A 115343-nucleotide genomic window follows, 5' to 3' on the forward strand; every position below is an offset into this window, starting at 1 on the left:
CTGCTGACGCACCTTGGTATCGTAGGCAAAGAGCGGCAGGTCCGCAACAGGAAGAGGACGCCCGCATTCGACATCGCGCTGCAGAGAGCCGCGTGCGAACACGAACCTACGCTCCATGAGCTTCACCGGGTCGAGCAGGCTTCCAAACGGGTCGCGCTCGAGCGCTTCCAGGGAAACGCAGGATTCGACATCAAGCAAACCCGTGCGCGTGCGGCGCAAAAAACCGACGTGCGCGCACGTGCCCATGGAAGAACCCAAGTCGCGCGCGATGGAACGAATATACGTACCAGCGGAAACGCTAGCGCGCACGTGCCACACGGGCACATCCCCGCACAACTCAAAGCCAATGAGCTGCGCGTCGTAGATTTCGATATCACGCGGCTGCAATTCGATGATGTTGCCGCGACGCGCTTCCTCGTAGGCCTTCTTGCCATTCACCTTGATGGCAGAGTACACGGGCGGAAGCTGCTTGTGCTTCCCCACCAGGCCCGCTACGACTTCGCGCGCATGCAACTCGTCGTACGCCTGGCTAGGAACGGCAAGCGTTTTTGTGACCTGGCCTTCCGCATCATCGGTATCGGTTGCCGTACCGAAGACAACCGAGAACTCGTACGTCTTGTCGTGCGCGGTAAGGAAACGATCCAAGCGCGTAGCAGGGCCCACGCAGATGATGAGCGCACCGGTAGCCGCAGGATCGAGCGTGCCAGTATGGCCAATGCGTCGCTCGCCGTAGATGCGGCGACAACGATTTACGACATCGTGAGACGACATGCCTGCGGGCTTGTCGATGCCCACGACAAAGGAATACCCCGTAGAACTACGCTTAGCCATGGCGGGACCTACAGGGCAGCAAGCTCGGCGGCAACCGCTTCGCGCGCCTGCGCAAGCGTGCCATGGAACGTGAAGCCAGCAGCCGCACGATGGCCACCGCCACCAAGACGATTTGCAATGCTGGCAACGTCGGTATCGTCCTTCGCACGCAGGCTACCGCGCACGCAATCTTCCTGCTCGCGCAGGATGCATGCCACGCGAATGCCACGCACGGAACGAAGTACGTTAATAAGGGGTTCGGCATCGGCCTTCACGGCGCCAAGCTCTTGGAAGTCGGCGCGCGTAAGGTAGCTAACAGCCGAAACGCCGTCATCCGAAATGGACATGCGGCTGAGCATGACCTTCTGCAGCTCGAGCGAGGCAAGGCTGCGGTTCTGGAAGACTTCGCGCGCGACCAGATCGGGACGCGCACCTGCTTCCACCATGCTAGCCGCCAGGCGCAGTGCCTGAGCGTTGGTGTTCTGGAAGCTGAAGCCACCCGTATCGGTAACCAAGCCCGTGTAGCAGCACAGGGCCACTTCGGGCGTGCGCGGAGCACCCAGAAGTTCGACCAGCTGCCAGATGATCATAGAGCAGGACGGAGCCTGCGAATCGACGAAATACGCCTGGGAAAGCGGCGTCTTGAAGAGGTGATGGTCGACCGTGACGGTATGGGCGGCACCGGCATGCAGCGCAGCGGCGTCTTCGCCCAACCGGGCGGCGGCGGGCACGTCGACCGTAACGAACGTGTCGAAGCTGCCCTGAAACTGGGATGCGGGAACCAATTCGGAAGCGCCCGGAAGGAAGCGCAGGCCGTAGTCGATGGGCTCGTCGTGGGCCAGCAAGCACGTAACCTGCTTGCCCAGGGAACGCAGTGCATGGGCCAGGCCCAGCTGCGAGCCAATGCAATCGCCATCGGGGCTAATATGACCGCAGATGACGAGGCTCTGCGCTTCGAGCAGCGCAGACGCCACGCCTTCCAGGCTACCGAACTCGCTAGTCAACGCTTCCACCGCTCCTCTTGGCCTCGCGAAGCAGGGCGCTTTCGATGCGCTCGGCCTCGTCGACGCTAGCATCGAGGATGAAGCGCAGCTCGGGCGCAACGCGCCAGGACAGACGCTTCGCCATGAGCGAGCGAATACGGCCCTTGGCGCCCTCGAACGCGGCGGCAACGCTTTCGTATTCCGAAGCGTCGGCCGTGTAGTACACGTTGCACACGCTGCGGTCAAAGCTGACTTCGCAGCCCGTAATGGTGACCAGCGACAAGCGCGGGTCGGAGATGTCGAAGAGCAGCGCGCTGGCGATGACCTCGCGCGCTTGCTCGTTTACCTTGCGAGAAGAACTACCCTGCTTCATTACTCGGTACGCTCCACTTCCACCGTCTTGTAACCTTCGATGGTGTCGCCCACCTTGATGTCCTGGTAGCCGTCGATGCCAATGCCGCATTCGTAGCCCGAACGCACGCTCTTGACGTCGTCCTTGAAGCGACGCAGGCTGGCGATGGTGCCTTCGTAGACAACCGTACCGTCGCGCACGATGCGCACGCGGTCGTCGCGGCTGATCTCGCCTTCCATAACGTAGGCGCCGGCGATGGTGCCCACCTTGGGAACCTTGAACGTCTCGCGGACTTCCACGATGCCCGTGTCCTTTTCCACGATGTCGGGCGAAAGCAGACCAACGCGAGCGGCGTTGATGTCTTCGATGGCCTGGTAGATAACGCGATACAGGCGAATGTCGACCTTTTCCTTTTCCGCCATCTGCTTGCTCTTGCCCATGGGGCGCACGTTGAAGCCGATGATGATGGCGTCGGAGGCGGCAGCCAGCGTGACGTCGGTCTCGGTGATGCCACCAACGGCAGCATGGATGATGTTGATCTTTACTTCCGACTGGTCCATCTTGTCGAAGGCGCCACGCAGGGCCTCGATGGAGCCGTCGACGTCGGCCTTCACAACCAGGTTCAGGTCGGTCGTCTTGCCTTCCTCGATGCGGTTGAACAGGTCGTCCAGCGACATGTGGGAAGCTTCCTGCTGCTTCAGGCGCTTGCGCAGAGCGCGTTCCTCGGCCAGCTTGCGGGCGTCGCGCTCGTCTTCGAACACGCGGAACTCGTCACCTGCAGTGGCAACGCTGTTCAGGCCCAGGATCTCGACCGGGTCGGCGGGATACGCCTCGTCGCGATGCTCGCCACGCGGGTCGATGAGGGCGCGCACGCGGCCATAGCTGGTGCCGGCAACCACGGTGTCGCCGGGATGCAGCGTACCACGGGCAACAAGCACGGTGGCCACGGGACCACGGCCCTTGTCGAGCTTCGACTCGATGACGTAGCCGCTGGCGTCGGCATTCGGGTTGGCCTTCAGTTCCAGAACGTCGGCCTGGAGCAGAATGGTTTCCAGCAGGTCATCGATATGCAGGCGCTTCTTGGCCGACACGTCGACGAACATGTTCTTGCCGCCCCATTCCTCGGGGATGATGCCATATTCGGTGAGCTCCTGACGCACGCGGTCGGGCGTGGCACCGGGCTTGTCGATCTTGTTCACGGCAACCACGATGGGCACGTCGGCAGCCTTGGCGTGGTTGATTGCCTCGACCGTCTGCGGCATGACGCCGTCGTCGGCAGCGACAACCAGAACAACCACGTCGGTGATGCTGGCACCGCGGGCACGCATGGCGGTAAATGCCTCGTGACCAGGGGTGTCGATGAAGGTGACCTGACGGCCGTTGAGGTCGACCACCGAAGCGCCGATGGCCTGCGTGATGCCGCCGGCCTCGCGCTCGGCAACGCCCGTCTCGCGGATGGCGTCGAGCAAGCTCGTCTTGCCGTGGTCGACGTGACCCATGACGGTAACTACCGGCGGACGCGGCTTCAGGTCTTCCTCGCTGTCGTTGTACACGACGGCGTATTCTTCTTCGGGGTTCACGACGCGCACCTTGCGGCCCATGTCGTCGGAAATGAGCTCGATGAGGTCGTCGGACATGCTCTGCGTGAGCGTGAGCACCTGGCCCAGCATGAACAGACGCTTGATGACGTCGTTGGGGGCTACGCCCAGCAGCTCGGCGAACTTCTGAACCGTAGCGCCCTGGGGAATCTCGATGACGGAGTCGTCGAGCACCAGGCTGGGATCGAGGCCCTTCTGAATGGCTTCCATCTCGGCGCGCTCGCGAGCTTCTGCCTGACGCTTTTCCTTGCGCTTGCGGCGACGGCCCTCGCCCTCGTGGCTAGCAGCGGCAACGGCGGCACGCGCTTCGGAAAGCACCTTGTCACGCTGCAGCTTTTCGGCCTTCACGGCCATCTGAGCGTAACGGTCTTCGCCGGATTCAACCTGCTGACCAGCCAATTCGGGTACGTCGGGCTCGAAGGTGTGACCATTGTGGCGACCCTTCTTGCCACGCGCGGGAGCATTGCCGCGAGCAGCCTTGGCGCGGGCGGCAGCTTCCTGCTTGCTCTGCTGGAGACGCTGCTTCTCGCTTTCGATCTGGGAAAGCAGCGAATCGAAGCGGCTGGAGGTGGTGGGAACGGCACGAGTCGGAGCCTTGGGAGCAGCGGCCTGTTCCGTGGACTTGTGGGAAGACTTGCTGCGGGAGGCATGCAGGCGCTGTTCCACGGCCTGCTTCTTCGCAACGTCGCGCTGAACGGCTGCCATACGGGCACGGGCCTTGGCTTCGGCGGCCTCGCGGGCGACGCGCTCCTTTTCGGCGGCAATCTGCTCCGCCAGGTTCGCGTAGGGCGAAGGCGGACGCTTCACGGCCGGAGCCTGGTCGGCCTGGGCCTCTTCGGTATCTTCTTCGGATTCGGCTGCCTGCTGCTGACGCTTGGCGCGCTCGGCTTCGCGCTGTGCGCGTTCCGCTTCCACGGCAGCACGACGCTCGGCCTCTTCCTCGGCCTTCTTGGCTTCGGCTTCGGCCTTTTCCTCGGCAAGCTTGCGAGCTTCCTCGTCGTCGATGATGCCCGCGCGCTCCTTCAGTTCGGGCGCAAGGTTCTTGCGAATCTTGTCGACGTAGGCATCGTTGAGAACGCTCGCGTGGCTCTTGGCCGGAATTTTCATTTCGGCGAGGCGATCGAGCAGTTCCTTACTGGTCATGTTCAGCTCTTTCGCCAGCTCATGTACGCGCATAATTGCCATTCGTTCTCCTTACATTACTTCAGACCGCGAAATCGCGTCGCGCATATCGGCGACAACGCGCGCGAGATCTTGATCGGACACTTTCATCTTCAACGCACGATCTAACCGCTTGGTCTTGCATGCCCGATCAAGACATGCGGCAGAACAGACATAGGCACCGCGGCCGGAAGCGCGCCCCGTTGCGTCGAACGAGACGGCCCCTTCCGGAGAGCGCACGACGCGGTACAGGGAATTCTTTCCCTGCTGCGCACCGCAGGCGATGCAGGTGCGCACGCGCTTTGCGCCAGCCGTTTGCATGTTGCCGTTCTGCCCCATAGGTGCTTCCGCCTACTCTTCCGACTGCGAAGCGTGGATGCCGCAGAAGTGGCTGCCCGGACGGGCATGGTTGCGGCAGCGAACGCCATCGGGGCTTACGTATTCGCACAGACCGTCTTCGTCTTCAACGACATCTTCGTCGATGAGCACGTTGTCGACCGGCGCAGGCGAACCCGCGAAGGAAGCGGACTTGATATCGATGTGCCAACCCGTGAGGCGCGCAGCCAGACGGGCGTTCTGGCCTTCCTTGCCAATGGCCAGGGAAAGCTGGTCATCGGGAACGACCACGGTAGCGTACTGGGTTTCCTCGTCGATTTCCACGTGGGAAACGCGCGCCGGGGAAAGGGCGTTGCGCACGTACACGGCCGGGTCTTCGCTCCACTGGATGACGTCGACGCGCTCGTTGCGCAGCTCTTCGACCACCATGCGCACGCGGCTGCCACGCGGGCCAACGCAAGCGCCTACCGGGTCGAGGTTAGCCTCGCGGCTGTACACGGCCACCTTGGAGCGGGCGCCAGGCTCGCGGGCGATGGACTTGATTTCCACCACGCCGTCGTAGATTTCGGGAACTTCGATCTCGAACAGGCGACGGATGAGGTCGGGATGGGTACGGGACACCACGATGGACGGACGAGCCTGTTCGCCGCGGGCCTTCACATCTTCAGAGTTCGGGTTGCGAACCTCGATGATGAGCGTCTTCAGGCGCTGGTTGTGGCGATAGCGCTCGTTCTTCGGGCGCTCGTTGCGCTCGTTGGGGTAACGCGTCTTGTCGTAGTGCGGCAGTTCTGCTTCCACGCCATCGCGAATCTTGATGATCGTGAAATCGGGCGTGCCCTGCAGCACGGTACCGGTGACCAGGTCGCCTACGCGCTTGCTGAACTCTTCGTAGATGGTCTGACGACCAGCTTCGCGCACGAGCGTGGAGATGACGCTCTTGGCGTTCTGGGCGGCAATGCGGCTTACGTCGTGAGGCGTAACGTCGCGCTCTTCGAACTCGGTGTATTCGCCGGTTTCCTCATCGGGCTCGCCTACGGGCACGAGCTCGTACACGTAGATCTTGCCGGAATTGCGGTCGATGGTGACGCGCGCGTCCCATTCCAGGTCGAGGATATGCTGATAGCTTTTCGCGAGCGAAGCTTCCAGACGCTCGATAAGGTAGAACTCATCGATCTTTCGCTCGTGAGCGAGCATCTGCAACGCTTCAATCAGCTCTGAACTTGCCATAGCCGTTCGTCCTTTCCTCTATGCGTTGAAATCGATTTTGCCCTTTACACGGGCACGTTTGATGTCTTCCAGCGGAATGGAGACGGACTCGCCTTCCGCTTCTACGATAACCGAGCCATCCTGGAAGCCGCGGAGCACGCCCGTCCACTTGGAGCGGCCGGAAACGGGACCGCGGCAAGTGATAAGGACGTCTTCGCCCGCGAACTTGGTGAAATGCTCGGGCGTGCGCAACGGGCGGTCGATGCCCGGGGAGCTTACTTCGAGGGTGTAGGCACCAGGAAACGGATCGATGTCGTCCATGATGGCGCCAATCCACTTCTGGGCAGCCGCCAGCTGGTCGAAACCGACACCGGAAGGCGTATCGATGTACACCTTGATGGTGGGAGCCTTCTTGGCACCCGCCACTTCCACGGTAACGATCTCGATGCCCGCCTGGGTAGCAGCAGGCTCGAGCGCCTCGAGCAGCGTTTCTTCCTTTCGCGTGAGCACGTTCGCACCTCCTGATCGTTTATCGCCCTAGAAAAGAAGAAAGCGGGACGAATCCCACTTTCCAACATTCCGAAAGTATTCCGTATGCGACTTATCGCAAACTCGAATATTTATACCACATTGGAATCAATTTGCCAATGCCATGGAGGTTTCACCACAAATTACCGCGAGGACTAAGCAGGCCGCGCATCCTTCATAGACGACTTGTGGGCGTACATGCTCTCGTCTGCGACGATTTCGGCAACCTCGAACGAACCATGCTCCTTCACGCTGGCCGAACCCACGGCGATGCGCATGGGAAGCGGCGAGCCCTCCCCCGCATTGAACTCGTCGAGGAGCTCGTTGAGACCCACCAAGCACTCGCGAAAATCAGCAGCGGGATCGGACGTGCAGATGACGGCAGTAAATTCATCGCCTCCCTTGCGATAGCACCCGCCGAACTTGCCAAACGTACGGTTGATGCAACCGGCAGCAACGCAAATGTAGCGGTCGCCCGCCTCGTGGCCCAGCGTATCGTTGACGTTCTTCAGGTTATTCACGTCGAGCATGCATACCGCAGCATCTTCCAATAGCCCCGATTCAAACATGTTCTGCAGCTCTTCCTTGGCATTATTCCAAGCGCGTACGTTGCCGACGCCCGTAAGCGCATCGGTAACGGCGAGGTTGCGAATCTCGTCAATCTGGCTGGCGCTTACGGCATCGCTCTTCACGATCTTGCCAATGTTCATGTACACGATAATCAGGGCAATGAGCAGGCCAAGCGACGCAAACATGCCAGGAGTGTAGAACGAAAAGCGCACGTAGACATACGAAATGAGATCGACGATTCCCGTAGCGATGAAAAATATGAGCGCATTGACGACGGAATAATTCCGCACGTAGCTCCCCGATTTCAGCTGAAAGCGAACGGTAGAGCCGATCATGTAGATAGCCAGGCCAGCCTGCAGGAACATGACCACGCGCACGACGCGCATCGTGTAGTGGATGTCGACGATATCGGCAAGGTTGAGGACGAATGCTGCAACGGCCAAAGTCATGGCAACGGCAAACGAAGCCCATACGTAGCGCTTTCCGCGCTTCACCATAAGGGAGTCGGCAAAGGCCACGAGCAAATACGGGGCGAAGATGAGGCTATAGCAATCGATGACGCGCCACAGCTGGATGCTGCCGCCATACAGGTACGGAATGAGCGTATGCATGCCAGACCAAACGCCAACGACGACGCTGAAGAAGCCCAATGACGCCAGGTTATACGTAATGCGGTTGATCTTTCGCAGGTAAAAGTGCACGGCAATGAGGATAGCCCCCAGGAACACCACGCCAAGGCAAATGAGGCCGAGGGGTACGCCACGCAGGAAATGACGATGCACGTAATCGTTCGCCGAGGATATTTCCATGGCCTTGAACTCCGACGAGTTATCGGCGTACATGCCGCTCACGTAGATGTCGACTTCCGCACCAGCATCGGATGACGGCAGGTCGATGAAGTGAAACGCGTACCCGTAGTTATGCCCCACTAACGGGGAACGCTCCGGCTGGAAGCTATAGACCTCTTCCCCGTTCACGTACACGATGAAATTCGTATTGCAGCTGCAGAAGATAAGCTCGGAGCCAGGATCCAGCTCGTACGGAAGCCTGTTATGGAGCATCAAGTTATCGTCGTCGGATAGCTCCGCGTCGCCAAGCATGGAAAGGTCGACGAGATTCCCGCCTTCATCGGTCCAGCCCCGAGCAAAGGAAGTCTGCACCGATTCGACGTCGGCATCGTGAATGTAGTCGCTCGATGCGGCCAACGACAGAACCGTAAGCACGCATATCGCCAAAAACACAACGATGGCCTGGACCCTAATGCGATATGAACGCGTAGTCGCAGTCACATGTACCTTTCCCTGGCAGCCCCCACCTATATCCGTATTGTACCAAGCAAGTCAGCCCGGAGCCGAAGAGCGGTCATTTTACGACGAACGGCGCTACGCGCCCGCATGAAGCCCATCGGAGGTCCCCTCGCATAGCACCACGTCATCCCCCGCCGCATTCAGGCAGAAGTAAGCGGTGCGACGCGGGTCCACCTTATGACCCGCAGGAGCTTCAACTTCCTTGAGATAGTACCTTGCCCCCTGCAGCAAACGCACGTCATCAAAGGTGATGTAACCGCTCGCGTCACTCGTGGCCTCGGCAATGAGCGCGTCGGCCGAGCCATCGGAAGAAGCCATCCACAAGGCGTACGTAGACCCTTCCAGGCCCTCGCCGCCTTCACGCGACACCTTCTGCACGCGCAGACTCATGCCCTCGGTGGTATTACGGAACACGGGGATGCTCACCACGCGGCCGTCGACCGTATACGTTTCCTCGGTCTGGAGCGAATCGTTCGCACCGTCGCCGTCTGAGTCGACCGCGGAAACCACCACGCTGTAGACGATCGTAGTGCCATCGTAGGTTACGCCCGAATCGGAACCGGCTAGCTCCACGATGCTATACGTATGAACGCCCACGTCATCGAGGGTATACTCGATGCCCAGGGAACCCTCCTCGAAGAAGGAAACCAGACCATCGGCATCGTTCGTGGCATCGGCCAGCACGTTGCCGCCCTCATCGAGCAGCTGGAAATGGAACGCACCCGCCTGCAGCGCAAACGAGCCATCAAGTGTCTTGTGCACCTGCGGATACACCTGCGTGGAAGCGGAGCCCTCGGTGTAGCCCATGAGCGAAAGCGACTGGTAGCCCAGGCGTTCGGCGTCGTTGTTGTAGAAGGCAACCGAATCCTCGCTCACCTGGGCACGTTCCGCATCGCCGTCCTGCACGCTCCACGAGGTGGTGACATTCATGGACTCGCTTACCGTAACGTCCACGTAGTAGACGGCGGTATCACACGCAATGTCGCCTGAGCCCTGCGCCTCCTCAATCTTGTAGCGATACGTTCCCGGTTGCTGATAGGAAATCTGCGGGAACGAAACGGTGGCTTTGCCCTGCTCATCGAACGAACCATTTGAAACGGTAATCGTAAAGGCCTGGCCGGCATCGACAACCTCACTCGAAGCGCCATACGACGCGCTTTCGCCCGCACGCTCGGAATAATCGTCGTTCAGCGCGGTAAGGGTGAATTCGAACGTGGGATTCGCAGCGTCGCCGTAGTAATACTTGGCCACGGAAAGCGCGTGCTGCGCCTGGAAATACGAATTCGCAAATACGGGAGCATCGCTCGAGCCATCGTCGTAGGAAACAGAAGCGTGCAGATGCCCCACCCCATCATCGGCCACCGTCACAGTAGCGACATGGGTTTCGGAGGTGTACGTGTAAGCGCCCAGCGTATAGGTGCCATCGCCGTTATCGGTTGCACCCTCGGGAATGACCTCGGCAATGCTATAGGTATACGTGCCCGCCGCGCTATACGAAAGCACGGGGAACGCAACGCTACCATCGGCGGCATTCGAAACGGTCGCCGTGGTGTCAACCGCATTTTCCGAGGTGCCCTGCAGCGTGAATTGGAACTGGCCCGCCTGCAGCGCCGCGCCCGTGAGCTGCTTTTCAGCCGAAATCTGCGCATACGCGTCGCTTGCGCTATACGAGTTCGTAAACGTCGCTGCGTCAGCCGACTCGCCATCGTACGAAACGGTAGCGCTCAAATGGCCCGCCCCGTCATCGACGAGCGTCACGGTAGCAGAATGGACAGACGCATCGTACGCAACTCCATCGAGCACGTAGACACCGCCAATTTCCTCGGCGCCTTCGGGAATAACTTCTGAAATGGCGTACGTATAGGTAGCCGTACGCGTGCCATCTGCGGCGACGGGAGCATCGGCCACGTCATCCATCGTGAACGTAAGCGCATCGAAGGAAGCAATGCCACCCGTGGCGGCGGTGGCAGTTGCCACCTGCTCCTGTCCAGGCGCCGAACCCTGAGGCGAAAGCGTGAAGGCAAAGGCGTCCGATTCCGTCCAAGCACGGCCACTCAGCGTCTTTTCGACCTGGATAGTAACCTGAGCGTCGTCGGTAGCGTAACCATTCCGGAAGAGCGCTTGCTCGCCGCTGCCATACGCAGCGCTCAACGCAAGTGTTCCGTCGCCATTATCGAGTACGGTCACGACCACCTGCTCGACATGAGCATCGTACGTATAGCCATTCAGCACGTACGTGCCATCTTCCTGCAGCGTGGCGCCCTCGGGGACGTTCTCCACGATGGTATAGACATGTTCACCAACGTCAGAAAGCGTATAGGCAAGATCGGCGAAGGCAAAATTGCCGTTCACGTCGTTGGAGACCGTCTGGCTATCGATGCCCTCACCCGAAAGCGTGAACGAGAACTGCCCCGCCTCGATTACGCGACCGGAAAGATCCTTGTGGCCCGTAAGCTGGATAGATCCGCTCGCCTCGTACGCATTTGCAAACGAGGCGCCCACAAAAGCGTTCTGACCGTCATACGTAACACTCAACGTACCGTCGCCATTGTCTTCCACCTGGACCGTTACCGTTTCCACGTGGGTATCGTACGTAACGCCCGCAACCGTTCCAGGAAGCTCGCATATCCGGTACTCATGCGTACCCACGTCGGCAAGCGTATACGTGATGGGCGCAAACGACGCCAGGCCGCTCTCATCGTTGCGAGCCGTTTCCATAACGCCATCACCCGAGAGCTGGAATGCGAATTCGCCCTGCTGGAGCGTACGACCCTGCAACGACTTCGTTGCAAAAAGATTCGCAGAACCAGAAGCTTCATAGCTATTCACGAAGACGCAGCCACTTTCGCCGTCGGAATACGTGGCATCGATGGTGAGCTTGCCAAATCCGTTATCAGATACGGTAACGGTTACCGTATGCACCTGAGCATCGTAGGTAATGCCATTTTGCGTATACGTGCCATCGGCATTGAGCGTAGCGCCCTCGGGGACCACTTCGCTGATCGTGTAAGTGTACTGCTTGCCAACATCGGCAAGACCGTACGAGATGGATCCGAAGTCGATGGCGGCCGAAGAACCGGAATCGGGCGTAATGGTCACGCTCGTCTGGCTGGGCATGGGCGTACCTTCCGCCGCGCTCACCTGGAACGTGAAGCTATCGCCCTGCTGGAAGCTGCGGCCCGTAATCTGCTTTTCCGCAGACAGCTCAAGCGAGCCCGTGGCGTTATACACATTCGTGAACGCCACACCATCGGCATCCGCAAGCACCTGCGTGGCAAGCACACCGGTGCCCGTATCGGTCACGCGCACGGTCACGTCTTCCACATGCGTGTCATACACAATGCCATTCACGTCGGTGCCCAGCTCGGAAACGTGGTAGGTGAAGTCGCGCGACGTTGCGCCCTGCAGGTCGGCCAGATCGTAGGAAAGGGCATCGAACGCAAACGCGCCGTACTGGTCGTTCGAGACCGTCTGGACAACGTTGCCTTCACTATCGGTAAGCTGGAACTGGAACTGCCCCTGGGCGAGGCGCGCATTCTGCAGCACCTTGGTACCCGTAATCTGAGCCTGGCCCGAGGCGTTATAGGTATTCGTGAACACCAGGCGATCGCCATCGCTATACTCCGCCTGCACGGAAAGCGTGCCGTCGCCATTGTCGCTCACTTGCACGGTCACCGTATGCACGTTTGCGTCGTTGGTAACGCCATCCATATCCGCCTGCTCCACGACGGTATACACATACGTATTGCCCGCATCGGCCAACGTGAACGGAATGGCGTCGAACGAGCAGCGCACGAAGCCCGTGCCTGGTTCAGGTGTAACGTTCACGGACGTTTGCGCAGGCAGCGGAGCCTGAACCGAGGCGTCGTTGGCGCATTCGCCCGACACCACGAAGCGGAACGAATCGCTCGCGCTAAACGTACGTCCCTCAATGTTCTTCTCGCACTCGAGTACGAAAGAACCCGATGCGTTGTACGCGTTCGCAAAGGTGGCAGCGGAAGCGCTGGCATCGCCATCGTAGACGGCGCTCGTGGAGAGCGCGCCCGTGCCATCATCGGTAACGGTAACGGAAAGGCGATGCGTGGACGTGTCGTACGTAATGCCATCGAGCGTGGGAGCTTGCACGCTCACGCCTGCGGGCAGATCTTCGGAAAGAGTGTATTCGAAGGTCTTGGTACGCGTACCATCTGCGGAAACCGTCGCATCGGCCATATCGTCGAGCGTGTAGGAAATGCTGCTGAACGCAACGGAGCCAGAAGCGTCGTTCGTACCGGTAGAAACCACATTACCCTGGCTGTCACGCACCGTGAAGGTAAACGCACCACTCTGCAGCGTCATGCCCTCGAGCGTCTTGATTGACTGCGGGGTATACGAGCCCGTGGCAGCATATGTATTCGCAAACAGTGCAGAGCCATGCTCGTACGTGGGCGTAGCCACAAGATGTCCTTCCCCATCGTCGACGACATTCACAGTTACCTGTTCCGAATGACCGTCGTAGGTATAGCGGTCATATGCGTACGTGCCATCACCATTGCTCGTCGCCCCTTCGGGAATGACCTCGCGAATGACGTAGGAATACGTTCCTGCCTGCGTGTACGTGATATCCGAGAAGTTCACCGTGCCATTGGCCGCATTCGACACCGTCTCGATCGCGCCGGACGCGTCGAAAAGCTCGAATTGGAACGCACCTTCGCTCGGCGCAACGCCATTGAGCGTCTTCATGGCCGAAAGGGCAACCGAGCCCGTGGCCTCGTAGGCATTCTGGAACGTCGTGCCGCCGCTATACGAAACGTCGGACACCAGATGGCCCGCACCGTCATCGGTAACGACCACGGTTACATCTACGCTATGCCCATCGTAGACATACGCGCCCTTCTTCCAGAGGTTCTGCCCCTCCACCTGCGTGGACCCTTCGGGAATAACCTCGGTAATCGTATAGGCGTACGTACCCGCTTGCGTATAGGAAACGGCATCGAAGCTCACCGTGCCATCGGCGGCATTCTGCACCGTCTGCAGCGTGTTGCCCGAGGCGTCCTTCAACACGAAACTGAACTGGCCTTCCTGCAGATCGCGGCCGGACAGCTACTTGAGCGCCTGGAACGTGGCGCTACCCGACGCGCTGTAGGCATTCTGGAATGCAGCCGAACCATCGGCGTAGGTAACCTGCGTCGAAAGCGTGCCATCGCCATTGTCGGAGACGGATACCTCCACGCGCTTCGAGGACGTGTCGTACGTATACCCAGCCTGTCCGTCGTTCACCTCGGATACGTAGTATACGAACGTCTTGCCCGCGTCGTCTTGCGTGTAGGCAATGCTATCGAAGGTAACGTTACCCTGGGCGTCATTAGTCTTGGTCTGCAGCACAGCGCCCGATTCGTCGGTAAGCACAAAGCTGAACTGGCCCTCAGCCAAAGAATGGCCGCTTACCGTCTTGGACGCCACAATGGACGCGCTACCGCTGGCCACATACGTATTAGTGAAGTCGAGCGACTGAGCATTCTCGGAAGTGGTTACGGAGAGCGTACCATCCCCGTTGTCGGCCACGTTCACCACCACGGTATAGGCCCGATCGCCGCTCGTAACGCCCGCAGCGTTCACGGAGCGCTCAGTTACGGTATAGACATGTTCGCCCACATCGGAAAGGCCATAGGAAATAGCGGGATAGGAGATCTTGCCCGTCGCGTCGCTATACGCCGTAGCGATGACCTGGCCATTCTCGGAAATATCGAAGGCAAAGGAATCGCCGTCGGCAAGCGCGCGACCCTGCATGGTCTTCGTGCCCGCGAATTGCACCGAGCCGGAAGCACTGTACGTGTTCACGAATTCGACCTGGGAAACCTCCTGGTCGTCGACGTAATACGTGGGCGTCACGGAAAGCGTGCCGTCGCCATTGTCGGCAATGGCAAGCGAAACGGTATGCGTGCGCGCATCATTCGAGACGCCACTCATAGAAGCCGACTCGGTAACAACGTAGGTATAGGTATGGCCCACGTCATCCAAATCGAATTCGATGGCGCCAAACGAGAAGACGGCGCTCGACCCCTCCTGGGGCGCAATGGTAACCGTATTCGTCTCGGGCATAGGCGTGCTGGAAGCATCAGCGCCGGTGGGCTGCAGGGTAAACGTAAGAGCATCAGCCCCGGTAAAGGACGCATTCTGAAGCGTCTTCACTCCCTCGAGCGTAAAGGAGCCCGTGGCAGTATATGCATTGCGGAACACCCAACCATAGATGTCGCACAGATCCTCGTTCGTAACAATGCTCTGGGAAGCGGAATCGTACGACACCTGCACGTACGCCCATTCGGAATGGGCATCGTAGGTCACGCCGTTCAGCACGTAATGTTCGCTATCCACCTGCACGGCCCCGTCGGGAATGACCTCGAACAGCTGGTAGATATAGGCCTTGCCAACATCTTCAAACGTATAGGTATCAATGTCGCTAAACGAAACGACGCCCGATTCGTCGCAGGTTGCCGTACCAAGCGTTTCAATGTAATTCCAATTATCGTCGTACTTCACCACGACGAACTGGAACTCGCCGGGCACGAGCGTACGACCCGAGAGCACCTTGGTAGCGCTCAGCGAAAGCGATGCGCTGCCCGTGTAGGCATTCGAGAAGGTATACGTGGCTTCCCCACCGCTCGTTGCGTACGTAGGCGTGGCAACAAGCTGGCCGCTTCCATCATCGGCAACGGTAACCGTAACCGATTCCTCGTGCGCATCGTAGGATACATTGGCATACGAATACGAGCCATCGGCGTTCTGCGTAGCCCCCGCGGGAATGACCTCGCGAATGACATAGTCGTACGTTCCCTCGGAATCGTACGTGATCGCATCGAAGGAAACGTTGCCGTCCGCGTCGTTGGAAACAGTCTGTAGCACGTTACCGTCGGCATCGACCAGCTGGAACTGGAACTGACCTTCCTGCAGCGTCATGCCGTCAAGCGTCTTCGAAGCGCCCAGAGAAAGCGACGTGCTCGTCGTACCGGTGGTGGAATTGCTGAAGACAATCGAGGAAGCAGAGCCATCGTCGTAGGTAACCGAAGCAGCGAGCTCCTGGGAATAGTTCTGCACCGCGGCGTACACGTTCACCGTCATGGTATGCACGGTGCCGTCGTACAGCACGCCATCATACGAATACGTGCCATCGCCATTGTCGGTGGCGCCGGTGGGAATAACCTCGCGTATGTAATACGTGTAGGTGCCCTTCGTGCGATAGCTAATGTCCTCGAACGAAATGGACCCATCGGCATCGTTCGAAACCGTTTGCAGCACGTTTCCATACGCATCGAGCAGCTGGAACTGGAACTGACCCGCCTGCAGCTGCGCACCACTCAGCGACTTGCTTACCTGAGCTTGCGTGGAAATCTTCTGGTAGTGCTGGTCGACGGACTGCCAAACGTCATGCCATTCGCCCGAGCCGCTCACGACCTCCTTGGCCACAACCCAACCCGCCGACGTGGCATTCACGTTGAACGTGCCATTCGGCACGAGGAACATGCCCGCGACGGAACCGTTCAGGTTAACGGTCGTGGCATTCGGAAGGTTCCACACCAGGTGCTGGGTAATAGGCTCGTCAGCGGCATTCGTATTGTCGCTCCAGTACGTCACGCCATCAATGGTCATGCTGAACTTTTGCAGGTTGACCTCGCCCGACTTCGTGAGGTTAAGCACCACCGTCTGATCGGAATTGCACTTGATGTTGAGAGAGCCACTCTGGTTGGCCAGATAATCGTAGTAAACGCTATCGAGATTCAGGTAGTACGTACCCGACCCGTACGAGGTAACGTCGATTACGTAATTCGTCGTCATATGATCGCGGTCGCTGCCGTCGGTATTGGGCGTAGGCAGCGTGCCCACGATGGAATTCTTGCTGGCGAACTCCGCCGACTTCGCAGCAGCGTCCGAGAGCATCGAATTCACGTACTCGTTCACGTCGGCCAAGGACGTATCGTGGAACGTGACGTTACCATTCGAAAGAATGTATTGGTCGTTTTCGGCGGGCGTGTACACGTCGGCGTCGCGGCCCTTGATCATGAACGTGTTGACGATGGTGCCGTATTCGGCCGTGGGCCACCAACTCGTCTGGCCGTAATACGAATTGGCGAGCGTGCCGATGAACCACGGCTGGCGATCGTCGCCGGACGTAAGGTCGTTGCCCGACTGCTGGTTCTGATACAGCACGTTCACGGCAGCGTTCGTTTCGGATTCGGCCATGCGCCACGTATCAGCCACGATGCCGAAGTAGCGAGCGTTGCCCAGCACGTCCACGTAGGAAAGCTGCTGGCCCACCGCGTTGTACTTCGTTGCCGTGCCGCCCGAGGTAATGGAGATGATGGAATTGCTCGTCGTGCTAAAGGACAAGCTCTCCTCGCCCTCCACGCGTGCGGAATCGGCGGAAACGCCTTCAACGGAAATGTCGGAAGCAGTAATGCCGGTAGCCTCCTGCGTACTCGAGGCACCAGCCATTGCCGCATCCGAAAGCACGAGATGGTTGATTTCGATGCTGCTCGCCGATTCGGACGTGACGCCCAGATCGTCGGACAGCTGTGCCTCCTTGAAGGTGACGCTATAGGAGACGGACCCCGATGCAGGCTCCACCTCCACGTAGGCGTCTTCCGCAGCATTGCCAGATTCGTCGGCTTGGGGAACCATAAAGGCAACGTCGAACAGCAAGGTGTTCTCGCTCGTATACGCATCTTCGTCACCGGAGGAAGATACGGTATCGTTGAGCGCTTCCATATAGGCGCCGTAGTTGTATCCCTGCGTTTCGCTCGTCACGGGCGTAACTACAAGCTGGGCATTATCGGGAACGGCCGTTACATCCTCGAGCGTGGCCGTAACGGTGTAATCATCGCTCGTATACGTGTACACCGACTTCGTGAAGGATTCGGAGGAAGCGGCGTCGGCAACGCTGGAAGACGCGGCGGCATCACTGGAATCTTGCGCCACGGAAACAGCCGCCGAAGAGGCAAGCTGCTCCGCTTCCGCCTTGCTCGTCTGCACGGAAATGGAAAGACCACTCACCACGTTCTTCGCGGCAACGGTATACACGCCATCGGAATCGGGCTGCAGTTCCTGGGTAGCGCCGTTCAAGCTCATGACCACGCTATCAACTTGATAGCCGCCATTCGCCTGGACGGTGAACTCCAAGTCCTTCTTCGCGGGAGCATCAAGCTTCGTACTCGGCGAAGAAACCGTCTGACCAAGGCATTCGATATACGCATCGTTCAAATCGAGGCCCACGCTTACCGTCGAGGAAAGCTGAAGCTCGGGAGAGTCGCCATCGCCATCGGCAAAGCTCACGGGTATCTGCAGCAAAATGAGCGCAAGAGCAAGCATAGCCGCGGCTACGCGACTTGAAATAGACCCCCGTTTGAACAGCGTTTGAATCATCTCCACCTTTCGAAGAACACCTACCCTGCGACGCGCTTGGCACTCACAATGAGCCTATTCGAGCTCGAGCAGGTGCTAAGGGTGACAATCTGATCGTTTCCAGTAACCGTAACGCCGGTGTCGTACACCGAGGAAGCGGCAAGCTGCTGGACATATGCGTCGAACACATCCTTGTCGGTGAAGCCCACCATGTAGGCATCATCGGAAGGATCGACGATCTGCACGGCAAACACCTGGTAGCGGAAGGTACCTTCCGCGGTATACACGGTGAACATGCCGCCAGAGGACTGGTAGAAATCCTGGTCAAGAAAGCTCGAAAGGGTTCCGAACATACTGCCATCGGCCATGTTGTGCGCATAGACGATGGCGTGCAAATCATTGGTGATGGATCCGTTGCGGTAGTCCAGGAACACGGCGCCATCCACGGAAGACGCACCCGTGGCATCGAACGACAAATAGTAATCATTGTCAGATGCCTGCATAACGGGGTAGTTAATGGCGTCGAGCCCATCGACGGTAATCCATGCCACGGCACCAGGGTAATCGGCCGAAAGCGTTCCGAAGTCAATGGAATCAACTTCGGCGGCATACGATTCGCGCAGCTGCTCGTACACGCTGCTCGCCTGGGTATAGCCCATCCACTTCCATGCAAGCCAGGCGCAAGCGGCAAGCACGCACGCGGCTAGCACGATCTGGGCGACCGTGATTCCCCGTCGTATGGATTGCTTTGCCGTCATGCGAATGAGCTTCCTTCCCGTAACCTTCGACCTAGCGCAACTTCGTCTTCTTGACCAAACCAAGCACGATAATGAGCGCTACGCCCACCGCGGCAAGTGCCGCGACGAGGCTCAAGGGCGTCTCATCACCCGTCTTGGGAGCCACGACGAGTGATTGCGACGAGGGGCTACTGCTGCCATCCGCGTCACTGGAGACGGTGACCACCTGCTCGGTGTAACCCGACTTGTCATACACGTTCACCTGGTAGGACTGCACGAGTTCAGCATTGCCGTCGCTGGCACCCGAAACGATTTCGATGCCCTCTTCCTCGGAGGGCTTCACGTAGAAGACCACGTCATCGGCCTTGGAATACCCCTCGGGCGCAGAAATCTCGCGCAGGATGTAACGCACGTTCACGTCGAGCTTCTTGCTTACCTGATAGACGGATGCAGCCGTCGTCCAATCGGCCACGACCTCGCCCGTCTCGGCGTTGATAATGGCCATCTGCGCGCCCACGACCCAGTCGTGCGTGTCGACATCGAGCTTGGCCACCGAAAGATGCGTGGCGTCGTCGGAAACAACCACGGGAGCGTCCACGGTTTCGGCATGAGCAAGGCCAGGAAGCGCACCAAAGCACAGAGCAAGGCACACAGCCGCAATGATAACGCCGATCGCGCGGCGCACGGAAGCATACACAGACATCTGCCACTCCATCCTAAGCCACCTGCCCAGACGTAACGAGCGCGGGAGTTCCGCCATGGGGACCATCGTCGTCATCGTCGTCGCCCTTCTTGCGCGCCCTCATGAGGAACAGCAAGAACGCAATGATGAGGACGAGGCCAACGGCCACGCCTACACCAAAGGGCGCATGCTCGGTAATCGTAGTGAGCGCCTCCGAGAACATGCCGGACGCAAGAGGAGACTCATCCTCTTCAATGCGCTCGGACTCGCTATCATTCCCCTCTTCGTTGGTGATAAGCGAACCAGAGGGGCCCACGATGACGTTGTAGTTGTTCGCGCTGGAAAGCTGGCCACTCTCATCGGCCGAGCCGACGGCGGAGGTCACCGAGGAAGCCGACGCAGATCCACCGGAGCCAGAGCCCGCGTCGTACTGCACGCGCAGACGATTCACGACAGTGCCCGCAGACAGCGCGTCGTTAGCGTTGCGATAGTAGACCGTATACGTCGTCTGCATCGAGAAGAAGTTGTGGCTGATGGGATCTTCCTGCCCGTCGAGGCGAATCCATTCGGAACCGTCCTGCGTGAAGGATGCCTCGGTCGTGATTTCCAAGTTTTCCTCATCGCCTAGACTCGACGTGTATTCCTTGCTGCAAATGACAGAGCCATCGAGCACGTTGACGTAGTTCACCGTAACCTGGTACTCGTTCGGCGTCACATAGCCATCGGGCAGGTAATAGACATCCACAACAGGGTTGCTGCCTGAATCGTAGGTGTACGCGTACTGGGAAACGCTGCCCGCAAGGGCGTACGTCGTACCGTCGCTAGCGGTATAGCTAGAAGGGGGCTCTACCGCTTCCCCACCCTTGTAGGCAGTAGCCGTTTGCTGCCCCAGTACGCGGGCATCATCGCTCGCGCGCTTCGAGGCATCAATGAGATTGAAGGTAACCTGCACGGATCCGGCGTCGGATTCCTGCTGCTGATAGTAGAGGGTGTAGGTGGCTGACCCGGTGGTAACGCCATCCAGCTGCGCATCGAGCATGAGCACATTGTCGGTAAGCTTCGCCGACGTTGCCGTATCGCCACCGGCAAACGCGTACGAAACCGAAGCGTCCTGTACCTGGAGGTACATGACCTGCGGTGCGGTATAGGCATACGAACCCGTGACGGTCACGTAGTCGGACGCCAAGACGGCCTTCGAGCCGGCATCGACCAGATTGATGGTGGCGACGTAGTAGCCGCCCAATAGATCGCCCGCCTCAGCGATCTTGCGACAGGAAATAACGAAGTCATGCTGACCAGGATTGGCAGCGGAAACCGCGCTGCCAAAGAAGATGACACGATAGACCGAGCCGTCGTCGCCCACAACGGCAGAGGGAACGGAGACGGTGCGCGTCTCGCCCGACTGAATGCCCACGATGCTCTGCGTGGCGACCGTCTCGCCCGACTCGGCATCCACATAGCTAATGGAGCCATCTACGGAGCCCTGCACGGAATACGACTCGTATGCGTATTCCAGGGAGCCACTCGACGTGCTCACTTTCACCTGACCAGAAGCGGTACGCGCGAGGCGATAGGAAACGCCATCAACGTACATGCTCTCCTGGGGCGTGAACACGCGCGATTCGGAGCCGGAAAGGGTGCGCAGCGCAATGAGCTGCGGCGTGCCACCATCAAACGTGGCGTACACGGGATAGGTAGTGCCCTCATACAGCAGCTGCGTCTGCTCGCGGTCGGCATAGGCGCGCACCGTATACGAAGACTCGTACGATTCGACATCAAGATCGACGATGCCCGCCTCTTCGCTGGAAACGAGCGTCTGCTTGAGATGACTTACGACGGTCTTGCCATCGCAGACGGCTTCAACGTAGAAAACCTCGCCCGCAGTACCGGAAACGGAAAGAACGGGCACGGAGCCCTGCGTGACATAGGAGTCGGCACCGCTCACGGTAAGGCCATCCTGGGCATACGCCTGCCCAGTCACGAAGACGGAAGCCGCGAACAGCATCGCGAATGCAACCGTTGCAAAAAGCCTTCTAACCAGAGTCATTCAATGCCTTTCCCCTTGCGCGAACGCCGCGCAAACAGTCGTAAGAACGTAAGAAAAGACTTTACACCAGCATGAAGGACCCACAGGGAAAAAATCCCTGTTTGCGCAGATAATGACCCCTTTCAGACCACATAAGTATCACAAGATGCACAAAACTAATAAAACTTGTTCAGTTTGGACAAAGTGGCTAAAATATATCTCATACCCCACACCGCCATTTGGCATTTGTCCAAATCGGCAAACGGAAAGAAGGAGAACGCCCTACATGCCTATCGGAATGACCCTGAACTATCGCCTGCGACTCACCGATTTCGACCGCTTCGGACACCTGCATCCAGCCGCCGTGCTCGACATTCTGCAGGACCTCGCCACCGTGCAGGCGGAAGACATGGGCATTGGCTACAACGCCATGCATGACAAGGGCGTATTCTGGGCAATCGTACGCATGAAGTACGTGGTGCACCAAGAGCCAAAGCATCATTCCGTGGTTTCGGTGCGCACGTGGCCGCACTCCCCCTCGCGCTTCTCGTTTCACCGCGATTGGACCATGCATGACCAAGATGGCAACCTGCTGCTCTCCGCGGCATCGGAATGGGTCGTCATGGACGCGAAGGAGCGTTCGTTCGTTTCGGTAGCCGATATCTACGAGGGATCGAACGATTTCAGCGAAGATCGTGCCATCAAGGGGCGCATCCGAAAGCTGAAGCCCCTCCCCGCCCACGCATCGTGCGCACGCACCATTACGCCGGGACGCACCGACGTCGACGTAAACGCTCATGTGAACAACGCGCGCTACGCCACGTACGCCATCGACGCGCTCGACGAGGCGGCGGGTCGCCCCATCGTGGCCTTCCAGGCAGACTTCCGACACGAGGTTCGCAAGGATGAAACGGTGCGCATATTCACCCATCAAGACGAAACGGGAGCATGCATTGAAGTGCGAAAGGATACCGACGATATTGCCTGCAGCATCAAGGTAGATTATGCATAGTTTACGTTTATACCCTAGTCGTTTCTTTAGTTTTGGTGTAGTTCGAGTTTCCTAGTCATATATAAAGAGTTGAGGAGAATGCAATGGACAGCGTAACGCAACAACCCGAGGGCATAGCCTTCTCTCCCGCCATCCTGCTCAAGCTCTGCACCATCCATGAGCACCGTGGCGCCGAGCAGCTTGCATGCGCGCGCAACCCCGAAGCGCTCGACGCATACCGCGAAGCAACCATGTTCCAAAGCGCCCTTGCCGCCACGCGCATGGAGGGCATGACCATCGGCGACACGCGCCTGCGCTGCCTGGCGCGCGAAGAGGCAGAACCGCAATCCCCCGCCGAGCGATTCGCCATGGGCTACCTCTACGTCTGGGGGCTCATCGAGCAACGCTACGCATCCATCCGCCTTTCCCCCGGCACCATCCAGCAGCTCCATCGCGACATGCTCTGGTACGAGAAGGCGGAAGACGCCGGCGAATGGAAGGACGAAACGGAAACCCCCGCGGCCATCCGCGACCTCTGCCGCGAATACCAAGCGGCGAAGCGCTCGAAGGATGGCATCCCCATGCAGAGCATCTTCGTGTTCTACCGCGCCTTCACAGCCATCGCCCCCTTCGAGCGCTACAACACATCCTGCGCGAACCTGCTGCTTCTGTTGCTCCTCTGCCAGGAAGGCTACACGGTTGGCCTGCACGTCTCGCTCGATGCCGCGCTGGAAGGCAACAAGCGCAAGCTGGGGAATGCCGCAAAGAAGAGCAAGGAGCATGCGGGCGACGAAACGTACGCCGTTCGCATGCTGGAAACGCTTCTGGCATGCTATGAAACGCAGACCGAATACCTGCAGCGCATGGGCCAACGCGTAAGCAACGAAGCGCGCATTCGCGCCTACTTCGACCAAATCGAGGAACCCGTCACCAAGCGCGCCATCATGGACGCGAACCCATCCATGAGCCAGAAGACGGTCGAGCGCATCCTGCAGAAGATGCAAGACGAAGGAGCCATTCGCAAGATTGGCGCAGCCCGCGCCACGCGCTACAAGCGCAGGTAAGCCATTCCCCATCACGCAAAAGGGCGACTGCATTGCAGTCGCCCTTCTTATTGCATGCTATTCGAAATTCCGGGCATTACCAACTTGCGCGGATCATACGTGCTTCGGTAAGCACCGCCGACACAGGGCGATCGAAGCGCTCGCGCGCGATGCTCTCGGATGCCATATGGCTTTCGCGACACAGCCCCAAGGCAAAGCCGGGAAACGTAGACAGGAAGATGTCGTAATACCCACCGCCATAACCCAGGCGATAGCCGCGCGCGTCGAACGCAAGTCCTGGCACGATGCAAAGAGAATCGACCCGGGCAACAGGGTCTACCAGACGCCCAACTACGGGAGCGGGCTCGGGAATGCCATACGAGGAAGGAACAAGGCCTTCGAGCGAATCGATGGCATACCATTCCATGGAACGCGAACCGGGAACGCAACGCGGGAGGGCGACCACCTTACCCAGGGAAAGGGCACGCTCGATAATGACGTGCGTGTCGACTTCGCTGCCAACAGAATAGAAAGAGAAGACCGTGTGAGCACCCATAAATTCGGGCTGCTGGAAAAGCCGCTGCGCAATTTCCGCATCGATGGCAGCTCGGCTGGCGGGATCGAGTGCATCGCGGCGACTGATAAGCGCCTGACGTTGCGCGCGCTTTTCACACGCAACCGATTCGTAGCTTACTTCGGCAATCATGGAAACCAGCTCTCGTCGGGTTTACCTTCCACGGCAACTCTACCTAATGGCAAACCGCTCGCGGATAACGAAAAATCATTGTTACCAAAGCGTAGCTGCCTAATGATAAAATGCCCTTGACCTTACAAAACAAGCACGTAAGAGCAGGCAATTGGCAAAGCACGCTAAACAACCAATCAAGCCAGAAAAGCATACGGGAAAGCGCATTGGCAAGGGCATCGCAATCGCTCTCGCACTGCTCGTAGCCATAGCCGCGGCAGGAAGCGCCATCTACTTCTGGGCCCTCCCCAACGTCGCGCGCATCCAAGCGGCACAGCAGAAATCAAACGACACGCAGGCAACCGAAGCCAGCAGCACCGCAGCCACTTCGAGCGCAAGCGCCTCAAGCAGCACCACCGAAAGCCAGGCGGAAGCCACCACGCCCGCTACCTACCAAGTGGCGGCATACGACGACATTCCCATCTACTGCCCCATCCGCACGGCCGACCTTACCGCCGTCATCTTCCACCAGGCCTCGTATGCCTACGCACTGCAAATGTATACCGAGCTGCCGAAAGCCGACGGCGAAACCGCCTACAACGAGCACTACCTACGCGTGAACCACGCGCAGAATAGCGGCACCTGGGTCGACGCCGACACCGTGCACGCATGGCGCACATCCGCGTCCACCAACATCGACACGTCCATCGACGCGGGCGCACTGGCGGGAACGCCCGTCTACGCCCCCGTTACGGGAACCGTCGTGCTCGTCACGGAATACCAGCTCTTCGAGCAGCTCACCGACATCGAAATCCACATCCAGCCCGAAGGGCATCCCGAACTCGACGTGGTGGTCATCCACACCACCGACCCGCTGGTGAAGGCGGGCGACAAGGTCGTAGCGGGAACCACGCAGATTTCATCGGTGCGCGACATCAGCAGCATCAGCGGAGTCCAGCTCAGCGAATACACGAGCGAAGACGACCCGGGGAATCACGCGCACGTGCAGATCAACGATGCCAATTACGAGGGCTATCGCGAAACGAAGCTACAGGGAGCCATTACCGTGGAATAGGGGCAGTCCCTACGCCAAGCCGCACAAGAGCTCGAAGCTGGACACGGGCATGGGCTTCGCAAAATAGAAGCCCTGGAATATCTTGCACCCCATCTGCTTGAGCATCTCGAATTGCTCGACCGTTTCGACGCCTTCCGTAATGGCGCTGATGTGCAGCTTGCGCGAAAGGTCGATAACCGACTGCAGGATGATACGGGCGCGTTCGTGCTCGGTGGCCTCGCGCAGGAACAGCATGTCGATCTTCAGCACGTCCACGGGAATCTCGCGCAGCATGTTGAGCGACGAATACGCGCTGCCGAAATCGTCCATTTCCACTACGAAGCCCTCGGCCTGCAGCCCCTTGATGTCGACCAGGCGACTCTCGATGTCAGTCATCATGGCCGTTTCCGTGATCTCCAAACGCAGATGCGAAGGGTCGACGCCGTAGCGATTCACCAAGCTCACCAAGCGCTTGCGTACGTCGGTGAACAGGAAGTCCTTCGCCGAAACGTTCACCGAAAGCGTCAGGTCGTCCCTTCCCTGCATCTGCCAGATGCCCAGCATGCGGCAGGCATGTTCCCACATGAGGTCGTCAACCTTCGTAATGAGACCACTGTATTCCAGAATGGGCACGAATTCCGAAGGCGAAAGGAAGCCGCGATCGCGATGATTCCATCGCACGAGCAGCTCGGCACCAAGGATGGCACCCGTTTCGTCTACCTGAGGCTGCAGATACGGCATGATATCGCCGCCATGCAGCGCATCTTCGAGCGAACCGATGATGGAATGCGACCATACGCGCTGCTCGCGCACGCTGTTGTCAAAGATGCGCACGCGGCGATTGGCGTTCGAACCACAGCCGTCGATGGCCATATGCGCGCGATCGATCATAGTTTCGACCGGCAGCGACCTGTCTTCGACAACGTACACGCCAATGTGAACCAAGATGGGATAGTACGTGTTCCTGTCGAGCCTGATAATGTGATTCGTGGAGGCCTCGAGCATATCTCGGTCGAAATCGTCTTCGCGAATAAGGGCGCAAAACTTGTCGGCGCCCACACGGCCATAGACCATGCCGTCGGTCTTGTAGAAACGCAAGGCCGTGGCTATGCGCATAAGGAGCTTATCTCCCCCATGGCGACCATAGACGTCGTTGACCATTTTGAAATCGTGAACGTTCGAAACGAGCAGGCAGTAGCGCTCGCCCGGAGTGGCGTCGAGCAGCTCACGCGCTTTCGCGCAGAACATACGCCTGTTGTACAGCCCCGTAAGCTCGTCGTGCGTGGAACCGTATAGCGCCTCGGCATCCAAACGCTCGAGAAGATGCTTCTTTACCTTTACGCGCGTAGAGGTGACGGAATGAGACACAGAACGGCGAATGCCTGCCGACAAGGAGACACTGCTCAATTTGCTCATGAATCAACTCCGACCAATGGCGTAGGGGGCATTTAGGGTGCATTTGGATGCTGACCATTTGGTGAAATTGAATTTTACTACATATCGGATATGAAATAGCTTAATCGAGGTATTTCTTCTCGAAATCGGGGAACGGCATGGGCCGAGCGAAATAGTACCCCTGGAAAAGCCCGCATCCCATGGCTCGAAGCATGTCGTATTGCTCGGACGTTTCCACGCCCTCGACGATGCTGGGCATACCCAGGCTCTCGGAGAGCGCAATGACGCCTTCCAAAATCTTGCGAGCACGTTCGGGGTCCTTCGCGCGAGAGAGAAACGCCATGTCCACCTTCAGCACGTCGACGGGCATGTCCTTGAGCATGCCCAGCGAGGAATAGCCGCTGCCAAAGTCATCCATCTCCACCACGAAGCCCGCTGCGCGCAGGCGCTCCAAGGCGGCCATGGCGGCAGCGCCCTTCTCCATCACGACCGCCTCGGTGATTTCCAAATGCAGCGCTTGCGGCGCGATGCCATGCTTTTCGACGAGGTCGATGAACGTCTGCGCCACATCGATGAAGAAGAAGTCACGTGGCGAGATGTTCACGGCCACGTACATGTCGATGCCGCGGTTCGCCCAATCGCGCAGGATGCGGCAGGACTCTTCCCAGATGTGCTTATCGAGCTGCACGATCATGCCGTTGCGCTCGAAAATGGGGATAAACCTGTCAGGACGCAGCTCTCCCCACTCCGGATGAATCCACCGAGCAAGCGCTTCGCCGCCTCTCACGACGCCATCTGCATTCACCTGAGGCTGCACGTACGGACGAATCTGATGCTCTCTCATGGCCCGGTCGAACGCGCCAATGACCTTCTTGGACCAGAGCAATTCATCGCGCATGGCATCGTCGTAGATAGCCAGACGCCGTTCGTGCGCATATTCGGAGCCAATGGACTTGGCGGCGCGCATGGCGCGGTCAATCATGATGGGCACGGAAAGCGATCGGTCGGTTACCTCGTACAAGCCCACGTGCACGACCACGGGGAACAGGCGGTCGGCGTTAACGTACGCAACCTGGTCGGGCAAGTCGATAAACATCCGATAGGAAACGCGGTCGCGATCGAAGCACACTGCGAAATGGTCGGAGGCAAGTCGCGCGTACAGCGTTCCCGGGTTGGCTTTCTCGCGCAAGGCGGTGGCAATGCGCACGAGCAGATCGTCGCCCTCCTCCGAGCCGTAGATATCGTTGATGAGGCTGAAGTCTTTGACGTTCGAAACGGCGATGGCGTAATTCACGTTGGGATTCTCGCTGAAAAGGCGTTCCACCGCCTCGCAGAACTTGTGCTTGCGATACAAGCCCGTCAGGCTATCGTGATCGGCGCGGAACTGGGCCTCCTCAGTGGCCTTGCGCTCCTCTATCAGACTCTCCTCGTATTCCGTCTGGTCGTACACGATAAGATACCCACCCACGACCCGCTGCTTCTTGTCGGCGATGACGCTATAGCGCACGCGGAAATACCGTTGAACGCCATTCAGGCTATCGTAGGCTTCGCGCTCGTGCTCAACCACATACGAACTACCCTCACCCAAAAAGCGCGTGAAGAGGGCATTGCCGGAATGCAGGTCATCCGGATCCAAGCCGAACTGCTCGCGTGCCACGTCGTTCACGAACAGGCAATTCGCATCGCCGTCGAACACGGCGATGACCTCGCCGAACTCCGAGACCACACGCGAAAGCAAGCGGTCGATCACGATGAAGGGCTTGTACACGATGGCGAAGAAGAACCCTAGCAGCGCGCAGATGGTGTAGGCAACGAACGAAAAACCAAGCGGCGTGTCGGTGGATAGATAGTAGATGTCGGTGCCAACCGACGCCAACACGGCAATGAGCATGACCACATAGCGCTCGGAGTAGACCGCAGGAACCAAGATGGCCTTGTTAAGCAGCAAAATCACGGCGGCCAAGAACATGAGCAGCGTGATGCATTGATGCACGAGAAGCCACGGCTGGGGAATAAGGATAAACGAGCCCATCCACGGCATAAACGCGGTGGGCTCGAGCTTGAACACGAAGCCCGTGAAAACGTTGGAAAGAATGACCACCGTGTCCACCGTGGCCATTGCCGCAAACAGAAAGGCCCAGATGGTCCCTCGAAATTGACTGGAGCAATACACGGCAATGAAGTTGACCAGTTCCAGGAGCATCCAGTCGGTACCCGCGAAGAACAACAGCGCGCCAAACATCGCCAAAGGTTCGCTCGGCGCCACGACCATGATGACATCGCCCAGAACGGGTAGCAGCACATACCCAAGCAGACGTTCCATGTCGTAGGAAATAGGACGCACGGAACGATGGGCTATACGCGCGCACGCGAATATAGCCGCAATCATTGCGAATGAAATAAGCAAAAACGCTATCATGGCCCCAAACCAGCACTGTTCCGCCCCCAAGCAGAACATAATTGTAACACCCGTGGTAGCATATTTAAATTGTTGCGAAGCAATACACACGATTCGTTTGATATGCGTTTCCCGGGATGCAGCATGAGCCACATTACACGTGACGCGGCGGCAAGAATGTGCAGATTGTGACCACAGAATAATTCGGGGTTGATTTGGCGCGCGGTTACGGCTAATATACTTTTCGCTGCTTGAGCAGCAAACACTTTCGGGTTGTGGCGCAGTTTGGTAGCGCACTTGACTGGGGGTCAAGGGGTCGCAGGTTCAAATCCTGTCAACCCGACCAGCTAAACAAGCGGGTCAGAAGATTTCTTCTGACCCGCTTTTTGCGTCCCTAGCCCACTCTCACGCGCGCGGCAAACACGGCGCTAACGCCCAAAACCCGCCTACGCAGAAAAATGAGCAAATCAAGCCGTCATAATGTAAGAAATGTAACTGTTTACACGCCCGCGAGACCACAAACGCTCGAATGGAAAATCACGACCTGGGATTACGCCGTCCCAGAAGTACGAGATGAACCCGTTTGTCCCACCGAAAAGGCGAAATCACAGAAATCTACGTGTAAACGGTTACATTTTTGCTAAATCGACCTGCGATTTTGCTCATTTCTCATAGGAGCGACCCCAGGTGACGCGGGGACGTACCTTCTGTCACCTCTCCAGGTGACGCGGGGACGGGCGTTCGAGGGTGACAGAGGGTACGTCCCTGTGTCACCTGGAAGATTTCTTCTGACCCGCTTTTTGCTTTCCTCATCCAGCCCCTAAGGCGAAACGCGGGTGACAGAAGGTACGTCCCCATGTCACCCTCAGCGGGACGCTGTCCATGGCGGTTGCGCGCCCTATTCCTTGCGCTGCTTGCGCATGCGGACGAAGGCCACGACGCCAATCGCTGCGGCGCAGATGATTACCATGGCCAGCGGCAGAAAGCCGATGAAGGGATCGCTCGTCTTTGCCATGCTCGATCCGTACGTACTCGATGCGGGATAGTGCGTGCTCGTCGACGTAGACGTGGAGCTCGCAGCCGCCTCCTCCACGGTAAACGACGCCGAAGAGGTGCCATCGTCGAACGCAACGGCAAGTGCATGCGTGCCCGCATCGAGCGTCTCCAGCAAATCCGCGGGCAGAGTAAGCACCACGCTGCCGCTTTCGGCGGTATAGCGGGACGAATCGACCTCTACCCCATCAATCGAGATGCCCGTGAAATGCGAGAACGTAGCAGCGGAGTCGCCCGAGCGCTCCACCGTGAACACGAGCGCTTCGTCACTACCCTTCTGCCAGGTGGCGCCATCGCCGGAAACCATATCGTACGTGGGAGCCACCACCGGAGCGGCAATTTCGAACGTACGCTTCACCGTGCCCGTATAGGCACCCGTACCCGTAATGGTAACCGTGGCAATGCCCGGTTCAACGTTATCCGCATACGTCACCTCGTAGTCAGTGCCCGCGACAAGGCCGGGAATCTCCACCAGGGGCGTTATGGGCGAACCGCTATACGGATAGGACGCATCGAGCGCCGTAACCGCCGAGTCGTAGAACGCAACGTCATACAAGCTCAATGCGGGCTCTGATGAGGACACGTAAGGCATGTTCGCCATGGCAAGGTTGCTAAGCCAAGTGGTCCGATTGCCTCGAATGATGTCGAGGGAATTAACCAGCACGCCCTTCACCTGCGTGGAGCCGGTATCGCCAAACAGATTGCCAATCGACCCGGCCGAGCTGATGACATACTCATGGCCGTCGGCATCGCCCAGGTACATCATCTCGTGACCAGGCATGAACAGCACGGTCCCCAAGGGCATCTGCCGAATGGCCGCCGCCTTGTGAGCATCGTCTAGCCCGGAAAGGTCGTACGAGCGCACCGGCATATTACGCTGCCACGTAGTATTGCGCGCCAGCTCGAGCCCAAAGCACTTGTATACGTCGCGCACATAACCCGAGCAGTCGTTCGCCTCGAGCATGCCTCCCCAGCCATACATCTCACCCAGGGAATTGAAAGCGACGTTGGCAATGTTCTCGCGCGTAAGGGGCAGGTAGCCCTCGCTTACGGGCTCCGATTCGGCAATGAGGCACACTTCCTTCGAATACGTGCCGTCGGACTTGCGTACAGGCAGATAGCAGACGTGATTGTTGTACGCCGAACGCGTGCCCACGAGCACACTCGCATCCTCCCAGTCGATGCGCTCGAGCACCGTGCCCATATACAGCAGCCTATTGGCGGTATTCGACGTAACGTTCGACTGCTCGGTTCGCACCTTGTAGCCAGTAACAACCAGCTCCTGACCCTCCGCAATGTCCCACGCGCTCAGCCACTCGCTCTTGTTGGCGCAAATGGCGACATCGGAAGCGGGAACCCAGCCACCATCCAGGCACGAAGAGCTGCAGTAGTAGAACAAACCATCGGTGGACACGGCGTGCACCACTACGGGCTCGTTTACGCGCAGCGCGCTCAGGTACAGGTTGTCATCATCAGCATCGCCATACGTTTGGAAAAGCGGACGATCGGTGGGATATCCACGAAGCGTGGTGTGAGTGGTCACGACGCCATACGGGCTAGCAATGGCAGGAGCTGCGCCATCGGTAGGATATACGGACATGATGTCATCGACATCGGCCTGGGTAAAGGGAGACCAATCCTCGTTGTACGTCTTGCCGACAAAGTCGTTTTCCAGCTCGCTACGCGCAGCTGCCGCAAGGGCCTGCTGGCGCTCAGCCGTAAGGTACGACGCATCAACAGTCTTCATATCCTGCAGGTGCGTATTGCCGGCCTTCACCGCCGCATCGTTCAACGCGTCGATGGTAGCGCGATCGGCCAAAATATCGGTAGCATCCGTCTGCTTCGCCACCCAATACGCCGCCGTGGACTTTTCCTGCGTGACATCGGGCAAGTAGATCACCGACGTCGACTGCGCCTCGAGCGCATCGCCATCGGCATGCGCATACAGGGCGAAACCGCCCATAGCTAGCAGCGCAGACAGACAAAGCGCAGCCACCACGCGTACGGACATGAAAGACCCGAAAAGCTTCTTTCCCATCGGAACCTCCAAACGGGAAGCGCGCACCGCATACGCACCACCTGCGGCTCGGCTACCCCTAGACCCTTTGACCTAGCAGAATACTACCAGATGGATAACAAAAACGGGAAGGGCGAACCCTTCCCGTTGACCACGCGATATACAGCAGAGGCTACGCGTTCTGCAGAGGCACGCGCTCGTCTTCCACGTTGAAGAGCTCGCGCGTTTCGGGCGCTTCCTCGGCCTGGATGCCGTGACGCTCCACGTACCCCGTCATGATGAGCGAGAGCGCGCCGTCACCCGTGACGTTGCAGGCAGTGCCGAAGCTATCCTGCAACGCGAAGATGGTGAGCACCAACGCGGTACCCGTGGCATCGAAGCCAACGACACCCGTGATGAGGCCCAGGGACGCCATGACGGTGCCCCCCGGCACGCCCGGCGCGCCAATGGCGAAGATGCCGAGCAGCAGGCAGAACAGAATCATGGTGGTCACGCTGGGCATGGCGCCGTAGAGCATCTTCGAAATGGTCATGACGAAGAAGACCTCGGTGAGCACCGATCCGCACAGGTGGATGTTCGCGAACAGCGGAATGCCGAAGCTGACCATGTCCTTGCGCAGCGGCTTGGCCTTGCCCGCGCACTGCAGCGCCACGGCCAGCGTGGCGGCAGAGCTCATGGTGCCGATGGCGGTAAGGTACGCAGGGCCGTAATGGCGGATGACCTGCAGCGGATTCTTGCCGGAATACGCACCGGCGATGCCGTAGAGCACGGCCAGCCAGATGTAATGGCCCAGAATGACGATGAGCACGACCACGATGAACACGGGCAGCTGCTGGGTAATGGCACCTTCGTACGCCAGACCGCAGAAGGTGCAGGCGATGAACACAGGCAGCACGGGAATGATGACCTTCGTTACCACGGCCAGCACGATGCGCTGGAACTCATCGAGAATCTGCGGGATAGCCTTGGCCTTCGTCCACACCGAGGCAAGGCCCACGATGATGGAGAACACCAGCGCGCTCATGACGCTCATGATCTGCGGAATGTCCAGCTGGAAGGGCACGTCGGGCAGGTCGCGCAGGCCAGCGGGGTCGGTGACGATGGACAGCTGCGGAATGATGGCATAGCCGGAAGCCGTGCTGAAGAACGCAGCGCCAATGGAGCTCACGTACGCAATGAGGATGGCGAACCCGAGCACGCGTGACACGTTGCTGCCCAGCTTCGTGATGGACGGCGCGATGAAGCCGATGATGATCAGCGGCACGCAGAACATGATGAGCTGGTTGAGGATGTACTTCACCGTAACGATGACGAGCATCACCTGCTCGGTTGCAACCAGGCCCACCAGAATGCCCACGACCACGGCCACGAGCAAAATGAAGGGCAAGCTGGTAACTACTCTCTTCATTGGTATCCTTTCCTGAACGCGCGAAACCCTTCTCGCGCATTTCCCTAACAGCGCCCTACTATACCGTTTTTTGCACTGTTCAGAGCAGAAAAATGCCGCTGGGTTCGCCAGCGGCATCAAAAAAGTTAGGCCTACCTATCAGCCATGCATTACGCACGCGCTGAAGATGCGGCAGGAGCCACCTGCTTGCCCTCGCGGCAACGCACGCTCGCGAAGACGCTGCCCGCGATGTTGTGCCACACGCTAAAGATTGCACCTGGCAGCGTGGCCAGCGGATTCGCCGCGAAATTGGCGGCGGCCAGGCTTACGGAAAGGCCACTGTTCTGCATGCCCACTTCGATGGCGAGCGCGGTGGTCTTCGCGTAGTCCATCTTGAAGAGGCGCGCGATGGCGTACCCCACGCCCATGCCGATGGCATTGTGCAGAACAACCACAGCCAGCACGAGCGCGCCGCTCTCCAGGATCTTGGTGGTGTTGGCGGCCGTGATGCCGGCCACGATGAAGGCGATGGCGAACACCGAGATGACGGGCAGAATGGGCTGAACCGTCTGCATAGCGCGATGAGCGAAGGCGCTCACCACCAGGCCGGCAATCACGGGCAGCAGAACCACCTGCACCACGGAAACGAACATCGCCACGATGGAGACCTCAACCCAGGCGCCGGCCAGCGCATACACGAGCACGGGCGTTACGAGCGGGGCCAGGAGCGTGGACACGATGGTCATACCCACCGACAGGGGCACGTCGCCCTTGGCGATGTAGGTGATCACGTTGCTGGCCGTGCCGCCGGGGCAGCAGCCCAGCAGAATGACGCCAAGGGCAATGTCCGCAGGCAGCTGCAGCACCGTAGCCAGCGCCCAGGCAGCCAGCGGCATGATGGTGTACTGCGCCACCGCGCCAATGAGCACTTCCTTGGGGTGCGTGAACACGACCTTGAAGTCGGAAGGCTTGATGGTCAGGCCCATGCCGAACATGATGACGCCCAGGAAGATGGTGGTGTAGCCCGTGGCCCACACAAACGCCTGGGGCACCACGAACGCAAGCGCGGAAAGCGCGATGATGATAAGCGCAACGTAGCGCGTAAGAACACTGCCAATGGTTGAAAGAGCTCGCATGATATCCCCTTTACTTTGCGGGCTGGTACACGAAATTGTCGATAAGGCGCGTAGAGCCAATGCGCACGGCCATGGAGACCAACGCCTCAGTGTCGAGCGCGTCGAGCGGCTGCATGTCGATAGCGTCGTTCACGCACACGTACTCCACGTTCGCGCGCGGCTCCTCGGCAAGCACATGCAGCATCTCGCCCACCAGCTCGCTTGCGGGCATGCCATCGTGCGCAACCTCCTGGCCGCGGAACACCGAACGGCTGAGCACCGTAGCCGCCTTGCGGTCCTCGGCGGAAAGGTACGTGTTACGCGACGACTTCGCCAGGCCATCGCTCTCGCGCACGATGGGACACCCCACGACCTGCACGTCGAAGTTCAGGTCATCGACCATCTTGCGGATGATGGCAAGCTGCTGGGCGTCCTTCTGGCCGAAGTAGGCGCGGTCGGGCTGCACGATATTGAACAGCTTGGAAACCACGGTGCACACGCCGCGGAAATGAATGGGTCGCGCGGCGCCTTCCAACGTAGAGGACAGGTAGTCGATGTTCACAAACGCATGCGCGTCGTGGTACATCTCGCTGGGCTCGGGATGGAACACGTACGTGGCACCCAGGCGCTCGCACAGCGCGCAATCGGCCTCGAAGTCACGCGGATAGGCATCCAGGTCTTCCCCTTCGGCGAACTGCGTGGGGTTCAAGAACACGCTCACGACGGCAACGTCGTTTTGGGCAACGGCGCGCTCGATGAGGCTGGCATGCCCCTCGTGCAGGTAGCCCATGGTAGGCACGAGGCCAATGGTCTTTCCCTCGCGCTTCAGAGCGCGCAGCACGCGCTTCGCTTCGGAAATGGTGGTAATAACTTGCATGGCTCCCCCTCTATGCCAAGTCTTCCAAACGGCCATGCGCTTCGTATCGGGTGATACGGGACGCATGATTGAACCCATCCACGAACACGACATGAGGCTTTGCGGATGCGGCCTCTTCTTCGTCCATCTGGGCATAGGCCATGATGATCACGTGATTACCCACGTTGGCGCAGTGAGCAGCCGCGCCGTTCACGCAAATGACGCCGCTCCCCCGTTCGCCGGCAATGGCATAGGTGGCGAAACGGTCGCCCCGTTCCACGTTCGCGATTTCCACGCGCTCGTATTCGCGAATGCCCGCAGCGTCGAGCAAATCGGCATCGATAGTGATGCTGCCGATGTAATCCAGCTCGGCCTGCGTCACGCGGGCGCGGTGAATTTTCCCATGTAGCATGGTGGTTAGCAAAACAAATCCTCCTGATCCCTCTGACGTGCTAAAGGATGCTATCAGGAGGAACCAGGAGGAACAAATAGATTTAATTTATGCGGGGTATTGCGGGGAACTACTCCTGCCCATGCATAAGCGACAGGGCCTTATCGAGCACGATGTCGGCCAATTCTGCCTTGAGCATATACGGAACGTGCTCGTCACCGTCTTCGGTGACCATCCAGATCTCGTTGCCCTCGGTACCGAACGCCAAGCCATTGCCCACCTGATTGGCAATGATCATGTCGGCGTTCTTCGCCAGAAGCTTCTTGCGCGCGTTGGGCACCACGTCGTGCGTTTCCGCAGCGAAGCCCACGACCACCTGGTCGCCCTTCGCATGGCCCATCTCAGACAGGATGTCGGGGTTTTCCGCCAGGCGAATGGTGGAAAGCGCCGCGTCGTCGAGGCCCTTCTTCAGCTTGTGGTCGGCTTCGTTTTCCGGGCGCAAGTCGGCCACAGCCGCAGCGAAAATGGCCAGGTCGCACATGGGGAACACCTCGGCCACGGCGTCGCGCATCTCGCGCGCAGTGCGCACGGGCACCACGGTGACGCCCTCGGGCGCGTCGACGGCAACGGGGCCGGAAACGATCGTGACGTTGGCGCCGCGCTTGGCAGCGGCCGTGGCGAGCGAATAGCCCGTCTTGCCACTGCTGAAGTTGGTGATGTAGCGCACCGGATCGATGGGCTCGATGGTGGGGCCAGCGGTAATCATGAGGTTCATGCCCTTCATGTCGCCGGAAATGCCCAGCGTCGTAAGGGCGCGCGATACGATGTCATCCACGGGCGCCAGCTTGCCGCGACCCACGTAACCGCAGGCCAGATAGCCCTCCTGCGCCTCGATGATCTGGTAGCCACGCATTTCCAGAATGGCCATGTTGTTCAAGTTGGCCGGGCTGGTGTACATGTTCACGTTCGCCGAAGGGGCAACGATGATGGGGCACGAGCATGCGATAGCCGTGGACGTGAGCAGGTCGTCGGCAATGCCATTGGCCAGCTTGGCAACCACGTTCACCGTACATGGCGCAATGAGGAAGAGGTCGGCTTCCTCAGCAAGGCTGATGTGAGGAATGGGGTCGCCACCCTCGGTAAACATCTCGACGCCCACTTCTTCGTGCGTAAGTGCGCGGAAGGTAAGCGGGGTCACGAACTTGGTAGCGTGCTCGGTCATGACGACCCTCACGCGCACGCCAGCGTTCTGCAGACCTCGAACGATCTCGCAGGCCTTATACGCTGCAATGCCGCCCGTAACGCCAACCAGGACGGTCTTCTGCTCTGAACCCATCTGAATGCTTTCTACTCGTTCGCGCGAGCGTACCTAGTCGCCAAACGCGCTTTTCCCTATATTACGGCGAAGCACATCGGCAATAATGCGAACGTGCTCCTGGCTATCGTTGAGACACGGAACCCACACAAAGCGGCCGTTCGTGTTCAGGGTATTCGAAATGGAGCCATCAATGGCAGGTTTCGCCGGCTTCGCCCCCGCCCCCTCGAGCGCGGGAACCATTTCCTGCGGGATGTCGTACATCGTCTCCAGGCAGTCGATGGCAAACCCCGGGCATGCAAAGAACACGCGGAAGTCCTGGCTGCGCCAGCTTTCCAGCACGTCAAGCGACAGCGGGGACGCCCAGGCCTTGGGGTTGTGGCCAAAGACGCTCTGGTACGACACGGTAACGCTCGCGGGGTCGATACCCAAACGTTCGGCCACCAGGCGCGTCGTTTCGCGCGTCTGCGTGCGGTACGTGTCGCCCGCTCGCTCGTCCTTCAAGGGAATGGCATGGAACGAGAGCATCAGGCGGTCGCCCGAAGCAGCGTCGAAGCCCAGGTCGCGAATGCGACGAGCCATCTCGTCGATGTAAAGGGCGTTGTCGTGGTAGTTGTCGATAATGCAGCACGGCGGGCGCCAGCCGACTTCCTTGCGGGCGCGGTTGAACGCGTCGATCACGGCAAGCGTGGGCGAATAGGCGCTCTGCGGATACAGCGGCAGCAGCACCAAGCGCTCCACGCCAGCGTCGCGCATCTCGCGCAGCACGCTGGCAATGGCGGGCTGGCCATATGACATGGCACTACGCACCACAACGTCTTCGCCACCAGCGGAAAGCTCCTTCCCTACGGCCTTCGCCAGACGTTCCTGCAGGTAAATGAGGGGCGAGCCATTCTCGTTCCAAATGAAGCGATAGCGCTCGGCCGACGTGAACTTGCGCTTGGGCAAGATATGGCGGAAGACGAGCCACTTCCAAAGCGGGCGCGGCATCTGGCAGATGCGGTCATCCATAAGGAACTCACGCAAATACGATTCGATGGCATCTGGTTCGGGAGAGGCGGGCGATCCTGTGTTGGCAATGATGATTCCTGTTTTCATTCCAGTCCAATCTGCGCCAAGCGCGTAAGAGTTAGGCTTGCCTGTCCCTGATGAAGTTGATTATAACTGCAGGTCGGGCGTTTGCGCCTGAGCTTCGGCCATCGCCTGCAAAATGCTCTCACCCGCAGCGGTGCGACCCATGCTGCGCGGCGCCAGCACATCGAGCACCTCGCGCAGATCGGGCGGGAACCCGTCGATCAGGTGAATGTGATCGCCCGTCATGGGATGGTCCACGTCGAGCGAATAGGAATGCAGGAATTGGCGCTGCAGGCCCAGCTGCTGCTGTTCGTTGCCCCAGCGATAGAGCGGGTCGCCCACGCAGCAGTGGCCAATGTGCTCCATATGCACGCGAATCTGGTGCGTGCGACCGGTGTAGAGCTTGCACTCCAAAAGCGTGAAGCCCTGGTCCTTCGTGCCCTGCTCGAAGCGCTCGAGCACCGTGAACGTGGTAAGCGCATTGCGCGCCGTGGGCTTGTAGGAAATGGCCATGCGCAGGCGGTCGAAGTCAGCACGCGCGATGGGCTCGTCGATCATGCCGGTATCGTAGGCGATGTTGCCATGTACGAGCGTGATGTACTTGCGCTCGACGTCGTGCACGCGGATGAGCTCCTGCAGCGCTGCACCGCAAGCATCGCTCTTCGCGCACATCATAAGGCCGCTCGTGTCCATGTCGAGCCGATGCACGATGCCAGGGCGGTCGTCGCCCTGCACATGCGCCAAGCTGTCGCGGCCATACGCATAGATAAGTGCGTTCACCAGCGTAAACGACGGATGATTGGGCGCGGGGTGCACGCACAGCCCCGCCTGCTTGGAAATGACGATCATGTCGTCGTCTTCGTAGCGAATATCGAGCGGGATGTCCTCGCCCCGCAGGTCGATATGCTGCGCTTGCGGCACTTCCTCGTACACGATGGTGTCGCCCGCGCAGACCTTCGTCTTCTTGGTAGCGGTGGCTCCGTTCACGAACACGGCACCCGCCTCGATCTGCTTGGCAGCCTGGCTGCGGCTTTCGTAGCAATCGCGCAGCGCCAGGTACACATCAAGACGCATACCCTCGTCTTCGCCACCTACCTGGCACATGAGAGCACGAGCCATTATTCGCCCTTGCCCGCGTCCACGGCAGTGGAAGCCTCGTCGGACGCGAAGACGGAAAGGAACAAGCTGATCATGAGAAGCGCGATTCCCACCGTAACGCCGATATCGGCCACGTTGAACACGGGGAAATCGATGAACGTGCAGTTGATGAAGTCGACCACGTAGCCATACGCCAGGCGGTCGATGGCATTGCCCAGGCCGCCCGAGGCAACCAGGGCAAGCGAGATGACTTCCAGCAGGGCAACCTGGCCCTTACGCGCCACAGACGCGAACCACATGATCACGACAACGCTGATAATCACGCTGAAGATGCCCAGCGCAAACGTGGACTGGCTGAAGATGCCCCAGGCAGCACCGGTGTTGTGAACCAGAATGAACTGGAACAGACCCAGCACGTTGTCGGCAAACACATGGCCTACCTGGCCATTGTCGAATGCCACCTTGGTGATGCGGTCGAGAATAAGCCAAACGGCCACGATGACCGTGAAGGCCACCGTGGCTTGCTTGGCGGAAAGTCGCTTCATGGCGTTGGGCATGCGCTATTCCTCGGTGAAGCCGATTTCGTCGAGCACGTTGCCGCAGCGCTCGCACACATGCGGATGCGCGGCGTTGCCACCCAGGTCGCGGTAGTTCCAGCAGCGCGGGCACTTTTCCTTTTCGCTCACGCCGATGGTAGCGGCCATGTCCTCGCCCTCGCACTGCGAAAGCTCAACGCCGCTCACGATGAACAGCTCTTCGAGCATGCCGGCTTCGTAGGACTGCAGCGCGGCAAAGGCAGCAGCGGGAACCTGCAGCTGAACGGTAGCTTCCTGGCTCTTGTTCACCAGACCGTTGCTGCGCGCGTCTTCCAGCGCCTTGGTAACCACCTCGCGCGCCTGCAGCACGTAGGCGAAGGAATCGGCGATGGCGGCCGTATCGGCAGGCAGCGCGGGCACGAAGTCGTCGCGCGTGGGCCAGCCAGCCAGCTGCACCGATTCGGGACGACCCTCGCGGTTGCGAATGGACTCGGGGTAATGCTGCCACACTTCCTCGGTGGTAAAGCTGATGATGGGCGTCATGATGCGAACGAGCACTTCCAGGATGTTCATGAGAACCGTCTGGGCGCTGCGACGCAGCGGGCTGTTCGGGGCTTCCGAATACAGGCGATCCTTCAGCGAATCCAGGTACACGGCGGAAAGGTCGCCCACCACGTAGTCGTACAGCGCACGATACGCGCGATGATACTGGTACGCATTGAACGCAGCATCCACGTCGTTGAGCAGCTGTTCCAGGCGCACCATGGCCCACTGGTCGATGGGCGTGAGTTCGTCGAAGCTAGCGACGCAGTTCACCTGGTCGTCGAAGTCGGGCAACGAGCCCAGCAGGAAGCGGAACGTATTGCGGAAGCGACGATATGCATCGGACACGCGCTTCAGGATGTTGTCGGAAATGGACACGTCGACCGAGTAGTCGGTGGACGCAACCCACAGGCGCAGCACGTCGGCGCCGAACTTGTTGCACACTTCGTTCGGGTCGATGCCGTTGCCCTTGCTCTTGCTCATCTTCTCGCCGTTTTCGTCGACGGTGAAGCCGCAGCAGACAACGCTCTTGTAGGGCGAGGTGCCAAATGCGCCCACGCCGCACAGAAGCGAGCTCTGGAACCAGCCGCGGTGCTGGTCGGAGCCTTCCAGGTACATGTCGGCAGGCCACTTCAGGCCGTCCGCCTCGGCGCGGTGCTGCAGCACGCCCACGTTGGACACGCCGGATTCCCACCAGACGTCGAGGATGTCCTTTTCGGGAACCAGGTCGGTGCCGCCGCATGCGGAGCAGCAGGTGCCTTCGGGCAGGTATTCGGAAGGCTGCTTGGTGAACCAAGCGTCGGCGCCTTCGGTGTTGAACAGGTCGATAACCGCGTCGAACGTCTCTTCGGTAGCCACGACTTCGCCGCAATGCGCGCACTTGAACACGGGGATGGGCACGCCCCAGTTACGCTGACGCGAAATGCACCAGTCGGGACGGTCCTCCACCATGGCGCCAATGCGGTTGACGCCCCATTCGGGCACGAAGCGCACGTGGTTGTGAATCTGGTCGAGCGCCTTCTCACGCAGGCCCGTTTCGTCCATGGAGACGAACCACTGGTCGGTGGCGCGGAAGATGACGGGCTCGTGGCAGCGCCAGCAGTGCGGATAGCTGTGGTTGATGTCCTCGTGCAGGATGAGCGTGCCGCGCTCGCGCAGCCATTCGATGATCTTGGGGTTGGCGTCGTTCACGTCCATGCCGCTGAACGGACCGCCGGTGCCCATGCCCTCGCCCGTGTAGAAGCGGCCGTCGTCGTCGACGGGCATCACTACGGGAATGCCGAACTTCATGCCGGCCTTGTAGTCGTCGACGCCGTGACCAGGCGCACCATGAACGATGCCCGTGCCGTCTTCCAGCGTGACGTAGTCGGCGTGGATGAACGTGCCCTCTTCGCCAGCGTCGCCGAAGATGGGCTGCTTGTACTTGTTGCCAGCCAGCTGCTCGCCCGTGGCGTGCCAGACCTCGCCGTCCACTTCCACCAGGTTGCATTCCCAGCCGAACTTCTCGCAGCACTTCGCCGCCAGCTCGCGGGCGAAGATGGTGGGGCGACCGTCGTGCATGACGGCCACGTACTCGGCCTTCGGATGCAGGATGACAATAACGTCAGCAGGAAGCGTCCAAGGCGTGGTGGTCCAGATGGCCACGTCGACGGAGCCCTCGTAGGCTTCCAGGCCCGCAGGCGTGGTGGTGAGCTCGAAGCGCACGAAGATGGCGGGGCTTACCTCGTCACCGTATTCGATTTCGGCTTCGGCCAGGGCGGTATGGCAGTGGCTGCACCAATGGATGGGCTTGCGGCCGCGATACACGGCGCCATCCAGGTACATCTTCTTGAAGACTTCTACGTTCGCGCTCTCGTAGGTGGGCTGGAACGTGAGGTACGGATGATCCCAGTCGGCGTTCACGCCCAGGCGCTTGAAGCCATCGCGCTGCACGTCGACGAACTTTTCGGCCCATTCGCGGCACATCTTGCGGATGACCGACTGAGGCAGCTCGTTCATCTTCTGGGTGCCGATTTTCTTTTCGACCTCGTGCTCGATGGGCTGACCGTGCGTGTCCCAGCCGGGGATGTACGGCGTGAAATAGCCACGCTGCGCGTTGGTCTTGTTCACGAAGTCCTTCAGAATCTTATTGAAGGCATGGCCAATGTGGATGGGGCCGTTGGCGTACGGAGGGCCGTCGTGCAGCACGAACGGCTGGCCGTCCTTATTCTTCTCCAGCACCTTGTGGTAGATGTCGATGTCGTTCCACCACTGCAGGCGCGAAGGCTCGTTCTGAGGCAGATTACCCCTCATCGCGAAGTCAGTCTTGGGCAGAATCATCGTCTGTTTATACGCGTTGGCCACTTCTGTACCTTCCACATATGCCTAAATTTACAAATGGCTATTATAGGGGCAAAACGGGCGCGGTTGGGCGGCGGCGCAAAAACGCCAAATCCACGCGCGCGCCGAATGCGCGGTGCTGGGAAAATGGCGCAAGGCATGAAGCGCGGCGGTGCGCTGAGAACGAACCCGATGTATACAGCTGCTGGGCGTGCCGAATCCAGCCTCTCACCAAACGCGCATGCAAACGGACCTGCAATATGCAGCCACTGGCCGCAATCGACAGCTACTTGTAATCGGCGGGATTCTTGCTCGAGCTGCCCGTAAGGTTCTGGCGCGTGCGCATCTCGCGGCCGAACTGCACGGCGTACTCGCCAAAGCGATCGCGCACCATGTCGGTGGCCGTCTTCAGGTTCTCGCGTTGCTCTTCGCTGGGCAGGCTGGCGTCGGGCGCTTCGTCTTCTAGCTCAAAGAGCGAATCTTGCACGGGCGCTTCCCCATCGAATCGCGAAACGCCACACCCCACCAGGCGCACCGCCGTCCCCGGATGCCACAAGTCGCCGAGCATGGAACGCAAATGCGCCGCAATCACATACTCGTCGTTCGTGGGTTCGGGCAAGCGCTTCTGCGCGCTGCGGACGTTCAGATTCGCGTAGCGTATCTTCAGGGAAACCGTGCTGCCGGACAGGCCCTTCAGGCGCAGGCGACGCCCCACCTTCGCGGCCACGGTGCCAATGGCGGCCTCGATGTCGGCGCGCTCCGTAAGGTCATGCGCGAAGCTGATCTCGTTGCTCACCTGCTTTACCGGCTCGCCCGCGGAGATGCCGTCGGTGTCGGCACCCAGGCAGCGTGCGCGCATAGCCTCGGCATTCTTGCCGAACACACGCCGCAGCACGTCGGGATCGGCCGCAGCCACCTGGCCCAGCGTGGTGATGCCGAAATCCTTCAGGTGAGCCTGGGCCACGGGACCAATGCCGCTCATGCGCGACGTGGGCAGCGGCGCCAGGAAAGCCGCCTCGCGCCCCGGGTACACCACGGTGATGCCGCGCGGCTTGTCGGCTTCGGAAGCCGTCTTCGCAACCGCCTTGCTCACTCCCAGGCCGATGGAGCAGGTAACGCCCAGCTCGTGCACGCGGCGCTGAATGCGCATGGCCACGCTCACGGGGCTTTCCGGGCGATGCGCCGTGGGCGTGATGTCCAAGAACGCCTCGTCCACACTCACCTGTTGAATGAAGGGGCTTTCGCTTTCCATAATGGCCATGACCTGGCGCGACATTTCGCGATAGCGACTGAAGTGCCCTGGCGTCCAAATGGCTTGCGGGCACAGACGCCGCGCCGTGGCCGCCGCCATGGCGCTACGCACGCCAAATGCGCGCGCCTCGTACGAACACGTGGAGACAACGCCGCGCGCGTCGGCCGAGCCGCCCACGATAACGGGCTTGCCGCGCCACGCGGGATGGTCCAACTGCTCCACGGAAGCGAAGAATGCGTCCAAATCGAGGAGCATGATGGCACGACCGTTCCACGAACTATCGTTCGCCTGCACCATATCTTGTGGCACGAATGCGGTCTCATTGTTGTCTTGTTCGAATCTCATGATGCAAGAATAGCATGCGCCGTGTATTGAGGTTCCAATGTGCTAGCATTGACACTCACGCGCGACGTACGCGCTACGGAAAGCGGGTATTAGAGAGGGGTCACCTATGAGCATGCCATCCCTTTTGGGTTTCAACGGCACGGCCGACTATAGGCAAACCGTCACCACGCTCCCCCAAAAGCCCGTATGCCTTCCGTACGAATTACGCACCGAAATGACCTGGATGGATTTCTGCCATCCGGTAAACCCCATGGGAACCCCCAAGCCGTTCATCCAAGCCATGCATTCCGCCCTGGTGGAAGGCGAGCTTGCCTACGTTCCCGACCGCGACGGCCACGTGCTGCGCGACGAGCTGGCCCGCTATCTGGGCATCGACCGCTCGTGCATCCTGGTGGGCACGTCGGTCACGAAGATGATTCGCGCCACCGCGCAGGCTTATGCATGCGGCGTGGTGGGCATTATGATGCCCGCGCCCGCCGATTACGCCCTGGCAATTTCCAACGCTGGGCACGACTACATCGAAATCGAGAACCCCACGTCGTTCGCCACGCTGGACGCCTACACCGCGCGCAGCATGTACGGCGATTTCGACGGCATGGTTCTGGCGAACCCGTCCTACCCCACCTCGCGCCTGCTGCAAAGCGACACGCTGGTGCACTACCTGGAAACCTGCGGATGGGTCATCGTGGACGAAAGCTACATCGAGCTGGCATTTGGCGCGGAAAGCCTGCTGCCGCTCATCGAGCGCTACAGCAACCTGATCGTAGTGCGCTCGCCATCGGTCACCTTCGGCATGCCAGGCGTGCCGCTAAGCTACATTGCCGCGAACCCCGCTACCATCAAGCAGATTCGCCAGTTCTACGACGGTGCCGACGCCACCATGTTCGCCGAGGTGCTGGCCAAGTCCATCGTCCGCCACGGCGACTACCTGGAGCGCACGCACGAATTCCTGGACACGGAAATTCCCTGGATGCAGTGCATGCTCAGCCTTATTCCGGGCATTAGCATCCACCCCGCCGAGGGCAACTTCGTACTGTGCGAGTTCACGCCCGGAGAAGAGATGCGCCTGAGCGTTACATGCGCCGAAGAGCTGATCGTGAAGCTGCAGCTAGCGGGCTTTTTGGTAAACCGCCTGGCGGGATCGCCGGGCCTGCCCTCCGACGAGTTCTTCTGCGTCTGCGTACGCACGCGCGAGGAAAACCAGAAGCTGCTCGACGCTATGCGCGGCATCATCAACGGCGACAAGTAAGCTGCGACGGAATACTTACGAATGCGAGCGCTCGGGAAACCGGGCGCTTTTGTTTTGCGCGAAAGGGATCGACGAGCAGCGGCGCAGAGGCGGGCGGCGGGATGCGAACCCCACCCCATCAGCGCCTACGGCGCGCAACCGCACCGACGTTACAACAAGTACACCGCAACGATGAGCGGCATCGTGATGATGCACAGCAGCGTGGTGACGACATTGATGATGCTGGCGTACCCCGCGTCGTTGCCGTAGATGTTCGCCATCTGGTTCACCGTGGAAGCCGCAGGCGCCGCCGCACCCAAGAGCGTGATAAGCAAGATGTTGGAAGCGTCGGGCGCAAGGTTCGCGAGCAGCAATAACTTCATTGCCCCCAGCGCGAGCAGGGGCAGGGCCACCAAGCGCAGCAGCACGGGAACAGGCAAACGGCGGAACCGCACCAGGTCGGACGCCTTGATGCCGCCCATGATAAGACCCGTAAGCAACATGGCCAGCGGACCAATCATGCTGCCGACAGAGCTTACGGCGCTGCCCAGCGGGCCAGGAAGTTCGATCTGCAACAAAAACAGCAAGCCGCCCACGTACGTAGCAATCATGTTCGGCGAAAGCACAATCTGCCGCCAGTCAACCGTGGTCTTACCCTGCAGGGTGCTCTTCCCCACGCTCCACAAAAACGCGTTCTGCACGAAGATGAACGGCGTGCAGTAGATGACCCATTCGGAACCCAGCAGGCTCACGACCAGCGGAATGATGAGGTTGCCGGCGTTCGAGTACGTCACCGACGCGCGCTCCACCGCCGTAAGGCCCAGCGGGCGCTTCAGCAGGAAGCACACCAAGTTGTAGGAAGCCTGCACGATAACGGCGGCCAGGCAGGAAAGCATGAAGCCGGCGCGCAGGTCGTCGGTGAGCTCCACCTGAAAGGCGGAAATGATCATGCAGGGGCTCACGACGTAGAGCGAAAGCAGCGACACGCCATGGCTGTGCTCGGGTTTCGCGATGCCCGTTTTCACGAGTGCGAACCCCATGGCCATGATGATGAAGAGGGTAAATATGTTCCATGCAAGCGTAAGACTGAGCATGGGGCAATGATACGGCATGTCTGCGCGAGCGCGAGACCACACCACGGAAATGTTCGGCTAAGTTCATCTACTGCAGGCAGTCGAACAGCCGCGGAGCGGCCATTGCGCAGGTTTCCGCCATGAATTCCGGCCGCGCTCACTCCGTTGACGCATCGGGCGATGTGTTCATTGACGCTGCGTCAACGAGGGGCGTATATTCGAGCCATCAGGGTTGACACAGCGTCAATGGAGAGGGGCCATGGCAATGATCGACCAGATCGAAATCACCGATTCGCCAGACCGTCGTGCGGAAATCGTATCCGCCGCGCGCACCCTCTACGAAGAGCGCGGTATGGCGCATACCACCGTGAAGAGCATCACCGCCGCCGTGGGAGTTACGCGCAGCTTGTTCTACCACTACTTTCCCGACAAGGACGCCGTGACCGAAGCGGTCCTGGACGACTACGTCGAGGAGTTTCGCGAGATGGTGGAGCTCTGGAACGACAACCGCGAACCGGGCAACGTGCGCAAGGCGCTTCACGATTGCATCCGCATGCTCAAGCGGGGCGTCTTCGACAACGGATCGTTCCGAACAGATTTGGCCCACAACGAAAACGCAAGCCTCTACCTGCGTTTCCTCTCCCGCTCGGCCGACGTACTCGCGCGCTACCTCACTAACACCACCGCCGTGGCCTACGCGCAGAGCCATCACTTGGAAATCGAGCATGTATACGAGATGTTCTACATGCTCATCATGGGTATGGTCGCATTCATCCGCAGCCATCCAAACGCGTCCGACGAGGTCCTGGAAAGCCTCGTCGCGCAGACGCTGCATCTTGATCTAGGGGACAACGAGTAGCACGGTAGACGCCACTCGTTACAAGGTTAGGAGGAGATTATGCTATTCGACGTGTATGGGGCAAATGCGCTGTACCAATGGGTAGGCTGGGTGCTCGTGTTCGGTGGGCTCATCCTGCTGAACGAATTTGCCCGAAGAAGCAAGGCCGGCGGCATCATCATGTTCGTGGCGCTTCCCATTGCCATGACCATCTACTGCATCGCCGTAACGGTGGGCGCCGGGGCGGGCGCCGAATGGGCGCAGAACAACCCCACGGTCCTGTTCCAAAACGGCTGGTTCCACTACGCGAAGGTGTACGCGGCGCTTACCGGCTGCATTGGCTTCATGATCATCAAGTATCACTGGGGCAAGCTGGGCAAGGCCACCTGGTTTAAGTGCTTCCCGTTCATCATCGTGGGCATCAACATCCTCATTGCCGTAGTAAGCGACTTCGAGAGCTTCGTTCACCTGCTGCAATATAATGCGGGCGTCATCCAGGACCCCACGGTGCCCGGATCCGACGGCGCATTCGTCGACGCCGCCACGGGCTCGATCGTATGGGTAACTTCCGAGCATGCCACGCAGATTGCCGGTTTCAACAACCTGTTCAACGGCATTGCGGGCCTCATCGACATCTTCTGCATGACCGGCTGGTGGGCCGTGTACACGTCGAAGAAGAAGGATGACATGGTCTGGGCCGACATGACCTGGGTGTTCGTGATTGCCTACGACCTGTGGAACTTCTGCTACACCTACAACTGCCTGCCCAACCACGCATGGTACTGCGGCTTGGCGCTGCTTCTGGCCCCCACCGTGGCCGCGGCCCTTTGGAACAAGGGCGGCTGGATTCAGAACCGCGCCAACACGCTGGCCATCTGGTGCATGTTCGCGCAGGTGTTCCCGCAGTTCCAGGATTCCTTCCCGTCGTTTGGCTTCGACAGCGTGTTCGCCGTGAACTCTACGCTGAACACCACCACCAATACCGTAGTTTCGGTTCTGGCGCTTGGCGCGAACGTTGCGGCGATCGTCTACATCTTCTACCGCGCGAAGAAGCTGGGCGTAAACCCCTACAAGCAGGAAGTGTTCATTGGCACGCGCGATTACGAGACCGCCCGCGCCCGCATCGCCGAAGGCGAGCTGCCCGAGCATGAGGTTGCGGAATACGAACGCGCTCACAAGATTCTTGCTGGCGAGAAAGCTGCGTAAGGATCATCGACAACCGAGCAAGCTAGTATCGCCCCGGGCCTTGCGGCCTGGGGCGATTTTACAAACGGGAGCGCGCTAGGAAGCGGAGGCAACGCTGCCGGCTTGATCGGGGCAGGGAAACCCATTAACGTGAGCAGCCGATTCATCGTTGGTTACGAGATCGCGATTCAACTGCTCAAGCGCCTCTTTCCCAGGGACGAGCTTTATGGGAGCGACATCGCAGCCCAACGCCGAGGCGATTCGGGCGATAGTGCTAAGCCGCATGTTCGAATCCCGCGACAGGAGCTTTGAAACAGCCGCAGGTGAAATGCCCATTTTTTGCGCAAGTTCCTTCTGCGTCATGCCAAGATCCTTCATGCGCAGATATATTTCGCCTTGCAGATGCATGTTCATGGAAAACTCGATTACTTCCGGAGAAATCACCGCATCCATGTCGAAATAATCACCCATTAACTCCTGAAGAGTCATTCCATTCTTCATCACATCAAACCCCTCTCCAAAAGCTCGTCTACAATGAGCAGCTTCGGCGTAACGACCTTCACCATTTCGAACATCGACTTATGCTTATGCGCTTCAAACGCATCGAGCACGACGATCATCCGCCTATCACGCACCCAATATGCAATTACACGCCACAGAGTATTTCTAACGCGTATTTCGATGAGGCTCAGATCGCCATCGGCACGTATGGTGTCGAAATAGCGCCCATCAAAGCCAACAGCGATGCAGCTTTCGTAATCCAAGCTCGATAGATATTGAACAATTCGAAATAATTCGCCGTATGCTTGCGCATGCTTTTTGAAGCGCTTCTGCAGGATGTTCTCCCTTTCGCCATTACGAACAAGCAAGCAAAAGGGTCCCGACATACGCACGATACTCCAGCTCCCATTGTACATTAACCTATCCCTTCATTAGTAAACTTATAAGTTAAGTTTTAAGGGTGACGCGCCTGCAAAATGGTAAGCAGCACCCAAATGAAGGGAATCAGAACGCAATCACGAAGCGATGCGAAAAGGGTCGCGAAAGAGTCGCGGAAAGGATGCGGAAAGAGAGCGAGGAAACTTGAGGGGGCGCCTATTCGAAGTCGCCTTCGGTTGCATACCCGCGAGAAATGAGTCGCTCTCGTTTCAAACCATCGAGATCCGAATAATCGAAATCACTACGGTCGACAAGGGGAATTGACTGCACCTCGCGCAACGCATGCTGCAGCGAATCTGGCAAATCGAGCGAATGCGCGTAATGCCAGGAAAGCTCGGCAGGCGGGTCGGCAAGCTGACGGTACGCCTGCGCCATGAGGCGCGCGACCACATCGTGCGGCACCTTGCCGCAACCTGCACCAAAGGCGGGAAGCACAACCGCCTTCACTCCCCTACGCATGGCTTCAATGAGCGCCGAGCGCGCGGCATGGTAAACGACCATAGAATCGCGTACGACCGACGGCACACGCATGACAGGCGTATGAACAAGCGTTATGCCAGCGTGTTCGATTGACATACTGGTGCCTACGGGCTGCTCTCCGAACCAATCATCAAGAATCTTACGCTGCACGGCATGCTTGAGCCCCTCGCCGAAATACGAAATGATAGCCGCGTCGTAACCGGCGTCCATGAGTCCATACGAATTACCAGGCGCAACGATGCAGTCGACCTGGGGATGCACATCCATGAAGCCGGCGAAGTCATCTTGCACGACATGCACGACTGGGATGCCTTCGAATGCAAGTGCCCAGACGGAGACCATGCCAGGCTCCTGATCGAGTAGGTAGATGGTTGGGAGGTTCATGTGGTATTCCTTGGGGGCTCGAAGGTATTGGCCCAAGTATAACCAGAAAGCGGGATGCATGTCCCATTCTCGGTACGCCCGACAATTCGCCCTCCCCTACCATGGAACAAAATAGCATTCGCGCGGAAGGCGGCATCATGAACGGCGGTTTTTTCGATTTCAACGGCGATGGTCGCCTGAATGCTGGGGAGGCGGCCTTCATGGGCATGCTTGGAACGAAGTTTGCCAAGCAGGCCACTCGTGCAACGGAGGAAGCCGAGCACCAGGCAAACGAGCCACTATGGAAGCGCAATAACGACCCCGACGATGCAAACGACCGCGATGACGATGGAACAACCATCAGCATCTACGACGATGATCCCTTCGACCTCTTTGAGGACGATGACGAGGACTACGACATCTACGATGAAGACCTCGATGACCTGGACGAAAACGAAATAGACACCTCGAGCCGCAGCGCAATCATGCGAGCATTCAACGGCGGCACCTATTTCGAAGACCTTGGTTACCTAGTGGAAGAGGCAACCAATCTCGGCGTACGTTTTACGCCCGAAGACATCATCGACCTGTCGTACGAAGTCTGGGACCAGGACCTCCTTGTGCAACTCATCGCTCACAGCAAGCCGCGCTTCTTGCAAGAGCACGCCGACGAACTAGCCCCTCGCTGGGGCAGCGTGCAGCTGGAATACCAGGAGGAAGCCTTCGAGGAAGAGTCCAGCGATGGGAATACCTACCGAGTGAATTTGCTGGAGGAATAACGAAACCCAGGCTCTTCGCTATGCACGCATACTTGGATAGACTTCAAAGCTCGAAGAGTCGTTTACAAACGCATACATAGGAACGCCGAAGCCCTCACCGACACCCTTCATCAACGTCTCGATGAAATATTCAATCCATTCCTGGGCAATCTCGTCGCAACGCCCAAATTGAGGCGTAACCCATATACCGCTCTTCGCCTCCAGCGACTTCACATCAATCACGATTCCCAATGCCGCATCATAGAAGTCGAACGTACCCTGAAAGGCATAGGTGCTTTCCGTAGGCTCAATCGAGACCGTTAGGTTATCGGGAATATCACAGAGGTCGATCATCATCCGCCCGAGTATCTTCCCATTCTCCTTTTCAAACGTCGCTATTGTTCCATCTTCATTGAGAATGCTTTCAACCCTTTCGAAAGCCTTAATATCGCTAAGCACGCATCTCCCGCCTTTCCGCTACATAAATGTCAAGCTTGCCAATATAATCGCGCAGCATAATCGTCATCTACAACGCCATCTCCCGCCGGCACAGCTTGAAACCCGCGCGAGCACGCAACAACGCACAAATCACCTCACACGCAGCCACATCGCGCAATCACAGCGCTAGCAGATTTAGACCTAAGGCATAGGATTAGCGCCGGCCGAAGACGCAGTTGAAGCAGTTTTTGCGACCTCGTCGCACCAATCGAGTACATAAAATGGAACTTGGTCAAAATCAATCGGATCGAGCTGATACAAATAATCGCCACCAATATGGCACGTATCGTCCGCAAAACGCTCCATCACCTTGCCAAGTGAGTTCAATGTAGGGTCGCGCTTAAGCATCATCCTAATTAGCTGGAGCTTCTCATATGGAGCAGTCGTAGAACGATACACTGAGAGAAGGTGAGGAATATTCGCATGGTACGTCTCAACGGTCGCCCAATAGTCGAACGATATTCCAAGTTCTTTCTCTACCAGATTTTGACAAATGGCAACCGAATAAGAGCCATCCGAGACACTAGACCAATTACGGCGCAAGCAGACTTCAGAGGTATCGCGCCCATGAACTATCTCCGAAAGCAAACTAAACGAAATGCCCCACCGAGTGCGTTTGTCAAATTGGCTCTTCCGTAGCATTTCGCAAAGCGAACGAAGGTAAATCAATCCAATGATCAAATCCTTACCTGATGAATCGCTAATTCTCTTCTTTAGCATCTCAACATAAGGTCGGAAGGTTTCATCCGAAATCGAACTTCCCGACAATTCCCCGTGTGAATTGCAGCTAAGATACCAGAGAGCTTTTCGTCTAGCAGGAAAATGTTTCTTGGTGATTTTCGCAAGCTCCGATACAACAAGATAATCATGAGTTAGCAGCAGAATTGTTCTCGACCCACTCAGCAACAACTTTGAAAAGACGCTCGACTTTGTCGAGAACAGCATATACAGAATCGCAAATCGCTTGTCGATATCGAAAGAAGAAATTGGATCGTCGAACACGATTATTCCGCCAGACTTGGTCGTCGCCTGCAAGGCAAACAAGGCCAAGGAAAAGGCGTTACGCTCTCCATAACTTAACGCCGCAGCAACATCTCGAACTTCGTGCTTAGAACCACTAGCAGGACAATCAGCAACAAGCAGCACCTTGGCTTCAGCTTTTGAAATTGAATTTCGGATTTCAACGTGATACCGATAGCCGCACATATGCAAAAAGTCATTAATCTCATTCTCGCGGCCTTTTATATTAGCCGCTGCCTGAGAAAGCAATTGCTTGGACAAGCTTTCTAATTCTGCATGTTTAGAGCAAACGTCATGAACAGCGCGCACGATACCGTCCAACGCGCTCTGTTGCAGACTTTTCTTGCCGGAAACCTTTTTTCTAAAAAGCTTGCAAGATGCAAGAACGAGAGCAGAATCCGACAGCTCTTTAACAAGAACCGCTGCTTCCATACATCTTTCCTCGCGCAGGGACGATTCCATTCGCGAAATCGCTTCCCGAACCGCAATAGCATCCACGGAGAGAGAACAAAGATATTCTAAATCGCCTTGGGAGGGAGCCGAGCTTGGCGACATTATTCTCCGTGAGTTATTAACTATATCACGCGAAAAAATATCCTCATGATCCTCAAAAAGCGTCGCAAGTCTATGCCAAGAATTAACACTCGACTCTTCGAGGCCATCATCAAAGTCAAAACACTCAATAACCTTTGCGCTATCATCATTGCCGCAATACGGACATAAACCCGTCGTTTTAGGTTCGGGATGACTTTTGTGCCACTTCAACCATATAGCCTGTTCAGATAGGCTCATACTGCCCACAACCGGCTTAAGCGCGGACGGCAGCGGACCAATGAGCGCGCCCGACTTAAAGGCCTTGAACGGCTGACTCGCCTTGCTAACCTTACCAGGAGCCGCCTTACCGATTCCTTTTACGATCAAATCAAGATCCGAACGCAAAGCATCCGCATCAGGGGAAGCCAATACCCGTCGCAGCTTCATAAGCAACTTATCTCTTGCGCGTTCGCTCTTTTCGAAGGAAGCATCGCGTACATATAACTCATACGCGCCTTCCTGAACCGAACTTTCGGTAAAACAGTGTGAGTCAATCCATTCTTTGTTAAAGACCTCGAGGCGTTTTACGTTGCGAGAGCAATTTACCGACGGTTTAAACTTCTCATCTCCGGTTTCTGCATAGTCGAACGAGTACAGAGACTCAAACGCCTCGGGGGTTTTTAAATTTACATACGAAAGAGCCCTCGTAATCGTTGTTTTACCAGTGCCATTTTTGGCAAAGAAGACATTTAGCGCTTGCTCTTTGATCACGAGAGGACACGATTTAACAATATTGCGGCAATTAGATAGCTCAATTTCGTAGTCGCTTTTCGCCATTTCTCCCTCAATCCCCTGTAGACCTTCGAATCGATTCATATGCCAAAGAAATACATTTGTGGTTATTTATTATTCCACTCATACTCTTTCATTCAATGCGAAACCCAGGAAATACTGCCAGTGGCTATATTGCGGAAACGAATGAAAACGAGAGAGCTAACGGATTTGGAGGTCTAAACGGACCAGTTTTAATGGCGGACAAAGCGCATTGCCAAAATCTAATGTCCGTTCAACATCCCATAGATTAGCTTTTTGAATAAAGCTAGACATAATAGCGCCCCACTTCCCAATGTCTGTACGTCAACATCGAATTCGCGAATAGGCGGATGCCGCAATCGTAGTTGAAGGTCTTGGGCTCGAACTCGTAGGTGATGGCACCGGTCTTGTACCCCACGTTGCGGGTGTAGTCGCCGAGGCCGGTGACGGAGATCTTCGGGATGAGGATCTCCTTAGCGTTGTGGCCGGCGCGGACCATGCGGCGGCCGGAGTTGAGAATGCCCGAGCGGACGCCCTCTGGTACACCTCGTCGATGACCGAGGTGTAGCCTTGAGCTTGTCCACGACGTTGTCGTGGTCTGCGAGGAGCGCGCATGCCGCCTTCACATTGCGCACGCCCGCGAGCTGCAGCTTGAAATCGATGCGGTCGCTCTCGCCCTGGGCCTTGAGCTCGGCGATCTCGCCGCGCAGCTGCTCGGCCGTTTCGGCGTTCTTGGCGGCTTCGGCCACCTGCGCCTCAAGGGCCGCGATCTTCTCGTCTCGCTCGGCTATCTGCTTCTCGTAGTCGGAAGTATCGCCGTCTATCTGCGACTGACCCTGCTGCGTTTCCTGCCGCTCTTGGCCCTGCTGTTGCGAAGTGTCCTGCGCACCCTGCGTGGCTTCCTGACTGCCATTGGTCTCACCGTCCATGTTCCTGCCTGCCTTTCGTCTCGTAAGGCGGGCAGAGACGAACAATGCCCGCACCTTTACCGGTACGGGCATCGTCTTGGGGTGCCACAAGATGGAGTGCTTACCAAAGATTAGGCAATAACCAGCGGGCCCTCTTCATCAGAACCTTCGTCCTTCGTATCATCGTTGATCTGAGGCATCAGTCTTTCGCGAAACTCACTAGATTCGATAGGGACAAATTGCCCATTCTCATAGAGGCTTCGTCCAAGTATCAGCTCTAAGTTCGCAATCTGAGCAGCGTCAAATAGCTTAACGTCCCCTTCGAGGATTCTGTTCACACCGTCAATTAGTTCCCGAGAAGACAGCCTGTTGACCGTTTCTTGCCAGCCTAAGTAGCCACCAGCAATACCGTCATCAGCAATCTTCGCAGTCGATAGTTTCTTGATTCTTTCGGCAAGCATCGAGGCAAGTATCGCGATTTCAACAAGCGTCTTCTGAGCCTCCTCGCTGCTCATGTTCTCACGATATCCTTCATAGGCGGTATCGAGCTCTGCCGAGATAGCCTTCGGGTCAATTTGCAGGCTTGCTTCGGCAAGCTGCAGAGTCATAGGACGCTCAACCTGCTTGTTTTTAGACTTCTTTCCAATTCCCTTAAAGAAGCTAGCAATGTTACCAAAGAAACCCTTTACCCCTGGCACAGCAGCTGTCTCCCACCAGTGCTGCACATGTGGAGATGCAGCAGCAATTAGGGATATGAGCATCGCAGCCAATGCTTCTCCAGCCAATTGGGCAAGCTCCTGCTGTTCTGGGGTGAGTTCAACCTCTCTGCGCTCATAGTCATATTCGTAGTCGTACTGATCGCGTTCGGCATAACGGTCGCGTAGTTCGTCTTCGTCCACTTCGCGCATCTTCGCGTGTGCTTTGAGATTCCCGTCATCGTCATAAAGAAGGCCACGCTTGTAGTCGGGATCATCGGCAGCGTCTGCCATATGCAGGTTATCGTCGTATTCCACCTCGTATAGCTTTTTTGCCATGATTCGACCTTTCAAAATGAACGCTAGGCATGCAAGTTAAAAACTTGTACTGTGACATGCATGATTCGTTCGTCATATTTGTTCTGTATTTTGCAATACCACTGAGAATGCTTCGGCCGCCCTTCCTGTATCGACACTTCGTCAAGCGCATCCTGGACTGCATCAAGCACAGTTTCGAAATTCTTGATGTCTTTGTTGAAGACAATGACGCTGACCTTTGTATCCCGCCAAGTGGTGTAAGAAAAGAGCTGATCAATTGCAGCGAGAAAAGCCTTTCTGCCGTGCCAGATCTTGCATTCTGCAATATAAGCCGCATGACCCTCGAATGGCACGTTGATATCGGTCTTTCCCTTCTTGCGAAACGTCTCACCAGTCGCATTCTCGTAATGAGTGTTAAGAACCGAAAGGATATGGTCTCGAAGCTGCTCCTCGCCAAAGGACACATAAGAGCCGGGAGCTTGTTCCATTATCGAACAACAGCTGTCTATAATTTCGGTAATGTGCTCATAGTCGACGTCAGCGATACAGTACGACTCTCCCTGCTCAGACGGTCGAGGCATATTAAAAACAAGCTTCTTCTTTCTCGGGAGGGATACAGGCTTCGCCATGGGGGCGTCTTTCACCCGACGGAGCGGTAGGTTAAGCCCTTGCCGTATGGACGCGAATTTGTCGAGCTCGGAAATACGCTTATCAACCGCCTGCTCGACCTGCTGCCGCAAAGAATCATTAAACTGCTTGGCGTCCATCCTGATGTGCTCCGCAGCGGTTACGTAGTCTCCGACCTCTTCCTGGAAATGCTTCCGAATGCCATCTGCAGTCGCTTCACGTTGTGTCACTTCATAAACGAGAACAAAATAGCCGACGCCATCCTTATTCGGCCTATCCAACCTTTCAATTTCAAAAGTCCTCAATGTGTGTGTCATCGGGGTCACCTTGAAGAGCTCGGGGTCGCCCGTGTAAGGCACCATGCATGTCGCCCTGAACCCCGCGACGTCGAAATACTTAGGCTCAGAGGGATCCATGCGAGACCAGTGGTTGTATTCCTGCAGCGTCTTTTCATCGAGCTCCAGCTGCATACTCTCAGGATAGATGGCGAGACAATCGATCTCGTATTGCGAGACATAATAGTCGATCCAAGCATCGCGATCGGTCTTATCCATCCTCTCGGCCGACAATGATGCTATCTCCTGACGCATCCTCGCATGATGAGCCTTGAATACGTCGACGGTCAGATTCCCATGAAAGCACTGCATCGAAATCAACCTATTCCTCGTCCGCATTGCACCTGCGATACACGAGCGGAAGCAAGTCGTTGTTCATGATCCGCATGTACGTATCGGGATTCTCGTTGAAACTCTCGTACATATCCTGGCTATCGGACAGAATCGCCATCAGGGCATTCATGAGCACATCGCCGAAAATGGCACGCAGGTCGTTCATCGAATTCGTCCGCGCGCGCTGCACGAACTCCTCGTCCTCGCAGACCTTATCGGCAACCGCCTTCATGATCTTGTCCGCTTCGGTCCACTGAGCGCCAAACGCATCGTTCAGATGGTCAATCAGCACGCTCAGGAGTTCTTCTTCCTCATCCTTCGCAACGCCGGCATTCGCACCACCGTTATGCAGCTCCTCACTCTGCAGTTTGATGGCCTTCGTGCCCTTGTCCTCGATGCGCAGGTACTCAAGCTCCACCTTGTCGCGCAAATCGGGTGTACTACCCGTATCTAAGAACAGCTTCTTCACCAGGAAGCCCGCATACACGAACAGCTCGTGCAAATCCCTATCGCCCAGACTGATCATCTGGGTAATAAACGAATACGAGCGCAAGAACTTTCGCAACAGCGCCTTGAACTGACGCTTCGGCGTGTCATCCAGCGCCTTCCAACGATCGACGGCAGGCTGCAACTTGGCCTCCACCTTACGCGACACGCTATCAGTATCCACCTCGCCAAAGTAAATCTGCGCGACCGCCTCGACTTCGCTGTAGTCGTACACGTGGAACCCATCCAGGCGCTCCTGCAGGTTGTAAATCACATCGGGGTCAGTCGCAGCATCAAGCTCGGTAACCTCGTAGTAATTCGAGAAGCTCGCGCGAATGGAATCCCAATCGTTCGCAAAGTCCAGCACGAACGTGCGCTTGCCAGGAATGGAGCATGTGCGATTCAAGCGACTCAGCGTCTGAACAGCCGCAACGCCTGTAAGCATCTTGTCCACGTACATGGCGCACAGCTTCGGCTGATCGAAGCCCGTCTGGTACTTGTTCGCGCACACGATAATGCGCTTTTCGTCGGAGTCGAATAGCTCGGTCGTGCGCGTTTCGGGGACGCCATTCACCTTGGCCTCGGTAATTTCCTCGCCATCAACGTCCAGCTTGCCCGAGAACGCCACCATGACCTGGCAGGCATACTTCCGCTGCTCGATGTACTCCACCATAGCCAGATACAGGCGATACGCCATGGGGCGACTCCAGGTGACCACCATGGCCTTCGAGCGACCACCCAGCACGCCTTCCACGTCGTTCATAAAGTGCTCGACGATAATCTGTGCCTTCTGGGAAATCATCGCAGGATTCCAATCCACGATGCCCATGAGCGCCCTGTTGGCCTTCATTTCCTTATATCGCGGATCGTCGGAAATCGTCTTGACCAACCGGAAATAGCTCTCGAAGCAGGTGTAATTCTCGAGCACATCCAGAATGAAGCCCTCGTCAATTGCCTGCTTCATCGAATACAAGTGGAACGGACGCGGAATGAGCAGCCCGTCCTTGTCGCGCTTGCAAGCGTCGTCACGCATGCCAAACACCTCGAGCGTGGCAGCCTTCGGCGTAGCCGTGAACGCGAAGAAGCTCAGGTTGGGAATATGCCCCTGCGCCTTCATCTCACGGGCAAGCTCGTCTTCGTTATCCCAGGGCTCGTCGGGGTCGAGGTCGCGATCGATAAGCGCCATCTTCATCTTAGCGTTGGCCTTGCCCGACTGCGAAGAGTGAGCCTCGTCGATAATGACTGCGAACTTCTTTCCGCTGACCTTGGTCTCGCTGCAGATGTACGGGAACTTCTGGATAGTCGACGTGATGATCTGCGCGCCAGAATTCAGCGCCTCGCGCAAGCCCGCAGAGCCATCTTCCTCGCGAATGCGCACCACCACGCCACGCTTATGCTCCACGGAGTCGATGGTCTCGGAGAGCTGCGCGTCCAAGTTGCGTCGGTCGGTAAGGATTACCACGGTATCGAATACGGGTTTGTCATCGGCATCGTGAAGCGACTGCAAATGATGCGCCAGCCACGCAATCGAGTTCGACTTACCGGAACCTGCCGAATGCTGAATGAGATAGCTGCGACCCGCACCATGCTCACGCGCATCGGCGACCAGCTTACGCACCGCATCGAGCTGATGGAAGCGTGGGAAGATGATGCGCTTCATGGCCTTCGTATCGGGGTCGTACTCCACGCGAATGAATCGCTGGATGATGTCAAGCAGACTGTCGGGCGCCAGGATTTCGCGATACAGGTACTCGGTGCGGTAGCCCTCGGGATTGACCGGGTTACCCGCGCCATTCATGCCATTGCCGCGGTTGAACGGCAGGAAGAACGACTTGCCATTCGCCAGCCACGTGCACATCTCCACGGTCTCGGAATCGAGCGCGAAATGGACAAGTGCACGACGGTTGGGCTTAAACAGCAATTCCTTCGGACTGCGGTCGGTCTTATACTGGCACACCGCATGCTCGGTACGCTGACCGGTGTTGTTGTTCTTCAGCTCCATCGTGACCACAGGAATGCCATTCAGGAAGAGAACGACGTCAACCGAATTGTTCAGGTCATCAGGCAGCGTGCCATACCGCAGCTGACGCACGACCTCGAAGCGATTCATCTTGTAGCGCGTCCACGCATCGGGATTCTTTTCGGAGGCGGGTTTGAAGAAGCACAGACGGAACTGCGCACCCGGCGCCATGCGAATGCCATGACGCAGCACGTTGAGTGCTCCCCCACGGTCATCATGAGGCTCAAGCTCATCGCACAAACGCTTGAGGAACTTCTCCTGCGTATGGGAACCGTAGAGCTTTTCGATCTTGGCCCATTCTTCAGGCTGCGTTTCCTTGACGAACGATACAAGTGAATCGACCTTGAGGGCAAGATTGCGGACGTAGTCAGCCTGTGCCTGCGCATTATTGGCGAAAGCGCTCCAACCGGCCTCCCACAGGAAATGCTCTACCTCGTCTTCGAAATCCCGTTCGGACATGCCGCCAAGCGACTTGTATTCGTAGGCCTTATCGCCCTCGAGCATGACGTCGCCATCCTTGAGCGAGTTCGCCAAGCTATCGTCAAACGGTTCACCGATCATGCGTTTTCTCCCATTCGGTATGGCTGCTATCTTCCGAGAAGCAGCAACCTAAACGCTCTTATTATCCGGGCTTGCGCAAATACATACGCAAGCCCGTAAAACACCAATATACGAATTATAGCTATGTATGATACCGCAACTGTACCTAAAATCGGACACACATACGGCAAGAGGCCTAATCGACGCCCGGAACCTTGAACTTGCCCGTCACGGCCTCAGAAATGAGTGACTTACGATACTCGCACATGAGAACTTCTACGTTGTCCTCAAAGTTTCTCTCCGTAGCTTTTGACAAACTCGTAGCCATATAGGAAACCGACACCATAGTCAGTCCCTTCAGTCATCAATCTCCAATTCGCGCGAGCTTCACGAAGTCAGGCGTCCAAAGCGCAAGAGCGAGCGATTTCACGAGCTCAGACCTCTCTGCGATTTCATCGCGACTGAACGTCTCATAGGGCTTAAACTCAAAGCCCGTTTCCTCCATGAACTTGAGGAAACGCGGATTGTGCCGATACGAAGCCGAGACAAGTGCCGCAGAGAGCACGTTACCTTTCTCGCTGCCATACACGGGAAGCTTCTGCGAGTAGCGGTCATCATTAATCGAGGCATTTGTAGATTTGTCAAGCAAAAGCAGGTTACCTGGCCTGTTCCTCGTAGCATCGAACTCCTCGCGGCTCCCGTACTCGTCCTGATACCACTCATAGTGGTCCGTAATAATGTGCTCCACCTCAAAGGGACGCTTGCTCTTCTGGGCCACATACTCAAGATAATGACCGGGCTGGTCACAGCCACGCTCCACGAAGTCAGTGATGCGGGCCAGCATGTGCCGAATGTATTTCTTAGTGTAGAAGTTCAGCCGGAAGTCGCCCCAGGCGTCCTCGATGCTCATGCCGAGGTCGTCGACCTCCTTGTCGAGCTGTGCGGCCAGCTCGTCTACGTCGAGGTTGCGTATGCGCTTCGTCAGCTGGAACATCGCGTATTTGATCGTGGAGTAGTCCATACTGCGGTAGTTGACGGCCCTCGTATAGATGAAGATGTCGATGAAGCGCGACACGAGCAGGATCTTCCGCTCGATGGTTTCGCCGATGTCCTCGACGCGTATGGGCGCGAGGCAGAGCTGCGACTGCAGGGTGAAGCTGAGCGCCGCGTTGTAGTAGAGATACGGCTGCTTCTCGCTGAATTCCCACTCCCAGTGCTTGAGGCGGATGTAGATGTCGGCGAACTTGCAGAACTCCTCGATGAACCGGTCGAAGTCGTCCGACGAGTTGAGGCCCAGCCGCGCGTGCTCGTCGCGCACCCACTTGTGGAAGCTGCCGCCGATGAGGTCGAAGTCCTCGGGCGTCGCGCCCTTCTTGTTCTCGCGGATGCTCTCTGCATACTTGGCGCGCAGCCACGCCTTGATACAATCCTCCTCCTCGCTCTTACCCAGCTCCTTCAACGCGAGCATCTTGGCCTTCCAGGCGTCGTTGAGCTTCTCGCGCCGCTGGTCGTCGGCTACCTCCGAGAGAAGGTAGCCCTTGAGCATCTCGGCGGAGGTGAGGCTCAGCCCTCGGTCGTTCATCGATACGAACACCTTGTGCGCGTCCTGCTCAGTCTCGGTCACGATCTCGATGAAGTAGACCTTCTCGGTCAGCCAGTCGGCAAAGTACGGAAGCGCCGCATCGTCGATCTCCTCGGGGAACAGGTCGCATATGTCCTGGTAGCGAGCGTATAGGTTCTTGACGCTCTCGCCGTAGCCCTCGGGGTCGAAGTCCTTGCCGTCGTTGAGCGCCCGCAGACACGGCTCGCGGTCCTCGACCGATATGTTGAACGAGGCGGTACCGAAGCTCTCGGAGAAGATCATCTGGTCCACGGTCGCGATCGTCATGTCCATGTCAAGCAGGCGCCGGCGCAGGTAGATAAGCAGCAGAGAGAGCGACGAAAGGCGCTGCTGCCCGTCGATGATGGCGTTCTCACGCCCGGCGAGAACGACGCTGCCCATGAAGTATACGCCGTACTGCGCGACGTCCTTGCGCTCGTGGGCTGGGTCGTACCAGTTCAGGAACTCGTCGGTCAGGTCGTCGATGAGCTCCTGCACCTGCTTGTACTGCCAGGCGTACTCGCGCTGGTAGTAGTGGATGGAGTACTTCGTGTTCTGCAGAAGCTGTTTGAACGTCTTCTCTGTTCCCGTGATCTTCTTCATGCTTCCCTCTCCGTGGTGCTAGACGCCGGGTACCTTGAACTTGCCGGTCACGGCCTCCGATATCAGCGACTTGCGGTACTCCCGCAGCTTGTCGGCCATCTCCTGCTTCTCCTCGATCAGTGAGTCGATCTCGGCGGTCTTGGCATCGAGGTATGCGACTATCTTCTCCTGCTCTTCCGGAGGAGGCTGAATAATAGGGGATCTAGAGACCTCGCCGAGATTATATTTCGCCGCAGCAGTTCCACCTCCGGCTTTTACCGTCTGTATATACGAGCAGTAGTAATCCGAGTTCATGCAGTAAGCAAGATAGTCCCCGTTGATAGCCCCACCTTTGAGCTTAATCAAACCAAGGCTAACGAATATGTCAAATGTAGGACAGTCTTTAACAACGACAGTCACACCCAGGGTGCCAATTCTTGCAAAAAGCAGATCACCCTCTTCGATAGGCGCGTGCTTGCTCAGCTCAAGGTGCTGAGCATACGAAATGTACTTACGATCCTCAAAACTTATGGTTCCATTTGACATGTCTTTAATAGACAAAAATGGAATTCCTTCATCGGTGTATTCCGGCGTTTGATGAACGCCATCCGTAATCAGTTTTGAAAAATGTTTTAAAGGTATGACATCCCAATTCTCTGGTATTTCACTTACCCATTTTGACCCAGATCTCTTCATAGGCGCGTCGGGGTCGAGGCCCTTGGTGACGGCCTCGGAGATGACCGCCTTGCGGTACTCCCGCAGCAGCCCGACCTCCCGCTCGCAGTCCGCGACAAGCGCGTCGACCTCGGCGGTCTTGGCGTCGAGGTAGTCGGCGATGGCCTGTTGTTCTTTCTGAGATGGCAAAAAGATCGTAGCCGAACCTATTTTATCGACATTGAGGTTCTTTACCACTCCACCATCAACCATTAAGTCAAATTGATGGGTGCAGTATTCCGATAACAAACAGTAGTACAGGTACTCAGGAGAAACCGATTTAATATTTGCGAAACATACCCATCCGTCATGAATATAGCCATCAAGCTCTAGAATATACGGGCGCCCAAAGCTCATGGAATTAGTTAGTAGCAAATCGCCCCTATGAACAGCTCTGCTTTTCGCACAACCGTCAGCAATTATCTTTTGCTTGCAATTACGAATATATTTGCCATCTTTTTCCGTGTCGCCAATCTTGATCCAGTTGAAACTATTTGGGTCATCTGCCTCTGCGATAAAATCCTCAATAGGTCTGGGCGACCCTCCGCGTAAAATCAGTGCCACATTCTTTAAGCGTAGCGTTTCCCATTCCTCGGGAATCTCGCCAATCCACTCGACGCCAGAATACTTATACGCTTCGTAGCGCTCCATGTTAGAGCCCCGCCTTCTGCAGCTTCTCGGCGATGCTTGCCTCTAGCTCGCGAATCTCGGCAAGGATTTCGCTGCTGGGACGCAGCGGCGTGTACTCATAGAAATGACGGGTAAAGGGAATCTCGTAGCCCACTACCCCACCATCACGTAGCTCGAGCATCTGGCCCTTCTTCTGCTTTTTCGGCTCAATCCAGGCATCGGGTGCATAGGGCAGCACCTCGCGTACCATGTAGTCTTCAACGCTTTCCGTTAGCGGAATGTTCTCGGTGTCGTTAAGCTCCTTGTCAGCAACCGGACGGCCCTTCTTGTCACGAACGATTTCACCCTGCTCGTCACGCTGAGGGCGACGCACGTCCACGGTTACGTAGCCGAACTCATCGTTTTCAAACACCTTGCTGAGCTTCGAATCGGCATCTTCGAAATCATTGTACAGGCCGATGATCTGCGCGATTTGCTCGTCGCTGAACTCGTTGCGCTTGCTGCCCAGACTCTTACGCATCTTGTTGTAGATGCCGTTCGCGTTAATGAGCTGCACCTTGCCCTTGCGGCGTTCTTCCTTCGTGTTATCGAGCACCCAAATGTAGGTGGCAATACCCGTATTGAAGAAGAAGTCGTTCGGCATGGCGACAATGGCATCCACCAGGTCGTGCTGAAGCAGATAGCGACGAATCTCGCTCTCGCCAGAGCCAGCTGAACCCGTGAACAGCGGGCTACCATTCAGGAAGACGGCAACGCGGCCGCCACCGTCCTCCGGAGCGCGCATCTTGCTTACCATATGCTGCACAAACAGCAGCTGACCATCGGAAATACGCGGCAGACCCGCACCGAAGCGGCCCGCGAACCCAAGCGTCTCGCGCTCCTTCGTAACCGCAGCCTTCGATTTCTTCCAGTCGACGCCATACGGCGGATTCGAGATCTGGTAGCCAAACGTCTCGCCTTGCATCTGGTCGTCGGCAAGCGTGTCGCCCAAATGGACGTTAACAACGTTTCCGCCCTTCAGGATGGTGTCTGACTTGCAGATGGCATAGGACTGGCCGTTGATTTCCTGCGCGTACGTTACCACCGTAGCCTGCGGATTGATTTCAGCCACGCGGTCGGCGAACACCGTAAGCGCACCGCCCGTTCCAGCGCAGGGGTCGCACACCTTCACGATGCGGTTCGGGCGCGTAAGGTCGTCCATCTCGCCGGCGACGAGCAGCTCCGAAGCGAGGCGCAGGCCATCGCGCGGGCTAAAGTGCTCACCAGCGGTTTCGTTGCTCATTTCGCTAAACTTGCGGATAAGCTCTTCGTAGATGTCTCCCATGTCGGCATTGCTGATGCTTTCCGGAGAAAGATCGACCTTCGGATTGCAGAAACGCTCGACCACCAGGAAGAGCAGGTCGTATTCGTCGAGGTTTTTGATGACCTCGAAGATCTTGAACTTCTCGAAGATGTCAACGATGTCGGAGCTGAAGCTCGTAACGTACTGAGTGATGTTTTCTCGGATGCCATCGGCATCCTGCAGAAGCCCCTCCATGGTGAAGCAGCTCGTATTGTAGAAGTCGACGCCAGCGGCTTTCTTCAGCATCTTGTCGCGCAACGGACCAGCAGGAACGCTCTTTGCGGCAGCTTCGAGCACTGCCTGCTTGGTGGGCTCGAGCACCACGTCGAGACGGCGCATAACCGTGAATGGCAGGATGATATCACCGTACTCGTGCTGCTTGAAACTGGAGCGCAGCAAGTCTGCCGTACCCCAAATAAAGCTCGAGATTTCAGAGTGATTCATTGTGTTGCCTTTCAGATAACAAGCTTAATACAGAAACTATCAGCGTACGATAAACAATAGAGTTATCGATGGCGCTTTGACTTAGCGATATAGACACGTCCATCGGAACTAATCGTCACATACCCCATGCCTTCTAGCAGAGATACAACCTGCCGAGTCTCACCAGACAATTGGTCTACCTTCGGATGTCGTTTATTCAGAATGGAATCTAATTCCTCAAGACCAAATGCATGCAACGCCTCAACTAGCTCTCTCCAATCCCAGTCGCATAGCTTCCCTAAGACGTCAAGACGCTTCCGGAAGGAAGATTCTCGTATCACCTCTACAACAATACGCCTATCCACATTAAGCTCAATCAACCCATTCACAGAGAGACTCGCAGCGTATCCCACAAGCGCTTTGTCCAATGAAACACTTTCCCCAAACCTCTCAAAGGCAGCCGCAACACCCGAACTAGATAACCTTCCCCTATCTAGAAGCACTTGAGCCGTCTCATCATCATAATCCGCATTCAACGCAATTCGGGATCGAAGCATGTTCACCAAGCTAGCTCGATAGTCTTTCGTATGCACGCAAGAAAGAGCCAACACAGCAGAGAGTTCTTCATCAGACGGGGAAGTATAGGCCACGCACGACATATACGCATCGATATCGCCTTCGATATACGGAAGGCAAAATCCACCTGCATACTTATCATGCATCACAGACAAAGAATGCCTGGACAAAACGGGGATCCGCATATCAAACATTAGTCTAATTTTTTCATCCGAAAGATTGCTCGGAATGTTACTTATTGAATATGTATCAAGAAGACCAAGGAACGACTTGAATTTATCGTCGTCGAGCGAATTGAAATTATTAATTTGAGCTCTAACAACAGACAGCGATGCTTCCGAACAATCACTTTTCTTTAGAGAAAAGCCTTCGAACCCGTTAACAAACGCTACCCAGTCACCAGTCGGGCCAACAACTTCCAGGTAGGAGAGCGCATTAGAAATGGTGCTTGATACCTTCGCATTTTGCAAAAGGATACGCCAGACAGAGGAATCCTTCACATCAGTAAACAAAGCAATTTCGCCACGATAAGACTTCGCTAAGCGTTTTCGACTATCGGCGGTCATCTCGGCATTAACGAGGCGGATGAACGATTGAGGGGAGCAAGCAACTGGAGAACTCGAACTGAGATATTCCGCGACAAATGAGTCCAGGTCGCTTTCTATATTCTTCCAGGTAAAAGAATCCGGTTTAGCGATAACAGAGTCCAAAACGTTTCCGCCATCAATAGCAGATCCCGTCTCACGCTCAAATGCAACGCGGATATTATCCTCCGTCTGTAAATAGGAACCGGAATCAAGCAACGTAAGAACCAATTCTTCCGAAGCATCCTTACCTAAAATAGCAGCTTTGATGCCGAACGCATCCAAGGCCGTTGCAATATCGTCCACAACACCAGGGAAGCAGGTCTCAAAAAGGGGCTCTTCGGTGGTTTCTGTGGGAGAGATTCCGGCATAGGCCCAGCTCAGCGGGCGAAAACAACGATCTGGAACTGAAACGGCCCCGGGAGGGGCCGTTTCCGCGTCATCCGCCTATGATTGCTAAGCCAAATTCAGACAACCGAAGAGGTGTGACGCATGAAGAGTCTACTACTTCTCGCCCTCGGTCTGGCCCGCACGGTCGTCCTGGGCGCGCGCATCGAGGCCGAGCGCATCGTCGTGAGCGTCCGGCCCTACAAGCGCGAGCAGCGCCGCTGCCCCGTATGCGGCAGGGCCTGCGACTTCTACGACATGGCGAACCGCGGGGCCCCCAGGCTGTGGAGGGCGATGGACCTGGCGCGCTCGGCCTGCTACCTGGAGTACGCGCCCTGCAGGGTGCGCTGCCCGGAGCACGGCGTGCGCACCGAGGCCGTCCCCTGGGCGCGGCACGGGGCGCGCTTCACGCGTGACTTCGAGGACTGGGTGGCGTGGCTGGCGGTCCGCTGCACCGCCTCGGCGGTCTCCGAGCTCGCCCGCGTCGAGTGGCACAGCGTGGGCGGCGTGTGCAGGCGCGTCTACGCCGAGCTGGAGGCCGCGCGCGGCGCCTCGAGGTTCGACGGCGTGCGCCGCATCGGCATCGACGAGACGTCGTACAAGAAGGGCCACAAGTACGTCACGGTGGTCGTCGACCACGACCGCGGCTGCCTCATCTGGGCGCACGAGGGCACCGGCAAGGACGTGCTCAACCTGTTCCTCGACGAGCTCACGCGCGAGCAGAGGCGCGCCATAGAGGTGGTGACCGCCGACGGCGCGAGGTGGATAAGGCAGCTGGTCAAGCGCCGCTGCCCCAACGCGAGGTGGGTCATGGACCCCTTCCACGTGGTCCAGTGGATGAACGACGCGCTCGACGCCGTGCGCTGCGAGGAGTGGAACGCCGCCAGGGCCGCCGCCAGGGCCGCCAGGCCCAGGCCCGAGGGCAAGCGCGGCAGGCCTGCCAAAGGCGAGCTGCCGCCCGAGGAGGTCAGGGCGCTCGAGGAGGAGGCGGCCTCCATCAAGGGCAGCCGCTACGCGCTCGTGAAGAACCCCGAGGACCTCACCGACGGCCAGAGGGCGAGGCTCGAGGCGCTCAAGAAGAGGGCCGGCTCGCGGCTGGTCAGGGCCTGGGAGCTCAAGGAGGACCTGCGGGCCGTCTTCCGGGCAGCCGACGGCTCCGAGGCCGCCGAGCTGCTCGACGACTGGATGCACAGGGCCGCCTACTGCAAGATCGCCAAGGTCGTCGCCGTGGAGAAGAAGGTGCGCCGCCGGCGCGACGACATCATCGCCGCAGTCGAGCTCGGCATCAGCAACGGGCGCGTAGAGGCCATCAACAACAAGATCAAGGTGACGGTGAGGATGGGCTACGGCTTCCGCAACACCGACAACCTCGTGGCCCTGCTCATGCTCAGGTGCGGCGACTGCCAGCCCCAGCTCCCGGGTCGCCCGGTGAAGGCGAGGAAGAAGGGCGTGAAGGGAGCGAAGAGCGTTGCTGCCTAGGCTAGCCCCTTGTCACACAAACTACCGAAGCCTCCAAAAAGGGTAATCTGCTCAGGCGAATACAGACCAGCAGAATCCGATAAAACACGAGCAATTGCGCCATTATTCATTGCGTCCGCATCAAGCAGCCAAGCAAGACACGGCTCGCTATCAACCTGCTCCGCACACATCGTACCTTGAAGCAAAGAGCCAGAAACAACGGACAAGACAAAAAGAGACTTATCGAAGTTGCCTTCCGATAAAAGAAAGTCTGGAATTCGTTCAATAACGGAAAACGGAAAACGCGGAAGACGCGACACGGCAAGCGAACCAAAATCCGAAGCTTCTCCGAACGCGCACTCAATCATATTTTTGAAAGCTTGATTCTCAGTCGAGCAGCTTGTAGACATATACTCAGCAAGCGAAAGGTTCATTGTCGAAGGCTTAAGAAATTCATAGTCATGTAAGTATTCCAGAACACTTTCGGGAGCATCGAGAGCCCATTGATAATTGCTCGATCCGTTCCGCGCCATCATCAACCAAGCACGATCACGATCAGAAAGACGCTTGCTATCAGGCCTCGCAATGTAGAAATAATAGCCCTCATCAACAAAACCCGATTTAATTAAATACGACAAAAACTCAACGACATTCTCAATATAGCCATCAGGGAAGCCGCTTTCAGAAAAGGATGTCTTGCAGTACGGATCTAAGATTTTCTTAAAACCATGTGGACGCAGAAAAACAGGGTCGACATTCTCGCCAGATAAGTCTTTCAAATATTTATAGAGTGCGCCTCGCCTACGTTCCAAATCGATAAAGACGGAAGGTGCCACATTTTTAATAGCCATCATTGCAAATAGCTTGCTATAGTCAAAACAAGTTTGCTTCTGAGCATTTAACTCGTCAGCATAGACGCAGTAATCGGTGACGATAGACTTAAGAAGCCTGTAATCATCAATATAAAACGCGGTATTCAGAAGAAGCTGGTTAGATAGGTCTCCTGGAAAACCAGACAACTGTTCGACGATGCGACCATACGAATTATAGCCATCAACAATCGGGACAACGGGAATCATCAAATCAAAGAATTTGGTACGACTCTCACCCAGCAAGACATCATCAGCCAAACAATACACGAATCGTATTGGCTTTATTGCCGAGCCTCTAGCAAGATTTAGCGTTAAGTTCAGCTCCCGGAGCTGACCCAGGATTTCACTCTGGCTTAATCGATCAAGATCCTCAAATACAAATGCATCTTCCTCGCGGGCATCAAACAATTCAATGATGAAAGACAAGTGCTCATCGAAATAGGAGCAGGATTTAACATCCGACTCAACTTCGGCTCGGACGCCTTCCAAGGAAAGAGACTTAACAATCGGAGGACAACCAGATTTTACATACCAAACCGAAAGGCCAACGATAAGAAGAACAAGCAGCGCCGCTGTAATGCCGATAGGATAAGCCGAAGACTCCCCTGCAAAAGGATGACTAACAACCTGAACGCAAAGAGCGAGAGCGATAACCGTAACGACAAGAAACGCTACAAATGCCATGGCAAGAGCACGTGCATTGAAAGACACCTTAGCCGAAGGATACTCTGTTTTTACCCATTTAATCGACGAATTACTATTGCTAACCACCGAAAGCTGATCGATGATTTTTCTTTCCAGGGCATTGAGCGATTTCACGCATTCCGAATCTTCGGCATCCTTACCCTTATCCATGTTTCGATAATCAAAATCAGCTAGTGATAAATAGGCGAATCGTTTGCCATACGCAGCCTCATAAGACTTAATAAAACTGCTTTTGCCGCACCCAACGGGACCCGTTATCGCTATATTTTTAACCGATTCACTTTCAAACGCTTTATTTAATAAAGCACTTTGAAAGTCACCAACTTCGACATCGTTTCGAGGCGAAAGAAACGAACCTTCAAGTAATTCATGCTGATCCCCCAAGGAAATCCCATCCAATCAACTAGGCGCAAAAGGGCATTATTCGATAAAAGAGATGATGAGAACGATCCCAGGCACCAACCCTCTATCCCCTACTAGTCCCCAAAAAGAACAACGCCAACGTCCCAGGCCCGGAGTGCGACCCAATAACCGGGTCCACGTAGTTGATCGTAAAGTCACGAATATCGAACGACGGCTCGGCCTCGATCATGGCCTTCAGCTCTAGGGCATCCTCCAGGCAGTCGCCATGCGAGATGGCGATATGCTGCGGGCCGTAGCTGGGGTCGTACGACTCCACCATGTGGTTGAACAGCGCCTTGATGCTGCGCTTGCGGCTGCGCACCTTCTCGCGGGGGATCAGGTGCCCGGGGTTGTCCATATGCAGTACGGGCTTAATAGACAGGATGTTCGCCGCCGTCGCGCTCGTGCGCGACACGCGCCCACCGCGATACAGGTACATCAAGTCGTCCACGGTGAACCAATGCGCCAGGTGGAACCTATGCTCTTCCAGCCACGCATGCGTGTCCTCGATGCTCTTCCCTGCCTCGCGCATGTCAGCCGCGTAAAGCACCAGCAAGCCCTGGCCCAGCGACGCACCGCGCGTGTCGCACGTATAGATCTTGCGCTCGGGATACTCGCTGCGCATGTTGTCCAGCAAGTTCACCGTGGCCTCGTACGTGCCCGAAAGCCCGCTGGAAAAGCCCACGTACAGAATGTCCTGCCCGCGGTCCAAAATGCCACAGATGATGTCGGACGACGCCTGCTGGTTCGGCAGGCTGGTCGTAAACACCTTGCCCTCGCGCATCATGCGGTAGAACATACCAGGTCGGTGGTTTCGCCCTTCAGATAGCTGGTGTACTCGTTACCCTCGTTCATGAAACGCAACGACAGGATTTCCAGCTCATGCGCATCGATGAGCTCCTCAGTCAAGTTGCAACTGGAATCGGTGAGAATCGTATAGCTTGGCATACCCACTCCTATATACCCAATAACCTGGGATTAGCCTACCACAAAAACGCGGCGGCAGGTCTTCCCCACCGCCGCGCCTATGCACGCGTTTTCGCTACTGCGCCTTCTGCGCTTGGCACTGCACGCACGTGATGGCCACAACGCCCACGATGTCGGCAGCCGAAGCCCCGCGCGAAAGGTCGTTCACCGGCTTTGCCAGGCCCTGCGTAATGGGGCCGTACGCTTCGGCCTTCGCCAGGCGCTGCACCAGCTTGTAGGCAATGTTGCCCGTGTCCAGGTCGGGGAACACCAGGATGTTCGCCTTGCCAGCCACCGGCGAGCCCGGCGCCTTGCTGGTACCCACGCTGGGCACGATGGCGGCATCGGCCTGCATCTCGCCGTCGATGAGCATCTCGGGCGCCGTTTCCTTCGCCAGGCGCGTGGCCTCGATCACCTTGTCACGATCGGCACTGGCCACGGTGCTCTTGAACGTGGAATGCGACAGCAGCGCGATGCGCGGTTCCGTACCGAAGATGGTCTGCCAGCTGCGGCCCGTGTTCACCGCAATCTGCGAGAGCTTTTCGGCGTCGGGCTGAATTTCCAGGCCACAGTCGGCGAACATGAACACGCCGTCGTCGCCATACTCGCAATCGGGCACCGCCATCACGAAGAACGAGCTCACGGCCTTCACGCCCGGAGCCGTCTTCAAGATCTGCAGGGCCGCGCGCAGCACGTCGCTCGTGGCATGGCACGCGCCGCACGTCATGCCGTCGGCGTCGCCCAGCTTCACCATCATGGTGCCGAAGTAGATGACGTCATCCATCTTCGCCAGGGCGTCTTCCATGGTCACGCCCTTATGCTTGCGCAGCTCGTAGAACGCTTCCGCATAGCGCTGGCGGTCTTCGCTCTTCGCGGGGTCCACGATGCGCGCGCCTTCCAGGTTGTACGCGCTGCCCGCAATGGCTTCCGCATTGCCCAGGATGACCAAATCGGCAATACCGCCCGCCAGAATCTCCTGCGCCGCGGCAAGCGTGCGCTCGTCGTCGCCTTCCGGCAGTACGATCGTCTGCTTGCTCGCCTTTGCACGTTCAAGCATTGCATCGATGAATGCGCTCATAAAATCGCCTTTCTTTCAGCTATTATGCCTGTCTAGAGAGTACTTTATTCAGTTTGTATGATGATACCCGATATCAATGTCACCAATTTGTAGAATGAGCGTGCGGCAGGAATTAGCGGCCGCGTGCACCCATTTGGTGCACTTGTGCGTTACCCCAAGGGTTGGGAAGGAAATCTACCAAAGGTGAAGACAATCTCGTTCGCCATCCCGTGCTATAACTCGGCCGCCTATATGGACAAATGCATCGAATCGCTGCTCACCTGCGGCGACGATATCGAAATTCTCATCGTGAACGACGGCTCCACGAAGGACAACACCTCCGAAAAGGCCCACGAATGGGAAGAGCGCTACCCCGGCATCATCCGCGCCATCGACCAGGAAAACCGCGGCCACGGCGGTGCCGTGAACCACGGTCTGGAATGCGCCACCGGCCTGTACTTCAAGGTGGTCGACTCCGACGACTGGCTCGATTCCGCTGCCATGGTGCACGTCATGGCCTACCTGCGTCGCCAGGTAGAGCGCAAGAACCCCACCGACCTGGTCATCGGCAACTACGTGTACGAAAAGGTGCACGAGGGCACGCGCACCGTCATCGGCTACCGCAACGTATTCCCGCAGAACCAGGAATTCACCTGGGACGACATCAACCGCTTCCACAGCAGCCAGTACCTGCTCATGCATTCAGTCATCTACCGCACCGATATCCTGCGTGGCATGAACCTGCAGCTGCCGGAACATTGCTTCTACGTGGACAACATCTTCGTATACGCTCCGCTGCCCCACGTGCGCACGCTGTACTACATCAACGAGGACATGTACCGCTACTTCATCGGCCGCGAGGACCAGAGCGTGAACGAGTCCGTCATGCTTTCCCGCATCGACCAACAGCTGCGCATCACGCGCACCATGATCGACGCCGTCGATATCGTAAACGACGTGCCGCAGCCCAAGCTGGCCAAGTACATGGAAAACTACCTGTCCATGATGATGTGCATCTGCAGCGTGTTCCTGCGCATGGAAAAGACGAGCGAGAACGAGCAGAAGCGCTCCGACATCTGGAAGTACCTGGAAGACGCCAACCCCGAACTGTATCGCCACGTGCGCTACAACGTGCTGAACATGGGCACCAACCTGCCCTTCGAGTTCGGTCGTCGCATTGGCCTGGGTGGCTATCGCCTGGCGCAGAAGATCTTCAAGTTCAACTAGCCAAACTGCGTGCGTGCCTTTTTCAGAAAAGGCACGCTAATAGCGCGCGTGAGTTTGTACGAACTGGGGAAACACAGAGCGACACAGGTAGACGACGTCCAAAACCTTACCTTTTCTGAAAAAGGTAAGACGACACAACCGCGTTATCCGGGAAAAACTAACCACAAACGAAAACGGCCCAGGAACACCTGGGCCGCAAGTTATCACGCATATGCAAGCGCTTCGAGAAACCTCGTACGCCCGCCCTACCCCTTGTAAGGCACGATCTGGCTGGACTTGTGCACCAGCGCGTACGTGTCGCGCGCAATCATGAGCTCCTCGTTGGTAGGCACTACGATGATGCGCACCTTCGACTTGTCGTGGCTGATCAAGCGCTCGAAACCACGCTGCTCGTTCTTCGAGGAATCCACCACGATTCCCATGGGCTGCATGCCCGCGAAGATAAGGCGGCGGATGATCGAGCTGTTCTCGCCAATGCCGCCGGTGAGCACGATCACGTCGACGCCCGCCATAACGGCCATATACTGGCCGATGTACTTCTTTACCGAGTTCGCGTACATGTCGTACGCCAGCAGCGCGCGCTCGTTGCCTTCCTGGGCGGCTTCCTGCACCGTGCGCATGTCGTTGCTGATGCCGGAAATGCCCAGCAGGCCCGACTGCTTGTTCAGCAGGTCGGATACGTCCTGCGTGGAAAGGCCCTCGTGGTCCATGAGGAACGGCACGATGGCCGGGTCGATGGCACCCGAACGCGTGCCCATCATCAGGCCGTCGAGGGGCGTGAGGCCCATGGAGGTGTCCACCGCCACGCCATGGTCGATGGCGGAAACCGAGCACCCGTTTCCCAGGTGGCACGTGATCATCTTCAGCTCCGAAAGCGGCTCGCCCAGAAGCTCGGCCGCGCGCGAGGCAATGTAGCGATGGCTCGTGCCATGTGCGCCGTACTTGCGGATGCCGTACTTCTGGTACAGCTCGTACGGGATGGGATACATGTAGGCCTTCGGCGGCAGTGTCTGGAAGAACGCGGTGTCGAACACGGCAACCTGCAGGCGGTCGGGCAGCACTTCCTCGCAGGCCTTGATGCCCTGCAGCGCCGAAAGGTTGTGCAGCGGGGCCAGTTCGGCCAGTTCCAGAATCTTGTCCTTCACGTCGGGCGTGATGACCACCGACTGGTTGAAGTACGCGCCGCCCTGCACGATGCGATGCCCCACCGCGTCGATTTCGCTTACGGAGTGGATGGGCGCACGCGGGCCTTCCACCAGCGAGCGCAGAACCACTTCGATGGCGGCCTTGTGATCGGGCAGGAAGGTGTCGATAACGACTTCGTCTTCGTCGATGCCGTGCTTATGGAAGGAATCCTTCGAGCCAACGCGTTCGCAGAGGCCCTTGGCTATGACCTTTTCGGTAACGATGTCGATGAGCTGATACTTCAGCGACGATGATCCGGCGTTGATTACCAGAATGTTCAAAGTCGGCCTCCTTCCATCTTTGGGGATTCTACCAACACACGCGTACACGCGCCGTCTACCTGCGGCGTTTATCGGCAAGCGGCGGTGCTCCGTTGCAGAGCGCCGCCGCTTAAGTGAAGACTTATTCAAATGCGGGGTTTAGGCCCTATTCTGCGGAGGAACCGTGAATTTCCGCGGCATTCGTAGCCGACGTACCCCAGTCCTGGTCGTTCGGGCGCGGCATAAGGCCGCCACCGAGCACGTGCACATGCAGGTGACGCACGCTCTGGCTGGCGTTTTCGCCCGTGTTCACCAACAGGCGGAAGCCGTCCTCGTGAATGCCCTTGATGTCGGCAACCTTCTGCACCGTGGCGAACAGGTGACCCAGCACGTCCTCGGGAACGTTGTCAGCCACGTCGGAGTAATGGTCCTTCGGGATGATGAGCGTATGCACGGGCATGAGCGGCTCCATGTCATCGAAGGCGATGACCTTGTCGTCTTCGTACACCACGCTCGTGGGGATTTCGCCCTTGGCTATCTTGCAGAAGATGCAGTTCTCATCATGCATGGGGGGTCCTTTCGTAAAATGCCAGCTAGTTGGTCGGATTACATTGTAGCCCTACGCCTTGTGCAGCGTGGTGTCGATTTCGTCGTCGGTGGCATCCTGCTCCAGTTCGCCCATGAGGGCGTCGACTTTCTGCTGGGCGCCATCGAGCCTGCCACGCAGCTCGCGCAGCAGCGCCACGCCGCGCTCGTAGGCAGCCAGGCTGTCTTCCAGTTCCAGCGTGTTGCTTTCCAGCTGCGCCACGATCTGGTCGAGCTGGGCCATGGCCTGGCGGAACGACAGTTCGCTGATGGGGGTTTCCTGAGCTTCGGGCATGAGTGCTCCTTACGATTGGCTTGGGTTGGGAGTGGACGATTCTACGGCGCAGTCGAGCGTGCCATCGCTCACGCGCACAGAAATGCGGCTGCCAGCGGGGGCCTGCTCGACGGTTTTCACGATGGTGCCCGCTTCGGTACGGGCGAGCGAGTAGCCGCGACCCAGAATGGCCAGCGGCGAGAGATCGTTCAAGCGGGCGGCACGCATGTCGATCTGCTGCTCGGCGGCAGGCAGAATAGCCTTCCCCGCCGTACTCAGGCGCTGCGCCTTACCGGCCAGCTGCTGCCCCGTAGCCTGAAGCGCCGTGCGGCCGTACGTGGCCAGGCGTGTTTCGTACTGCGCCAGCGCAGCGGCGTCGCGGACCAACCCGCCGGGGATGGCGCGCTGCAAGCGACCTGCGGCGATGTCGATGGCCTGCGCGGGCGCGGCCAACAGGAAATGCGGGTCGCGGAAGAAGGGCTTGTCCTCGAAGCGGCCGATGACCATGCTGCTGCGCTCGAGGCGGCCCGCCAGGCGGTCGTGCATGGAACGGCCACGTGCCAGGATGCCCTCGCGCAGTTCGCGGATGTCGGGCGCGGCGCTTTCGGCGGCTGCCGTGGGCGTGGATGCACGCAGGTCGGCCACCATGTCGGCGATGGAGGTGTCGGGCTCGTGCCCAATGCCGGTGATCACGGGTACGGGGCACGCCACGATGGCGCGCGCCAGGCCCTCGTCGTTGAAGGGCATGAGGTCCTCGAACGAGCCACCACCACGCACCAAAAGCACTTCCTCGGCACCAGCGGCAACCACGCATTGCAGGCCCTCTACCAAGCCCGCGGGTGCTTGCGCGCCCTCCACGGGCACGCCAGCCAACACCACGCGCGCCAGCGGGTAGCGGCGGCGCAGCGTGCGCAAAACGTCGTGCACGGCAGCGCCACGCGGCGACGTAACCAGGCCAATGACCTGCGGGTACGTGGGAAGTGGGCGCTTGCGGGCGGCATCGGTGAGGCCTTCGGCCTGCAGCTTGCGCGCCAGGTTTGCCACCTTCGCGCGCAGATCGCCTTCGCCGGCAAGCGCCAGGCCGAAGACGTCGAAGTTCATGCGGCCCTTCGCCGCATACAGGGTAAAGCGCCCGGTAAGCTGCACGAGCATGCCCACGCGCAGCTGCACGCCCGTGGCGCGGAAGCGGTTCTGCCACATCATGCAGGGCATGGAAGACGCCTCGTCCTTCACGGTGAAGTACACGGCCTTGTAGCCGGGCTTGTTCGAGACTTCCGACACCTCGCCCACGAGCGTGACGGTGCAGGATTCAAGCGCGCCCTTCGCAAGCTGCATGGCCTGCGAAACGCTGAGCGGCTTGCGTACGCCTTCCCCCTCTGCCATGAACGCGCCCTAACGACGCTGGCCGATGAGCCAGAGCAGCTGCAGCGCAGAAACGAGCGCGGCGGCTACGTACGTGAGGGCGCAAGCGCGCAGCACGCTGAAGGCGCCGGCGCGTTCGCCCTGAGGCAGGCCCGCGGCTTCCAGATACTGCATGGCGCGGTGGCTGGCGTTGAATTCAACCGGCAGCGTGACCAGCTGGAACAGCACTGCGAATGCATACAGGATGATGGCCAGGTCGATAAGGCCCGCCAGGTTCATGAAGATGCCGGCGAGCAGCGCGATCATCCAGGCGTTCGAGGCGAAGTTCACCACGGGCACCAGCGCCGAGCGGAACTTCATGGGGCCGTAGCCTTGCGCGAACTGGCACGCATGGCCAACCTCGTGGCACGCCGTGGCGATGGCCGTGATGGACGGCTGGCTATACGCATGCGGGTCGAGCGTGATGGAGTTGTTGCGCGGGTCGAAGTGGTCTTCGCTTTCGCCGCCGCGATGGAACGGCACGCCCTGCACGCCGTTGTATGCAAGCATGTTCTGGCCCGCCTGCACGCCCGTGAGACCCCAGGAGGAAGGCACGTTGGAGTACTTCTTGATCTGGGAGTTCACGTATGCCTGGGCGCCAAAGCCGATGACGGTGGATACGACGATGAGGATGATATAACCGGTAGAGAACATGAACAGGCCTTTCGTAGCCGCGAACGGACATGCGTTCGCTGTTTGTTTGAACAGGATTATATACGCAGTCCCTGCAAAACCCCTACCCCCAGCAGGAAAAACCTACGATTCGCTCGTTTTCGTTACCTTCAGGTTGCCATCTTCCAGCGAAAGCGAAATCTTGCCGTCGAGCAGCTCGAGCAGTTCGTTGCCCACGATCTGCGCGCGCCAGCCCTTCAGCAGCTCCACGTCGCGATAGCCGCGCGCCAGCGACACCAGCTCGCTGTGGCCGGCCAGCGTCTGGAACGCCACGCCCGCCTCGCGCGAACGCAGGCGCACAAGCGCCGACATGACGTCGATTTCCAGGTCGACGTTGTGCTCGTTCTTCTGCGGGCGGTCGTGCGCGGGCCACTCCTCTTCGGGAGCATCCAGGCCACGTACCAGGGCGGCAACCACGTTGCGCGCATCGGCCGTGCCCAGCTTGTCGGACACGCCGCGCACCATGAACAGCTCGTCAATGGTGCGAGCCTCGCGCTTGCACGCCTCCACGATCTGCTCGTCGGTGACGACCCACTTGCGCGGAATGTCGAGCTCGCGGGCACGCTTCTCGCGCCAAGCCGCAACCTCGCGCGCGGCAGAAAGCTGACGGCGGGAAAGCTGCGAGACGCGCTTCAGGCGGCGGAAGCGCTCGCGCGGGTCGTCGTGATAGCGGCTCTCGTCGACAAGCGCGGCGAAATCGTCGTCGAGCCAGTTGATGCGGCCAAGCTCGGAAAGGCGCTTGGACATGCGGCGATACATCTTCGGCAGGTAGATGACGTCGTCGGCAGCGTACTTGATCTGCGAAGACGAAAGCGGACGACGCGACCAGTCGGTAAACGAGTCCATCTTCTTCAGCTGCACGCCGCACACGTCGTTCACCAGGGCGCCGTAGCCAATCTGCTGCGTGTGCCCCATGAGGGCCGCGGCAAGCTGCGTGTCGAACACGGGCTTGGGCATGGCACCGGTTTCGCGGAGCAGGATTTCGATGTCCTGCGTGCCCGCATGAAACACCTTCATGATGGTGGGCGATTCCAGAAGCGGCACGATGGCCTTCAGGTCCGTCACGCCGAAGGGATCGATGATGACGGTTTCCTTGTCGGCCTGCATCTGCAGGAGGCAAAGCTTCGGATAGTACGTTTTCTCGCGCAGAAATTCGGTGTCGATGGCGAGAACTTCGGATGTCAACGCTCGGTCAACGAATGCCTCGAGCTGGGCCTGGTCGGTTATGAACACGCTTTACAATCCTTACCACATATGGGTATACCTAGTTAATACGCTTTGACATCATAGCAATAGAAGGGGCGCTGTGAAACTTCTCGTACTGAATAACCTATCTTCTGGATACGGCGGCGATCTCATTTACGACTTCGCGCGGTCGTTCGCCAAAACAGGCGATGAAGTTTGCATTCGCTGCGTCGACGCCGATTCGTCGTTCGAGGAAGCGCTGGCCGACGCGTCCGATTTCGATGCCGTGGTCGCCTCGGGCGGCGACGGCACGCATGCCGCCGTTTGCTATCTGCTGCGCAACACGGGCACGCCCATCCTGCCCTTCCCCGCCGGCACCGCCAACCTGCTCTGCATGAACGTTATGTCGCCCATCGAGCCGTTTGCGCTGGCACAGTTGGTGCGCGAAGGCGAGTGCCTTGATTTCGACCTGGGCGAGATCGTCACGAGCGAGGGCAGCCACGGCTTCTCGATGATGGCGGGCTGCGGCTACGACGCCACCATGATGGCCGACGCGCGTCGCGACAAGAAGCGCTGGGGGCCCGCCGCCTACTTCAAGGCCGCATTCCAAAACCCAAACCCCCAGGTGGCGCATTTGAAGGTCACCGTCGACGGCGTCACGCACGAACACGAAGGCGTGGGCGTCATGCTGGTGAACTTCAGCAAGATTCAGTTCGACATCTCCATTACGCCGCGCAACCTGCCCAACGACGGGGCGCTCGACGTGCTGGTGCTCACCACGCAAACGGCTTGGGACCTGCTGCCCACCGCGCTGGGCGCCGCATTCGACCACTCGGGCGGCACGCTGGAAGCGAGCAATGCGCTCGTGTACTACCGAGGCCGCGACATCCGCGTGGAATCCGACCCAGAACTGCTGGTTCAGTACGACGGCGAGCCGCTGGAAGCGCACACGCCCTTCACCGCGCGCGTGCTGCCCGCCGCCTGCAAGATCATCGTCTCCGACGACGGCTACAAGCTGTTCACCGCGCAATAGGGCGCCTTCCCGAGCGCGCGTTGGCGCGATCGAATGCTCGCCGAGGTGACCAAATGCGCGAAAACCAGCGAGAAACATGCCGTTTGGCAAAAATCGCGCGCTCAATGTAAAAAATTCGCGTTTCTGAACATCTTTTCAGCCGCCGGACGCAGGAGCGAAAAACCCCACCTGGGCAAACAGTGACCCACAGCATTGAATTCGTCCGTCACAACGCCAAAATGAGGGCATTCTGCCCCGTTCCGTGTTCAGAACGACGAATTATTTACATCAGAAGGTCTACTTTTGCCAAAGGCAGCCTATTCGCACGCGTCGATGTGGGAGAAATGCCCCGTTTGGCAAAATCGGGAGGCTAAATGTAAAAAATTCGTCGCCGTACAGGTAGTAATGGCAACGAATGTCGCCCAGACAGACGCATGGGCATGGGAACGTGAATCAACATGAACGTTTTCCCAGGTCGAGAAATCTGACATAACGGCTTGCAATCCGAGCAACCTGTACAGCGACGATTTTTTTACATTGAAGGGGCCGTTTTTGCCAAAGGCAGCCTAATCCCACTCACCACACGCAAGCGAGGCTACGCCATGTAGGCCCACATATACCCCATGCCAACGAGGCTGCCGTTACGCGTCCGCATGCAAAAAGGCGTCCCGCAGCATTGCTGCGGGACGCCTTAGAAACAACGGCGCTCAGACGCGCGTCATGCACATACTTGCACGCCAGCGCTAGCACGCGAGCGCTGGCGCTCGCTGTTATGCCTCGATTTCGCCCTTCTCGATGAGCTCCTGACGCATCTCCTCGCGGCCGCGCTCGATCTCGCGCTCGCGATGGAACGCTGCGGCGCGCTTGTTGTACGTCATCTGGATGATTTCCATCACCAGGCTGAAGATCATGGCGAAGTACACGAGCACCTTTTCCAGCGACATGCCCAGCGCCTCGATCTCGACGCCCGTATGCAGGCCAAAGCCATCGAGCGTGAGCAACACGCCAATGGACAGGATGAACACCAGCGCCAGGATGGTGATCTCGGCATGCTTGTTGATGAAGTCGCTTACCTGGTCGATGAACACCATCATGAGCAGGATGGCGGAGATCACGGCGATGATCATGATGATCAGGTGCTCGGCCATGCCCACGGCGGTGATCACGGAGTCGATGGAGAACACGATGTCCATGACCATGATGGTGCCCACGGCCTGACCCAGACCAATCTGGTGCGCCTTCTTGTCGGCATCGTCGCCATGCTTGGCGCGCAGCTCCTCCAGGGCCAGCATGCTACGCAGCTCGCTGGCGCCCTTGTAGATGAGGTAGATGCCGCCAGCAGCCAGCAGCATGTCGCGCACCGAGAACCCATGCGAGTAGAAGCCCAGGTCCACGGTGAAGACGGGCTGCATCATGTGAATGAGCCACGACGCGAAGCACAGGAAGATGACGCGCATGATCATGGCGCCCGCCAGGCCCAGCTTGCGGCCGATGTGCTGCTTGCTTTCGGGCAGGCGGTTCGTGGTGAGGGCGATGAACGCAATGTTGTCCACGCCCAGGACGATTTCCAGGAATACCAGAGTCAGCAGGCTGATCCAGGCTTCCGCGGTAAGGAAAATCGAAAAGTCAATCATGTGATGGTGCTCCTTGGGTAAAACGTTCTATTGGCCAACGCGGTAGCGCGCGGGGCCGTCTTCATACAGGTTCCCGCCATGCGCGTCGATGGCCACGATGCACGGGTAGTCTTCCACGACCAGGCGACGAATGGCCTCGGGGCCCAGGTCGTCGTACGCCACGACCTCGCACTCCTTCACCGAGGAGGCAATGAGCGCAGCGGCGCCACCCACGGCGGCGAAGTATACCACGCCGTGCTCCACCATGGCATCGATGACATCCTGGCTGCGTGGGCCCTTGCCCACCATGCCAGCCAGGCCCGCCTGCTCGATCATCTGCGGCGTGAAGGCATCCATGCGCCCGCTCGTGGTGGGGCCGCAGCTGCCGATGACGTGCCCGGGCTTGGCAGGCGTGGGGCCTGCATAGTAGATGACCTGGCCCTGCAGGTCGACGGGCAGCTCCTCGCCCGCGTCGAGCGCAGCAGTCATGCGCGCGTGCGCGGCATCGCGACCGGTGAAGATGGTTCCCGAAATGGAGACCATGTCGCCGCAACGCAGCGAACGCGCCACTTCGGGGTCGAGAGGGGTGGTAATGCGCTTGATATCCATGGTTCCCCCTTACAGTACGACGCTCTTGTGGCGTGCAGCATGGCAGTTCAGCGTAACGCCCACGGGCATGGTGGCGATGTGCGTGGGGTACGTCTCGATGTGCACGGCCAACGCCGTAACGCGGCCGCCAAAGCCCTGCGGGCCAATGCCCGAACGATTAATGGCTTCCAGCAACTCAGCCTCGAGCTGGGCATAGCGTGCATCGGGATTGGGCGCGCCCACCTTGCGGCGCAGCGCCTCCTTGGAAAGCATGAGCGCCTTGTCGGCGTTGCCGCCAATGCCCACGCCCACGATCGTCGGCGGGCAGGGATTGCCGCCCGCTTCCACCACCGCACGCAGCACGGCATCCTTCACGCCCTGCAGACCCTGGGCCGGCTTCAACATGAACAGGCGGCTCATGTTCTCGCTGCCCGCGCCCTTCGGCATGATGGTGAGCGTAACCGCATCGCCGGGCACCAGGCGCGTGTACACAATGCCAGGCGTGTTGTCGCCCGCATTCACGCGGTTCAGCACCGGGTCGACCACCGTGGACTTGCGCAGGTAGCCTTCGGTATAGCCCTTCGCGATGCCGGCGTTAATAGCCTCCTCGAAATCGCCGCCCACGATGTGCGCTTCCTGCCCTACCTCGGCAAACACGATGACCATGCCCGTGTCTTGGCACATGGGCACGCCGTCTTCGCGGGCGATGCGCGCATTGCGGCAGATCTTCTGCATGGCCCAGCGACCAAACTCGCTCTCCTCGCGCTCGGCCGCGGCGTTGATGGCCTCCTCGGCGTCGCGCGGCAGGTCGCACGCAGCCTCCATGCACAGCCGTGCCACTTCCTGGGTAATGGTGGCAGTTGAGATATCTCTCATGCTTCCCGGATCCTTCCCGTTTGTTCTCTTGAAGGACAGTGTAGCGCCCCCGGGCCTGCCGTTGGGAAACCTCCAGACCGAATGCTATAATCTTCCCCTGTTATACGCTAAGGAGCATCTATGTTGGAAATCCCCCAGTTCCTTCGCCCGAAGGACACGAGCGCGCATACCGTAGAATCTTCCGGGCCCGTGCGCTACTACGACGGCAGCGCCCTGTCGCGCCCGCTCGACCTGCCGAAACGCTATTTCTATCTGCTGGGGGCAATCGCCCTCGCCGCGCTGGTCATTGGCGTTTCCTGGGGAATCAACTGCTACGCCAACGTGGTATACGGCAGCCAAGACGAACAAGACGCCGTGAACGAGATGCTCACCCGCGGCGAAACCGTGCAATCCCCCGCGCTCATCAATCTCGTGGGCCTCGACGCGCAGGGCATCATCGACACGCAGGCGCAGCAAGGCCAAACGGTCATCGACATCTCGTCGGTTTCGAAGAACACCGAACACATCAACGTCATCAAGCTGCCTTCCGACGTTACCGCAGTTGACGCGCTGGCGTACTACAGCAAGGGAATCGCCAATCTGTCGGCTTCAGAAGCCGTGAAGCTGCTCACGGGCAGCTGGCGCCTGGAGCAGCAAAACGCCGGCAATACCGACCTGCACCTTACCTACGCCGACTTCACCTCGGGCACGGTTGACGCTGCCGTTACCAACGCCATGGCCGACCAGGGCTTCGATTCCGCATCCGTCACCGATTCGGGCGTCGACTCGAACGGCAACACGTACCAGAAGGGCACCATCGAAGTCGACGGCGCCACCTACACCTGGACGGTAAGCGCCTGCGCCCTTTCCGAGGTGTACGACAACTCGGGTCTGCCCAGCACCGCGCAATACGTGGGCGTACGCCTAGCCGCGTAAGCCGCCAAGCCAACGGCGTAAACCGCCGGCAACCCCACCACCAAGACGCATGCGCGCCCGCCCCAACACGGCGGGCGCGTTTTTCGCGAGTACAAGGTGAACAAGCGCGGCTGAATCGCACGTCCATCGCGGTTATGAACGCGCCGGAATGCGAGATAGGCAGAGGGAACGAGTAGACATACGATCCCATTATCGAGTCGCACATACGCCGCATTCGCCAGCGCTAACGCCCAGAACATGCAGTAGCCACTTAGCGGGCTCCAAGTAACCGCATCCGTTAATGGCAAATGAGAGCGCTCAAACAGATGGCCCTCATGGCGGTATCGCCAATCGCCCGCATCAACCGGAAGCAACCGCGCCGGTTCAAGCGCCCCATGACAGGGCTGCAAAAGCATCTCGAACGCCAAAATGGGCAAATCCGGGGCCCGAAAATGCAAAAATGTAACCGTTTACACGTTATTCCCCACCCCGCGGCAAGCTCAGCATTTCGCGAACTGGGGAAACGCAATTAAACGCAGCCCCGAACGAGCAAAAGACACCCCAAAACCCGTCGAGAACGCGATTCCAGCGTGTAATCGGCGACATTTTTTACAATCGAACGCCTAAATCTGCCCGTTTTGCAATTTGCCCCCGCAATGCGATGCAAAGCGAGGGCGTCAGGCCAAAAAAGAAGCGATCAAACGCACGAACCGCGGCGCTACGAATTGGAAGACGAGCTCGTAGATTGCGCCGACAAATCGCTGGAATCCGAAGACGAACTCGAGGAGGTGCCGCTCGCAGAACTGCTCGAGGTATCGGAACCCGCTGAAGCGCTATCCGACGAACTCGTAGTCGAACCCGAAGTCGAAGCGGAATCGCTGCTCGAGGCGCTGTCAGACGAGCTGGTAGACCCACTCGACGTATCAGACCCGCTGGCAGACGAGCTCGACTCCTGCGAACTGGAACTCTGCGCCTGCTGATTGGTTGCTGTGTTGGAGGAGTCGGCCTCGGTGTCAGACTGCGTGCTCTTCTCGGTCGATTCCTTTGCCTCGTCCTTGGACTGCTGCGTCTCGGTGGACGCCGGGGCAGAGGTGGAAGCGGCGTCGTTCGCGCTAGTCTGCGCAGTGGTCGTGCTCGGCGACGACAGCACCTCGGTGCTCCCCCAGCCCTGGCCACCAGTAACCAACGTCACCAGGCCCGCGGTAATGGCAATGGCGACAAGCGCGGCCACAACCGAAACCACGATCGCCCAGCGCTGAACCTGCGACTTACGCGCGCGATTGCTACGCGCCTTGATGAGCGAGTTGCGCGCCGATGCAGAACGACGGGCGGAAGCATGCGCACCATCGCTCGAAGCGGTAGAGCGTTGCGCGTAGCCCACAGCATCGGAGGACGCGTGCGAAGAACCATACGTGCTCGTTCCGGCAGCAACGGCCGCATTTGCGCCCTCGGCAGGTAGAACCGACGTCGCACCCTGAGCGAACGTAGAACGCATGGAGGCGTCGGCCTCCGAAAACGTCGCACTATCGGGCGGTAGCATCGACGTCGCGCCATCAGCAGATAGAACGCTCGTTGCAGCATCGGCTCTCAACGCGCTTGCCTCGGAAGCGTGTGCGCCATAGCGCGCCTCGCCTGCGGGGACGGCCATAACCGTGGCAGCGCCCGCAGCGGCGGGAATCACGGACGTCGCGCCAGCAGCGCCAGCCGCACCCGATGCGCCGCCAATATGCGCCGCATTATCCCGCGATAGCGGAGAGGGTGCCGCTTGCCCCACCAAATCCGACGGCGACTTGGCGGCATTGCCGTTCGCATCGCCATCCGAATCGTCGTTCGAACGAATCTTGTCGGCCGACTTCAGCATGATGTTCTTGTACACCTGGGCGGTAACCGTGGCCACGATCGAGCCTACGGCCGTACCAAGCAACGAGCCCGCAATACCAATCTGCGACGACAGCAAAAGCGACGTCACCGCCGCGAGCGCCGTAGCGATCACCTGGGCAAGAGATAGGTTTTCGAACAACGAGCCTTTCTTTTTCGCAGCAACAGCCGTTTCGGTCATATACACTCCTTCGTTTTGCTCGCCCTCTACGCTAGGAGGGAAATCTGAAGAAAGCGTTAAAAGCCGCAGCGGTTTGTCGATTCGTTACGAAATAGGCGCAGAAGCCCAACAAGGCATACAAGCATTGGAGTACGCCAAAGAAGAACTGCGATAGTCGCAAGAGAAGCAGCCGTAAGAAACCCCAGGCACGATAAAGCCACCGCCAAGAGCCACGAAACGTAAGCGCTCGCAGCCAACAGTGTCGCAGCTCACAGGGCGGAAACGAAAGCACGGAACGTGCACGCAACAAAAAGCGCCGCAGCCCACACGGGCCACGGCGCAACAATCGCACTATACGACGCAACAACAGGCGCATTTCCACTCAACGCCCAGGCCGGCAAAGAAAGGGCCCGCTTGATGCATACGGGCCACCCGATGCACGTTCCACCATCGTCCAAGCCAGCGAAAAAGCCCCGTACTAGAAGCCCCACATGCGCACTTCGGGATGTATCTCAACGCCAAACTGCTCACGCACGGTACGCTGGATGTGCGCGATGAGCGCCTGCACATCGGCTGCCGTGGCACCACCGGCATTCACCACGAATCCCGTGTGCTTTTCGGACACCTGCGCACCGCCGATGCGATATCCACGCAAACCAGAATCCTGAATGAGCTTGCCCGCGAAATACCCCTCGGGGCGCTTGAACGTGGAACCCGCGCTGGGCATCTCGAGCGGCTGCTTCGACGTACGACGCTCGGTAAGATCGTCGACGCGTGCCTGAATGGCCGCAGAATCGTCGGGGGTAAGGCGCAGCTTGGCAGACAGCACCACATAGCCGCGTTCGTCCATCATGCTATGACGATACGACCAGCACGCCTCGTCGTGCGAAACCGTAACGACCTGCCCTTCGGGCGTAAGGCACGTAACTTCTTCCGCCACCTGGGCAAATTCGCCATCGTAGGCACCTGCATTCATGATGGCGGCGCCACCCACCGTGCCAGGAATGCCCGATGCGAACTCGTAGCCCGCCAGGCCCGCAGCGCATGCAGCCTGGGAAACGGCCTCGTTCGTGGCGCCCGCCTGGGCAAACACGCACGCGCCCTCAACGCTCACCTGGGAAAACGCAGATCCAAGCTCCATGACCACACCACGCAAACCCGCATCCGACACCAGCAGGTTGCTGCCGCACCCAATAACATGCAGCGGCACATCGTACGCACGGCATGCCGCGCAAACCGCCTGCACGTCCTCCACCGAAGCGGGAACGCAATACAGGTCGGCCGGGCCGCCAATCTGGAAGGTCGTATGCACGCTCATAAGCTCGCCCGCCCGCATGCGCGTAGCCGGCAGCACGTCGCGCAACGCACGCTGCACGCACGTCACCGCATACGCCTGCGCACGTTCGCGCACGTCATCCACGATAGGCGCCTCCGCATACTGCGCGATGCGCATGACGGTCTGCACGTTGGCACCCTCCACGTGCTGCATGAGCACGTCGGGACGCAGGCTGCCCTCAGGCTTCGCCTGCAGGCAGAACACGAGCAAGTTGCCCAGCGCGAACGGCTCGAAGGGCAGATAGTCGGCCACATGGAACGTGCGCGTCTTCACCTTGCCCTTCTTTTCGCGCGTAACCTCGATATCCTGCGGCAGTTGCAGCTGCGCAGCCGGCACGCCGCACTCCACCGCATACACGCCAAACGGGAACGCGACGCTTGCCGCGGTATCCTTCCGCGGAATATAGCGACACGAGAGCATGGGGAATGCCGGCACCGAAGCCTCATTCAGCGCACGCAGCGCCTCCTCTTCGGGAACGCGCTCGGTTAGGAACACGTCGAAGATCTCGTGCAGGCCACCCACGCCCACGGGCAGGGCGCCGCCGAACGCGATCTTCATGTGGGGCGAAAAGCCATGCGTGATGGCGAAGGGCAGCTTCGCGCGGCGCACGGTGCGCTCCAGGTAATGCGTCATATCCAAATGCGAGAGCATGGAAACGCGTCCTATCTGGGCGTATTCCACGCGCAGGCGATAGAGCACCTCGGGCACGCCACCCAGCTCAATCGCCGATTTCGGTTGCGGCTTAGCCATGGCGCACCTCCTGCGTCTCAACCTGAATGCCGTAGTCGGGGCACAGGCCACAACCCGTGCAGCCCTCGTACGAACAATCGGGCGTGGTGACTTCCTTCAACGCGCGCTTGTACTCCACCTGCAGGTACTTCAGGTGAACGCCCGCGGAAATGTGCTGCCAGGGCAGAATCTCGCTCAGGTCGAAGCGACGACGCGCCATGGCGTCGATGTCCATGCCCAGTTCGGCGCCCGCATCGCGCCACGCGTCCTCGCGGAAATGTTCGGTCCACGCGTCATAGCGCGAGCCCTTGCGCCATGCCAGCTCCAGCAGGTCGGCGCACTCGCGCCCGCCGCGGCTCATAATGGCCTCCACGAAGCTCGTGGCGGGATCATGCCAGCTCACGTTGATGGCACGATACCGCACGCTATCGCGCAGCACGTTCACGCGGCGACGCGCCTCGGCAGGCGACATCTGCTCGCACCACTGGAACGGCGTCTGCGCTTTCGGCACGAACAGCGCGCACGAAATACCAAACTGAATGCGACCGCGCTCTTCCGGCGGCACGACTTCCTTCACGCGTTCATACGCACGATTCACCAAGTCGGCAATGCCCTTCACGTCCTCGTCGGTTTCCGTGGGCAAGCCCAGCATGAAGTACAGCTTGCAGCGGCGCCAACCCTCGCTGAACGCCGCGGTCAACGCGCCGAACAGGTCGTCCTCGGTCACGTTCTTGTTGATGACATCGCGCAGGCGCTGCGTGCCCGCCTCGGGGGCGAACGTCAGGCCGCCGCGCTTTTCGCCCGCGACCATCTTGGCCATGTCGACGCCGAACGAGTCGAGGCGCTGCGACGGAATGGAAACGCGCACGCCCGTACCCGACACCTGCTCGGTCAGGCGCGTGAGGATCTCGCGAATCTGCGAGTGGTCGGTCGTAGAAAGCGACGTGAGGCTCACCTCGTCGTAGCCCGTATGCTCCAGGCCCTGAAGCACGCCTTCCACGATGTTGTCGGCGGAACGCTCGCGCACGGGACGATACATCATGCCCGCCTGGCAGAAGCGGCAACCACGCGTGCAGCCGCGCAGCACCTCGGCACTCAGGCGGTCGTGCACCAGGTCGCCAAAGGGCACCACGCACGGCTCCCAGCAACTGCTCGTGGAAAAGCCCTCGTAGATGCGACGCTTCACGATCTGCGGTGCCTCTTCCACCATGGGCGCAACGCGGAAGCCCGCCTGGGCAGCCTCTTCCCCGGAAAGCTCGCGATAGAGGCTGGGAATGTAGTTACCCTCAATGCGTGCCAGGTCGCGCAGGATTTCCTGTCGGCTCTTCCCCGCCATGCGACCCTCGTGCACGCAGGCAACCGTTTCGGGTACGGCTTCCTCGCCCTCGCCCACGCACATGCAGTCGAAGAACGGGGCGAACGGCTCGGGGTTGCACGTGCACGGGCCACCAGCCAGCACGAAGGGGTCGTTCTCGCCGCGGTCGGCCGCACGCAGCGGCACGCCCGAAAGGTCGAGCGTTTCAAGCACGTTCGTGGCCGCCAGCTCGTGCGGCAGCGTGATGCCGATGCAGTCGAATTCGCGCAGGGGCGCGCAGCTTTCCAGCGAGAACAGCGGCAGGCCCTCTTCGCGCATGACGTCGCCAAATTCGGCCGCAGGCAGATACGAGCGTTCGGCCCACATGCCCTCGCGCGCATTCACGGCATTCACCAGAATGCGAATGGCCTGATTGGCCTGGCCAAGTTCATACGTGTCGGGATACACCATCACGAGCGACGCATCGTTGGGATGCGCGTCGAAGTCATGATGGACGGACCCGAATTCATGATTGATGTAGCGTACCGGACGTTCGGCACGCGAAAGTAGACCCCGCAGACGGGGCCACAGATCGGTCATTGTACGCGGCATCTAACGCTTACCTCCGCGCGAATCGATAAACGAATCCACCATGGCACGGGCGAACTCGTCGGGCTCTATGCCCTGTTTACGGCAAAACACATGAATGGTCTCACGGACGGCGGGAACAACCTCGCACACCGCATGACCAACGACCGGCGCTACGGCATCGGCCGATTTACGCAAAACGGGACCCGCCTTCTGGGCAACGGCGTACGCCGCGGGAAGGGCAACATCGGTCGCGAACCCAATTACGACGGGGGCAGCCTGCTGAGCACGTGCGGCAACGCTCACGGCCGCCTTGCCGGCCACGTCTACCGCAACCTGAGCGACGGCCTGGGCATACGGCTGCACCGTGCCCTGCACCGAAACAGCTGCCTCGCGCACGCGCGCCAATGCGCGCTCTTCGTTGGGCTCTTCGTAGATACCATCGGACAGTCCCTCGAAATACGCGATGGCCGCGTGCCCCATGGCCTCGGTAGCACCAGCGCCGATGCCGCAGCGAATAACGCCGCCCAGCACCGGGAACGCGCCAATGAGGGAACGCGCCACCGAACGCGAGGCAAACGCGCCGCCCAGCAGCACCAACAGCTCGCGCCAGCGATCCCTTCCCAGGGGCTGGCCATACGCTGCGGCAATCTGCAGCACCATCTTCGCCTGGTTGAGCGTCATGAGAGGCATGTCGGCGCCGGGAATGAACGGCACCAGGCCAATGCCTGCATTCTGAAGGGACGTGGCATGCACCGATTCCAGCGACAGCGGACGACGCACGAACGGGAACGATAGCGCGAAAGCCAGGCGCTTTACGTGGAACGTCGAAACGATCCACTCGCCCACGCCCATGAGCAACGTGCGCTCGCGATCGACCGTGAACGGATACGGCTCCTGGTTGAACTCGTCAGTTTCCGGAAAAGCACCGCCATCGACCTGCGGGTCGGGCGCAACGACGTCGCTTTCCAGCAGCGGGCACCCCACTGCCTCGGCGATTTCGCGCACGAGGGCGGGCATATCGGTAACAGTGAGCGCGGGCACGCCCGCGGCAATGAGCGCCTGGGCAATGCTGCCCGTGCGCAGGCCCGTGCCGGCAACGATAACGGCCATGTCGTATTCGGAGGTTACTGCGGAAACGTCTTCCCAATCGAACACGTCGACCTGCGCTTGTGACGACTGCGGCGTAAACGCACGCGCCATAACGTCGAGCAACGCGGGCGACGATTCCGGGTCGATGAGCAGCGCCAAACGCAGCGGCATGGCGCGCGCGGATTCAATATCGGTTGAAGCATCGAGCACCGCGGTGGGATCGATGGGAAGCATCATGCATCTCTCCTTTTGCCGAGCGCGAGCGCTCTACCTGCCGTTATGAGCCCATACCGAGCCAATGAAGCCCAGCATGACGAAATTGACCACCATAAACGAAGAACCATAGCTCATGAAGGGCAGCGGAATGCCTGTAATGGGCATGAGGCCGCACGTCATGCCAATGTTCTCCAGGATCTGGAAAAGCCACATGCCGGCCGTGCACATGACGATGAGCGTGCCGAACATGTCGTTGGCATTGTAGGCAATACGATAGCACACGAAAAGCAAGGCGGCGTAGAGCGCAATGAGAAGCAGCGCCCCCATGAAGCCAAGCTGTTCGGCCAGCACGCAGAAGATAAAGTCGGTGGGCGATTCAGGCAAATAGCCCAAGGTAGACTGCGTGGCATTGCCCAGGCCCTTGCCCAGAAGGCCACCGCTGCCAATGGCAATCTTCGCCTGCGTGAGGTTGTAACCGTCGCCCGTGGGATCGTAGCTATTGTCCAAGAACACCAACAGGCGCGACTTCTGATAATCCTTCAGCAACACGTCTTTGCCAGCTATGGAGTCGGCAATGGGGTCGAGGATGAGGATCGCCGCCACGGCAACCGCCATGATGCCCAGCGAGATGAGGATGAAGCGCGGCCGAGCGCCACCCACGATAAGCGCCGTACCCGCGATGAACAGGTACACCATGCCGGTGCCCAAGTCGGGCTGCGTAAGGATGGCCACCACGGGAACCATGAGGATTCCCAGCGCCTTCAGGTACTCGCGCGCGCTACCCAACTTGCCGCCGTAGCGTGAGATGACGCTCGCGGCCAGCAGGATAACCGTAATCTTGGCAAACTCGCCTGGCTGGAAGCGCGCAGGACCGATCTTCGCCCACGAGTTGGCGCCATTCACGGAAAGGCCAACGCCCGGTATATGCGGCAGCATGATGAGTACGATGTTAATGATCAGGAACAACGCCATGTAATGCGACAACTGGTGATAGTCGTAGCGGAAGAGCAGCAGCATGAGCACGGCGCCCACGAGCACGCCGGCAAGCTGGCGCGAAAAGTTGTACGACTCGTTGCTCACCGTAGCCGTATACACGATGATCAGGCCATATGTAACCAGCGCCGCCACTACCAAAACGAGCGTGGGGTTAATGTACTTAAAGCGCGACGGGCGCGTGGCGGCCGCAATGCGCGCGTTCGGCGACTTCACCGAGTCGATTTGCGTCATGCGCTGCACGTTGCTCATAGGCTAGTCACCTCGCGAAGACGTCGTATCGGTACTGCTGGATTCCACGACCGTATAGGCACCCGTAACCGTGCCCATGGAATCGGCCGTAAGCGAGCCGTTGTCGTAGGCAATGGCCGCCTGCAGCACTTCGGAAACGATGGGAATGCAGTTGTTCGCCGCGGAAACGCCCTGCTCGGCAAGGCACGCGCACACGTACTTCGGGTTGTCGTACGGAGCGTAGCAGCAGAACCAGGAATAGTCCTTCTTGCCCGACACCTCGGCGGTACCCGTCTTGCCGGCCATCTCGAAGCCGCAGCCGGAGAAATAATTCGAATCGTAGTTGTTGAGCGTCATCACCTTGCGCAGGCCCTCGCGCACCGTGGCAATGTGCTCGGCGCTCATGGTGGGCTCGGCGATGACCTCGGGCTCGTACTTCAAAACCGTTTCACCCAGCGAATTGCGCACCTCGCGCAACACGTGCGGGCGATAGACCTTGCCCGTGGCGATACCGCAGTACGCTGCAGCGTTCTGCAGGGGCGTGATGAGCACGTAGCCCTGGCCGATGGCCATGTTCGTCATGTCGCCGCCCTGCCAAACAGCCTCTTCGGGGGCATCCTTGAAGTACTCGCTCTTCCACGTGGGCGTGGGAACGCGGCCCGTGGCCTCACCGGAAAGATCGATGCCCGTCTTCGCGCCGAAGCCGTATTCGCAGATGTAATCCTGCATGGCGGTTTCTGAAAGCGTACCGCTCTCGTAGAAGTTCTTCGCGATTTCGTAGAACACGACGTCGCAGGAGTTCGCAATGCCATCGACCAGGTTCAACGTGCCGTGGCCCGCCGTCTTCCAGCACTTCTGGGCATAGCTGCTGCCGAAGCCCGTCCACGTACCCGTGCACGTCCAATCGCTGCTGGAGCTGGCAACGCCGTTCGTAAGCGCGGCCATGGAGGTAAACGCCTTGAACGTGGAAGCGGCTGGATAGGTGCCAGCCACCGCGCGGTCCATAAGCGGGTAATGCGATTCCTCGGTGTTGAACTCGTCCCACATATCCTGGGAAATGCCACCGATGAAGCTTTCGGGCGTGAACGTGGGATAGCTGGCCATGGCCACCACTTCCCCGTTCGTGGCATCCAGGCACACCACGGCACCACCCGTGGCATTTGCGGAGCCCAGCCTGCCATCGGGCGCCAGATATTCGCGCAGGGCGTCATCGGCCACCTTCTGAACGGGACCGCGAATGGTGAGGTAGATGTCGTTGCCACGCAGCGGAGCCGTCTCGCTTACCACCGACTGCACGTTGCCCTGCGCGTCGGTAAGCAGGGTGCGCGTGCCGTGATCGCCAGAAAGCAGGTTCTCGTACGTATATTCCACGCCGCTCTTGCCCACCGAGTCGCCCGACTGCAGGTTCTGCCCTGCCGTCTCGTTCTCGAAATCCTCGGAGGAAGCGGTGCCCGTGTAGCCAAGGATATGGGCCGCCAGCGCGCCATACGGATACGAACGCGACGTGCGCATCTCGCACGTGACGTTCGGGAAGGCCGAAGCATGCTCGCTAATGAAGGCGATGTTGCGCAGCGTGACGTCGCTGGCCACAACGCGCATGCTCTGCGCGCCGCTCGTGCTATCCAGAATGCGCTGACGCACCACCTGGAACGGGATGCCCAAAAGCGCAGAAAGACGGCGTACGGTGTCGTAGTCACTTGCCACGTCGGAAGAGGCAAGCACCGTGTAGTTCGAACGATTGCTCACCAGCGCCAGGCCGTCGCAGTCGTAGATCACGCCGCGCGGCGCGGGCGTGTACACCGTGGAATACAGGTTTTGGGAAGCCTGGCTGGAATACTCGTCGGATTGCAGCACCTGCATGCTGAACAACTTGGCAATAAGGGATCCGAATACGGCAGCCGCCAGAATGCCCATGGTCACGAAGCGGCTGGTAATGGCCTCGCCCGTAGAACCGCTGGCCGTCTTCGACGTGGATACCTCGGTATGCCCCGACGTGCCGAAGCCCGTCTTGTGCTTTTCGGGCGCCACGCCGTACGTGTCGATGGAATGAATCTCGCGCGAGGTGGCCACCTTGTCACGCGAGCGATTGCCCATGCGGCGTGCGACCAGCACGGCCACCACGATGACAAGTACCAGCGTTGCTATTCCCGCGATAATGGCTGCAAGCATGGCAAACCCCTAGCGCAAGCGGGAAACGGACTTCATCTGCAGCTGCGAGTTCGTGAGCAGGCGAGACAGGAGCGGATACAGAAGCAGGCCCACCACGCAGTCGTACAACGCGCATGGAACGGCGCGATACGCGAAGGCTTCGATGGGGTTCAGGTTGCTGGAAAGGCCCAGCAGGAATGCCGCGTAGAGCACGTCTACCACCAGGGCGAACAGCATGAGAATGACAAGCGGCATGAGCACCGTGCCGTTAGCGAAGGCAGCATGGGCGCGCGACGCGAAGAACGACGCGAGCACCAGCAAGAACGCCAACGAGCCCACGGGGCCGTAGCCCAGAAGGTCGCTTACGAAGCCCAGCACGAACGCGATGACGAGCACCGAGTCGTCGGAGAAGAGCATGGCCACAACGAGCGTGTAGACGATTAGGAAGTTGGGCATGACCTGGAAAATAGCGATATTGGGAGCAACGACCACCTGCAGGAACACCGCGATGATCGCGCCAATAATGCAAATCTTCGTTTCGCGCTGCATCGTGCCTCCTATTCGCTGCTCGAAGATGACGAAGTTGACGAGCTCGACGACGAGCTGGAAGAGCTGGTCGTGGAGCTTTCGGCTGCTGCGCCTTCGGAATTCATGGCAGTAACCACCATGACCTCTTCGAGCGAGCCGGTGCTGGCATTCGGTTCCACGATGATGGTGCGATCGTCGTCGCCGGCGTTGCCGTCGACCTTCACCACGGTGCCGATGATGATGCCGCGATAGTAACCGCCGCCCAGGCCCGACGTGATGACGACGTCGCCCTTCTGCACGTCGACGCTGCTCGAGACGTCTTCCAGGTACAGCAGGCCGTCGAACGAGCCCTTCAGGATGCCCTCGGCACGGCTGGACTGGATCATGGCAGCGACACCCGTTTGCGGATCGGCCAGCAAACGCACTTCCGCGGTGCTGTCCGTGGCGGAGATAACCTGCCCCACCAGGCCGCTGCTGCCAATGACGGGCAGACCGGCGCGAACGCCGCTGGAAGTACCCGCATCAATGGTAACCACCAGGTTCCACGCATCGGTGGAACGTGAGAGCACGCGGCACGTAACGCCTTCCATGCTGTACATGTCGGCCACGTTCATGAGCTCTTGCAGGCGCTGGGCTTCCTGGCGGTATTCCTCCAGCTCGGCGATGGTCTGGCGAAGCTCCTGGTTCTCTTCCGTGAGCTCGGTGACCGTAGTAGCCTGCGTGGCATCGGTGATGCTATCGGAGGTAGAATCTTCGGCGGCGGAAATCGTGGCGCTCACCAGCTTCAACGGGGTGAATACGCTGGATACGCCACCCTGCACCTTGTGCAGCAAGCCGCTGGAACCCTCGCGGGCGTACATGGTGACGCTCACGAGGGAAATGACCAACAGGACGATGAGCACCAAATAGGGCCGCATCGCCGATGGATCCTGTTTGAAATTCAAAGGCATACCGAAAAGCGCGCCTTACCTGGAACGCATGAGCGTCTGCTTCAGCGCGGTGGGCGTTTCCAGAACCTTCAGGCAGCCCATAACCACGTTGGTAAGGGCCGTCTCGCTTACCCAAACGGGAATTTCGAGCTCGCGAGCCAGGTACTGATCGAGGCCGGAAAGCAGGCCGCCGCCACCCGTGAGCAGGATGCCGTTCTGGATGATGTCGGATGCCAGGTCGGGGTTCGTCTTCTTGAACGTTTCCTTGATGTGCAGCACCATTTCGTCGCAGGAGGACTGCAGCGAAGCGCGCACGTCTTCCGACTGAATGGTAACTTCCTTCGGTTGTTCGGTGAGAACGTCCTGACCAGAAATGATCATGTCGCGCTCGCGGCCGTCTTCGAACGGAAGAATGGAGCCGATCTTGATCTTGATGACTTCAGCCGTGCGTTCGCCGATCTTGATGCCCAGCAGGTCGCGCAGGTACATGGCGATGGCCTCGTCCATGCGGTTGCCAGCAAGACGCAGCGAAGACGACGTAACGATGCCGCCCAGCGAGATGACGGCCACTTCCGTGGTGCCGCCACCGATGTCGACGACCATGGAGCCGGTAGGCTCGGTTACGGGCAGGTCGGCACCCATGGCAGCGGCCATGGGCTCTTCGATGAGGTATGCCTGGCGCGCGCCCGCCTGAATGGTGGCTTCGAATACCGCGCGCTTTTCAACGCTGGTAGCGCCGCAGGGAATGCACACGACGATACGCGGCTTGGGCTGCCAGGGGTACTTGCGCTCGACCGCCTTGTTGATGAATGCGGACAGCATGGCCTCGGTGACGTCGTAGTCGGCGATAACGCCGTCATGCAGCGGATGTTCCGCCGAAAACGCATCGGGGGTATGGTTGATCATGTTCTTGGCTTCATGACCAACGGCAAGAACGCGGTGCGTGCTCTTTTCTATTGCAACAACCGACGGTTCGTTGATAACGATGCCTTCGCCCGTGATGGCAACCAGCGTATTTGCGGTGCCCAGGTCGATTGCCATATCGTACGATGATCCCGCCGAGTTGAACCAATCCATAAACGACATAAAGGCAGTCCTTCATACTCGGAATTTCCAAATGCAAATGGTAACACAGCGACGTGGCGCACCACGTAAATTCATACGCGAACTATAATGCATACCCGCTGGTGCGAAGCCACGTACACCCGGGAATCCGTCTGGCGCATGCGCGTTGGGCCCCGAAGGAGCGAACCCAGGCGTTGCGAGCAATGCGCGCTCCCTACCCCACGACACGAAAAAGGCCGGCTCCGAAGAGCCGGCCCCAAACTGCGATTTCTCGGCAATTAGTTGAAGAAGATGCCGATTTCGCGCTCAGCGGACTCGGGAGAGTCGGAACCATGGATGACGTTCTCGTCCATGATCAGGCCGAAGTCGCCACGGATGGTGCCAGGGGCAGCTTCCGCAGGGTTGGTGGCGCCCATGAGGGTGCGAACCTTGGCAACGGCGCCTTCGCCGGAAACGACCATCTTCACCACGGGACCGCTGGTGATGTAGGAGATGAGGCCCTCGTAGAAGGGCTTGCCCTCATGCTCGGCGTAGTTGGCCTGAGCCTGCTCCATGGTAACCATGCCCAGCTCCATGCGCTCGACCTTCAGGCCAGCGCGCTCGAAGCGATTCACGATCTCGCCGATGTGGCCATTGCGCACGCCGTCGGGCTTGATCATGGTGTAAGTCTTCTGTACTGCCATCAATAATCCTTTCTTTCCTGATAGCACTGCTAACGATTAGTTCTGGCTCGCGAAATAGAGCTCGATATTCGATATCTTCCAGCCAATGCCGTCACGCGACATGGTGATCTTGTACTGGACCTCGCCACCCTCGCTGGTGGAAGCCGTTACGTACTCCACGCTGGAATTCATGGAAGCTTCCTGGCCGTTGACGGTAACGTTGGCGTCCTGCACCACCGGGTCGAGCATCTTCTCGACCTTTTCGCTGGAAAGGTCGGAGGAGAACACCGACGAAGCGTTGGTGGGATCGGCGAAGAGCTGCTTCACCACGCTTTCCTGCGTGGGATAGCCATAGCCCTGGGAATAGGCGAACACGCCAGCGCCCGCGGCAAGCACGAGCACCACGATGAAGGCAACCAGGATCTTCAGGCCCACGTTGCGGCGCTTGCGATCCTGCCTGGCCACGCCACGGCTCCACTGCTCGATTTCCTCTTCAGTTGCGTTGAAGAAGCGCTCGTCGCCCGAATTGTACTTGTCGGACACGCCGTAGCTGTCGGCATAGTAGTACGGGTTCTGAGCCGCAGCGGCCATGTCGGTTTCGTGGTAGATGGGAGCGCCGTCGCCCGGCACGTCGAGGCCCGACATGTCGGCGGTGGCAGCAGGGTCGTCTTCCACGGCGGCCAGCACCTGGGTGCCCTGGGCAACCTGGCCAATGGCACGCTGGTAGTCGACGCTGGCGGCGTCGTTCAGGAAGTACGTCTTGTCGGCAAGAGCCTCCTCGAACGCATTCACGGCCTGCTGGAACTGGCCCGTGGCCGTATAGGCCTGGCCCATGTTCGCGTACAGCTTGTTACGCGTGGCAGTGTTCATGTCGAACTGCAGGGCGCTTTCGTAGGAAGCCACGGCGTCGGCCGGACGGTCAAGGGCCATGAAGCAAATGCCCAGGTTCAAAAGTGCCTGAGCAGGGTTCGGGTTCGCCTCGTCGAGCGCGGCGGAGCGAAACGCGGAACCGGCTTCGGCGGACTTGCCCAGCTTCAGATAGGCCTTGCCCATGCCCGCATATGCCTTGTACACGGAATCGTACTTGGCATCGGAAACGGCAATCTCGAAATGCTTGACTGCATTCTCGTAGTCGTGCAACGCGGCATACGAATTGCCCAGATTGCAGTTCACGGCGCCGATGCCCTCGTACGAGTTATCGGCCGTGGCCTGCGTGTAGGCATGGATGGCTTCCTCGTAGTCGTGCAGCTTCATGAGGCAGTTGCCGATCTGGTGATACAGCAGGCCCAGTTCGCCTTCCGCTACTTCTTCCCCATCGCTTAAGCCCTGCAGGCACTGGGTGAAACCCTCGAGCGCGGAAACGTAGTCGTTCACGCCGTAGGCTTCGCGTGCCCTCTGGAATAAGACGTTGTTCATAATGCCGATCTGTCCTCTCGTGCCGAATGACTGCCAAGCAAAGGGGCTTGACTAGTCGTTCGCGCCTTCGATGGTAATGTGCTCGATGACATCGCCCACGCGCAGCTGGCCGATGACGTCCTTGCCCTCGATGGTCTGGCCGAACACGGTGTAGTTCGGATCGAGGAAGTGCTGAGGGCCCAGGCACAGGTAGAACTGGGAGCCAGCGGAATTCGGATCCTGCGAACGGGCCATGGCCAGCGCGCCATCTTCATGCGAGTTGTTCGGGTTCGTGGTGAACTCCTCGCGGATGGTGTAACCGGGGCCACCCGTGCCCAGACCGCCGAACGGGTTATTGGCGGCCATCTGCACCTGCGCGGAATCGAGGTCGCGGGTGTTCGGGTCGCCGCCCTGGATGACGAAGTTGGGAACATGGCGGTGGAACTTCAGGTTATCGTAGAAGCCCTTCTGGGAAAGCTCGACGAAATTGCCCACGTGAATGGGGGCATCGGCGCCCGCAAGCTGCACCTTGATGGTGCCCTTGGACGTTTCGATAACGGCGATTTCGTTTCCATTGGGCTGATAAGCCGGGGTGTACTGCGCCATGTGCGCTCCCTTCCGAATTCATAGGGTACGTATGCACCCGTAATAAACCTGGTGCCCTCGACAGGATTCGAACCTGCGACTTTCTGCTCCGGAGGCAGACGCTCTATCCCCTGAGCTACGAGGGCGCATACACGATTTGTGATTATACGCTATCTTCCCTGTTTATCATCCCATGCACATTTGAACTGCATAGCCACTTGGTAACATGGGCGCATTGGCAAACAGAAGGAAGTACATGCAAACGAAACTGCACATAGATACGCTGGCATACGGATCGGCAGCCATTGGGCGCGATGAAAATGGCCGCGCCGTGTTCGTGGAAGGCGGCGCCCCGGGCGATACGGCCCTGGTGGAAATCACGGAGGAACGCAAGTCGTTCGCGCGTGGCCATGTAGTCGAAGTGCTGCAGCCAGGCGAAGCGCGCGTAGCCCCCACCTGCCCGCTTGCCGGCGCATGCGGCGGCTGCTCGTGGCAGCACGTAGCCTATTCGGCCCAGCTGGAAGCCAAGCGCGCGAATGTCGTGTCGCAGCTGCGTCGCGTGGCGCACGTCGACGCGCTGGAAGCCGAATCACTGGTGGCGGCCTGCGTGCCCTCGAAGCGCCAGATGGGATACAGGAACAAGCTGGAAATGGCCTGCGAGACCGACGCGCAGGGGCGCCTGCAGCTGGGGTTCCGCAAGCCGGGCTCGCACGAGCTCTGCCCCGCCAACGCCTGCCCCCTGGCCCATCGAACCATCGAAAAGGCGCCCAAGGCCCTACGCGGTGCGCTGCGCTATCTGCAGGGTTCCGGCGATTTGGGCATCTACCGCGTGGGCGTGCGCAGCAGCCTGCGCACGAAGGATACGGAAATCGCCCTGTGGACGCGCCCCGGCAGCTTCCCGCGTGCCGCTGCGGCAAAGACGCTCGCCAGCACGCTCAAGGCCACGAGCATCGTGCGCGTCATGGCCGAAGAGGGCTCGGCGCGCGCCGTGAAGGGCGTGGAGGTACTAGCTGGCAAGGGCCACTGGACGGAAGACCTATGCGGATTCACGTACCGCGCAAGCGCCCCCAGCTTCTTCCAAGTAAATACCGCCCAGGCGGAAAAGCTCGTTGAGCTTGCCCTGGAAGGCCTGCAGGTAACCGAAACCGACCGCATCGCCGACCTGTACTGCGGCGTGGGCACCTTCACCTTGCCCCTGGCCGAGCGCTGCGGCGACGTGCTTGCCGTGGAAAGCGCTGGCTCCAGCGTGCGCGACCTACGCGCCAACGCCGATAGCGCCCAGCTGTGGGTCGACATCATTGGCGGCGACAGCGCCCGCGAGCTACCCGCCATGGGTCACTTGGACGCCCTGCTGGTCGATCCGCCCCGTTCCGGCCTGGCCGACGGCGTGCCCGCGAGCATCGCGAAGGCCGCTCCCCAGCGCCTGGCCTACATCAGCTGCGACCCGTGCACCTGGGCCCGCGACGTGGAGCGCCTTTCCAACGAAGGCTATCGCCTTACGAAGGCCACGCCCGTGGACCTCTTCCCGCAAACCTTCCACTGCGAAGTGGTGAGTATATTCCAACGTGCCTAATGCGGTAGAATACCCACAGCACCAAGCTAAGGAGAACAATGACTGATTACAACGTACGCGAAGCCGCGCTGGTAGCGGCCAAGGCAGCCGACGAGAAGAAGGCCACCGACATCATGGTTCAGGAAGTGGGCGAACTCTCTTCCGTTGCCGACTACTTCGTCATCGCCACGGCGGCGAACAACCGCCAGGTCGACGCCATCATCGACGCCATCGAAGAAGACTGCCGCGAAAAGATCGGCGTGAAGCCCATCCACCGCGAGGGCATCGAAGCCGGCACGTGGGCCCTGCTCGACTACGGCGATTTCGTGGTACACGTGTTCCAGCCCGAAGCGCGCGATTTCTATCGCCTGGAAACGCTCTGGAACGACGCACCCGTTATCGACCTGGCCGAAGCCGGCATCACCGACGCCGAGTACTCCGACCGCATCGCAAAGCTCATGGGTCGCGAATAGCGCGAACGAACATCGCACGAATAGCAACGGGGTGGCCGAACCAATCGGCCACCCCGTTTCGTTTGCGTATGATCCCCGCGCGCCTAGAACTTCATGGTGCGCACGAAGCCGTACTTCCACATGAGAGAATTCCAGATGTCCACCGTTTCCGGGTAGAGCTGACGGTCGCGGTTGACCAGGAACGTGAAGGTGTACTTGAACGCATCGAAGTAGAGCTGTTCGAGCGGAACCTTCCCCACTTCCTTGCGCAAGCGCTTGATGCCCTTCATATCGCCGAACGTGCGATTGGGCTCGATGATATCGGCCACGTAGATGATGCAATCGAGCGGCGACATCTCGGCTGCGCCCGAAGTATGACGCGCGATGGCCTGGAAGACCTCCTCGCCGAATTCGGGGTATTCCAAGCGCAGGGCCGCGGCGGCCGTGGGGCCATGCAGCAACCAGGGCATGTTTTCCGAAATCTGGGGGTCGAGGTCGACACCCAGGGTTTGAGCGCGCTCGCGAATCTCGTACACGCCCAGGCCCTTGTCCCAGTCGTGCAGGATGCCCGCCATGCGAGCAACCTTCGGGTTATAGCCATACAGCTTGGCAAGCTTCTTGGCCGTCTTGGCCACGCCAACCGAATGCTTGTAGCGCTTCTTGCCCACGCGGGCAGCCAGAAGCACCTTCATGCGCTTGTAGTTCTTCTTGCCGAAGACCTTCTTCGACGCGGGCTGATACGGCAGGTCGCCACCTGAAAGCTCGATAAGCTTCTCGCGCGTGAGCTCTTGGCGCTTGGCGGCCTTCTTCGCCTTCTTGTTCTTCTTTTTCGCAAGCTGCTTCTTCTCGAGCTTTTCGAGCTCCTTCTGCAGCTGCTTCTTGTTCTTCTTCTTGCCCATACGTCTATTCCCCCAATCCAGACGCGCGGTACAAGCCGCGATCCTGAATGTATTGCCAAACACCCTGCGGGCAAAGGTAGCGGATCGACTTGCCCTGGCCTACCCATTCGCGCAGCATACTCGACGAAACCGACAACGCGGTCATCTCTAGATAGCTTACGTCAAAACACCCATGCTCGGCTAGGGTTCTTCTATATTCGTCGGACATTACGAATCCTGGTCGCGTGGCGGCGATAAGATGCGCAAGCTTCGAAAGGCCCTGCGAATTGCGCCAGCTGACAATGGAAAGCATGGCGTCGGCACCCGTGATGAAGTAGAGCTCGACGTTTTCCGGATAGTAATCACGCAGCTGGTGAAGCGTATCGATGGTATACGTATCGCCCCCGCGCTCGATTTCGATGGGGCTTACGTCGAAGGCGGGATTGTCGGCGCAGGCCAAGCGACACATTTCCAGGCGGTCGGCCGCGCAGGTGACCTTCTGGTGCTTCTTGAACACGGGCTGACCCGCCGGAATGAAGAGCACGGCATCTAGGTCGAAGGCATCGCGCGCCTGTTCGGCACACGCCAAATGGCCAATGTGGATGGGGTCGAACGTACCGCCCATGATGCCCAGGCGATACGTGCGACTGGTATCGACGGTGCCGTCGGGCGCAAGGCCCAGATGGTCGAAGTTGTCGCTAATGACGCTCACTAGCTTCTCACCTGGCCGGAGCCACGAAGCAGGTACTTGTACGTGGTAAGTGCCGCAAGCGCAAAGGGCCCGCGGGCGTGAAGCTTCTGGGTGGAGATGCCAATTTCAGCACCCAGGCCAAATTCCCCGCCATCGGTGAAGCGCGTAGATGCGTTCCAATACACGGCAGCTGCGTCGATGCTGGCCAGGAATTCCTCAGCAGCAGCTTCGTCTTCCGTGACGATGCATTCGGAATGACGCGTGCCAAAGCGATTCACGTGCTCGATGGCGGCATCAAGTCCGCTCATGCAGCGCACGGCAATGTCGAGGTTCAGGTACTCGGTAGCCCAGTCGTCTTCCGTAGCGGGAACGAGCTGCATAGAAACGCCCTGCTCGATAAGCTGCTGGGCGATGGCATACGCATGCTCGTCGGCGTGTATAACCACGTCACGCGATGCAAGTTCGGGCAGGATAACGGGAAGCACCTGCTCGGCGATGGAATCATCGACAAGCAGCGATTCGATGGCATTGCACACGCCCGGGCGCTGCGTCTTCGCGTTTACCACGATGTCGCGCGCCATCTCGACGTTGGCGGGTTCGTGTACATACACGTGACAGTTGCCCACGCCCGTTTCAATGACGGGCACCGTGGCGTTCTGCACGCAATGCTGAATGAGGCCGGCGCCGCCGCGCGGAATGAGCACGTCGACGATGCCGCGCATCTGCAGCAGTTCGTCGGTAGCAGCGCGGTCCTTCGTTTCCACCGCGCAGATGCAGTTGATGGGCATGCCGGCAGAAACCGCGGCATCATGCAGAAGGTGAGCAAGATACACATTCGAATTGAACGCCATGCTACCACCACGCAGGACGCAGGCATTGCCCGTCTTCACGCAGATGCCGGCAGCGTCGGCAGTGACGTTGGGACGCGCTTCGTACACCATGGCGACAACACCCATGGAAACGCTCACGCGCGTGAGGTTCACCCCAGAAGCAAGGGTGCGCTCCTGCTGCACCTGACCCAGGGGATCAGGAAGCTCGGCAAGCGATTCGAGGCCGCATGCCATGCCCTCGATGCGCTCGGCCGTAAGCTGCAAGCGATCGAGCAGCGGCTCGGCCGTACCCGCCTCGCGGGCAGCCTGCATGTCAAGCTCGTTCGCCTGCACGATGTCGGCCACATGCTCGCGCAGCGCCTGCGCCATGGTATGCAACGCACCATTACGCACGCTAAGCGACGCCTTTCCGCAGGCAACGCTGGCCTTCTTCGCAGCTAGGGCAATTTCCTTCACGCTCATTCAAACACCACCAATTCATCTCGATGGACTATAGGAGACTCCGCCAAAGGTGCCAGCAGGCGATTTGCCGCCATCTGCGCCTGGCTATACCCACGCGCGAGCAGGATTTCGTCGCTGGAAGCGGAAACCTTGCCACGGGCAAACAGATGCCCGCGCGCGTCTTCGATGTTCACGATATCGCCCGCGTCGAACGTGCCCATAACGTTGGTTACGCCCACGCACAGAAGCGAGCTGCCCTTCCCCACCAGGGCATCGCGCGCGCCGTCGTCGACGACGATCGAGCCCTTCGCGGAATCGCCCAGGGCAATCCAGAGCTTGTAGTTCGTTATTTCGTGCGGCACGCGACGCGCTTCGAAGCACGTGCCCACCGATTCGCCCTGCACCAAGCGCTCGAGCGCATGGGGTTCGTGGCCATTGCACACCACGAGCGGAATGCCGGCGATCATGAGCACGCGTGCGGCGCGAATCTTCGTGACCATGCCGCCGCTACCCACCGAAGAACCAACGCCCCCGGCAGAGGCCATGATTTCAGGCGTGATGAAATCGACGCGGTCGAGCTTGCGCGCATTCGCATCTTCGCGCGGGTTGGCCGTGTACAGGCCGTCGATGTCGGAGAAGATAACGCACATGTCGGCCTTGATAAGGCACGCCACAAGCGCAGCCAGCGTATCGTTGTCGCCGAAGCGGATTTCCTCGACCGAAGTGGTGTCGTTCTCGTTCACCACGGGAACGACGTCGTATTCCAGAAGCGCGCGCAGCGTTTCACGCGCGTGCACGTAGGCATGGCGGCTGGCCGTGTCGTGGCGCGTAAGCAGCACGAGCGAGGTAACCACGTCGTGCGCGCCAAAGACCTCGCTGTACGCGCTGGCCAAGGCACCCTGCCCCACCGATGCGGCGGCCTGCAGGCTGGGCATGTCGGTGGGACGCGCATCGAGCCCCAGCACCTGCACGCCGCAGGCAATGGCCGCAGACGAGACGATGATGGGCTTCCAGCCCGCCTTGCGCAGGGAGACAACCTGTTCGGCCAAGGCCTCCAGGTACCCCCTATCGAGGGCGCCGTCTTCCCCCACCAACGTGGACGAGCCGATCTTTACGACGATGACCTTGCTGCGCGCGTGCTTCACTAGATGTCCAATCCTGCGTAGATGTCTTCGTGCATGCGGGACGATTCGAATTCGAACGAACGGCCTACGATGCGGATTTCGTCGCCATCACGCGCACCTGCCGCTTCCAGGGCGGCATCGATGCCCAGGCGCTTGAAACGATGCTGCAAGAAGGCGATGGCTTCTTCGTTTTCCCAGTCGCACTGCACGACCATGCGCTCCACCTGGGTGCCCACCACGCGGTAGACGTCGGAGGAAAGCTTGACGACCTCGAACTTCTGCTCGCGTGCCTGACGCTTGCGCTCCCACACGTGATCGTAATGGGGCTCGGCTTCCTGGGCCGCACGAGCCGCTTCGCGGATCTCGTGTACGCGCGTGCCGATGGCGGCAGCAAGAGCATCGAGCCCCTTGCCGGTAACGGCGCTGGTGAGGTACAGCTTCGGGTCGATGGGGCTTTCGGCAAACTCGTTGCCGCCCGCAGCAGCCAGCGAGTCGGCCTTCACGGCCTCGCGCAGGCGCTCCAGATTGTCCTCGAACCCGGGCATGTCGACCTTGTTCGCCACCACGATGCGAGGACGTGCGGCGAACTCGTCGGAATACAGTTCCAGCTCGCGGTTGATGATGCGATAGTCCTCCACGGGGTCGCGGCCCTCGAACCCACCCGTGATATCGACCACGTGCACGATGATGGCCGTGCGCTCCACATGGCGCAGGAACTCGTGACCCAGGCCCTTGCCCTCGTGCGCGCCCTCGATGAGGCCGGGAACGTCGGCAATAACGTAGTCGTAGTCGTCGCTGCGCACGACGCCCAGGTTGGGCTGCAGCGTAGTGAACGGGTAATCGGCAATCTTGGGCTTCGCCGCGCTCACGCGCGAGATGATAGAGCTCTTGCCCGCACTGGGCACGCCCACCAAAGCAGCGTCGGCCATGAGCTTCATTTCCAACTCGATCCAGCCTTCGTGGGCAGGTTCGCCCAGTTCGGCGAAGGCAGGAGCACGTCGCGTAGAGGTGACGAAGTGGATGTTGCCACGGCCGCCTACGCCACCCTGGGCCACCACGACGGCATCGCCGTCGTGCGTAAGGTCGGCGATGGTCTCGCCCACTTCCTTCGTTTCCTCGTCGTATTCGCGCACGATGGTGCCCATGGGAACCTTCAGGATAAGGTCGTCGCCATTGGCGCCGTGCATGCGGCTGCCCTTGCCATGCGTACCGCGCTGCGCCTTGAAATGGTGCTTGAAGCGATAGTCGATGAGGGAGGAAACGCTGCCGTCAGCCTGGATGACCACGTTGCCACCATGGCCGCCGTCGCCACCGTCGGGACCGCCCTTGGGAACATGGGCCTCGCGGCGGAAGCTCATGCAGCCAGCGCCGCCGTCGCCACCCTTCACGTGAATATGCACTTTGTCTATGAACATAGTCGTTTCGCCTGTCTATCGGGCTTTACGGTTGTAAGCCATTCTAATGCAAAAGGGGCTCCCCATATTCTGGGGAGCCCCGACACTACAGATTATGCGTGCGGTTTACGCCTGCGGACGGACGTGAACCTTGCGCTTGATACCCTTCGTGTACTCGACAACGCCGTCGCACAGAGCGAACAGGGTGTCGTCCTTGCCACGACCGACGTTCTCGCCGGGGTGGAAGTGGGTGCCGTGCTGGCGGACCAGAATGTTGCCGGTGATTACCTGCTCGCCAGCGAACTTCTTGCAGCCCAGACGCTGTGCGCGGGAATCGCGACCATTGCGAGTGGAACCGAGGCCTTTCTTATGTGCCATCTTACTTCAACTCCCTCGTTACTACTCAGCGTCTGCCGCGGCCTTTTCAGCCTTCTTGGCAGCAGCCTTCTTGGTGGATTTCTTGGCAGCCTTTTCGCTACCGATGGATTCGATCTGCACGCGAACCAGGTTCTGGCGATGACCACGAAGCTTCTTGTAGTTCTTGCGCTTCTTGAACTTGAAGACGAGCTGCTTCTTGCCCTTGAACTGCTCGAGAACAACAGCGGTAACCTTGGTGGAACCGGCCTTTGCGGAAACAGGCTCTACCTTATCGCCATCGACGATGCAAATGGCCTGGAGCTCAACCTTGCTGCCAGCCTCGGCATCAAGCTTTTCGACTTCGATGATGTCACCAGGGGCAACCTTGTACTGCTTGCCGCCAGTCTTAACGATTGCGTACATGTATATTTCTCCTTGAAAGTGTCAAAACGCAAGGCGTTAGTTTATCGGCGCAAAAACCGATAGTCAACGTCTTATTCAAGAAAATCCTGCACCTGCGCATAATACGCACACGTGTGCGAGAGTGCGCGGATGGCTGCCCATGCGGTTGCGTGGAGGCCGCAAAAGCAACCTATTCATCATACTTCCCTGCCCTGCGAAGAACAATGGGAATGGAAACATATCCCACTTTCCCATACAATCTAAATAGTTGGATAAAGGGGGCCATCATGAATAGGGTCATTCAGATAGCAGCATCCGGAATCATCGCAACTATGCTCGCCGTGGGCATCACGGCATGCGGCGGAAAGCAGGAAGCCGATTCCTCGGCCAACACGCAAACCGACACAAGCGCGCTATCGCAAGATGGCAACACGCAAACCAAGGCATCCAGCATCACCGACGGGCCCACCGTGCGCGCCAAGATCGACGAGGCGCTGGCCACCAGCTACAAGAACGTCACGTGCGAATGCAGCACCGAAACCACCACCACGCTAGGGCAGCTGCAGAGCAACGGCTCGTCCAAGACCGAAGTGAAGATCGACGCCACTTCTAACCCGCATCGCTACTACACGTCCTACGACGTGCCTGGCGAAGACGGCCAGCCCATCCCGCTCGAGGTGTACATCCAGGGCGATGACGCGGTGGTCATCCAAGGCGAAGACTCCATAGGCGTAAACGTTGCCGGCAACAGCATGCAAGCCCTCGTAACGCGCCCGGGCCTGTACCTCGACGCAACCTGGGTCGACGCCCTGCTCGACCACGCCCAAAGCTGGCAGATGGAAGTAAAGGACAACGAGACGAAAGCCGCCGCCATGATCGAGCCCCAGGCCGTCGTCGACTTGGGCCTCTTCGATACGAGCACGTGGCCCCTCAACGCAGAGGCGCAGCTTGCCGCCCTGTCGTTCACGATCGACGAGAGCAACCACATCACGAACGCCACCATTTCCGTGGGCGTTACCGGCAGCGGCGCGCAGATGATCCTGAACCTGGTGAACACCTACAAGGACTACGATGCCACCGACCTTGCGCCCACGCCCGAGCCAAAGTACCTCGCCGAACTGCCCGAGGAATAGCCCCACGCTCATACGCATCGGGCTTTACCCGAAGCAAACAAGGGGAGCAGCCGCATGGCCGCTCCCCTTTCGATATCTATAACGCGATGCGCTTAGAGAATGCGCGCGCCTTCGATAATGGACACGAATTCGTCAACGGACATGGAGCCCTTGTCGCCCTCTTCGCGCGTACGCACGGAAACCGTGTTCTCTTCCACTTCCTTGTCGCCAATGACGAGCATGAACGGAACCTTCTGAGCCTGAGCCTTGGCGATCTTCACGCGCATGGGCTCGTTCTGCTGGTATACGCTCACGCGGCCTTCCACCTGCTGGAGCTTGCGGGCGATTTCGTTCGCAGCATCCAGATGACGGTCGGCGATGGGGATGATGACGACCTGCGTGGGAGCCAGCCACAGAGGCAGGTTGCCCGTGGTGTGCTCGATGAGGATGCCCAGGAAGCGCTCGATGGAGCCGAACAGCGCACGATGGAGCATCCAGGGGCGCTCTTCGGAGTTGTCGGCCGTACGATAGCTGATGTCGAAGCGCTCGGGCAGGTTGAAGTCGACCTGCACCGTGGAGCACTGCCACCATCGGCCGATGGCGTCCTTCACCTTGATGTCGATCTTCGGGCCGTAGAACGCGCCGTCGCCCGGATTGATCTCGTACGGAATGCCGCGACGCTCGATGGCCTGACGCAGGAAGCTTTCCGCCTTTTCCCACATGTCGTCGGTACCAATGGACTTTTCCGGACGCGTGGAGATTTCGGCCGTGTACTCAAAGCCGAACTCGCCCATGATGTTGTCGGCAAGATCGAGGATGGCGCATACTTCGTCGACTACCTGGTCTTCGCGGCAGAACACATGCGCGTCGTCCTGCGTGAAGCCACGAGCACGCATGAGGCCATGAACGGCACCGGACAGCTCGTGACGATACACCGTGCCGAACTCGAAGAAGCGGATGGGCATCTCGCGATACGAGTGGATGGCGTTCTTGTACAGCATGACGTGGCCCGGGCAGTTCATGGGCTTTACGCCATACTCGCTGTAGCGGGGCTCTTCCTCGTCACCTTCGTTGATCTGGAAGAAGTACATGTTGTCGTGATAGTAGCCATAGTGACCGCTCGTCTTCCAGACATCGGCCTTGTAGATGTGCGGCGTGATGACCTCGTCGTAGCCACGACGATACAGCTCGCGACGCAGCCATTCCTGCAGCAGGCGAATGACGCGCGCGCCAGCCGGCAGGTACATGGGCAGGCCCACGCCCGCCATGTCGTCCATCATGTAGATACCAAGCTCGCGGCCCAGCTTGCGGTGGTCGCGCTTTTCGGCCTCTTCCAGGTTCGTGAGGTACTCGGCCAGTTCCTTCTTCTTGAAGAAGGCCGTGCCGTACACACGCTGGAGCTGCTCGTTGTTGGCGTCGCCCTTCCAGTAGGCGCCTGCAACCTTCATGAGCTTGAAGGCACCGATAACACCCGCACTGGGGATATGGGGACCGCTGCAGAGGTCGACGAAGCTGCCGTGGCGGTAGATGCTAATCTCTTCACCTTCGGGCAGGTCGTCGATGTGCTCAGCCTTGAACTTCTGGTTAGCGAAGATTTCCTTGGCCTGCTCGCGCGAGACCACTTCGCGCACGAAGGGCTCGTCGGCGGCGATGATTTCCGCCATCTTGGCTTCGATCTTCTGGAAATCGTCGGAAGAGATGGAATCGCTCAAGCCGAAATCGTAGAAGAAGCCATCGGCCGTTTCGGGGCCGAATGCAATCTGGGCACCCGGATAGAGCTCCTGCACGGCTTCCGCCATGATGTGCGCGCACGAATGGCGCAGAATGCCGAGTGCCTCGGGAGACTTCGCGGTGATGATTTCCACCTTGGCATCAGCGGCAACCTGCGTGTTCAGGTCGACAAGATCGCCATTGATCTTGCCAGCAATGGCCGCCTTCGCCAAGCCGGCGCCAATAGATGCCGCCACATCGGCAACCGTGGCCCCTTCCTGGACTTCCTTGACCGTTCCGTCGGGTAGTACGATGTTCATAAATCTTTCCTTTCGCCGGACGTAGACAAAACGTCTGCAAATACAAGAGCGCCCTGCAACATACGCAGGACGCCCCATTTACACTATGATATGCGGAATTAACCGCGAGCCTGCGTGGGATTGTGAGGACGCCCCTGAGAAGGCGCACCAGTAGTTCGACGCGCGCCCTGAGGACGGCGACGAGGCTGCTGACCCACCGGCTTTGCGCAATACGGACACACCGACCACGAAGGGTCGAGGGCATGACCGCAGTTGGTGCACAGGTTCTTCAGGCGCTGATGGCAGTTCGGGCAGATGACGTAGTCGGCTTCCACGGGATAGCCGCAGCTAGCGCATTCGCCGTACTTCATGAGCTCGCGCTGCTTGAGCGCAATTTCCAATTCCTGTTCCGAGCGGTCGACGTCGAGCAACGACGGACGCAGGAGCACATATGCCAGAACGCCCAAGCCAGGAACCAGGGCGACGATGGCCCAGATCCACCAGACGGCGCCACGCTGATACGCGTCGCGGGCAACCCACACGACAACCAGAACGTACAGGATGACGAGCATGGCGATGATAACCATGAACACGCCCTGCACCTGCGGCGTTATGAACTGTGATAGCAATTCCTGCATAAACGTTTCCTTGCGTATAAACGATTGCACAACGGCGGCCCGCAAGCCAACCGTTGTGCAATTATAGCAAACGGATTCTAGTTAAGTTCCGCAATCTGGCTTTCTACACGTTTCAACTGGTCGGACAAATCGGCGTGCTTAGCGCGGTCCTTTTCGATGACCTCCGGAGCCGCCTTCGCCAAGAAGCCGGGGTTCGAAAGCTTGCGGCCGAACTTCTCGATGTCCTTAGCAAGCGAAGCACGCTGCTTTTCCAGGCGCGCGCGTTCCGCTTCGAAGTCCACATGGCCGGAAAGCACGGTGTAGACTTCCAGGCCCGTGCCCAGCGTGACGCTGGACTCGGCGGGCTTTTCGGCGTCGCAGCCAACCTGCAGCGACTCGATGTTGCCCATGCCACAGATGAGCTGCTCCTGCTCGGAGAGCAGCGCGGCGTCGGATGCGGCTTCCACCTTCACGGTAACGGAAAGCGCCTGCTTGGGCGAAATGCCGTAGCGGGAACGCGTGGCGCGCACGGCGGAAACCACGTCGCACACCATGATCATGGCGCGCTCGGCCTGCTCGTCGCGATACTTGGCCAGGCTTTCGGCTTCGGGCCAAGCGCAGGCGATCAGGTACGGGTCCTCGCCTTCCACCGGCAGATCCTGGAAGATCTCTTCCGTAATGAACGGCATGATGGGATGCAGCAGACGAAGCGCCGTGTCGAGCACGAACACCAGGTTGCGCTGGCATGCCAGGCGGTCGGCCGCATCGGAGCCGGAAAGGCGGCTCTTCGAGAATTCAATGTACCAGTCGCAGAACTCATTCCAGAAGAACGCATACAGCTCGCGGGTGACGTCGCTGAACTCGTAGGCATCGAACGACTCGTCGACGCGTGCCACCAGGCGGGCCAGACGGCTGAAGATCCAGCGGTCGGCCGGCGTGGAGACTTCCGGTTCGCCGGGCTCGAAGCCCTCGAGGTTCATCATGACGAAACGCGCGGCGTTGCGAATCTTGTTCGAGAAGTTACGGCTGTTTTCCAGCTTGCTCTCGTTGAACTTCAAGTCCTGAGCGCCCGTAACCTGCATGAGCAGGCCAAAGCGCATGCCATCGGCGCCATAGTCTTCCATGAGCTTCAGCGGATCGACACCATTGCCGCGGCTCTTGCTCATCGGCTTGCCGTCGGAACCCATAACGGTGGGATAGATGATGACGTTTTCGAACGGAATGGTGCCCATGCAGTATTCGCTGGCCATGACCATGCGGGCAACCCAGAGGCCCATGATGTCACGCGCTGTGGCGAGCACCTGCGTGGGGTACGCCTTCTGCAGTTCGGAAGCCTGCGTGCCCTCGCGCGTCCAGCCCATGGTGGCAAAGGGCCACAGCTGGCTGGAGAACCAAGTGTCAAGCACGTCTTCGTCTTGGCGAACGGCAGCGCCGCACTTGGGGCACGTGTGAATGTCTTCTACGCTGGCGTCTTCCCAACCACATTCGTCGCAGTAGAACATGGGAATGCGATGACCCCACCAGAGCTGGCGGGAAATGCACCAGTCCTTCAGGTTCTCGAGCCAATCGAGGTAGACCTGGCTCCAACGCGCGGGATGGAACGTGATCTCACCCGACTCCACGGCCTTTGCGGCAGGCCCCTTCAGGCGGTCGACGGACACGAACCACTGCTCGGACAGCCAGGGCTCGAGCTTCGTATGGCAGCGATAGCACGTCATGACGGAATGGTCGTGGTCTTCCACATGGTCGAGCAGGCCATGCTCCTCGAACCAGGCAACCACGGCTTCGCGTGCTTCGTCGCGCGACATGCCGCTGAACTCGCCGTAGCCTTCCACTACATGGGCGGTCTCGTCGAAGATGTTGATCTTCGGCAGGTCGTGGCGCTCGCCCATGGCCCAGTCGTTCGGGTCGTGAGCAGGCGTGACCTTTACGAAGCCGCTGCCGAAATCGGCATCGACGTAGTAGTCGCTGAAGATGGGGATCTCGCGGTCGACGATGGGCAGCTTCACCTTGGCGCCCACGAACTTCTGCTTGTCGGGATCCTTCGGGGAAACCGCAACGCCCGTGTCGCCGAGCATGGTTTCCGGACGCGTGGTGGCCACGATGATGTAGTCGAGACCATCGATGGGCTCGACCAGCGGGTAGCGCAGATGCCACAGATGACCGGGCTCGTCTACGTATTCGGCCTCGTCATCGGCGATGGCCGTGGTGCAATGCGGGCACCAGTTCACGATGCGCTTGCCGCGATAGATGAGGTCGTCGTGATACCACTCCACGAACAGACGACGCACCGCGTCGATGTAATCGGGGTCGAGCGTGAAGTGCTCGTCGGAATAATCGCAGCTGCAACCCATGCCCTTGATCTGCTCGACGATGGTGGTGCCGTAATGGGCACGCCAGTCGTAGCAGGCCTCGATGAACTTCTCGCGGCCAATTTCCAGGCGGCTAATGCCCTCTTCGGCCAGCTTCTTGTCGACCTTCGTCTGCGTGGCAATGCCAGCATGGTCGGTACCCAGGACCCAGCGCGTCTGATAGCCCTGCATGCGGGCACGACGGATGCAGGCGTCCTGAATGGTGTCGTCGAGCGCATGGCCCATGTGCAGCATGCCAGTGATGTTGGGAGGCGGAATGACCACGGTGTAGCAATCGTTCTGATGCTTGCCAAAACCAGGCGTGCGCTGGAAGTAGCCACCCTCGTTCCATGCCTTGAACAGGGGCGCTTCATGCGCCGCGAAATCGAAGTCGATTTTCTTCTTATCGGCCATTGCCGCTTCTACCTTTCATCCGTACACAACACGACCCTCGCATGCACGCAAGCGAACATGCGAAGGCCGGAAAACTATGCGCTTACCGCTTCGCCCGACGCAATGACATTGGCGCGGGGCTTGATTTCGGGCTTGGTTTCGCCCGTAACGTCGCTTGCACGTACGACAACCGTAGTTGCTTCGGTGAACTCGGGCAAGTCGTACATGATATCCATCAGGATATTCTCGCAAATGGAACGCAGGCCACGAGCACCAGTGTTGTGCTCGAGCGCCTTGCGCGCGATGGCAAGC

Annotated in this window: 92 protein-coding genes and 2 tRNA genes (2 of these 94 running past the window's edge); 15 read left to right on the forward strand and 79 right to left on the reverse strand. The window is 58.9% G+C overall.

The window, feature by feature from the left end; translation table 11 throughout:
- The 13 genes from truB to AAY81_RS06200 form a co-directional block, all read right to left on the reverse strand.
- Positions 1–831: the 5' portion of a tRNA pseudouridine(55) synthase TruB gene (truB, locus tag AAY81_RS06140; RefSeq protein WP_066662714.1), read on the reverse strand. The gene continues 183 nt to the left of window position 1, outside the view; the window shows 831 of its 1014 coding nt (coding positions 1–831); its start codon is at positions 829–831; the stop codon falls past the left edge of the window.
- Positions 832–839: 8 nt separating this feature from the next.
- Positions 840–1814 (reverse strand): DHH family phosphoesterase, encoded by a 975-nt coding sequence (locus tag AAY81_RS06145; RefSeq protein ID WP_240480558.1) that lies wholly within the window; start codon positions 1812–1814, stop codon positions 840–842.
- Positions 1807–2166: a 30S ribosome-binding factor RbfA gene (gene rbfA / locus AAY81_RS06150; protein ID WP_066662718.1), complete on the reverse strand. Its 360-nt coding sequence runs from the start codon at positions 2164–2166 to the stop codon at positions 1807–1809. The genes AAY81_RS06145 and rbfA overlap by 8 nt, the downstream gene beginning before the upstream one ends.
- Entirely contained in the window at positions 2166–4928 is a 2763-nt protein-coding gene (infB, locus tag AAY81_RS06155; RefSeq protein WP_066662720.1) for a translation initiation factor IF-2, read from the reverse strand. Before infB ends, rbfA begins: the two co-directional genes overlap by 1 nt.
- Before the next feature lie 9 nt (positions 4929–4937).
- Complete coding sequence (rnpM, locus tag AAY81_RS06160) at positions 4938–5243, reverse strand: RNase P modulator RnpM (RefSeq protein WP_240480559.1); 306 nt, start codon at positions 5241–5243, stop codon at positions 4938–4940.
- Positions 5244–5255: 12 nt separating this feature from the next.
- Positions 5256–6467 carry a transcription termination factor NusA gene (nusA, locus tag AAY81_RS06165; RefSeq protein ID WP_066662722.1) on the reverse strand — a complete coding sequence of 404 codons (1212 nt, stop codon included), beginning with the start codon at positions 6465–6467 and terminating at the stop codon, positions 5256–5258.
- A gap of 18 nt (positions 6468–6485) precedes the next feature.
- Positions 6486–6956 (reverse strand): ribosome maturation factor RimP, encoded by a 471-nt coding sequence (locus tag AAY81_RS06170; RefSeq protein WP_066662725.1) that lies wholly within the window; start codon positions 6954–6956, stop codon positions 6486–6488.
- 173 nt (positions 6957–7129) lie between these two features.
- Positions 7130–8833, reverse strand: coding sequence for a GGDEF domain-containing protein (locus AAY81_RS06175; RefSeq protein WP_066662727.1), 1704 nt, complete (start codon positions 8831–8833; stop codon positions 7130–7132).
- Positions 8834–8926: 93 nt separating this feature from the next.
- Positions 8927–13933, reverse strand: a complete 5007-nt coding sequence (locus AAY81_RS06180; protein WP_338030607.1) for a Spy0128 family protein — start codon at positions 13931–13933, stop codon at positions 8927–8929.
- Entirely contained in the window at positions 13934–18247 is a 4314-nt protein-coding gene (locus AAY81_RS06185; RefSeq protein WP_066662731.1) for a Spy0128 family protein, read from the reverse strand.
- A gap of 20 nt (positions 18248–18267) precedes the next feature.
- Positions 18268–18984: a class B sortase gene (srtB, locus tag AAY81_RS06190; protein WP_066662734.1), complete on the reverse strand. Its 717-nt coding sequence runs from the start codon at positions 18982–18984 to the stop codon at positions 18268–18270.
- Positions 18985–19015: 31 nt separating this feature from the next.
- Positions 19016–19666 carry a SpaA isopeptide-forming pilin-related protein gene (locus AAY81_RS06195; protein WP_066662737.1) on the reverse strand — a complete coding sequence of 217 codons (651 nt, stop codon included), beginning with the start codon at positions 19664–19666 and terminating at the stop codon, positions 19016–19018.
- A 13-nt stretch (positions 19667–19679) separates the two neighbouring features.
- Positions 19680–21692, reverse strand: a complete 2013-nt coding sequence (locus AAY81_RS06200) for a hypothetical protein (protein WP_066662740.1) — start codon at positions 21690–21692, stop codon at positions 19680–19682.
- A gap of 265 nt (positions 21693–21957) precedes the next feature.
- Here AAY81_RS06200 and AAY81_RS06205 point away from each other — a divergent pair, with 265 nt between their 5' ends.
- Positions 21958–22683 (forward strand): acyl-[acyl-carrier-protein] thioesterase, encoded by a 726-nt coding sequence (locus AAY81_RS06205; protein WP_169815800.1) that lies wholly within the window; start codon positions 21958–21960, stop codon positions 22681–22683.
- 83 nt (positions 22684–22766) lie between these two features.
- Entirely contained in the window at positions 22767–23726 is a 960-nt protein-coding gene (locus AAY81_RS06210) for a hypothetical protein (protein WP_066662747.1), read from the forward strand.
- 76 nt (positions 23727–23802) lie between these two features.
- Here AAY81_RS06210 and AAY81_RS06215 read toward each other — a convergent pair whose 3' ends face one another.
- Positions 23803–24411: a 5-formyltetrahydrofolate cyclo-ligase gene (locus AAY81_RS06215; RefSeq protein ID WP_082867895.1), complete on the reverse strand. Its 609-nt coding sequence runs from the start codon at positions 24409–24411 to the stop codon at positions 23803–23805.
- 151 nt (positions 24412–24562) lie between these two features.
- Between AAY81_RS06215 and AAY81_RS06220 the strand changes: the two genes are divergently transcribed.
- Complete coding sequence (locus AAY81_RS06220) at positions 24563–25465, forward strand: M23 family metallopeptidase (RefSeq protein WP_066662750.1); 903 nt, start codon at positions 24563–24565, stop codon at positions 25463–25465.
- 9 nt (positions 25466–25474) lie between these two features.
- Here AAY81_RS06220 and AAY81_RS06225 read toward each other — a convergent pair whose 3' ends face one another.
- Positions 25475–26860: a putative bifunctional diguanylate cyclase/phosphodiesterase gene (locus tag AAY81_RS06225; RefSeq protein ID WP_082867896.1), complete on the reverse strand. Its 1386-nt coding sequence runs from the start codon at positions 26858–26860 to the stop codon at positions 25475–25477.
- A 100-nt stretch (positions 26861–26960) separates the two neighbouring features.
- Positions 26961–29183, reverse strand: coding sequence for a putative bifunctional diguanylate cyclase/phosphodiesterase (locus AAY81_RS06230; protein ID WP_169815801.1), 2223 nt, complete (start codon positions 29181–29183; stop codon positions 26961–26963).
- 323 nt (positions 29184–29506) lie between these two features.
- Here AAY81_RS06230 and AAY81_RS06235 point away from each other — a divergent pair.
- Positions 29507–29583: transfer RNA gene (locus AAY81_RS06235), tRNA-Pro, on the forward strand.
- A gap of 552 nt (positions 29584–30135) precedes the next feature.
- Here the strand turns inward: AAY81_RS06235 and AAY81_RS06240 are convergent.
- The 11 genes from AAY81_RS06240 to dinB form a co-directional block, all read right to left on the reverse strand.
- On the reverse strand, positions 30136–32328 hold the full coding sequence (locus tag AAY81_RS06240; RefSeq protein WP_082867898.1) for an NlpC/P60 family protein: 2193 nt from the start codon (positions 32326–32328) through the stop codon (positions 30136–30138).
- A gap of 151 nt (positions 32329–32479) precedes the next feature.
- Positions 32480–33715 (reverse strand): dicarboxylate/amino acid:cation symporter, encoded by a 1236-nt coding sequence (locus tag AAY81_RS06245; RefSeq protein WP_066662757.1) that lies wholly within the window; start codon positions 33713–33715, stop codon positions 32480–32482.
- Positions 33716–33864: 149 nt separating this feature from the next.
- The gene (locus AAY81_RS06250) at positions 33865–34830 is read right to left on the reverse strand and encodes a bile acid:sodium symporter family protein (RefSeq protein ID WP_066662763.1); all 966 of its coding nucleotides are present in this window, start codon (positions 34828–34830) and stop codon (positions 33865–33867) included.
- A 10-nt stretch (positions 34831–34840) separates the two neighbouring features.
- Positions 34841–35686 (reverse strand): pantoate--beta-alanine ligase, encoded by an 846-nt coding sequence (gene panC / locus AAY81_RS06255; protein WP_066662771.1) that lies wholly within the window; start codon positions 35684–35686, stop codon positions 34841–34843.
- 10 nt (positions 35687–35696) lie between these two features.
- Entirely contained in the window at positions 35697–36047 is a 351-nt protein-coding gene (panD, locus tag AAY81_RS06260; RefSeq protein WP_420838404.1) for an aspartate 1-decarboxylase, read from the reverse strand.
- Between the two features lie 139 nt (positions 36048–36186).
- Positions 36187–37392, reverse strand: coding sequence for a bifunctional phosphopantothenoylcysteine decarboxylase/phosphopantothenate--cysteine ligase CoaBC (coaBC, locus tag AAY81_RS06265; protein ID WP_066662778.1), 1206 nt, complete (start codon positions 37390–37392; stop codon positions 36187–36189).
- A 33-nt stretch (positions 37393–37425) separates the two neighbouring features.
- A complete protein-coding gene (hemH, locus tag AAY81_RS06270; protein WP_066662781.1) occupies positions 37426–38469 on the reverse strand; it encodes a ferrochelatase in 1044 nt (347 codons plus the stop codon).
- Between the two features lie 60 nt (positions 38470–38529).
- A complete protein-coding gene (locus tag AAY81_RS06275) occupies positions 38530–39564 on the reverse strand; it encodes an RluA family pseudouridine synthase (RefSeq protein ID WP_066662784.1) in 1035 nt (344 codons plus the stop codon).
- On the reverse strand, positions 39564–40100 hold the full coding sequence (lspA, locus tag AAY81_RS06280; protein WP_143117352.1) for a signal peptidase II: 537 nt from the start codon (positions 40098–40100) through the stop codon (positions 39564–39566). Before lspA ends, AAY81_RS06275 begins: the two co-directional genes overlap by 1 nt.
- Before the next feature lie 3 nt (positions 40101–40103).
- A complete protein-coding gene (gene ileS, locus AAY81_RS06285) occupies positions 40104–42965 on the reverse strand; it encodes an isoleucine--tRNA ligase (RefSeq protein ID WP_066662787.1) in 2862 nt (953 codons plus the stop codon).
- Positions 42966–43227: 262 nt separating this feature from the next.
- The gene (dinB, locus tag AAY81_RS06290; RefSeq protein ID WP_240480560.1) at positions 43228–44538 is read right to left on the reverse strand and encodes a DNA polymerase IV; all 1311 of its coding nucleotides are present in this window, start codon (positions 44536–44538) and stop codon (positions 43228–43230) included.
- A gap of 106 nt (positions 44539–44644) precedes the next feature.
- Between dinB and AAY81_RS06295 the strand changes: the two genes are divergently transcribed.
- Positions 44645–45787 carry a pyridoxal phosphate-dependent aminotransferase gene (locus AAY81_RS06295; RefSeq protein WP_066662792.1) on the forward strand — a complete coding sequence of 381 codons (1143 nt, stop codon included), beginning with the start codon at positions 44645–44647 and terminating at the stop codon, positions 45785–45787.
- A gap of 149 nt (positions 45788–45936) precedes the next feature.
- Here the strand turns inward: AAY81_RS06295 and AAY81_RS06300 are convergent, their stop codons facing one another.
- Positions 45937–46860 carry an AEC family transporter gene (locus AAY81_RS06300; protein WP_066665058.1) on the reverse strand — a complete coding sequence of 308 codons (924 nt, stop codon included), beginning with the start codon at positions 46858–46860 and terminating at the stop codon, positions 45937–45939.
- A gap of 238 nt (positions 46861–47098) precedes the next feature.
- On the opposite strand from AAY81_RS06300, the gene AAY81_RS06305 reads away from it, so the two are divergent.
- Positions 47099–47698, forward strand: a complete 600-nt coding sequence (locus AAY81_RS06305) for a TetR/AcrR family transcriptional regulator (protein WP_066662795.1) — start codon at positions 47099–47101, stop codon at positions 47696–47698.
- A 39-nt stretch (positions 47699–47737) separates the two neighbouring features.
- Positions 47738–48883: a DUF5692 family protein gene (locus AAY81_RS06310; RefSeq protein ID WP_066662798.1), complete on the forward strand. Its 1146-nt coding sequence runs from the start codon at positions 47738–47740 to the stop codon at positions 48881–48883.
- A 75-nt stretch (positions 48884–48958) separates the two neighbouring features.
- Here AAY81_RS06310 and AAY81_RS06315 read toward each other — a convergent pair whose 3' ends face one another.
- The 3 genes from AAY81_RS06315 to AAY81_RS06325 all read right to left on the reverse strand — a co-directional run bounded on the left by AAY81_RS06315 (position 48959) and on the right by AAY81_RS06325 (position 50665).
- A complete protein-coding gene (locus tag AAY81_RS06315) occupies positions 48959–49363 on the reverse strand; it encodes a helix-turn-helix domain-containing protein (protein ID WP_066662801.1) in 405 nt (134 codons plus the stop codon).
- Complete coding sequence (locus tag AAY81_RS06320) at positions 49363–49749, reverse strand: hypothetical protein (protein WP_169815802.1); 387 nt, start codon at positions 49747–49749, stop codon at positions 49363–49365. Before AAY81_RS06320 ends, AAY81_RS06315 begins: the two co-directional genes overlap by 1 nt.
- A 208-nt stretch (positions 49750–49957) precedes the next feature.
- Complete coding sequence (locus tag AAY81_RS06325; protein WP_066662806.1) at positions 49958–50665, reverse strand: macro domain-containing protein; 708 nt, start codon at positions 50663–50665, stop codon at positions 49958–49960.
- Between the two features lie 101 nt (positions 50666–50766).
- On the opposite strand from AAY81_RS06325, the gene AAY81_RS06330 reads away from it, so the two are divergent.
- Complete coding sequence (locus AAY81_RS06330) at positions 50767–51423, forward strand: hypothetical protein (protein WP_156501502.1); 657 nt, start codon at positions 50767–50769, stop codon at positions 51421–51423.
- A gap of 18 nt (positions 51424–51441) precedes the next feature.
- On the opposite strand, the gene AAY81_RS06335 is transcribed toward AAY81_RS06330, so the two are convergent.
- From AAY81_RS06335 to AAY81_RS06385, 11 genes are all read right to left on the reverse strand, one after another.
- Entirely contained in the window at positions 51442–51861 is a 420-nt protein-coding gene (locus AAY81_RS06335) for a hypothetical protein (protein WP_066662811.1), read from the reverse strand.
- Between the two features lie 180 nt (positions 51862–52041).
- Positions 52042–54330: an ATP-binding protein gene (locus tag AAY81_RS06340; protein ID WP_066662813.1), complete on the reverse strand. Its 2289-nt coding sequence runs from the start codon at positions 54328–54330 to the stop codon at positions 52042–52044.
- A 223-nt stretch (positions 54331–54553) separates the two neighbouring features.
- Positions 54554–54766, reverse strand: coding sequence for a hypothetical protein (locus AAY81_RS10585; RefSeq protein WP_066662815.1), 213 nt, complete (start codon positions 54764–54766; stop codon positions 54554–54556).
- Entirely contained in the window at positions 54741–55241 is a 501-nt protein-coding gene (locus AAY81_RS10590; protein WP_205630814.1) for a hypothetical protein, read from the reverse strand. The genes AAY81_RS10585 and AAY81_RS10590 overlap by 26 nt, the downstream gene beginning before the upstream one ends.
- A gap of 65 nt (positions 55242–55306) precedes the next feature.
- Positions 55307–56209, reverse strand: a complete 903-nt coding sequence (locus AAY81_RS06355; protein ID WP_066662820.1) for a hypothetical protein — start codon at positions 56207–56209, stop codon at positions 55307–55309.
- A gap of 23 nt (positions 56210–56232) precedes the next feature.
- Complete coding sequence (locus AAY81_RS06360; protein ID WP_143117349.1) at positions 56233–57369, reverse strand: hypothetical protein; 1137 nt, start codon at positions 57367–57369, stop codon at positions 56233–56235.
- A 103-nt stretch (positions 57370–57472) separates the two neighbouring features.
- Positions 57473–60550 (reverse strand): type I restriction endonuclease subunit R, encoded by a 3078-nt coding sequence (locus AAY81_RS06365; RefSeq protein ID WP_082867902.1) that lies wholly within the window; start codon positions 60548–60550, stop codon positions 57473–57475.
- 343 nt (positions 60551–60893) lie between these two features.
- The gene (locus tag AAY81_RS06370) at positions 60894–62732 is read right to left on the reverse strand and encodes a DUF262 domain-containing protein (protein ID WP_066662826.1); all 1839 of its coding nucleotides are present in this window, start codon (positions 62730–62732) and stop codon (positions 60894–60896) included.
- A gap of 18 nt (positions 62733–62750) precedes the next feature.
- On the reverse strand, positions 62751–64076 hold the full coding sequence (locus AAY81_RS06375; RefSeq protein WP_066662830.1) for a restriction endonuclease subunit S: 1326 nt from the start codon (positions 64074–64076) through the stop codon (positions 62751–62753).
- A gap of 1 nt (position 64077) precedes the next feature.
- Complete coding sequence (locus AAY81_RS06380) at positions 64078–65841, reverse strand: type I restriction-modification system subunit M (protein WP_066662832.1); 1764 nt, start codon at positions 65839–65841, stop codon at positions 64078–64080.
- Positions 65842–65903: 62 nt separating this feature from the next.
- On the reverse strand, positions 65904–67286 hold the full coding sequence (locus tag AAY81_RS06385) for a hypothetical protein (protein WP_066662835.1): 1383 nt from the start codon (positions 67284–67286) through the stop codon (positions 65904–65906).
- 186 nt (positions 67287–67472) lie between these two features.
- On the opposite strand from AAY81_RS06385, the gene AAY81_RS06390 reads away from it, so the two are divergent.
- Entirely contained in the window at positions 67473–68846 is a 1374-nt protein-coding gene (locus AAY81_RS06390; RefSeq protein WP_066660379.1) for an ISL3 family transposase, read from the forward strand.
- Here AAY81_RS06390 and AAY81_RS06395 read toward each other — a convergent pair.
- From AAY81_RS06395 to pta, 4 genes are all read right to left on the reverse strand, one after another.
- Complete coding sequence (locus AAY81_RS06395; RefSeq protein ID WP_066662838.1) at positions 68843–70786, reverse strand: YobI family P-loop NTPase; 1944 nt, start codon at positions 70784–70786, stop codon at positions 68843–68845. The genes AAY81_RS06390 and AAY81_RS06395 overlap by 4 nt on opposite strands.
- Positions 70787–70868: 82 nt before the next feature.
- The gene (locus tag AAY81_RS06400; RefSeq protein WP_240480561.1) at positions 70869–71603 is read right to left on the reverse strand and encodes a DegV family protein; all 735 of its coding nucleotides are present in this window, start codon (positions 71601–71603) and stop codon (positions 70869–70871) included.
- The gene (locus tag AAY81_RS10695) at positions 71588–71752 is read right to left on the reverse strand and encodes a DegV family protein (RefSeq protein WP_240480562.1); all 165 of its coding nucleotides are present in this window, start codon (positions 71750–71752) and stop codon (positions 71588–71590) included. Before AAY81_RS10695 ends, AAY81_RS06400 begins: the two co-directional genes overlap by 16 nt.
- Positions 71753–71846: 94 nt before the next feature.
- Complete coding sequence (pta, locus tag AAY81_RS06405) at positions 71847–72848, reverse strand: phosphate acetyltransferase (protein ID WP_066662841.1); 1002 nt, start codon at positions 72846–72848, stop codon at positions 71847–71849.
- A 183-nt stretch (positions 72849–73031) separates the two neighbouring features.
- Between pta and AAY81_RS06410 the strand changes: the two genes are divergently transcribed.
- A complete protein-coding gene (locus AAY81_RS06410) occupies positions 73032–74054 on the forward strand; it encodes a glycosyltransferase family 2 protein (protein ID WP_066662845.1) in 1023 nt (340 codons plus the stop codon).
- A 245-nt stretch (positions 74055–74299) separates the two neighbouring features.
- On the opposite strand, the gene AAY81_RS06415 is transcribed toward AAY81_RS06410, so the two are convergent.
- From AAY81_RS06415 to rnd, 6 genes are all read right to left on the reverse strand, one after another.
- Positions 74300–75520 carry an acetate/propionate family kinase gene (locus tag AAY81_RS06415; protein WP_066662847.1) on the reverse strand — a complete coding sequence of 407 codons (1221 nt, stop codon included), beginning with the start codon at positions 75518–75520 and terminating at the stop codon, positions 74300–74302.
- Positions 75521–75665: 145 nt separating this feature from the next.
- Positions 75666–76067, reverse strand: a complete 402-nt coding sequence (locus AAY81_RS06420; RefSeq protein ID WP_066662850.1) for a histidine triad nucleotide-binding protein — start codon at positions 76065–76067, stop codon at positions 75666–75668.
- 51 nt (positions 76068–76118) lie between these two features.
- Positions 76119–76379, reverse strand: coding sequence for an exodeoxyribonuclease VII small subunit (gene xseB, locus AAY81_RS06425; RefSeq protein WP_066662853.1), 261 nt, complete (start codon positions 76377–76379; stop codon positions 76119–76121).
- Positions 76380–76388: 9 nt separating this feature from the next.
- Positions 76389–77741 (reverse strand): exodeoxyribonuclease VII large subunit, encoded by a 1353-nt coding sequence (gene xseA, locus AAY81_RS06430; protein ID WP_066662855.1) that lies wholly within the window; start codon positions 77739–77741, stop codon positions 76389–76391.
- Positions 77742–77750: 9 nt separating this feature from the next.
- Positions 77751–78413: a zinc metallopeptidase gene (locus AAY81_RS06435; RefSeq protein WP_177168503.1), complete on the reverse strand. Its 663-nt coding sequence runs from the start codon at positions 78411–78413 to the stop codon at positions 77751–77753.
- 102 nt (positions 78414–78515) lie between these two features.
- Positions 78516–79664, reverse strand: coding sequence for a ribonuclease D (rnd, locus tag AAY81_RS06440; protein ID WP_066662869.1), 1149 nt, complete (start codon positions 79662–79664; stop codon positions 78516–78518).
- Positions 79665–79737: 73 nt separating this feature from the next.
- Here rnd and AAY81_RS06445 point away from each other — a divergent pair, with 73 nt between their 5' ends.
- A complete protein-coding gene (locus AAY81_RS06445) occupies positions 79738–80649 on the forward strand; it encodes a diacylglycerol/lipid kinase family protein (RefSeq protein WP_066662875.1) in 912 nt (303 codons plus the stop codon).
- 749 nt (positions 80650–81398) lie between these two features.
- Here AAY81_RS06445 and AAY81_RS06450 read toward each other — a convergent pair.
- Genes AAY81_RS06450 through AAY81_RS06460 form a run of 3 tightly spaced genes read right to left on the reverse strand, consistent with a single transcriptional unit; the run spans position 81399 to position 83705 of the window.
- Positions 81399–82262, reverse strand: coding sequence for a TerC family protein (locus tag AAY81_RS06450; protein ID WP_066662879.1), 864 nt, complete (start codon positions 82260–82262; stop codon positions 81399–81401).
- Positions 82263–82289: 27 nt separating this feature from the next.
- Positions 82290–82850: a Fe-S-containing hydro-lyase gene (locus AAY81_RS06455; RefSeq protein WP_066662884.1), complete on the reverse strand. Its 561-nt coding sequence runs from the start codon at positions 82848–82850 to the stop codon at positions 82290–82292.
- A gap of 9 nt (positions 82851–82859) precedes the next feature.
- Positions 82860–83705: a fumarate hydratase gene (locus AAY81_RS06460; protein ID WP_066662888.1), complete on the reverse strand. Its 846-nt coding sequence runs from the start codon at positions 83703–83705 to the stop codon at positions 82860–82862.
- Positions 83706–83825: 120 nt separating this feature from the next.
- On the opposite strand from AAY81_RS06460, the gene AAY81_RS06465 reads away from it, so the two are divergent.
- Positions 83826–84620 (forward strand): hypothetical protein, encoded by a 795-nt coding sequence (locus AAY81_RS06465; protein WP_066662890.1) that lies wholly within the window; start codon positions 83826–83828, stop codon positions 84618–84620.
- A 697-nt stretch (positions 84621–85317) separates the two neighbouring features.
- Here the strand turns inward: AAY81_RS06465 and AAY81_RS06470 are convergent.
- The 13 genes from AAY81_RS06470 to AAY81_RS06530 all read right to left on the reverse strand — a co-directional run bounded on the left by AAY81_RS06470 (position 85318) and on the right by AAY81_RS06530 (position 100574).
- Positions 85318–86658: a hypothetical protein gene (locus AAY81_RS06470; protein ID WP_066662897.1), complete on the reverse strand. Its 1341-nt coding sequence runs from the start codon at positions 86656–86658 to the stop codon at positions 85318–85320.
- 457 nt (positions 86659–87115) lie between these two features.
- Positions 87116–88723: a UDP-N-acetylmuramate dehydrogenase gene (gene murB, locus AAY81_RS10815; RefSeq protein WP_082867903.1), complete on the reverse strand. Its 1608-nt coding sequence runs from the start codon at positions 88721–88723 to the stop codon at positions 87116–87118.
- On the reverse strand, positions 88716–90596 hold the full coding sequence (locus AAY81_RS06480) for a TIGR03960 family B12-binding radical SAM protein (protein WP_082868021.1): 1881 nt from the start codon (positions 90594–90596) through the stop codon (positions 88716–88718). Before AAY81_RS06480 ends, murB begins: the two co-directional genes overlap by 8 nt.
- Positions 90597–90608: 12 nt before the next feature.
- The gene (locus AAY81_RS06485) at positions 90609–91913 is read right to left on the reverse strand and encodes a YcjF family protein (RefSeq protein ID WP_066662909.1); all 1305 of its coding nucleotides are present in this window, start codon (positions 91911–91913) and stop codon (positions 90609–90611) included.
- 30 nt (positions 91914–91943) lie between these two features.
- On the reverse strand, positions 91944–93137 hold the full coding sequence (rodA, locus tag AAY81_RS06490; protein ID WP_177168504.1) for a rod shape-determining protein RodA: 1194 nt from the start codon (positions 93135–93137) through the stop codon (positions 91944–91946).
- A gap of 3 nt (positions 93138–93140) precedes the next feature.
- Positions 93141–95285 (reverse strand): penicillin-binding protein 2, encoded by a 2145-nt coding sequence (mrdA, locus tag AAY81_RS06495; protein ID WP_066662911.1) that lies wholly within the window; start codon positions 95283–95285, stop codon positions 93141–93143.
- Positions 95286–95294: 9 nt separating this feature from the next.
- Positions 95295–95813 carry a rod shape-determining protein MreD gene (gene mreD / locus AAY81_RS06500; protein WP_066662914.1) on the reverse strand — a complete coding sequence of 173 codons (519 nt, stop codon included), beginning with the start codon at positions 95811–95813 and terminating at the stop codon, positions 95295–95297.
- 8 nt (positions 95814–95821) lie between these two features.
- Positions 95822–96742: a rod shape-determining protein MreC gene (gene mreC / locus AAY81_RS06505; RefSeq protein ID WP_066662917.1), complete on the reverse strand. Its 921-nt coding sequence runs from the start codon at positions 96740–96742 to the stop codon at positions 95822–95824.
- 15 nt (positions 96743–96757) lie between these two features.
- Positions 96758–97807 carry a rod shape-determining protein gene (mreB, locus tag AAY81_RS06510; protein ID WP_066662920.1) on the reverse strand — a complete coding sequence of 350 codons (1050 nt, stop codon included), beginning with the start codon at positions 97805–97807 and terminating at the stop codon, positions 96758–96760.
- Between the two features lie 257 nt (positions 97808–98064).
- Entirely contained in the window at positions 98065–98469 is a 405-nt protein-coding gene (gene ndk / locus AAY81_RS06515) for a nucleoside-diphosphate kinase (RefSeq protein WP_066662922.1), read from the reverse strand.
- 36 nt (positions 98470–98505) lie between these two features.
- Positions 98506–99864 carry a tetratricopeptide repeat protein gene (locus AAY81_RS06520; RefSeq protein WP_066662924.1) on the reverse strand — a complete coding sequence of 453 codons (1359 nt, stop codon included), beginning with the start codon at positions 99862–99864 and terminating at the stop codon, positions 98506–98508.
- 51 nt (positions 99865–99915) lie between these two features.
- The gene (locus AAY81_RS06525; RefSeq protein ID WP_066662927.1) at positions 99916–100449 is read right to left on the reverse strand and encodes a peptidylprolyl isomerase; all 534 of its coding nucleotides are present in this window, start codon (positions 100447–100449) and stop codon (positions 99916–99918) included.
- A 49-nt stretch (positions 100450–100498) separates the two neighbouring features.
- Positions 100499–100574, reverse strand: a tRNA-Arg gene (locus AAY81_RS06530).
- Positions 100575–100684: 110 nt separating this feature from the next.
- Here AAY81_RS06530 and rlmD point away from each other — a divergent pair.
- Together rlmD and rsfS are read left to right on the forward strand one after the other, a co-directional pair.
- The gene (gene rlmD / locus AAY81_RS06535) at positions 100685–102001 is read left to right on the forward strand and encodes a 23S rRNA (uracil(1939)-C(5))-methyltransferase RlmD (protein ID WP_143117340.1); all 1317 of its coding nucleotides are present in this window, start codon (positions 100685–100687) and stop codon (positions 101999–102001) included.
- 38 nt (positions 102002–102039) lie between these two features.
- Entirely contained in the window at positions 102040–102453 is a 414-nt protein-coding gene (rsfS, locus tag AAY81_RS06540; protein ID WP_066662932.1) for a ribosome silencing factor, read from the forward strand.
- 83 nt (positions 102454–102536) lie between these two features.
- Here the strand turns inward: rsfS and yqeK are convergent, their stop codons facing one another.
- The 7 genes from yqeK to rplU all read right to left on the reverse strand — a co-directional run bounded on the left by yqeK (position 102537) and on the right by rplU (position 108570).
- Positions 102537–103331 carry a bis(5'-nucleosyl)-tetraphosphatase (symmetrical) YqeK gene (yqeK, locus tag AAY81_RS06545; protein WP_240480563.1) on the reverse strand — a complete coding sequence of 265 codons (795 nt, stop codon included), beginning with the start codon at positions 103329–103331 and terminating at the stop codon, positions 102537–102539.
- Positions 103332–103335: 4 nt separating this feature from the next.
- On the reverse strand, positions 103336–104022 hold the full coding sequence (gene nadD / locus AAY81_RS06550) for a nicotinate-nucleotide adenylyltransferase (protein WP_066662934.1): 687 nt from the start codon (positions 104020–104022) through the stop codon (positions 103336–103338).
- Positions 104022–105293: a glutamate-5-semialdehyde dehydrogenase gene (locus AAY81_RS06555; protein ID WP_066662936.1), complete on the reverse strand. Its 1272-nt coding sequence runs from the start codon at positions 105291–105293 to the stop codon at positions 104022–104024. The genes nadD and AAY81_RS06555 overlap by 1 nt, the downstream gene beginning before the upstream one ends.
- On the reverse strand, positions 105290–106417 hold the full coding sequence (gene proB, locus AAY81_RS06560; protein WP_066662938.1) for a glutamate 5-kinase: 1128 nt from the start codon (positions 106415–106417) through the stop codon (positions 105290–105292). The genes AAY81_RS06555 and proB overlap by 4 nt, the downstream gene beginning before the upstream one ends.
- The gene (gene obgE, locus AAY81_RS06565) at positions 106417–107811 is read right to left on the reverse strand and encodes a GTPase ObgE (protein WP_066662940.1); all 1395 of its coding nucleotides are present in this window, start codon (positions 107809–107811) and stop codon (positions 106417–106419) included. Before obgE ends, proB begins: the two co-directional genes overlap by 1 nt.
- A gap of 105 nt (positions 107812–107916) precedes the next feature.
- Positions 107917–108168, reverse strand: a complete 252-nt coding sequence (gene rpmA, locus AAY81_RS06570) for a 50S ribosomal protein L27 (protein ID WP_066662942.1) — start codon at positions 108166–108168, stop codon at positions 107917–107919.
- Between the two features lie 21 nt (positions 108169–108189).
- Positions 108190–108570, reverse strand: coding sequence for a 50S ribosomal protein L21 (gene rplU, locus AAY81_RS06575; RefSeq protein ID WP_066662944.1), 381 nt, complete (start codon positions 108568–108570; stop codon positions 108190–108192).
- Positions 108571–108836: 266 nt separating this feature from the next.
- Here rplU and AAY81_RS06580 point away from each other — a divergent pair, with 266 nt between their 5' ends.
- Positions 108837–109682, forward strand: coding sequence for a hypothetical protein (locus AAY81_RS06580; RefSeq protein WP_066662946.1), 846 nt, complete (start codon positions 108837–108839; stop codon positions 109680–109682).
- Between the two features lie 92 nt (positions 109683–109774).
- On the opposite strand, the gene thrS is transcribed toward AAY81_RS06580, so the two are convergent.
- From thrS to clpX, 4 genes are all read right to left on the reverse strand, one after another.
- Positions 109775–111691 carry a threonine--tRNA ligase gene (gene thrS, locus AAY81_RS06585; RefSeq protein ID WP_066662949.1) on the reverse strand — a complete coding sequence of 639 codons (1917 nt, stop codon included), beginning with the start codon at positions 111689–111691 and terminating at the stop codon, positions 109775–109777.
- Positions 111692–111789: 98 nt separating this feature from the next.
- Positions 111790–112308 (reverse strand): zinc ribbon domain-containing protein, encoded by a 519-nt coding sequence (locus tag AAY81_RS06590; RefSeq protein ID WP_082867905.1) that lies wholly within the window; start codon positions 112306–112308, stop codon positions 111790–111792.
- Between the two features lie 77 nt (positions 112309–112385).
- Positions 112386–115052, reverse strand: coding sequence for a valine--tRNA ligase (locus tag AAY81_RS06595; protein ID WP_066662952.1), 2667 nt, complete (start codon positions 115050–115052; stop codon positions 112386–112388).
- 74 nt (positions 115053–115126) lie between these two features.
- Positions 115127–115343: the 3' portion of an ATP-dependent Clp protease ATP-binding subunit ClpX gene (clpX, locus tag AAY81_RS06600; protein WP_066662955.1), read on the reverse strand. 1127 nt of this gene lie beyond the right edge of the window; the window shows 217 of its 1344 coding nt (coding positions 1128–1344); the start codon falls outside the window, past its right edge — the gene reads right to left on this strand; it ends in the stop codon at positions 115127–115129.

The sequence above is a fragment of the Denitrobacterium detoxificans genome (assembly GCF_001643775.1).
Classification (GTDB): Bacteria; Actinomycetota; Coriobacteriia; order Coriobacteriales; family Eggerthellaceae; genus Denitrobacterium; species Denitrobacterium detoxificans.

Excerpts from the sequence above, each read along its gene's own strand:
- rbfA (WP_066662718.1), bottom strand. The coding sequence starts at position 2,166 with ATGAAGCAGGGTAGTTCTTCTCGCAAGGTAAACGAGCAAGCGCGCGAG.
- infB (WP_066662720.1), bottom strand. The coding sequence starts at position 4,928 with ATGGCAATTATGCGCGTACATGAGCTGGCGAAAGAGCTGAACATGACC.
- rnpM (WP_240480559.1), bottom strand. The coding sequence starts at position 5,243 with ATGGGGCAGAACGGCAACATGCAAACGGCTGGCGCAAAGCGCGTGCGC.
- nusA (WP_066662722.1), bottom strand. The coding sequence starts at position 6,467 with ATGGCAAGTTCAGAGCTGATTGAAGCGTTGCAGATGCTCGCTCACGAG.
- AAY81_RS06185 (WP_066662731.1), bottom strand. The coding sequence starts at position 18,247 with ATGATTCAAACGCTGTTCAAACGGGGGTCTATTTCAAGTCGCGTAGCC.
- srtB (WP_066662734.1), bottom strand. The coding sequence starts at position 18,984 with ATGACGGCAAAGCAATCCATACGACGGGGAATCACGGTCGCCCAGATC.
- AAY81_RS06195 (WP_066662737.1), bottom strand. The coding sequence starts at position 19,666 with ATGTCTGTGTATGCTTCCGTGCGCCGCGCGATCGGCGTTATCATTGCG.
- AAY81_RS06200 (WP_066662740.1), bottom strand. The coding sequence starts at position 21,692 with ATGACTCTGGTTAGAAGGCTTTTTGCAACGGTTGCATTCGCGATGCTG.
- AAY81_RS06205 (WP_169815800.1), top strand. The coding sequence starts at position 21,958 with ATGCCTATCGGAATGACCCTGAACTATCGCCTGCGACTCACCGATTTC.
- AAY81_RS06210 (WP_066662747.1), top strand. The coding sequence starts at position 22,767 with ATGGACAGCGTAACGCAACAACCCGAGGGCATAGCCTTCTCTCCCGCC.
- AAY81_RS06215 (WP_082867895.1), bottom strand. The coding sequence starts at position 24,411 with ATGATTGCCGAAGTAAGCTACGAATCGGTTGCGTGTGAAAAGCGCGCG.
- AAY81_RS06225 (WP_082867896.1), bottom strand. The coding sequence starts at position 26,860 with ATGAGCAAATTGAGCAGTGTCTCCTTGTCGGCAGGCATTCGCCGTTCT.
- AAY81_RS06240 (WP_082867898.1), bottom strand. The coding sequence starts at position 32,328 with ATGGGAAAGAAGCTTTTCGGGTCTTTCATGTCCGTACGCGTGGTGGCT.
- AAY81_RS06245 (WP_066662757.1), bottom strand. The coding sequence starts at position 33,715 with ATGAAGAGAGTAGTTACCAGCTTGCCCTTCATTTTGCTCGTGGCCGTG.
- AAY81_RS06250 (WP_066662763.1), bottom strand. The coding sequence starts at position 34,830 with ATGCGAGCTCTTTCAACCATTGGCAGTGTTCTTACGCGCTACGTTGCG.
- panC (WP_066662771.1), bottom strand. The coding sequence starts at position 35,686 with ATGCAAGTTATTACCACCATTTCCGAAGCGAAGCGCGTGCTGCGCGCT.
- coaBC (WP_066662778.1), bottom strand. The coding sequence starts at position 37,392 with ATGGGTTCAGAGCAGAAGACCGTCCTGGTTGGCGTTACGGGCGGCATT.
- hemH (WP_066662781.1), bottom strand. The coding sequence starts at position 38,469 with ATGAAAACAGGAATCATCATTGCCAACACAGGATCGCCCGCCTCTCCC.
- AAY81_RS06275 (WP_066662784.1), bottom strand. The coding sequence starts at position 39,564 with ATGGCTCGTGCTCTCATGTGCCAGGTAGGTGGCGAAGACGAGGGTATG.
- lspA (WP_143117352.1), bottom strand. The coding sequence starts at position 40,100 with ATGCCCAACGCCATGAAGCGACTTTCCGCCAAGCAAGCCACGGTGGCC.
- dinB (WP_240480560.1), bottom strand. The coding sequence starts at position 44,538 with ATGAGATTCGAACAAGACAACAATGAGACCGCATTCGTGCCACAAGAT.
- AAY81_RS06295 (WP_066662792.1), top strand. The coding sequence starts at position 44,645 with ATGAGCATGCCATCCCTTTTGGGTTTCAACGGCACGGCCGACTATAGG.
- AAY81_RS06300 (WP_066665058.1), bottom strand. The coding sequence starts at position 46,860 with ATGCTCAGTCTTACGCTTGCATGGAACATATTTACCCTCTTCATCATC.
- AAY81_RS06305 (WP_066662795.1), top strand. The coding sequence starts at position 47,099 with ATGGCAATGATCGACCAGATCGAAATCACCGATTCGCCAGACCGTCGT.
- AAY81_RS06310 (WP_066662798.1), top strand. The coding sequence starts at position 47,738 with ATGCTATTCGACGTGTATGGGGCAAATGCGCTGTACCAATGGGTAGGC.
- AAY81_RS06315 (WP_066662801.1), bottom strand. The coding sequence starts at position 49,363 with ATGAAGAATGGAATGACTCTTCAGGAGTTAATGGGTGATTATTTCGAC.
- AAY81_RS06320 (WP_169815802.1), bottom strand. The coding sequence starts at position 49,749 with ATGTCGGGACCCTTTTGCTTGCTTGTTCGTAATGGCGAAAGGGAGAAC.
- AAY81_RS06325 (WP_066662806.1), bottom strand. The coding sequence starts at position 50,665 with ATGAACCTCCCAACCATCTACCTACTCGATCAGGAGCCTGGCATGGTC.
- AAY81_RS06330 (WP_156501502.1), top strand. The coding sequence starts at position 50,767 with ATGGAACAAAATAGCATTCGCGCGGAAGGCGGCATCATGAACGGCGGT.
- AAY81_RS06340 (WP_066662813.1), bottom strand. The coding sequence starts at position 54,330 with ATGAATCGATTCGAAGGTCTACAGGGGATTGAGGGAGAAATGGCGAAA.
- AAY81_RS10585 (WP_066662815.1), bottom strand. The coding sequence starts at position 54,766 with ATGGTCCGCGCCGGCCACAACGCTAAGGAGATCCTCATCCCGAAGATC.
- AAY81_RS06355 (WP_066662820.1), bottom strand. The coding sequence starts at position 56,209 with ATGGCAAAAAAGCTATACGAGGTGGAATACGACGATAACCTGCATATG.
- AAY81_RS06360 (WP_143117349.1), bottom strand. The coding sequence starts at position 57,369 with ATGGATAAGACCGATCGCGATGCTTGGATCGACTATTATGTCTCGCAA.
- AAY81_RS06365 (WP_082867902.1), bottom strand. The coding sequence starts at position 60,550 with ATGATCGGTGAACCGTTTGACGATAGCTTGGCGAACTCGCTCAAGGAT.
- AAY81_RS06370 (WP_066662826.1), bottom strand. The coding sequence starts at position 62,732 with ATGAAGAAGATCACGGGAACAGAGAAGACGTTCAAACAGCTTCTGCAG.
- AAY81_RS06375 (WP_066662830.1), bottom strand. The coding sequence starts at position 64,076 with ATGGAGCGCTACGAAGCGTATAAGTATTCTGGCGTCGAGTGGATTGGC.
- AAY81_RS06380 (WP_066662832.1), bottom strand. The coding sequence starts at position 65,841 with ATGAATCACTCTGAAATCTCGAGCTTTATTTGGGGTACGGCAGACTTG.
- AAY81_RS06390 (WP_066660379.1), top strand. The coding sequence starts at position 67,473 with ATGAAGAGTCTACTACTTCTCGCCCTCGGTCTGGCCCGCACGGTCGTC.
- AAY81_RS06400 (WP_240480561.1), bottom strand. The coding sequence starts at position 71,603 with ATGTTCTACCGCATGATGCGCGAGGGCAAGGTGTTTACGACCAGCCTG.
- AAY81_RS10695 (WP_240480562.1), bottom strand. The coding sequence starts at position 71,752 with ATGCCAAGCTATACGATTCTCACCGATTCCAGTTGCAACTTGACTGAG.
- pta (WP_066662841.1), bottom strand. The coding sequence starts at position 72,848 with ATGAGCGCATTCATCGATGCAATGCTTGAACGTGCAAAGGCGAGCAAG.
- AAY81_RS06420 (WP_066662850.1), bottom strand. The coding sequence starts at position 76,067 with ATGCATGATGAGAACTGCATCTTCTGCAAGATAGCCAAGGGCGAAATC.
- xseB (WP_066662853.1), bottom strand. The coding sequence starts at position 76,379 with ATGCCCGAAGCTCAGGAAACCCCCATCAGCGAACTGTCGTTCCGCCAG.
- xseA (WP_066662855.1), bottom strand. The coding sequence starts at position 77,741 with ATGGCAGAGGGGGAAGGCGTACGCAAGCCGCTCAGCGTTTCGCAGGCC.
- AAY81_RS06435 (WP_177168503.1), bottom strand. The coding sequence starts at position 78,413 with ATGTTCTCTACCGGTTATATCATCCTCATCGTCGTATCCACCGTCATC.
- AAY81_RS06450 (WP_066662879.1), bottom strand. The coding sequence starts at position 82,262 with ATGATTGACTTTTCGATTTTCCTTACCGCGGAAGCCTGGATCAGCCTG.
- AAY81_RS06455 (WP_066662884.1), bottom strand. The coding sequence starts at position 82,850 with ATGGATATCAAGCGCATTACCACCCCTCTCGACCCCGAAGTGGCGCGT.
- AAY81_RS06460 (WP_066662888.1), bottom strand. The coding sequence starts at position 83,705 with ATGAGAGATATCTCAACTGCCACCATTACCCAGGAAGTGGCACGGCTG.
- AAY81_RS06465 (WP_066662890.1), top strand. The coding sequence starts at position 83,826 with ATGTTGGAAATCCCCCAGTTCCTTCGCCCGAAGGACACGAGCGCGCAT.
- AAY81_RS06470 (WP_066662897.1), bottom strand. The coding sequence starts at position 86,658 with ATGACCGAAACGGCTGTTGCTGCGAAAAAGAAAGGCTCGTTGTTCGAA.
- murB (WP_082867903.1), bottom strand. The coding sequence starts at position 88,723 with ATGGCTAAGCCGCAACCGAAATCGGCGATTGAGCTGGGTGGCGTGCCC.
- AAY81_RS06480 (WP_082868021.1), bottom strand. The coding sequence starts at position 90,596 with ATGACCGATCTGTGGCCCCGTCTGCGGGGTCTACTTTCGCGTGCCGAA.
- AAY81_RS06485 (WP_066662909.1), bottom strand. The coding sequence starts at position 91,913 with ATGATGCTTCCCATCGATCCCACCGCGGTGCTCGATGCTTCAACCGAT.
- rodA (WP_177168504.1), bottom strand. The coding sequence starts at position 93,137 with ATGAGCAACGTGCAGCGCATGACGCAAATCGACTCGGTGAAGTCGCCG.
- mrdA (WP_066662911.1), bottom strand. The coding sequence starts at position 95,285 with ATGCTTGCAGCCATTATCGCGGGAATAGCAACGCTGGTACTTGTCATC.
- mreD (WP_066662914.1), bottom strand. The coding sequence starts at position 95,813 with ATGCAGCGCGAAACGAAGATTTGCATTATTGGCGCGATCATCGCGGTG.
- mreC (WP_066662917.1), bottom strand. The coding sequence starts at position 96,742 with ATGCCTTTGAATTTCAAACAGGATCCATCGGCGATGCGGCCCTATTTG.
- mreB (WP_066662920.1), bottom strand. The coding sequence starts at position 97,807 with ATGTCGTTTATGGATTGGTTCAACTCGGCGGGATCATCGTACGATATG.
- ndk (WP_066662922.1), bottom strand. The coding sequence starts at position 98,469 with ATGGCAGTACAGAAGACTTACACCATGATCAAGCCCGACGGCGTGCGC.
- AAY81_RS06520 (WP_066662924.1), bottom strand. The coding sequence starts at position 99,864 with ATGAACAACGTCTTATTCCAGAGGGCACGCGAAGCCTACGGCGTGAAC.
- AAY81_RS06525 (WP_066662927.1), bottom strand. The coding sequence starts at position 100,449 with ATGGCGCAGTACACCCCGGCTTATCAGCCCAATGGAAACGAAATCGCC.
- rlmD (WP_143117340.1), top strand. The coding sequence starts at position 100,685 with ATGCAAACGAAACTGCACATAGATACGCTGGCATACGGATCGGCAGCC.
- rsfS (WP_066662932.1), top strand. The coding sequence starts at position 102,040 with ATGACTGATTACAACGTACGCGAAGCCGCGCTGGTAGCGGCCAAGGCA.
- yqeK (WP_240480563.1), bottom strand. The coding sequence starts at position 103,331 with ATGGGCAAGAAGAAGAACAAGAAGCAGCTGCAGAAGGAGCTCGAAAAG.
- AAY81_RS06555 (WP_066662936.1), bottom strand. The coding sequence starts at position 105,293 with ATGAGCGTGAAGGAAATTGCCCTAGCTGCGAAGAAGGCCAGCGTTGCC.
- obgE (WP_066662940.1), bottom strand. The coding sequence starts at position 107,811 with ATGTTCATAGACAAAGTGCATATTCACGTGAAGGGTGGCGACGGCGGC.
- rpmA (WP_066662942.1), bottom strand. The coding sequence starts at position 108,168 with ATGGCACATAAGAAAGGCCTCGGTTCCACTCGCAATGGTCGCGATTCC.
- rplU (WP_066662944.1), bottom strand. The coding sequence starts at position 108,570 with ATGTACGCAATCGTTAAGACTGGCGGCAAGCAGTACAAGGTTGCCCCT.
- AAY81_RS06580 (WP_066662946.1), top strand. The coding sequence starts at position 108,837 with ATGAATAGGGTCATTCAGATAGCAGCATCCGGAATCATCGCAACTATG.
- thrS (WP_066662949.1), bottom strand. The coding sequence starts at position 111,691 with ATGAACATCGTACTACCCGACGGAACGGTCAAGGAAGTCCAGGAAGGG.
- AAY81_RS06590 (WP_082867905.1), bottom strand. The coding sequence starts at position 112,308 with ATGCAGGAATTGCTATCACAGTTCATAACGCCGCAGGTGCAGGGCGTG.
- AAY81_RS06595 (WP_066662952.1), bottom strand. The coding sequence starts at position 115,052 with ATGGCCGATAAGAAGAAAATCGACTTCGATTTCGCGGCGCATGAAGCG.